110 protein-coding genes and 2 tRNA genes (1 of these 112 running past the window's edge) are annotated in these 115,343 nt (G+C 43.4%); 70 read left to right on the top strand and 42 right to left on the bottom strand.

What is annotated here, in order from left to right; all coding sequences use genetic code 11:
* The 4 genes in view from EXT48_RS15875 to EXT48_RS15860 are tightly spaced (at most 27 nt apart) and all read right to left on the bottom strand, a layout consistent with a single transcriptional unit that may run on beyond the window.
* Positions 1-1,300 carry the 5' portion of a LysM peptidoglycan-binding domain-containing protein gene (locus tag EXT48_RS15875; RefSeq protein ID WP_240703394.1) on the bottom strand. The gene continues 197 nt to the left of window position 1, outside the view, so the window shows 1,300 of its 1,497 coding nt (coding positions 1-1,300); the start codon lies at positions 1,298-1,300; its stop codon lies beyond the left edge, outside the window.
* Between the two features lie 27 nt (positions 1,301-1,327).
* On the bottom strand, positions 1,328-2,308 hold the full coding sequence (locus EXT48_RS15870; RefSeq protein WP_130165003.1) for a hypothetical protein: 981 nt from the start codon (positions 2,306-2,308) through the stop codon (positions 1,328-1,330).
* Complete coding sequence (locus tag EXT48_RS15865; protein ID WP_010607148.1) at positions 2,308-2,592, bottom strand: cell division protein ZapA; 285 nt, start codon at positions 2,590-2,592, stop codon at positions 2,308-2,310. Before EXT48_RS15865 ends, EXT48_RS15870 begins: the two co-directional genes overlap by 1 nt.
* The gene (locus EXT48_RS15860) at positions 2,592-2,819 is read right to left on the bottom strand and encodes a hypothetical protein (RefSeq protein WP_045964864.1); all 228 of its coding nucleotides are present in this window, start codon (positions 2,817-2,819) and stop codon (positions 2,592-2,594) included. The genes EXT48_RS15865 and EXT48_RS15860 overlap by 1 nt, the downstream gene beginning before the upstream one ends.
* 234 nt (positions 2,820-3,053) lie before the next feature.
* Between EXT48_RS15860 and EXT48_RS15855 the strand changes: the two genes are divergently transcribed.
* Together EXT48_RS15855 and EXT48_RS24040 are read left to right on the top strand one after the other, a co-directional pair.
* On the top strand, positions 3,054-3,896 hold the full coding sequence (locus EXT48_RS15855) for a 23S rRNA (adenine(2030)-N(6))-methyltransferase RlmJ (RefSeq protein WP_045964863.1): 843 nt from the start codon (positions 3,054-3,056) through the stop codon (positions 3,894-3,896).
* Positions 3,897-4,033: 137 nt separating this feature from the next.
* Positions 4,034-4,234: a hypothetical protein gene (locus EXT48_RS24040; RefSeq protein WP_130165002.1), complete on the top strand. Its 201-nt coding sequence runs from the start codon at positions 4,034-4,036 to the stop codon at positions 4,232-4,234.
* An 11-nt stretch (positions 4,235-4,245) separates the two neighbouring features.
* Here the strand turns inward: EXT48_RS24040 and EXT48_RS15840 are convergent, their stop codons facing one another.
* Positions 4,246-4,815: an alkylphosphonate utilization protein gene (locus tag EXT48_RS15840; protein WP_130165001.1), complete on the bottom strand. Its 570-nt coding sequence runs from the start codon at positions 4,813-4,815 to the stop codon at positions 4,246-4,248.
* A 107-nt stretch (positions 4,816-4,922) separates the two neighbouring features.
* Positions 4,923-5,660, bottom strand: coding sequence for an ABC transporter substrate-binding protein (locus EXT48_RS15835; RefSeq protein WP_130165000.1), 738 nt, complete (start codon positions 5,658-5,660; stop codon positions 4,923-4,925).
* Positions 5,661-5,869: 209 nt separating this feature from the next.
* Here EXT48_RS15835 and EXT48_RS15830 point away from each other — a divergent pair, with 209 nt between their 5' ends.
* Positions 5,870-7,147 (top strand): EAL and HDOD domain-containing protein, encoded by a 1,278-nt coding sequence (locus tag EXT48_RS15830; RefSeq protein WP_130164999.1) that lies wholly within the window; start codon positions 5,870-5,872, stop codon positions 7,145-7,147.
* A gap of 122 nt (positions 7,148-7,269) precedes the next feature.
* Here EXT48_RS15830 and EXT48_RS15825 read toward each other — a convergent pair whose 3' ends face one another.
* The 3 genes from EXT48_RS15825 to EXT48_RS15815 form a co-directional block, all read right to left on the bottom strand.
* The gene (locus EXT48_RS15825; RefSeq protein ID WP_130164998.1) at positions 7,270-8,754 is read right to left on the bottom strand and encodes an exopolyphosphatase; all 1,485 of its coding nucleotides are present in this window, start codon (positions 8,752-8,754) and stop codon (positions 7,270-7,272) included.
* Between the two features lie 17 nt (positions 8,755-8,771).
* Positions 8,772-10,868: a polyphosphate kinase 1 gene (ppk1, locus tag EXT48_RS15820; protein ID WP_130164997.1), complete on the bottom strand. Its 2,097-nt coding sequence runs from the start codon at positions 10,866-10,868 to the stop codon at positions 8,772-8,774.
* A gap of 119 nt (positions 10,869-10,987) precedes the next feature.
* Positions 10,988-11,494: a glycine cleavage system protein R gene (locus tag EXT48_RS15815; RefSeq protein WP_039492749.1), complete on the bottom strand. Its 507-nt coding sequence runs from the start codon at positions 11,492-11,494 to the stop codon at positions 10,988-10,990.
* Positions 11,495-11,799: 305 nt separating this feature from the next.
* On the opposite strand from EXT48_RS15815, the gene EXT48_RS15810 reads away from it, so the two are divergent.
* From EXT48_RS15810 to EXT48_RS15765, 10 genes are all read left to right on the top strand, one after another.
* Positions 11,800-14,034, top strand: a complete 2,235-nt coding sequence (locus tag EXT48_RS15810; RefSeq protein WP_130164996.1) for an ABC transporter permease subunit — start codon at positions 11,800-11,802, stop codon at positions 14,032-14,034.
* A gap of 15 nt (positions 14,035-14,049) precedes the next feature.
* On the top strand, positions 14,050-15,699 hold the full coding sequence (gene pstA / locus EXT48_RS15805) for a phosphate ABC transporter permease PstA (RefSeq protein ID WP_039492745.1): 1,650 nt from the start codon (positions 14,050-14,052) through the stop codon (positions 15,697-15,699).
* Positions 15,700-15,726: 27 nt separating this feature from the next.
* Complete coding sequence (gene pstB, locus EXT48_RS15800) at positions 15,727-16,554, top strand: phosphate ABC transporter ATP-binding protein PstB (RefSeq protein ID WP_010607157.1); 828 nt, start codon at positions 15,727-15,729, stop codon at positions 16,552-16,554.
* Between the two features lie 23 nt (positions 16,555-16,577).
* A complete protein-coding gene (gene phoU / locus EXT48_RS15795) occupies positions 16,578-17,279 on the top strand; it encodes a phosphate signaling complex protein PhoU (protein WP_010607158.1) in 702 nt (233 codons plus the stop codon).
* 142 nt (positions 17,280-17,421) lie between these two features.
* Entirely contained in the window at positions 17,422-18,099 is a 678-nt protein-coding gene (locus EXT48_RS15790; protein WP_010607159.1) for a TIGR00153 family protein, read from the top strand.
* Between the two features lie 36 nt (positions 18,100-18,135).
* Complete coding sequence (locus EXT48_RS15785; RefSeq protein ID WP_017218447.1) at positions 18,136-19,404, top strand: inorganic phosphate transporter; 1,269 nt, start codon at positions 18,136-18,138, stop codon at positions 19,402-19,404.
* A gap of 107 nt (positions 19,405-19,511) precedes the next feature.
* On the top strand, positions 19,512-20,423 hold the full coding sequence (locus EXT48_RS15780) for a hydrogen peroxide-inducible genes activator (RefSeq protein ID WP_039492743.1): 912 nt from the start codon (positions 19,512-19,514) through the stop codon (positions 20,421-20,423).
* 114 nt (positions 20,424-20,537) lie between these two features.
* Complete coding sequence (locus EXT48_RS15775; protein ID WP_039492741.1) at positions 20,538-21,077, top strand: RNA polymerase sigma factor; 540 nt, start codon at positions 20,538-20,540, stop codon at positions 21,075-21,077.
* Positions 21,070-21,642, top strand: coding sequence for a hypothetical protein (locus EXT48_RS15770; RefSeq protein ID WP_130164995.1), 573 nt, complete (start codon positions 21,070-21,072; stop codon positions 21,640-21,642). Before EXT48_RS15775 ends, EXT48_RS15770 begins: the two co-directional genes overlap by 8 nt.
* Complete coding sequence (locus EXT48_RS15765) at positions 21,639-22,529, top strand: hypothetical protein (RefSeq protein WP_130164994.1); 891 nt, start codon at positions 21,639-21,641, stop codon at positions 22,527-22,529. Before EXT48_RS15770 ends, EXT48_RS15765 begins: the two co-directional genes overlap by 4 nt.
* Positions 22,530-22,661: 132 nt before the next feature.
* On the opposite strand, the gene EXT48_RS15760 is transcribed toward EXT48_RS15765, so the two are convergent.
* The gene (locus tag EXT48_RS15760) at positions 22,662-22,859 is read right to left on the bottom strand and encodes a hypothetical protein (protein ID WP_010607165.1); all 198 of its coding nucleotides are present in this window, start codon (positions 22,857-22,859) and stop codon (positions 22,662-22,664) included.
* 158 nt (positions 22,860-23,017) lie between these two features.
* Positions 23,018-25,525: an EAL domain-containing protein gene (locus EXT48_RS15755; RefSeq protein WP_130164993.1), complete on the bottom strand. Its 2,508-nt coding sequence runs from the start codon at positions 25,523-25,525 to the stop codon at positions 23,018-23,020.
* Between the two features lie 320 nt (positions 25,526-25,845).
* Between EXT48_RS15755 and queA the strand changes: the two genes are divergently transcribed.
* The 8 genes from queA (at position 25,846) to EXT48_RS15715 (ending at position 35,085) form a co-directional block, all read left to right on the top strand.
* A complete protein-coding gene (gene queA / locus EXT48_RS15750) occupies positions 25,846-26,883 on the top strand; it encodes a tRNA preQ1(34) S-adenosylmethionine ribosyltransferase-isomerase QueA (RefSeq protein WP_010607167.1) in 1,038 nt (345 codons plus the stop codon).
* Between the two features lie 424 nt (positions 26,884-27,307).
* Positions 27,308-28,447, top strand: coding sequence for a tRNA guanosine(34) transglycosylase Tgt (gene tgt / locus EXT48_RS15745; RefSeq protein ID WP_010374167.1), 1,140 nt, complete (start codon positions 27,308-27,310; stop codon positions 28,445-28,447).
* 20 nt (positions 28,448-28,467) lie between these two features.
* Positions 28,468-28,806: a preprotein translocase subunit YajC gene (yajC, locus tag EXT48_RS15740; protein WP_010374166.1), complete on the top strand. Its 339-nt coding sequence runs from the start codon at positions 28,468-28,470 to the stop codon at positions 28,804-28,806.
* A gap of 24 nt (positions 28,807-28,830) precedes the next feature.
* Positions 28,831-30,690: a protein translocase subunit SecD gene (gene secD, locus EXT48_RS15735; RefSeq protein ID WP_130127021.1), complete on the top strand. Its 1,860-nt coding sequence runs from the start codon at positions 28,831-28,833 to the stop codon at positions 30,688-30,690.
* A 9-nt stretch (positions 30,691-30,699) separates the two neighbouring features.
* On the top strand, positions 30,700-31,644 hold the full coding sequence (gene secF / locus EXT48_RS15730) for a protein translocase subunit SecF (protein ID WP_095728065.1): 945 nt from the start codon (positions 30,700-30,702) through the stop codon (positions 31,642-31,644).
* A gap of 132 nt (positions 31,645-31,776) precedes the next feature.
* Positions 31,777-32,304, top strand: coding sequence for a hypothetical protein (locus EXT48_RS15725; RefSeq protein ID WP_130164992.1), 528 nt, complete (start codon positions 31,777-31,779; stop codon positions 32,302-32,304).
* Between the two features lie 112 nt (positions 32,305-32,416).
* On the top strand, positions 32,417-34,198 hold the full coding sequence (locus EXT48_RS15720) for a bifunctional diguanylate cyclase/phosphodiesterase (RefSeq protein ID WP_130164991.1): 1,782 nt from the start codon (positions 32,417-32,419) through the stop codon (positions 34,196-34,198).
* 86 nt (positions 34,199-34,284) lie between these two features.
* Positions 34,285-35,085, top strand: a complete 801-nt coding sequence (locus tag EXT48_RS15715; protein ID WP_130164990.1) for an ABC transporter substrate-binding protein — start codon at positions 34,285-34,287, stop codon at positions 35,083-35,085.
* On the opposite strand, the gene EXT48_RS15710 is transcribed toward EXT48_RS15715, so the two are convergent.
* From EXT48_RS15710 to EXT48_RS15695, 4 genes are all read right to left on the bottom strand, one after another.
* On the bottom strand, positions 35,082-35,702 hold the full coding sequence (locus EXT48_RS15710) for a hypothetical protein (protein ID WP_223193778.1): 621 nt from the start codon (positions 35,700-35,702) through the stop codon (positions 35,082-35,084). The genes EXT48_RS15715 and EXT48_RS15710 overlap by 4 nt on opposite strands.
* 367 nt (positions 35,703-36,069) lie before the next feature.
* On the bottom strand, positions 36,070-37,728 hold the full coding sequence (locus tag EXT48_RS15705; protein WP_239981490.1) for a methyl-accepting chemotaxis protein: 1,659 nt from the start codon (positions 37,726-37,728) through the stop codon (positions 36,070-36,072).
* Positions 37,729-37,827: 99 nt separating this feature from the next.
* On the bottom strand, positions 37,828-38,538 hold the full coding sequence (rsuA, locus tag EXT48_RS15700; RefSeq protein WP_165384118.1) for a 16S rRNA pseudouridine(516) synthase RsuA: 711 nt from the start codon (positions 38,536-38,538) through the stop codon (positions 37,828-37,830).
* Positions 38,539-38,561: 23 nt separating this feature from the next.
* Positions 38,562-38,891 (bottom strand): 5-carboxymethyl-2-hydroxymuconate Delta-isomerase, encoded by a 330-nt coding sequence (locus EXT48_RS15695; RefSeq protein WP_017218460.1) that lies wholly within the window; start codon positions 38,889-38,891, stop codon positions 38,562-38,564.
* Between the two features lie 81 nt (positions 38,892-38,972).
* Between EXT48_RS15695 and EXT48_RS15690 the strand changes: the two genes are divergently transcribed.
* The 5 genes from EXT48_RS15690 to EXT48_RS15670 all read left to right on the top strand — a co-directional run bounded on the left by EXT48_RS15690 (position 38,973) and on the right by EXT48_RS15670 (position 43,534).
* Positions 38,973-39,764, top strand: coding sequence for a hypothetical protein (locus EXT48_RS15690; RefSeq protein ID WP_130164988.1), 792 nt, complete (start codon positions 38,973-38,975; stop codon positions 39,762-39,764).
* On the top strand, positions 39,748-40,371 hold the full coding sequence (locus EXT48_RS15685) for a LysE family transporter (protein WP_130164987.1): 624 nt from the start codon (positions 39,748-39,750) through the stop codon (positions 40,369-40,371). Before EXT48_RS15690 ends, EXT48_RS15685 begins: the two co-directional genes overlap by 17 nt.
* Positions 40,371-40,901: a gamma-glutamylcyclotransferase family protein gene (locus EXT48_RS15680; RefSeq protein WP_039492719.1), complete on the top strand. Its 531-nt coding sequence runs from the start codon at positions 40,371-40,373 to the stop codon at positions 40,899-40,901. The genes EXT48_RS15685 and EXT48_RS15680 overlap by 1 nt, the downstream gene beginning before the upstream one ends.
* A gap of 45 nt (positions 40,902-40,946) precedes the next feature.
* On the top strand, positions 40,947-42,509 hold the full coding sequence (locus EXT48_RS15675) for a serine hydrolase (protein ID WP_130164986.1): 1,563 nt from the start codon (positions 40,947-40,949) through the stop codon (positions 42,507-42,509).
* Between the two features lie 104 nt (positions 42,510-42,613).
* Positions 42,614-43,534, top strand: a complete 921-nt coding sequence (locus tag EXT48_RS15670) for a histone deacetylase family protein (RefSeq protein ID WP_130164985.1) — start codon at positions 42,614-42,616, stop codon at positions 43,532-43,534.
* Here the strand turns inward: EXT48_RS15670 and EXT48_RS15665 are convergent.
* Positions 43,531-43,830, bottom strand: coding sequence for a DUF4144 family protein (locus EXT48_RS15665; protein ID WP_130164984.1), 300 nt, complete (start codon positions 43,828-43,830; stop codon positions 43,531-43,533). The genes EXT48_RS15670 and EXT48_RS15665 overlap by 4 nt on opposite strands.
* A 76-nt stretch (positions 43,831-43,906) precedes the next feature.
* Here EXT48_RS15665 and EXT48_RS15660 point away from each other — a divergent pair, with 76 nt between their 5' ends.
* Positions 43,907-46,423, top strand: a complete 2,517-nt coding sequence (locus tag EXT48_RS15660) for an EAL domain-containing protein (RefSeq protein ID WP_130164983.1) — start codon at positions 43,907-43,909, stop codon at positions 46,421-46,423.
* Here EXT48_RS15660 and EXT48_RS15655 read toward each other — a convergent pair.
* From EXT48_RS15655 to rsmD, 12 genes are all read right to left on the bottom strand, one after another.
* Complete coding sequence (locus tag EXT48_RS15655) at positions 46,396-47,217, bottom strand: DUF2797 domain-containing protein (RefSeq protein ID WP_130164982.1); 822 nt, start codon at positions 47,215-47,217, stop codon at positions 46,396-46,398. The genes EXT48_RS15660 and EXT48_RS15655 overlap by 28 nt on opposite strands.
* A 114-nt stretch (positions 47,218-47,331) precedes the next feature.
* Positions 47,332-48,615 (bottom strand): phosphoribosylamine--glycine ligase, encoded by a 1,284-nt coding sequence (purD, locus tag EXT48_RS15650; protein WP_045990370.1) that lies wholly within the window; start codon positions 48,613-48,615, stop codon positions 47,332-47,334.
* 15 nt (positions 48,616-48,630) lie between these two features.
* Positions 48,631-49,467: a class I SAM-dependent methyltransferase gene (locus EXT48_RS15645; RefSeq protein ID WP_039492706.1), complete on the bottom strand. Its 837-nt coding sequence runs from the start codon at positions 49,465-49,467 to the stop codon at positions 48,631-48,633.
* Between the two features lie 100 nt (positions 49,468-49,567).
* Positions 49,568-51,154, bottom strand: coding sequence for a bifunctional phosphoribosylaminoimidazolecarboxamide formyltransferase/IMP cyclohydrolase (gene purH, locus EXT48_RS15640; protein WP_130164981.1), 1,587 nt, complete (start codon positions 51,152-51,154; stop codon positions 49,568-49,570).
* 211 nt (positions 51,155-51,365) lie between these two features.
* Positions 51,366-51,656: a DNA-binding transcriptional regulator Fis gene (fis, locus tag EXT48_RS15635; protein WP_010374122.1), complete on the bottom strand. Its 291-nt coding sequence runs from the start codon at positions 51,654-51,656 to the stop codon at positions 51,366-51,368.
* A gap of 45 nt (positions 51,657-51,701) precedes the next feature.
* Positions 51,702-52,667 carry a tRNA dihydrouridine synthase DusB gene (dusB, locus tag EXT48_RS15630; RefSeq protein WP_010374120.1) on the bottom strand — a complete coding sequence of 322 codons (966 nt, stop codon included), beginning with the start codon at positions 52,665-52,667 and terminating at the stop codon, positions 51,702-51,704.
* Positions 52,668-52,970: 303 nt separating this feature from the next.
* Entirely contained in the window at positions 52,971-53,843 is an 873-nt protein-coding gene (gene prmA / locus EXT48_RS15625) for a 50S ribosomal protein L11 methyltransferase (RefSeq protein WP_010607189.1), read from the bottom strand.
* Positions 53,844-53,917: 74 nt separating this feature from the next.
* Complete coding sequence (gene rpoD / locus EXT48_RS15620; RefSeq protein ID WP_010374116.1) at positions 53,918-55,768, bottom strand: RNA polymerase sigma factor RpoD; 1,851 nt, start codon at positions 55,766-55,768, stop codon at positions 53,918-53,920.
* 121 nt (positions 55,769-55,889) lie between these two features.
* On the bottom strand, positions 55,890-57,629 hold the full coding sequence (dnaG, locus tag EXT48_RS15615) for a DNA primase (protein ID WP_017218469.1): 1,740 nt from the start codon (positions 57,627-57,629) through the stop codon (positions 55,890-55,892).
* A gap of 177 nt (positions 57,630-57,806) precedes the next feature.
* Entirely contained in the window at positions 57,807-58,253 is a 447-nt protein-coding gene (locus tag EXT48_RS15610; RefSeq protein ID WP_010374111.1) for a GatB/YqeY domain-containing protein, read from the bottom strand.
* Positions 58,254-58,273: 20 nt separating this feature from the next.
* Positions 58,274-58,489 carry a 30S ribosomal protein S21 gene (gene rpsU / locus EXT48_RS15605; RefSeq protein ID WP_010362466.1) on the bottom strand — a complete coding sequence of 72 codons (216 nt, stop codon included), beginning with the start codon at positions 58,487-58,489 and terminating at the stop codon, positions 58,274-58,276.
* A gap of 186 nt (positions 58,490-58,675) precedes the next feature.
* The gene (rsmD, locus tag EXT48_RS15600) at positions 58,676-59,260 is read right to left on the bottom strand and encodes a 16S rRNA (guanine(966)-N(2))-methyltransferase RsmD (RefSeq protein ID WP_130164980.1); all 585 of its coding nucleotides are present in this window, start codon (positions 59,258-59,260) and stop codon (positions 58,676-58,678) included.
* 262 nt (positions 59,261-59,522) lie between these two features.
* Here rsmD and ftsY point away from each other — a divergent pair, with 262 nt between their 5' ends.
* From ftsY to EXT48_RS15565, 7 genes are all read left to right on the top strand, one after another.
* Entirely contained in the window at positions 59,523-61,514 is a 1,992-nt protein-coding gene (gene ftsY / locus EXT48_RS15595; RefSeq protein ID WP_130164979.1) for a signal recognition particle-docking protein FtsY, read from the top strand.
* 113 nt (positions 61,515-61,627) lie between these two features.
* Positions 61,628-62,305 (top strand): cell division ATP-binding protein FtsE, encoded by a 678-nt coding sequence (ftsE, locus tag EXT48_RS15590; RefSeq protein ID WP_017218471.1) that lies wholly within the window; start codon positions 61,628-61,630, stop codon positions 62,303-62,305.
* Positions 62,302-63,288, top strand: a complete 987-nt coding sequence (ftsX, locus tag EXT48_RS15585; RefSeq protein WP_010374104.1) for a permease-like cell division protein FtsX — start codon at positions 62,302-62,304, stop codon at positions 63,286-63,288. Before ftsE ends, ftsX begins: the two co-directional genes overlap by 4 nt.
* 298 nt (positions 63,289-63,586) lie before the next feature.
* Complete coding sequence (gene rpoH / locus EXT48_RS15580) at positions 63,587-64,444, top strand: RNA polymerase sigma factor RpoH (protein ID WP_010374102.1); 858 nt, start codon at positions 63,587-63,589, stop codon at positions 64,442-64,444.
* Positions 64,445-64,638: 194 nt separating this feature from the next.
* Entirely contained in the window at positions 64,639-65,352 is a 714-nt protein-coding gene (locus EXT48_RS15575; RefSeq protein ID WP_205992106.1) for a 1-acylglycerol-3-phosphate O-acyltransferase, read from the top strand.
* Positions 65,352-65,687: a ribonuclease E inhibitor RraB gene (rraB, locus tag EXT48_RS15570; RefSeq protein ID WP_010374098.1), complete on the top strand. Its 336-nt coding sequence runs from the start codon at positions 65,352-65,354 to the stop codon at positions 65,685-65,687. The genes EXT48_RS15575 and rraB overlap by 1 nt, the downstream gene beginning before the upstream one ends.
* A gap of 224 nt (positions 65,688-65,911) precedes the next feature.
* Positions 65,912-67,186: an HD domain-containing phosphohydrolase gene (locus EXT48_RS15565; protein ID WP_130164977.1), complete on the top strand. Its 1,275-nt coding sequence runs from the start codon at positions 65,912-65,914 to the stop codon at positions 67,184-67,186.
* Here the strand turns inward: EXT48_RS15565 and EXT48_RS15560 are convergent.
* Entirely contained in the window at positions 67,183-67,500 is a 318-nt protein-coding gene (locus tag EXT48_RS15560) for a hypothetical protein (protein WP_010374094.1), read from the bottom strand. The two genes, EXT48_RS15565 and EXT48_RS15560, sit on opposite strands and share 4 nt — an antisense overlap.
* A 373-nt stretch (positions 67,501-67,873) precedes the next feature.
* On the opposite strand from EXT48_RS15560, the gene EXT48_RS15555 reads away from it, so the two are divergent.
* Positions 67,874-69,130, top strand: coding sequence for an outer membrane protein transport protein (locus EXT48_RS15555; protein WP_039493017.1), 1,257 nt, complete (start codon positions 67,874-67,876; stop codon positions 69,128-69,130).
* 46 nt (positions 69,131-69,176) lie between these two features.
* Here the strand turns inward: EXT48_RS15555 and mutS are convergent, their stop codons facing one another.
* Positions 69,177-71,768 carry a DNA mismatch repair protein MutS gene (mutS, locus tag EXT48_RS15550; protein ID WP_130164976.1) on the bottom strand — a complete coding sequence of 864 codons (2,592 nt, stop codon included), beginning with the start codon at positions 71,766-71,768 and terminating at the stop codon, positions 69,177-69,179.
* A 24-nt stretch (positions 71,769-71,792) separates the two neighbouring features.
* On the opposite strand from mutS, the gene EXT48_RS15545 reads away from it, so the two are divergent.
* From EXT48_RS15545 to EXT48_RS15530, 4 genes are all read left to right on the top strand, one after another.
* Positions 71,793-72,284: a CinA family protein gene (locus tag EXT48_RS15545; RefSeq protein ID WP_130164975.1), complete on the top strand. Its 492-nt coding sequence runs from the start codon at positions 71,793-71,795 to the stop codon at positions 72,282-72,284.
* Positions 72,285-72,350: 66 nt separating this feature from the next.
* The gene (recA, locus tag EXT48_RS15540; RefSeq protein WP_017218478.1) at positions 72,351-73,406 is read left to right on the top strand and encodes a recombinase RecA; all 1,056 of its coding nucleotides are present in this window, start codon (positions 72,351-72,353) and stop codon (positions 73,404-73,406) included.
* Between the two features lie 339 nt (positions 73,407-73,745).
* The gene (locus EXT48_RS15535) at positions 73,746-75,062 is read left to right on the top strand and encodes an adenylosuccinate synthase (RefSeq protein ID WP_010378944.1); all 1,317 of its coding nucleotides are present in this window, start codon (positions 73,746-73,748) and stop codon (positions 75,060-75,062) included.
* 242 nt (positions 75,063-75,304) lie between these two features.
* Positions 75,305-75,943 (top strand): tetratricopeptide repeat protein, encoded by a 639-nt coding sequence (locus tag EXT48_RS15530; protein WP_010378945.1) that lies wholly within the window; start codon positions 75,305-75,307, stop codon positions 75,941-75,943.
* Between the two features lie 145 nt (positions 75,944-76,088).
* Here EXT48_RS15530 and EXT48_RS15525 read toward each other — a convergent pair whose 3' ends face one another.
* Positions 76,089-77,960: a sodium:proton antiporter gene (locus EXT48_RS15525; RefSeq protein WP_130164974.1), complete on the bottom strand. Its 1,872-nt coding sequence runs from the start codon at positions 77,958-77,960 to the stop codon at positions 76,089-76,091.
* A 571-nt stretch (positions 77,961-78,531) separates the two neighbouring features.
* Here EXT48_RS15525 and proB point away from each other — a divergent pair.
* Both proB and EXT48_RS15515 read left to right on the top strand, forming a co-directional pair.
* Positions 78,532-79,632: a glutamate 5-kinase gene (proB, locus tag EXT48_RS15520; protein WP_017218481.1), complete on the top strand. Its 1,101-nt coding sequence runs from the start codon at positions 78,532-78,534 to the stop codon at positions 79,630-79,632.
* Between the two features lie 3 nt (positions 79,633-79,635).
* Positions 79,636-80,883 carry a glutamate-5-semialdehyde dehydrogenase gene (locus EXT48_RS15515; protein WP_130164973.1) on the top strand — a complete coding sequence of 416 codons (1,248 nt, stop codon included), beginning with the start codon at positions 79,636-79,638 and terminating at the stop codon, positions 80,881-80,883.
* A 200-nt stretch (positions 80,884-81,083) separates the two neighbouring features.
* On the opposite strand, the gene EXT48_RS15510 is transcribed toward EXT48_RS15515, so the two are convergent.
* Positions 81,084-81,159, bottom strand: a tRNA-Ala gene (locus EXT48_RS15510).
* Between the two features lie 129 nt (positions 81,160-81,288).
* Between EXT48_RS15510 and EXT48_RS15505 the strand changes: the two genes are divergently transcribed.
* Together EXT48_RS15505 and EXT48_RS15500 are read left to right on the top strand one after the other, a co-directional pair.
* Positions 81,289-81,684, top strand: coding sequence for a hypothetical protein (locus EXT48_RS15505; protein WP_130164972.1), 396 nt, complete (start codon positions 81,289-81,291; stop codon positions 81,682-81,684).
* Positions 81,681-82,193 (top strand): prolyl-tRNA synthetase associated domain-containing protein, encoded by a 513-nt coding sequence (locus EXT48_RS15500; protein ID WP_130127009.1) that lies wholly within the window; start codon positions 81,681-81,683, stop codon positions 82,191-82,193. The genes EXT48_RS15505 and EXT48_RS15500 overlap by 4 nt, the downstream gene beginning before the upstream one ends.
* On the opposite strand, the gene EXT48_RS15495 is transcribed toward EXT48_RS15500, so the two are convergent.
* Entirely contained in the window at positions 82,152-83,285 is a 1,134-nt protein-coding gene (locus tag EXT48_RS15495) for an MFS transporter (RefSeq protein WP_045988900.1), read from the bottom strand. The two genes, EXT48_RS15500 and EXT48_RS15495, sit on opposite strands and share 42 nt — an antisense overlap.
* Before the next feature lie 188 nt (positions 83,286-83,473).
* Here EXT48_RS15495 and EXT48_RS15490 point away from each other — a divergent pair, with 188 nt between their 5' ends.
* The 4 genes from EXT48_RS15490 to EXT48_RS15475 all read left to right on the top strand — a co-directional run bounded on the left by EXT48_RS15490 (position 83,474) and on the right by EXT48_RS15475 (position 86,479).
* Positions 83,474-84,010, top strand: coding sequence for a DUF2058 domain-containing protein (locus EXT48_RS15490; protein ID WP_010378951.1), 537 nt, complete (start codon positions 83,474-83,476; stop codon positions 84,008-84,010).
* 72 nt (positions 84,011-84,082) lie between these two features.
* Complete coding sequence (locus EXT48_RS15485; RefSeq protein ID WP_039493034.1) at positions 84,083-84,406, top strand: c-type cytochrome; 324 nt, start codon at positions 84,083-84,085, stop codon at positions 84,404-84,406.
* 121 nt (positions 84,407-84,527) lie between these two features.
* Entirely contained in the window at positions 84,528-85,295 is a 768-nt protein-coding gene (locus EXT48_RS15480) for a class II aldolase/adducin family protein (RefSeq protein ID WP_010607214.1), read from the top strand.
* Between the two features lie 8 nt (positions 85,296-85,303).
* A complete protein-coding gene (locus EXT48_RS15475; protein ID WP_045988902.1) occupies positions 85,304-86,479 on the top strand; it encodes a mandelate racemase/muconate lactonizing enzyme family protein in 1,176 nt (391 codons plus the stop codon).
* A gap of 128 nt (positions 86,480-86,607) precedes the next feature.
* Here EXT48_RS15475 and suhB read toward each other — a convergent pair whose 3' ends face one another.
* Positions 86,608-87,411 carry an inositol-1-monophosphatase gene (gene suhB, locus EXT48_RS15470; protein WP_017218489.1) on the bottom strand — a complete coding sequence of 268 codons (804 nt, stop codon included), beginning with the start codon at positions 87,409-87,411 and terminating at the stop codon, positions 86,608-86,610.
* 215 nt (positions 87,412-87,626) lie between these two features.
* On the opposite strand from suhB, the gene trmJ reads away from it, so the two are divergent.
* The 16 genes from trmJ to EXT48_RS15390 all read left to right on the top strand — a co-directional run bounded on the left by trmJ (position 87,627) and on the right by EXT48_RS15390 (position 101,396).
* Positions 87,627-88,355 carry a tRNA (cytosine(32)/uridine(32)-2'-O)-methyltransferase TrmJ gene (gene trmJ, locus EXT48_RS15465; protein WP_039493041.1) on the top strand — a complete coding sequence of 243 codons (729 nt, stop codon included), beginning with the start codon at positions 87,627-87,629 and terminating at the stop codon, positions 88,353-88,355.
* Positions 88,356-88,646: 291 nt separating this feature from the next.
* Positions 88,647-89,138 carry a Fe-S cluster assembly transcriptional regulator IscR gene (iscR, locus tag EXT48_RS15460; protein WP_010378960.1) on the top strand — a complete coding sequence of 164 codons (492 nt, stop codon included), beginning with the start codon at positions 88,647-88,649 and terminating at the stop codon, positions 89,136-89,138.
* Positions 89,139-89,161: 23 nt separating this feature from the next.
* Positions 89,162-90,376, top strand: coding sequence for an IscS subfamily cysteine desulfurase (locus EXT48_RS15455; protein WP_010378962.1), 1,215 nt, complete (start codon positions 89,162-89,164; stop codon positions 90,374-90,376).
* Between the two features lie 60 nt (positions 90,377-90,436).
* The gene (iscU, locus tag EXT48_RS15450; protein ID WP_010378965.1) at positions 90,437-90,820 is read left to right on the top strand and encodes a Fe-S cluster assembly scaffold IscU; all 384 of its coding nucleotides are present in this window, start codon (positions 90,437-90,439) and stop codon (positions 90,818-90,820) included.
* A 9-nt stretch (positions 90,821-90,829) separates the two neighbouring features.
* The gene (gene iscA / locus EXT48_RS15445) at positions 90,830-91,153 is read left to right on the top strand and encodes an iron-sulfur cluster assembly protein IscA (RefSeq protein ID WP_010378967.1); all 324 of its coding nucleotides are present in this window, start codon (positions 90,830-90,832) and stop codon (positions 91,151-91,153) included.
* A gap of 60 nt (positions 91,154-91,213) precedes the next feature.
* Entirely contained in the window at positions 91,214-91,738 is a 525-nt protein-coding gene (gene hscB / locus EXT48_RS15440) for a co-chaperone HscB (protein ID WP_010378969.1), read from the top strand.
* Positions 91,739-91,779: 41 nt separating this feature from the next.
* On the top strand, positions 91,780-93,642 hold the full coding sequence (gene hscA, locus EXT48_RS15435) for a Fe-S protein assembly chaperone HscA (protein WP_130164971.1): 1,863 nt from the start codon (positions 91,780-91,782) through the stop codon (positions 93,640-93,642).
* A 1-nt stretch (position 93,643) separates the two neighbouring features.
* Positions 93,644-93,982 carry an ISC system 2Fe-2S type ferredoxin gene (gene fdx, locus EXT48_RS15430; RefSeq protein WP_010607222.1) on the top strand — a complete coding sequence of 113 codons (339 nt, stop codon included), beginning with the start codon at positions 93,644-93,646 and terminating at the stop codon, positions 93,980-93,982.
* Positions 93,983-94,071: 89 nt separating this feature from the next.
* Positions 94,072-95,505, top strand: a complete 1,434-nt coding sequence (locus EXT48_RS15425) for an NAD-dependent succinate-semialdehyde dehydrogenase (protein WP_130164970.1) — start codon at positions 94,072-94,074, stop codon at positions 95,503-95,505.
* 99 nt (positions 95,506-95,604) lie between these two features.
* Positions 95,605-96,486 carry an NTP transferase domain-containing protein gene (locus EXT48_RS15420; protein WP_165384117.1) on the top strand — a complete coding sequence of 294 codons (882 nt, stop codon included), beginning with the start codon at positions 95,605-95,607 and terminating at the stop codon, positions 96,484-96,486.
* 46 nt (positions 96,487-96,532) lie between these two features.
* On the top strand, positions 96,533-97,606 hold the full coding sequence (locus EXT48_RS15415) for a phosphotransferase enzyme family protein (RefSeq protein ID WP_045988907.1): 1,074 nt from the start codon (positions 96,533-96,535) through the stop codon (positions 97,604-97,606).
* Positions 97,607-97,747: 141 nt separating this feature from the next.
* On the top strand, positions 97,748-99,124 hold the full coding sequence (locus EXT48_RS15410) for a Gfo/Idh/MocA family protein (RefSeq protein ID WP_130164969.1): 1,377 nt from the start codon (positions 97,748-97,750) through the stop codon (positions 99,122-99,124).
* 80 nt (positions 99,125-99,204) lie between these two features.
* Positions 99,205-99,705, top strand: coding sequence for a nuclear transport factor 2 family protein (locus tag EXT48_RS15405; protein WP_130164968.1), 501 nt, complete (start codon positions 99,205-99,207; stop codon positions 99,703-99,705).
* A 29-nt stretch (positions 99,706-99,734) separates the two neighbouring features.
* A complete protein-coding gene (locus tag EXT48_RS15400) occupies positions 99,735-100,001 on the top strand; it encodes a YkoF family thiamine/hydroxymethylpyrimidine-binding protein (protein WP_017218496.1) in 267 nt (88 codons plus the stop codon).
* The gene (gene pnuC, locus EXT48_RS15395; protein WP_039493061.1) at positions 100,001-100,621 is read left to right on the top strand and encodes a nicotinamide riboside transporter PnuC; all 621 of its coding nucleotides are present in this window, start codon (positions 100,001-100,003) and stop codon (positions 100,619-100,621) included. The genes EXT48_RS15400 and pnuC overlap by 1 nt, the downstream gene beginning before the upstream one ends.
* Positions 100,584-101,396 (top strand): phosphotransferase, encoded by an 813-nt coding sequence (locus EXT48_RS15390; RefSeq protein ID WP_239360642.1) that lies wholly within the window; start codon positions 100,584-100,586, stop codon positions 101,394-101,396. Before pnuC ends, EXT48_RS15390 begins: the two co-directional genes overlap by 38 nt.
* A 66-nt stretch (positions 101,397-101,462) precedes the next feature.
* Here EXT48_RS15390 and EXT48_RS15385 read toward each other — a convergent pair whose 3' ends face one another.
* Positions 101,463-101,645 carry a helix-turn-helix domain-containing protein gene (locus tag EXT48_RS15385; RefSeq protein ID WP_010607231.1) on the bottom strand — a complete coding sequence of 61 codons (183 nt, stop codon included), beginning with the start codon at positions 101,643-101,645 and terminating at the stop codon, positions 101,463-101,465.
* A 197-nt stretch (positions 101,646-101,842) separates the two neighbouring features.
* Between EXT48_RS15385 and EXT48_RS15380 the strand changes: the two genes are divergently transcribed.
* Positions 101,843-101,917, top strand: a tRNA-Arg gene (locus EXT48_RS15380).
* A gap of 14 nt (positions 101,918-101,931) precedes the next feature.
* Here the strand turns inward: EXT48_RS15380 and EXT48_RS15375 are convergent.
* Positions 101,932-102,897, bottom strand: coding sequence for a zinc transporter ZntB (locus EXT48_RS15375; RefSeq protein WP_010607232.1), 966 nt, complete (start codon positions 102,895-102,897; stop codon positions 101,932-101,934).
* A gap of 477 nt (positions 102,898-103,374) precedes the next feature.
* Between EXT48_RS15375 and EXT48_RS15370 the strand changes: the two genes are divergently transcribed.
* From EXT48_RS15370 to EXT48_RS15360, 3 genes are read left to right on the top strand one after another with little or no spacing between them, the layout of a single operon-like run.
* Positions 103,375-103,809 (top strand): ATP-dependent zinc protease, encoded by a 435-nt coding sequence (locus EXT48_RS15370; protein WP_010378990.1) that lies wholly within the window; start codon positions 103,375-103,377, stop codon positions 103,807-103,809.
* Positions 103,806-104,711 (top strand): 30S ribosomal protein S6--L-glutamate ligase, encoded by a 906-nt coding sequence (rimK, locus tag EXT48_RS15365; RefSeq protein WP_010378991.1) that lies wholly within the window; start codon positions 103,806-103,808, stop codon positions 104,709-104,711. Before EXT48_RS15370 ends, rimK begins: the two co-directional genes overlap by 4 nt.
* Positions 104,698-105,726: a succinylglutamate desuccinylase/aspartoacylase family protein gene (locus tag EXT48_RS15360; protein ID WP_010378992.1), complete on the top strand. Its 1,029-nt coding sequence runs from the start codon at positions 104,698-104,700 to the stop codon at positions 105,724-105,726. The genes rimK and EXT48_RS15360 overlap by 14 nt, the downstream gene beginning before the upstream one ends.
* Here the strand turns inward: EXT48_RS15360 and EXT48_RS15355 are convergent.
* From EXT48_RS15355 to recQ, 4 genes are all read right to left on the bottom strand, one after another.
* Positions 105,716-106,279, bottom strand: coding sequence for a mechanosensitive ion channel domain-containing protein (locus tag EXT48_RS15355; protein WP_017218501.1), 564 nt, complete (start codon positions 106,277-106,279; stop codon positions 105,716-105,718). The two genes, EXT48_RS15360 and EXT48_RS15355, sit on opposite strands and share 11 nt — an antisense overlap.
* A 58-nt stretch (positions 106,280-106,337) precedes the next feature.
* On the bottom strand, positions 106,338-108,005 hold the full coding sequence (locus EXT48_RS15350; protein ID WP_130165008.1) for a POTRA domain-containing protein: 1,668 nt from the start codon (positions 108,003-108,005) through the stop codon (positions 106,338-106,340).
* A gap of 151 nt (positions 108,006-108,156) precedes the next feature.
* Positions 108,157-108,444, bottom strand: coding sequence for a DUF3630 family protein (locus EXT48_RS15345; RefSeq protein ID WP_039493070.1), 288 nt, complete (start codon positions 108,442-108,444; stop codon positions 108,157-108,159).
* Entirely contained in the window at positions 108,444-110,258 is a 1,815-nt protein-coding gene (gene recQ / locus EXT48_RS15340) for a DNA helicase RecQ (RefSeq protein WP_045988914.1), read from the bottom strand. Before recQ ends, EXT48_RS15345 begins: the two co-directional genes overlap by 1 nt.
* Positions 110,259-110,451: 193 nt before the next feature.
* On the opposite strand from recQ, the gene rarD reads away from it, so the two are divergent.
* The gene (rarD, locus tag EXT48_RS15335; RefSeq protein WP_039493074.1) at positions 110,452-111,342 is read left to right on the top strand and encodes an EamA family transporter RarD; all 891 of its coding nucleotides are present in this window, start codon (positions 110,452-110,454) and stop codon (positions 111,340-111,342) included.
* Here rarD and EXT48_RS15330 read toward each other — a convergent pair.
* Entirely contained in the window at positions 111,331-112,566 is a 1,236-nt protein-coding gene (locus EXT48_RS15330; protein WP_205992104.1) for a response regulator, read from the bottom strand. The two genes, rarD and EXT48_RS15330, sit on opposite strands and share 12 nt — an antisense overlap.
* Positions 112,567-112,794: 228 nt before the next feature.
* Positions 112,795-113,166: a DUF413 domain-containing protein gene (maoP, locus tag EXT48_RS15325; RefSeq protein ID WP_010607241.1), complete on the bottom strand. Its 372-nt coding sequence runs from the start codon at positions 113,164-113,166 to the stop codon at positions 112,795-112,797.
* A gap of 87 nt (positions 113,167-113,253) precedes the next feature.
* On the opposite strand from maoP, the gene EXT48_RS15320 reads away from it, so the two are divergent.
* Complete coding sequence (locus EXT48_RS15320) at positions 113,254-114,099, top strand: LysR family transcriptional regulator (RefSeq protein WP_010607242.1); 846 nt, start codon at positions 113,254-113,256, stop codon at positions 114,097-114,099.
* Between the two features lie 148 nt (positions 114,100-114,247).
* Positions 114,248-115,177: a porin gene (locus EXT48_RS15315; RefSeq protein WP_130164966.1), complete on the top strand. Its 930-nt coding sequence runs from the start codon at positions 114,248-114,250 to the stop codon at positions 115,175-115,177.
* Positions 115,178-115,343: the final 166 nt, after the last annotated feature.

The following is a 115,343-nucleotide window of genomic DNA, read 5'->3' as shown; positions in this document are numbered from 1 at the left end:
TTACCGCGACCTTGTAGTGACGGCTGATGGTCCACAATGACTCGCCTTGTTTTATGGTGTGGTGATGTTCCACTTGCGGAATGGGCTTGGCTTTTATTTCTTGAATATAAGGGCTTACGTCATAGTCGACGAGTAAGTCTAACTGCTCATTACTCTCGGAAACGAGTAGCTTTTCGCCCACTCGGATCAAATCAGAGTGCTTATTGTTTAGCGCTTTTAGTGCACTAACACTCATCCCCGCATTTAACGCGATGCGGTAGAGTGTGTCGTTGGCTTTGACGGTGTAGCCTTGGCTGAAGTTTTCCCTGAAAAATGCACTTTTCAACAATGCTTGCTCGGATAATGGTAATAACACTTTGTGCGGACCGTTTGGAGAGCTTCTATGTTTTAAGATCCCTTGATTGAGTGCGTATAGTTGACGCTTTTTGATACCACTGAGTTTAGCCAGTTGATTGACGTCAAATTGCTGTCCAATATCAAGTATCGACGTAGTGGCCTTGTTGGGCAAACTTGGTATCTTAAAACCCTTGGGTGAGGTTTTTAGTAAGTGGCTGAGCGCTAAAAGTTTGGGCACGTAGTCTGCGGTTTCTTTTGGTAATGTTAAGTGCCAAAAGTGGGTCGACTTTCCTGCTTTTTTATTTTTTGCGATGGCCTTTTTGACACGCCCTTCACCACTATTGTAAGCCGCAAGTGCGTGTAGCCAGTCGCCATCAAAGCGTTCATGCAAATACAGTAAATAATCAAGCGCGGCGTCGGTCGATGCTAACACATCCTGTCGACCGTCATACCATTCGTCTTTCTTGATGCCGAAATGGTAGGCAGTGGCGTCCACTAGTTGCCAAACTCCAACAGCATTTTGTTGTGATTTGGCCTTTGGTCTAAAGTCACTTTCGACAAAAGGAAGTAATGCGATTTCAATAGGAAGACCTTTGCGCTCTACCTTTTTTACTACGTGATAAATGTAGGGGGCGGCGCGCTTATTTACCACATTGAGATAATTAGGCTGTGATAAATACCATTTTATGCGCTTATCAAGCCTTGGGTGAGATGCAGTATTAAAACTGAGCTTTTGGCGTATGTGTTGCCATAAATCATCGTCTCTGAGGGGAGCTTTAACGGTAGTGATTTTGGGGAGTTCTACCTCAACGATAGCGGGAGACGTGACTGGCTTTTCTACGGGCACTTGAGTGAGAGCCGACAAAATGGCTTGCCTGCTCACCTGTGGACTGCTGCTGCTTTTACATCCAGCGAGTACGGCTAATAGTATTAACCCACTCAGTTGTATTAATACTCTGTTCATCCTTTAACTATACCGAGAGGTTAAGTTTTATTCAAAATTTCTTTGCTGTTGAAAGTGCTGCCACTGCAATAACGCGCGTTGCTGCATGTGTTTATCTGGATATAAAATACTTATTTTTTCAACCACTTGCTGAGTATCTTGTAACGCTAATAAAGCCAAAAATTGTGCTGGAGTGGTCAGCATTTCAGAACGGTAGGGTTTTCCTGTTGCTGGTAATATCCAATTGAGTGCATAGCGATTAAAGTGGGTAATCGCTTGCTGCCACTGTGTAGTATGCGGTAAATGTGCAAGTGGGATCTGATCCACGCTATAACCTGCTATCAAGCCTTGATATTTTGGCAGATAAACACTGATGTCATGACCACTAAAGCCCGTGATTTGAGTAAGCTCAACCACTACACCTCCTAGCTCCACGGTTTTAGGCGCGTTATCAATGGCTTTACTCGATGGCGCTTGTGTGGCGAGCTTGGACCACGTTGCAATCCTACTTTTTGCCAGTGCAAGTTTGGTTTGCCACTTCGGCCGTTCACTTGGCTCTAGAGACGCGATACGATTTTCACTAAGCATGACGCTTTGGTTAAAAAGCTCAAGCTGTGAGTGAAAGGCCCTCGTCAATGCGTTGGCTGATGTTGCCGTTGGACTTAGCCATTGTAAATTTGGATAAGCATGCTTGAGTAGCACTATGCTGGTGTCTTGTTTGATATCGGCATGCAAAGAGATTACGTAACAAAGCGGAACGGTGAGGCGTTTTTCTAATTCGTGGATCAAGGCTTCTGTGGTGACAAGATCGCCATGTATGGATGCCAACAGTGCACACTGTTTGCCAATAACTAAAGCTTGATTGGGCTGTAAAGCGCTATCTTTTCCTTGGATAAAATAAACCGCGTCATTGACTTTATGGAACTGATTAGCATTGGCGGCGGTACTTTTAAAACTCGCCGCCAATAGAATGATAGCCCAAATTAGAGAGATGCTACGTAAGATAGGGTTGCTCCAGTATGTCGGCATTATTCGCCTGCTGGCAGCACTAACTTGTCGATGAGCGTGGAAACGAACTCTGCGTCTTGCTGTTGCTTTGCTTCCAATGCTTGTAAATCATGACAAAGGTGTAGGGCTGCGAGTAACAACGCATTGTGATCATTGCGAACGGTTGAGCGTTTACGCATTTCTTCTACACGTCGGTCTAAAAGCGCTACGGCGTTATGCAGCGCTTCTTCTTGATCTGGCGCACATGCAAATTGATGTGACTTGCCAAGTAACGTCACTGTTACTTGGTTATTCTGCTCAGACATTAGCTAGCCTGTTGAGTTTGCAACTTATCAAGTAGGCCAGACAAAGATGAACTAAACTCTTTTTGCTTTTCTTCGCTTTCTAGCATTTCAAGCTGTAGGGTTTCATTTTCATCGATGAGTTTTTGATTTTGTTCTTTCAGTGCCGAAACTTCCGTTTTTAACTGGTTATTTTGGCTCAAAAGTTGGTCAATCAACTGGTCGAGTTTTTGGAGATCTTGGTTATTCATTAATGCGCTCATGTGACTGTGATTTGTCATGCAAATGTAAAACAAAGCGGCTAAGGATGCTAGTGTTTACGCGACTTTCTGCTGATTTTTCTCAACTTTTAAGAGATAATGCCGATATTGGAATATTTTGTTCAGAAGTGATTCAGTCTAAAGTTAAAAATTGATGAATCATTGCTCAAATTTAGCTCAGGTTTATTTCACCTGTGTTGTTATTATTTTTATCAAGGCGGGGTTATGCTCAGTTACCGACATTCTTTTCATGCAGGAAACCCTGCCGATGTGATCAAACATTTAGTATTGGCAGAAGCTCTGTCATACATGGCTAAAAAAGATAAGCCATACGATTACGTGGATACGCACTCTGGCGCTGGTTTTTTTGAGCTGGCGAGTAGTGATGCGCAAAAAACTCAGGAGTATCTTCAAGGCATCGCTAAGCTGTGGAACTATTCAGGATCCGTGTCGGCAATTAGCGACTATGTGGCACTAATCAAGTCTTTTAACGAAGGCGATAAATTAAGCCATTATCCCGGTTCTCCTAAGGTAGCGGAGCACTTTTTACGTCGTCAGGATAACGGCTGGTTTTTTGAGCTACACCCAAAAGATCTTGAGCTGTTACAGCAAAATACGGCACATAAAAAGTCACTGCGCGTCACTGGGAGTGATGGTTTTAAAGGGCTGTTAGGATTGGTGCCTCCAGCTTCACGCAGAGCTTGCGTGCTGATGGATCCTCCATATGAAATCAAATCCGATTATGATGTTGCGGTTAAAAGCATCATAAAAGCGCACAAGAAGTTTGATTCCGGCGTGTATATGATCTGGTACCCCGTTGTTGACCGTGAACGCATTGATGCCATGGAGTCGAGCTTGATTGAATCTGGAGTGCGTAATATTCAAGTGTTTGAACTTGCCACCCGGGCAGATACCCAAGAACGAGGCATGACGGCTTCTGGTATGATGGTGATCAATCCGCCTTGGACCTTAAAGAAAACCATGGATGAAGTGTTGCCTGAGCTGGTTTCGTTATTGGCAGAAGATGATGGTGCGTTTTATCGCAGTATTCAATTAGTAGAAGAATAGTAAAAATAAACTGCTAAGCTATCTCGGGCCTGTTTACCTTTCAAGTTTGTTTTTGCAGCAGTTTGATTGGTATTTGTACAAGGCAGAGCCTGCGTAGCATAGTTATTCTATGTGAGTCAGGCGAGAACACAGTAGAAATGCTAATCAAGCGCTGTCCTTTGGGTTCACCTGAGTGCGCTTTGTTCATTGTTGCTCAACTTTTGCCTAGATTACTAGGTGGCAAGTCGAGCGTCGCGACCAAAACACACTCAGGAGAACAAAAATCAAACAGCAAAGATCAACAGGCCCTAGTCGATAAGGTATTGAAGATACTTAGCAGTTTATCTTGGGGCGTGTGAGCTTGCCCTAGTTACTTCTTAACAAACTTCGTTAAAATAACGATGTTTTGACCTTCTACACGGCCTTCAATATGCTCTGGGTTTGAAGGCGAAAGGCGAATGTTACGTACCGCAGTGCCGCGTTTTGCAACTAGGCTACTACCTTTAACATCCAAGTCTTTAATCAAGGTCACCGTGTCACCTGCGCTTAACTTCACCCCGTTACTGTCTAAGTGGACAAGGTCGTCATCCTCTGCAAGTGCTTGGTCAGCCCACGCTCGAGTCTCATCTTCTAGATACAGCATGTCTAATGCATCTTGAGCCCAACCATTATCTGATGCGAGGCGCTTAAGCATACGGTAGGCTACAACCTGAACGGCAGGAACTTGGCTCCACATACTATCGTTTAAACAGTGCCAATGGTTGGCTTCTAAATCCTGTTGACCTTCAACCTGTGGTTTACACTGGCTACAAAGATAAACACATTTGTCAGAATGCGCCTCGGCGACTGGTGGTACTTCGTATACTTCGAGGCCATCCGTTGAGGTACATAGCTCACATTGATTGTTACTGCGCTCAGCAAGCGCGGCAGCGATAGTCATAATGATTTCCCAAGCTGTAAAAGCGCCATTATACCAAATGCGTCAATTGATGCTCAATTTATAGGAAGAATTTATGCGTATAACTTGATCTATGTTCAGAGCAGAGGTTATCTGCCACCTTTTGCGTGTATAGGTAGTTGGGAAATATACTGCTGTTCTATTTTTTCGATTTCCCCAGAGTGTTTAAGTTGTGCGATAGCTTGATTTATCCGCTCAAGTAATCCTCGATGCTTAGCTAACAGGCGTAGCTGCAACATCCCTTCTGAATGTAGTTGGTTGAAGCTAAATGCAATACCAAGTTGTTCTGACCAGTATAATGCGGGTAAATCACCAATGATAATATGTTCAATTCGGCGCAAATTTAGGGCCTGTAGTAATTCTTTTTCGGATGCGAAATCAACCCGCTCGAATAGTTGGTCATCATGGTAGTAGTAGCCTCTCACTGTACCAACTTCGATACCCGATAGGGTTAATACAGGTGGTTGAGACTGACGAGTAACAACGTACTCTTTAATAGGAAGGATAGGGTCTGAATAGATAAATCTATCATCTTGCTTTTGCTGTTCGTTCAACCAATCTGGACTGATGATATCAAAATCAATTTGCTGCTTTTCTAGATAAAAGTTTGTGCGCTTTGCTGGGAGCAGCAAGTTTTCACCTTTGATCTTTGCTTTTACTAAAATGGCTTCCACCATTTCGGGCAGGATCCCAGGTGCATCTTCACTGTGAGTAAAATAAGGGTAAAAGCTTCCCGAACCACTTAAACTGTACTTTAAGTAGGGGACTTGTTCTGCCTTAGTCAAACCGGCAAAGGCAAATAACCAGACGATCAAAACTTGCTTCATGTACTCATCTTAGCTTAACTTTTCTTAGGCAGGCAAGCGACTGGCATTCTGTGAATTAAAAGCCTACTCTTTATAAGGACTTAGTTTAATAAATTGGTAACTTTTGGTTATAAGTGTTGTAAAATAGCGAAACTTTTTTATTGCTCGGGGCGTTACCATATTATACGCTCCATGATACGTGGTTTCCTTTTACCTAATAAAGGATACGAATGTTAATGAGTGGTCCGGTGACTGAAGTACGTAAATCAGCAGTGCAGTATATTGCACGACAGGCCATTTTGCGGCCAGATCAAGAAGTCTTTGCCTATGAGTTGCTTTATAGAGACTCTGATAACAATGCTTTCCCTGTAGGGGTGAGCGATGGGCAAGCGACTGGGCGAATGTTTTTTAACTCCTTAATGTTTATCGGCGTAGACCGTTTGGCCGCGGGACAGCTTGCTTTTATAAACCTGTCCGACGAATCCTTGTTACAGGAATTACCTAGCTTACTCGCGCCACAGAAAATTGTGGTGGAAATCGTTGAGCGTTCTAAAAATATTCCTTCACTGGTGAATACGGTGACCAAGTTAACAGAGAAAGGCTACCGATTTGCGTTAGATGACTACGATGGCGCGTCAAAGTGGGAGCCGTTGCTACCACTCATGGAGTTCGTCAAAATTGAGGTTGAGCAGCCTATTATAAAAACCAATATGACGGTAAAAAAGCTCAAGCGTCAGTATCCAGATATTAAGGTGATTGTTGAGCGAATTGAAACAAAAGAAGAGTTCGAGATCATCAAATCCTCTGGAGCCGACTTTTTTCAAGGCTTCTTTTTTGCCAAGCCTGAAATGCTCAACCATGGCAACGTAGAGCCGTCGAAAATGGTGGTGTTTCAGCTGCTACAAGCCACAGCCAAAAAGTCTTTATGCTTCAAAGAAATACAAACAAGAGTAAGTAAAGATCTGAGTTTAACCGCACGATTGCTAAAACTGGCGAACGCGAAAGCTGGTGAAGACAGGTTGGAAATTAAATCTATCTCTCAGGCCGTAGTGTATTTAGGTGAAGACGCAATTAGGCAGTTTGTTAAAGTACTTGCGTTGAGCGAATTGGGTTCTGATAAACCCAGTGAGCTGACGAGAATGGGGTTAACTCGTGCCAAGTTTGTGGAAACATTTTTGATGCCTGGAGGCGAAGAAATGGCAGAAACTGGCTATTTGCTTGGTCTCATGTCCATCCTAGACGTGATCCTTGATGTTGATCTTTCTGTTATTGCGGCGGAATTTTCTCTCGATGATTCGCTTTCTAGTGCGCTATTGAGTTACCAAGGGTTGCTTGGTGGGGCGCTACGTTTAGCATTTGAAATTGAGCGCAATGATTGGCGCGAAGCCGAGCTCATTTTACAAGCCATTCGACCCGCGACACCAACCAATTATCTTTATGATATGGCGCTTTCTAGTCGTGCCTACGCAGATGAAATCCTCTCTATTGTGGCAGGTGATGAACAGTAGTTCTCACCTGACAATATGAAAAAGTAAGTAATCGGTGTTGCGGATAATTAGTGCCTTTCTAGTAGCCTATTTCAGTGCTAACGGTGTTGAATTCACTGCCAATAGCCAACTATCGGTATTACTTATCCAAAGCTCAGGCTAAATTGAATACCTATTGTTTTTAAGTAGTTTTGTTCTTGCTCTAAATCGGCTTGAAACAGTGAATGTGATTCGAGCCACCCAGCTGCAATGTGAAGTATCAAAGCGTTATTAACGGCTGTAATACTTAATTCGGGAAGTTGGTCTTGTTGGCGCTTTTGGTTCACTAAAACGCTGAGACGAAACACAGCCAAAATACGGTTAAAGTGGATTAGCTCTTCTTCGATTAACTCTGTTAACTCTGGCATTTTTATCTTTTTTCGATAAAAGCGGACAAGTGCACTTAGCCTTAATTGCTGGGCTTGAGTAAAGCCTGGAAGTTGACTGTGCCTGACAATATAAGCACCGTGTTTATGCATGCCGGAAGAGTTAATGGCGAGCCCAACTTCGTGGAGTTTTGCTGCCCAACATAACATTTCGACATCATAAGAGGATAGTTGCCATTGCTCTTTGAGTTGAGTGGTAAAAAGTTTGATGGTTTCACAAATATTGTCGGCGTGTTGCTTATCAATATTATAGTGATCGCTGAACGTGTTAATTGTGCGGGTACGAATATCAAACTCATCGGTTTGATGCATTTCAAACAATAAGCCTTCTCGCAATGCATATTCACTAAGGCGCATGCGCTCAAGTCCTAGCTGTCTAAACAACGCTATCAATACAGCAAGGCCGCCAGCAATACTGGTTTTTCGCTCCTCTGGTAGTGCTTTTAAGGAGACGTTGTCTATGTGTCCAGCATCAATAAATAACTGCTTAATTTGCTCCAAAATAGGCAGGGTAATTTCATCGGCTTGAGTGAGCTCGTGAACCATGGCCGCAATCGCCTTAATAGTACCAGAAGTACCGATAACGCTATTCCAGCCGAGCCTTAAGTAGCTAGCGGTAATGCTCTCAATTTGTTGCTCTGCTTTTATTTCGGCTTTTTTGAATCGTTTTGCAGATAGCTTACCATCAGCAAAGTAGGCTTTTTGCATGGTTACGCAGCCCACATTGCGACTACTTAATAATTTGTGTGTAAGGTGCTGACCAATAACCAACTCTGTGCTGCCTCCACCGATGTCGATAACCAAACGGTTATGACTATCATGTTCATGGTTGGCGACCCCTTGGTAAATAAGACGAGCTTCTTCTTGGCCTGAAATCACATTGATTGGATATGGAAAAACTTGTTTTGCCTTCGCGAGAAAATAATTAAGGTTTTTGCAATTTCGCAGTGTATAGGTTGCCACTACTTGCACCGACTCTTTCGGAAAATCATGTAGTGTCGTCGCAAATTGCGCGAGGGTATCTAATGCTCGGGCTATTGCGTCGTCACTTAAATTGAAATCATCATCAAGGCCTGCGGCCAAGTAAACACGTTGCTTTTCTTTATGAAGGAGTTGAAGGCGACCATCTACTTCTCTTGCTACAACAAGGTGAAAACTATTTGAACCTAAGTCCACTGCGGCAATAGAAGGGTAGTCGCGCATATATTCTTCCTCAACGATTATTCTTTCGCTTCATTTAATTGGTGTAACTCCCATTTTTTTAAATGGTCATAAATAGCGATTTGGGAGCGAATTTTTTTACGGTTACCTCGGCGAACGTACAGATTCTTCTGTTCGGCGTCAATAACTCTGGCTTTGGTGCGATCTTTAAACTGTAATTCAATGATATCGATAATTAGCTTTTTCAAATGCTCGGCGTAAATAGGCGTGCCAACTTCAACACGGTGGTCGAGGTTACGGGTCATCCAGTCCGCTGAGGAAATATAGACTTTGGGGTTGCCGTTGTTGTCGAAAACCATCACTCGCGGGTGCTCTAAGAACCGATCAACGATACTAATTATTTTTATATTATCGCTAAACTGTGCAAGGCCAGGTACAAGCGCACACATACCACGAACGATGAGGCGGATCTTGACGCCTTTACGCGATGCTTCGTAAAGTTTATCGACGAGCTGTTTGTCAACTAAGTTATTGACCTTAATAGTTACTTTTCCTGTTCGACCTTGCTCAGCATGGGCTATCTCTTCATCGATCAACTCTACAATTCGACTACGTGCATTGATGGGGGAAATCATCAGGTGTTCGAATTTGAACGGCAGATAACTGCTCTCAATAAAACGAAACACGCTATCACATTCTTCCGTAATATCAGGGTGTTTAGTAAACAAACTGAAATCAGTATAAATCCGAGCCGTTTTTTCGTGGAAGTTACCCGTGCCTATGTGTGCATATTTGACGATTTTGCCTTTTTCTCTTCGGTGAACCACGCAAAGCTTACTATGGACCTTGAGCGCTGGTATGCCAATCATGACTTTAATACCGTATTCACTCATGAGTTTTGCCCACTCAATATTATTTTGCTCATCGAAGCGGGCCTTTAATTCAACCATCACGGTGACTTTTTTGCCGTTTTTTGCCGCATTGATCAATGAAGCGATCAATCGAGATTGCTTTGCCACACGATAGATGTTGACCTTGATTTGCGTCACTCTGGGGTCAAATGCCGCTTGGCGGATATATTCCAGCATGTGATTAAAGGTATGATAGGGGTAATACAGCAAGATATCTTGAACTGAAATCGCGCGAAAGACGCTGCTATATTTTGAAAAGGCTGCACTTTTAAGTGGTGGCAATGGCTTGTTTTCTAGATAGCCGCGGCCAACATTTGGAAAAGAAATAAAATCCCTGAAATTGCGATATCTACCGCCCGGGATCATGGCATCTTGGCCTGTCACGCCTAAGCGCTTTTTCATCAGCTTGATCATTTCTTCCGGCATAGATTCTTCATATACTAAGCGCACTGGCTCGGCATACAAGCGCTGCTTGAGGCCTTTGGACATGGTATCCAACACACCTTCTTCAAGCTCATCATCTAAGTTGTACTCAGCGTCACGAGTAAGTTTCATCGAATAAGCGTCAATGCGTTCAAATTTGAAGAAGCTCTTAAACACATCGGCTATAAAAAATCGAATAACGTCATCAAGCAACACAATCGTTTTATGCCGACGAGTTTTTTCTGGCGGCAGCTGGACAAAACGGTTCAAGCGGTCAGTCGGGACTTCTAAAAAGGCATGGTGCTGCTTCTCACCATTTAACTCTACAAATAGGTGGGTCATGGTGTCATTGATGTTGTCCGAATAGTCCTTACTTTCGTTAATCATCATTGGCAGTAGGTGAGGTAGTACTTGATCTTTAAAGTAGTTAGCCAACCAATTCTTGTGGAAGTCCGACAGCGCATCAGGTTGCTTAATATGGATATGATGCTCATTTAAATCGATGAGGATCTGGTCATAAATAACACTAAATTTTTTACCTAGTTCCAATACTTTCTTTTGAATGTCGGCGAGTAGCACTTCATCTTCATCGAAATTGGTATCAGGCAAATTATTTAATAAGATACGGCGCTTTACATCCGCAACACGAACTTGGAAAAACTCGTCTAAATTATTGGAAAATATACCAAGAAAGCGGATCCGCTCGATGATCGGGTTGGTTGGGTCTTTGGCTTCTTGTAAAACGCGTTCGTTAAAAGAGAGCCAGCTTAATTCTTTGGCAAAGTACGTGATAGTTTTATGCTCTGGAGATACGGCCTGCATGGTGCTTTCCATAGGTACAGCTTATTTTTACAGCTTAAGCAGGGTGTGTGACATAATTATGACAAACACAACGCGCCTGTCGTGTTTGTCATTCAACCATCATGAGTATAGTGTAGGTTTTAGCTTTCTTCTATGTCCACGATCAAATCACTGGTGATTGACTCGAGTGCATCAATCACGTTTTCTTTGACCGTGCCAGCAGGTAGAGTCACGGTTGCGAAAGCGCTGAAAATAGGCAGTCCCCAGTTTGGAGCACTACGTTGTTTTGAAGTTAGGTGCGTGATGTTTGCGCCTTTGTGGCGAATAACCGTAGCAAGTTCTTGCACAATTCCCGGTCTATCGTTGCCTGTAATGATTAAATTTAATGTGTCCGGCTCTTCTTGCGCTTGCAAGTTTTCGCCTGATTCAACTCTCACGTCTAAACCTGGCAATTTATGCAATGCATCTTGTATTTCTTGCAAATGTTCTTCAGCAACCTCAACCTGCACTATGCCTGCGAATTGTCCAGCAAGGTGGCTTAAATTACTGGTTAACCAATTGCCATGGTTAGAAAGAATAGTGGAAGAGATTTCCTCAACGAGACCCGGTCGGTCCTTACCTATAAGTGTTAATATTAACTGCTTCATATCATGTCTCTTTTTTTGTGGCGCCCGTAGGCGAAAAAACGAATTCGGCGCATGATTTAGACTAGTCTAAAAACTTACTTTGTCCAGTGCCCTTAAGCACTTAATGTAAAGAAATGCAACGAAATTTATGTGTTTACTCTAGGCTAACAATCAGAGCATTTTTTGAGCCGATTAGTTCCATTATTTTTATAATGAATTTGAGGGTAAATGCCAATTGAAGAAAGTTCAATTGTGTCTCAGGTGTAACACAACTGTCATCTTGATGAAATATAATGCCCCCAATTTTTAAACCAAAGGGTATATTGATGACTTCAAATCCGCAAAAGCCATCCTTTAAAACGGATAGAAGCCGTCTCTTTAAAGACAGGTTTGCACAATTTGGCATTACTGCTGGTGGAGTAATGGTATTAGTCGCACTTTTACTTATCTTCTTCTACTTACTATATGTCGTTCAACCGATCTTTGAATCAGCAAAGGTTGAAAAGCGTATAGATATTCAGCTTACACAAGACAAAACATATTTAGGTGTAGGGGTAGAAGAACAAACGGAAATTGCATACTTACTCGGCAGTCAAGGTTCGGTATATTATTACCAGATCAAAGGTGAAAGTGCCGGTAAATTACTAGATACATTGGATGTTGAACTTGACGGTAATGTCACGGCATTTGCAGAAAGTGCGCCTTTCTTGGGGCAATATGCATTTGGTCTGGATAACGGTCAGGTACAACTCGTGAAGCCGATGTTCACGGTAAGCTTTCCGGGAAATCAACGTGTTTTAACCCCTCGCTTAAGTTATCCACTTAATGCGAAGCAACTGATTGTTGATGAACAAGGGCAAGCAATTCGTAAATTCGCCTTTAGTCACTTCGAAGACAAAACCGCTGTTGTTGCACAGACTGCGGATAAACGTGTGATTTTTGCCTCTTTTGTTGCAGAAGAAAACATGTTTACTGGAGAGGTTGAATGGGCGGTTGAGCGTACCGAGCTAGATATTGATGGTCGTGTTGATGAGTTACTTATTTCTCCAGACACATCGCGCACATTTGTTCGCTCAGCAAATCAAGTTTACGTCTTTGATTCTCGCTATGCTTCTGAAGTTGAGTTATTCCAATTGCTTGCTGCAAACGAAGAAAATGCCAACTTGGTCGACATGAATCTGCTAGCTGGCGCCAACTCGTTAATGCTTGCTAACGACAACGGTGAGGTTTCACAGTGGTTTGAAGTCAATACCGATGATGGACGCCAGTTTGCTAAAATCCGCTCTTTTGAAACGCCAAAAAGCAAACAGGTCAAACTGTTTAGTGAATATTATCGTCGTACTTTCTTCACGACCAATGAAAATGGTCAATTAGGTTTATATTACACCACCAGTGAAGCGCACTTATGGCAAGGTAAAATCACAGATAAAGCTGTACAAAAGTTTGCGGTAGCACCACGTGCTAATGCGGCTTTGTTACTCGCCGATGATACGTTAACGGTAGTAGAGCTACACAATGAGCACCCTGAAGTAACTTGGTCTGCTTTGTGGCAAGAAGTATGGTACGAAGGATATCCAGAGCCTGCTTATACTTGGCAGTCAACCTCTGCGAGTGATGACTTTGAATCGAAATTCTCATTAGTGCCTATTTCCTTCGGTACCATTAAAGCGGCGCTTTATGCCATGTTGTTTGCTGTTCCTATTGCATTAGCGTCAGCAATCTACACTGCCTATTTTATGTCGAGTGAATTACGCCGCGTGGTGAAACCAACGGTCGAGATAATGGAAGCACTACCAACGGTTATCTTGGGCTTCTTGGCGGGTCTTTGGCTAGCTCCGTTAATTGAAACGCATCTACCCGCTGTGGTTGCTTTATTGGTGCTATTACCAATTGCGATGATAGCAACGGCATTTGGCTGGACTAAGCTACCTGCAAAAGTGAGACACGTTGTGCCTGAAGGCTGGCATTCAATCCTACTTATCCCTGTTGTGCTTGTCGTAGGCTGGATTTCATTTGCCATGAGCGCTGGAATTGAGTCTTGGCTGTTTGGCGGTAATGTGCGTCAGTATCTAACTAATGAGTTAGGTCTAACATTCGACCAGCGTAACTCACTAGTAGTGGGCATCGCGATGGGCTTTGCGGTTATTCCTACAATCTTCTCTATTGCAGAAGATGCGGTATTTAGTGTACCTAAGCATCTTTCAAATGGCTCATTAGCACTCGGTGCCACACAGTGGCAGACTTTGGTTCGTGTTGTATTACTAACAGCAAGTCCAGGTATCTTCTCTGCGGTAATGATGGGTCTTGGCCGCGCCGTAGGGGAAACGATGATTGTATTGATGGCAACCGGTAACACGCCAATCATGGACTGGAGTATCTTCCAAGGTATGCGTACGCTTGCTGCAAACATTGCGGTGGAAATGCCGGAGTCTGAAGTTGGCAGCTCTCACTATCGCATCCTGTTCCTAGCTGCCTTTGTATTGTTTATTTTTACTTTCGTATTTAACACCGTTGCTGAGTTTGTTCGTCAGCAGCTGCGTGAAAAGTACAGCTCAATGTAATTGGAGTGACATGACATGGTAAAACAGTGGTTTAAGTCAGGTTCTCCGTGGATCTGGATGACAGGTGGCGCGGTCAGTATTAGTTTGATTTCAGTAATTGGACTACTTGCGATGATCGCATGGAAAGGACTGAGCTTCTTTTGGCCGTCTCAAGTTGTTGAGATGCATCTCGACGGTTCAGTTGCCAAGCAAACCGTTATTGGTGAAATATACGATCGCGAGATGGTACCAAAATCTCGCCTTGAAGCGGCTGGATTCGACCTTTCAGGTTACAACAGCGAGCAAATCGAGCGTTTGCTCGTTAAAACGGGTAACCGTGAATATGTAGAACTTGATTTCCGTTGGGTATTATCAACAGATATCAAAAGCCAGTCTACACCAGCGGAATTAGCGGTATTTGAGCGTAGTAAAAATGGTAATTTCTATGGCTATGTTGCCCGCGTTTTAGAAGACGGTAAAGTAGTAACTGATCAGCCGATTGAAAGGCTACATGAGCTTGTTGAACGCGCCGTTGACCTTAATGACGAAGCGCTTGATCTACAAAATAGCGAAATCGGGCACATTAACTATGAGCTTGAACGTCTACGTTTAAAAGAAAAGTCGTATCAACTTGATAATGACCTAACAGAGGAAAAATTAGCAGAGTTAAATGCACGCCGTGCTGAGCTACGTGAAGATTACAAAGTCTTCGAGAAGCGTTTATTTGAGCTAAGGAAGCAGGCTAAGCGTGACCAAGTTGTGGTGCGTGATATGCGTGGTGAAGAAGTGACTTTGCCTCTGTACCAAGTGTTGGACGTTTGGTTTCCAAATGACATGGGCTTTTTTGCCAAAGTAGGTCACTACTTAGTGCAAATCAGCAAGTTTGTGAGTGATGACCCGCGTGAAGCAAACACCGAAGGTGGGGTATTCCCTGCAATCTTTGGTACGGTATTTATGGTTATGCTGATGGCGGTGATCGTGACACCATTCGGTGTTATTGCCGCGATTTATCTCCATGAATATGCAGCAAAGAACGCTGTGACTAAGATGATCCGTATCGCGGTGATCAACCTTGCAGGTGTTCCATCCATTGTATATGGGGTGTTTGGTTTAGGATTCTTCGTTTATATGCTTGGTGGGTCAATTGACGAACTTTTCTACCCTGAGGCTGCGCCAAGTCCTGTATTTGGTACACCAGGTGTGATTTGGTCTGCACTTACACTTGCTATCCTTACTTTGCCTGTGGTTATTGTATCCACGGAAGAAGGCCTGTCTCGGATCCCAAGCTCAGTGCGTCATGGTTCACTTGCGCTTGGTGCAACTCAAGCAGAAACCTTATGGCGGATCATTGTTCCAATGGCAAGCCCTGCAATTATGACGGGTCTTATTCTTGCTGTTGCGCGTGCCGCGGGTGAGGTAGCTCCTCTGATGCTGGTGGGTGTAGTAAAAATGGCACCAACCCTACCGCTAGACGGAAACTTCCCCTATATTCACTTGGATCGTAAGTTTATGCACTTAGGATTCCATATTTATGATGTTGGCTTCCAAAGCCCGAATGTTGAAGCTGCTAGACCTTTGGTTTATGCAACCGCGTTCCTACTGGTTACGGTGATTATTGCACTGAATATCACAGCGATTGGTATTCGTAACCACTTACGTGAAAAATTCAGATCGTTAGAGCATTAATAGTAAAGATTTTTAATAGGTAAAAACATGATTACAGTAGCGCCAGAAGTCAATCAAGCAAACGGCAATAATAAGCTTGATTTAGCAAACTTAAGTCCAGAGCTCACCGCACTAGAGATCAAAAACCTAGATCTTTACTATGGTGATAAACAAGCCCTTAGTAACGTCAATATGTTGATCCCAAAAGGGCAGGTAACCGCATTTATCGGTCCATCAGGTTGTGGTAAGTCAACGTTATTACGTTGTATTAACCGCATGAACGACCTGGTTGATAGCTGTCGTATTGAAGGAGAAATCAACCTTCAAGGACAGAACATTTATGACAAGAGCGTAGATGTTGCGGCACTGCGCCGTAACGTAGGCATGGTATTCCAAAGACCAAACCCTTTCCCTAAATCTATTTATGAGAATGTGGTTTATGGTCTGCGTCTGCAAGGTATCAAGGATAAGCGCAAGTTAGATGAAGTGGTTGAAAAGTCACTCCGTGGTGCCGCGCTTTGGGATGAAGTAAAAGACCGACTTCATGACAGTGCATTTGGTTTATCTGGTGGTCAGCAGCAGCGTTTGGTGATTGCTCGCTCTATCGCGATTGAACCAGAAGTGTTGTTACTTGATGAACCAACATCAGCACTCGATCCGATTTCAACATTGGTTATCGAAGAACTCATTAACGACCTGAAAAACAAGTATACTGTAGTTATCGTTACACATAACATGCAACAAGCTGCGCGTGTATCTGATCAAACTGCGTTTATGTATATGGGTGAGTTAATTGAGTATGCAGATACCAATACCTTATTCACCACGCCGTCTAAGAAGAAAACAGAAGACTATATTACAGGTCGTTACGGTTAAGGCGAGCTTGCGAGGAGAATATAATGGAACACAATATTAATAAGCACATTTCTGGCCGCTTTAATGAAGAGCTAGAAAACGTGAGAAATCACGTACTCAGTATGGGTGGACTGGTAGAGCAGCAACTAAACACTGCGCTTGATGCGGTTAACCACAATGATGCTGAAAAAGCGAAAAAGGTCAGTCAGAACGATTACAAAGTCAATGCGATGGAAGTGAATATTGACGAAGAATGTACACGTATCATCGCCAAAAGACAGCCTGCAGCCAGTGACTTACGTTTGGTGGTTGCTATCGCAAAAACGATTGCAGATCTTGAACGTATCGGAGACGAAGCAGAGCGTATTGCTAAAGTTGCCTTGGATTCGTTTACCAAAGATCAGCAAGATCTATTGGTGAATATTGACAATATGGGTCGCCAAGTGTCACAAATGCTACATGACGTGCTTGATGCGTTTGCCCGGATGGACGCGCAAAAGGCCTTTGAAGTGCACAAAGCTGATGCCAAAGTGGACCGTGAATACGAAGCAGTAACACGTCAAATTATGACCTATATGATGGAAGACCCACGCTCGATTCCAAAAATAATGGATTTAATTTGGTCTGTGCGCTCATTAGAACGTATCGGCGATCGTTGTCAAAATATTGCGGAATATGTGATTTATTTCGTAAATGGCAAAGATATTCGTCATACATCTCAAGAAGATATCGCAAAAACCTTGTGATGCTTATCAATTAGTTGCGCGCTTTCGGCGCGCAATTTCATAGTAAGTTCATCTAAACTTGCAATAAAACCGTTCACAACAGCGCTCAATGCTGTAAAATTACACTTTGCACATGCATACAAATATGATTTAAGGGTCAGTTATGCCTAGTAACGCGTTTTTAGGAGTATTTGCTAAATCTCCTATTAAGCCAATTGAAGAGCATATAAAAATAGTCCATCAAGCCAGTGCGGCTTTGATCCCATTTTTTAACCATGTCTTCAAAGGGGAGTGGACAGAAGCGGATGCAATTCGCATTGAAATCCGCAACCTAGAGCGTGAAGCAGATGAACTAAAGCGTGAAGTGCGCTTACATTTGCCTCGTGGTTTATTCATGCCAGTAGAACGGACTGACTTACTGGAACTTATCACCCACCAAGATAAGATAGCCAACAAAGCGAAAGATATCGCAGGTCGCGTTATCGGTCGTGAAATGGTCATCCCTGAATCCATTCAAAAAGACTTTCTTGCTTACGTCACTCGTTGTGTGGACGCAACTAAACAAGCATCAGAAGCGATTAATGAGTTTGATGAACTGCTTGAGACAGGCTTTAGAGGCCGTGAAGTCACTTTAGTTGAAAAAATGCTAGTTGAGCTTGATGCCATCGAGCAAGATACCGACGATATGCAAATTAAAATTCGTCGAGAGTTACGCGCTGTTGAAAGCGAGCTAAACCCAATTGATGCGATGTTCTTATACAAGATCATCGAATGGGTCGGTGGGCTTGCAGATATCGCAGAGCGCGTTGGTTCACGTCTTGAGCTGATGTTAGCTCGTTAATAAAAATCGATCTTTTAAAATAAAGTAAGGTTTCTTATGGATATCATTGCATCCTACGGCACAGTATTGGTTTTAATTGCCGCAGCAGTTGGTTTCTTTATGGCTTATGGTATTGGCGCAAACGATGTTGCGAATGCTATGGGTACTTCGGTAGGTTCAAAAGCACTTACCATCAAACAAGCAATTATCATTGCTATGATCTTCGAATTCGCTGGTGCTTATCTTGCTGGTGGTGAGGTAACATCAACGATCCGAAAAGGGATTATAGATTCTACTCCTTTCATTGATATTCCTGAACTAATGATACTGGGAATGATCTCTGCACTTTTTGCTGCAGGTAGCTGGTTATTGATGGCCTCAATGTTAGGTTGGCCGGTATCTACGACGCACTCAATCATTGGTGCAATCATTGGTTTTGCGCTAGTTGCTGTAGGCAGCGAAGCAATTCAATGGGGTAAAGTTGCAGGCATAGTTGGGAGCTGGATTGTTACCCCGGCCATCTCTGGTTTTATTGCTTATCTTATCTTTATGAGCGCCCAGAAGCTCATATTTGATACCAATAAGCCACTAGAAAATGCCAAACGCTTTGTGCCTATTTACATGGGTCTAGCGGGCTTTGTTATGTCTTTGGTTACGATCAAAAAAGGTCTTAAGCATATTGGTATCAAGCTCGGCACATTCGAAGGTTTTGCGCTTGCTATCGGTATCGCTATTATTATTGCTATTATCGGTAAGATTGCGATTTCTAAGCTGAAAATGGATCCCAATGCAGACAAGCAAATGCAGTTCAATAATGTTGAAAAAGTATTCGCTATCCTTATGGTACTAACAGCATGTTGTATGGCATTCGCACATGGTTCGAATGACGTTGCTAACGCAATTGGTCCATTAGCTGCTGTGGTAAACATTGTTGAAAACGACGGTGAAATTGCTAAGAAAGCGGCCCTAGCTTGGTGGATCTTACCACTAGGTGGTTTAGGTATTGTTGCGGGTCTTGCGATCCTTGGTAAGAAAGTAATCAAGACTATCGGTGAAGGCATCACGCATCTTACTCCTAGCCGTGGTTTCGCAGCTGAACTTGCTGCTGCTTCAACAGTAGTAATCGCATCAGGCACAGGCCTACCAATCTCTACAACTCAAACCTTAGTTGGTGCGGTATTGGGTGTGGGTATGGCACGTGGTATTGCGGCATTAAACATGGGTGTTATTCGTAACATCGTAGTTTCTTGGGTAATTACATTGCCAGTTGGTGCTGCCCTTGCTATTGTTATATTCTATATTTTGAGATTAGTGTTCGGCGTATAAAATAAACCGCACTTTTCAAAAAGACAGACTTTTAGCTTGAAAAGATCTCAACACCTTTGGTGTTGGGGTCTTTTTATTTGTGCTGTTGAAAATTAAGAGTAAAGCTTGTGACGAATTTACCTAGTATCAAACAACTACAATACCTGCTTGCGGTGCATCAGCACCAACATTTTGGTCGTGCAGCGGAAGCATGCTTTATTGGTCAATCGACGCTAAGTAGCGCGATACAAAATCTTGAAGAGACATTAGGATGTCAGCTAATTGAACGCGAAAATCGCAGCCTAATGTTTACCGATATTGGTGAGGAAGTGGTTGAACGAGCGCGGAAAATTATCGACGACACCATGAGCGTTAAAGAGCTGACTAAAAGCTATAAAAATCCATTATCTGGTAAGTTGACGTTAGGGATCATTCCCACCATTGCGAGTTTTATTGCCGCGCCACTTTATCAGGCGTGCAAAAAAGAATTTGCAGCGCTTAATTTGGTACTGGTTGAAGATACCAGTGATAACTTACTGGATAAGTTAGAGCATGGGCATATTGATATGGCCATGTTGGCGCTGCCATATAGAACCGATAAGTTTCATACACAGGTACTTGCAAAAGATCACTTTAGCTTGGTTCGCCATACGGAGTACAGCGTACCAGAGCCGATCGAGGACTTTAACCTGTTACCTGAGCAAAGTGTATTTTTACTCGAAAAAGAGCATTGTATGACGGGGCATGCTCTTAGTGCTTGTCACCTGAACCGTAGCGCGTGCATCAATCCATTCGAGGCGGCAAACCTACATACTTTATTAAGTATGGTGGAATACAAAAATGGCGTAACGTTTTTACCTCAAATGGCTATCAATGCTGGGATTTTGGAAGGTAAGCCTTTAGTGGCTATGCCACCACAAGATCATGCATATCGCGAGATTGGCTTGATCTGGCGTCGTACTACCGGGCGGATCAGAGATTTTAGACTGTTTAGCGACTTTGTTGGTGGCTACATCAGTGGCCAATGTCAGTCGCAATAATAAAGAAGAAGCACCTTAACGGTGCTTTTTTTTCAAAAAATTTTCCCGTCTGAACAACTTTTTTTGCGCCCGCTACGATTAATAGTTAGTGAGTAGATTGGATGAGTGAACTGCGTGTTTTTTAATAGCGAAAAACAATTAATAAAAAGAGCACTGCAAGGTAATCAAGGAGCATGGTCAAAGCTTTGCGCCCAGCATCATAGTCGTGTGTATAACCAATGTTTGAGGCTGGTTGGTAATCCGCAAGACGCGCTAGATATTGCTCAAGATGTATTTTTAAGTATGTATCGAAATCTGCATACCTTTAATGGTGATGCTAAGTTCTCGACTTGGGTATTTAAAATCACCCATGCAAGGATAGTGGATCACATGCGAAAACATAAGTTTGAATCGATTGAAGGTAAAGAACCTGAGACGCCGCAACACGGACCTGACAGCAAAATAGCGCAACAACAAAGTAATGAAGAGATATATATCGCGCTGAAACAACTACCATTTGAGCAGCGCATTGTCGTGGAGCTAAAGTTTTTCCAGCATTACACCTTTGATGAAATTGCGCTGCAGCTTGAGTTATCAAGTAATACGGTGAAGGCTAGGCTATACAGTGCGTTAGGTAAGATGAAAGGGCAACTAGAGGTGCAAAATCATGGCTAAATTAGCACACTTATTTGAGCAGTGGTTAGATGGCAAAGTGCTGTCTGAGGCAGAGTTGGCCGAACTTCAGGCAGATAGTGAATATCGAGCAATGATGAGTGCTGCCACTACTTGGCAACAGCATGCTGCTAGCTTCGAAGAGCAAGCGCCACCCTCACAGCTCACTTTGCAGCACCAAACTCGCGCTTGGCCAGTGGCTGCCGTTGCTGCTTGGCTGGTTGTTGGGCTCGGTGTATCAGGACTTTGGTTACAGAACTTAGGCTTACATCAGCAGTTGAGTGTTCAACAAACGCAACTGGCACAGCATCAAAGCGCTATGCAGGCCATGCTTGCAAAACTTGATGAGACTAAGCCAATAGATCAAGCTACGCTTGCCAAGTTAGCAACGCAAGTGGTTGAACAAAATCGTAAAGAGCGCAGTTTGGCAATGAATAATCTCGTTGATCTGATCCAAGCACAAAGAGCGCAAGATCAAGCCCTACTTAGGCTGCAATTGAATGAATTGGCAGAGCAAGTAGAGCAAACACCGACACAAAATTTAGCACAGTATCGAGGTAAACCATGAAGTTAATTCCACTTTGTTTTGGCGCTGTTGCAGCCATTGCTACAAGCTTTGCTCAGGCCCAAGTTGTTGATGAAGCATTAAAGCGTGAGGTTGCTATTTTTGAGCGGGTACTAATGAGTGCATTACAGCATGACACACAAGATCAAGTTCGTAGTGTTTCTGGCTATTATTTAAAAGATCAGGGAGTTGTGTTTGAACTGGCATTAAAACGTCGGCATCGTCTAGAGTGGATCTCTCATATCGACAATCTCGATGATGTGGCTGCAATAGGGGAGTTTGAACTGCCGGAATTTGATATGGACATCGCGGAGGTCGAGATTTCACAGCCGATAGCTGAAGCTTTTTCTCAAGCTTATTCGGATGCTGCTGAGAAAGTGAGAGCAGGAGCCGAGAAGGTCCGCGAAGCCGTAGAGCAAGAAAGAGAGAATAGAATTCAATTGAGGGAGCTTGAACGCCAAAAAGCGGAGCTGGAGTTTGCGAAAAGGCACGAAAGTGATGATCAAGTAAAAGAATTTACGGAGTCATTGAGAGAAGTTGAGAAGCGCATAGAAAAGCTTTCACTTAAGGATTCGGAATTAAAAGACCTGAAAGATAAGCTGAAAGCGAGCCTTGAGGCTTCGCGGGTCAAACGCGCGAAGGAGAAAGCGGAAAAGCAGCAGGCGCTTGAAAAAATGCTAGTAACCAGCTTAGCCCGAAGTTTATGCGACTATGGTGCGGGTTTAAGAAGTTTGCCTAAAAATGAGCATGTAAGCTTTATTTACAGTGAGCTTAGTAATCCAAACAATAAACAGGTATTTGTTTATCCAAAATCCTTGGTGCAGCAATGTGTTAAGGGTGAGAAAACGGCTAAGGAGCTAGCCGAGACAGTAACTAGCTATCGCTTTTAGTTAATCTAAGCTTGGGGTAAAGTGTTTCTTTGAGGTTAGGGGCGCAAAGTGATAACACAAAAAACAGCATGATTACATGCTGTTTTATTTATAAAGGAACTTACACTAGTAAAGGAACTACACTTGCTTGTATTAAGCCTGCTCTATATTTTTTGCAGTAGTTAAATTTGGTAAAAAGAGTAAGTAAACCCAAACCACTAGATTAAAGTAGGGTAGCAAACCGAGCCCTGTGAACAATTTTACCGGATATCCTTTAGTGTTGGCATAGCGGTAACATTGATACGCGATGAGCAAGTTTGCAAGTAGTAAAAACAGTGATAATGACAGCATAATTTACCCCTTGAAGTCCATAGCAAGATGTAACTCAATCCTTTGAATGTCTATAAAATTAAGGTGTTACCTTAAAATTTGGTGACATTTTAAACTGGTATCTTTAATTATAGTGGACTTTGCAAGAAGTAAAAGTAACCTTTAGTATAAAAATGTTACTACGCTGTTTTTAGAGATAAAATAGTTTTTGCACTGCTCGCTAGTTGTTCAATAGGGAGCGGTCTAGAGATAAAGTAACCCTGTCCATAGTCCACACCTATTTCCTTAAGTTGTTGAAATATTTCTTTGTTTTCGACATATTCGGCAACTGAACACTTATCTAATGAGTGACTAATATCGTTTACAGCTTTGACCAGCGCCAGGTCAATTGGGTCGTTGAGCATGTCTCGAACAAAGGAGCCATCTATCTTAACATGCTGCGCGGGTAGCTGTTTTAGGTAGCTAAAAGTGCTGAAGCCTGTCCCGAAATCATCAATAGCGAAATGGCAGCCAAGATCGTTCAGGTTTTTGATCATCGTCTGGGTTGCGTTAAGATTGTTAATACTGGCAGATTCAGTGATCTCAAAAATAACGCGATTAGCTGAAACTTGATGCTCTTTTAAGCAGGCTTGAATGTGTGGCTGCAGTCGTTCATCTAAAAATGAATGAGCGGATAAGTTAATTGCCACTTGGCTCAGGATCTCATGTTCAGCCAGTGCTTTAATGGCTGTTCTGATCACGCATTGATCCATCAAAAATGTATCATTAAGTAGCTCTAATGCAGGAATAAACTGATTTGGGTATATTGTCTCACCGTTGATCTTTAATCTAAGCAGTGCTTCGTAATAGGCTATTTGTTGTTTTTTGAAATCCCAGATCGGTTGATAGTGGAGTTCTATGCTGTCGTTCTGAAGCGCTTGCCTAACACTATGGCCCCATTCTAAACCGGTTTGCAGTGTCTGGTTTTGTTCATCTTCTTTGTTATAACAATGAACCAAGTTGCGACCGAGATTCTTGGCAATATAAAGGGCTATGTCAGCTTGTTTCAAACACTCACTGGGATCCGCATTTTCATTGGTAATTTGCGTTAATCCGATAGAACAACTGAGAGAGTATGCATTGTCTTCAAAGTGAAATTTATGTTCTTCGATAGCCATGCAAATGCTTTCAGCGCACATATGAGCGTCGAGTAAATTGGTGTGTTTAAGCAGTACAGCAAATTCGTCTCCCCCAATACGGAAAGTGAGATGCTCTTCACCTATTTTGTCGCCAAACAACTCAGATACTTCTTTGAGTACGATATCTCCTTGCTGATGGCCTTTACTGTCATTGATGATCTTAAAGTGATCTAAGTCGATGTAAATTAGCGCGTGTTCTATCTCTTCTGCAGACTTTACTTCATTGCACAGCTGATTTAATTGCTGGTCAAAATAATAGCGGTTGTGTAAGCCGGTAAGCGTATCATGCAGTGCTAAGTGTCTGAGTTGTAGTTCAGCTTGTTTGCGCTCGTGAATGTTATCGAGTGTTGCAGTTATTGCGACCGAACTTGAGGTATTCTTGATAAGTTGCAGGCGGCATTCGACCCATACTAGATGTCCAGCTTTATGGCAGAGCTGCAACTCGACTTGCGCATGTTGCCTTACCCCACTTTGAATTTCTCGAATGACTTTGTTGAAAGTTGCAAGTTCATCTTTGGCAATGTAGTTGCTGAGTTGGGTATTGAGGCTCGACTTAATACCAAAGCCCGAGAGGTATTCCCATGCTGGATTTATAAAGCGGATCGCACCTTCCAAATCCAATTCGACGACTACAGTTCTGAGGTGCAGTAAGATACGTTGGTGTGCAGAAAATAAATCTTTATAGCGACTTTCACTGCGACTGAGTTGCTCAACTTTATTAGCAAACTCAGCATAGCTCACCATAAAGTCTTCGCGCCGCGCCGCATGGTCGCATACCTTGCTTAAAAAGGGCATGTCGTATGGCGCTCGAACAAAGTCGGTAACACCTAACAATAATAGTTGTTCGGCATGGTCGGCATCGCGTTTGTCAATAATGGTTACAATGGCTTGGCTTGGACGATGTTTGAGAATACTTTCGACTAAGCTTTCTGCGGAACCTGACAAGTTAGACGTAGTGTCCATTAAAACAATGGCGTAGTGATCTTGTAGAAATAGTGATAAAGCGCTGGCCGCCGAGCTCACATGTGTGCAAACGAAATTGTGCGATAAGTGCTCACATATTTTTTGCGCACGTTGTTGGTTGGGCTCTAACAACAGCAAGTTGAGGCGGCTGCTTTTATCTAAATGCGTTGACAACACATTAGCCAGAATTTGCGGCAACATGTCTTGACGCTCAAATGGCAGCACGGCATCAATACTGTAGCTACGGGCGGTGGTTTCGGCTATTCGTTCACAATAAGTTGGCGGAATAAGTACAATGGGGGTGTTTTTGGGCGTTGCCAGCAGACCTGAGCGGATCATGCGAGAGAATCGCCAGCCGTCAATTTTGCCAACATCCAAGCCAGTGATCACTAGATCTACAGTTTGCGTCTTCAATAAGCTTAGGGCATCTTGAGAGTCGGACTTGGCAATGATAGTAAAGACATCTAATGCACTAAGAGTTTTAGTCAAGGTTTGACGCTCGTGAGCACTGGCGTTAACAATGAGCAACGTTAGTTGTCTAGACACAATAAAAAAACCTCACCAGATACTGCGACACAATCATTGGGCTTGTCTTAAAGTTAGCAAATCGTACTTAACCGCCGCTTGATAATAATCAAACAGTGACGCGAACTTTGCTCGGAAATTATAGCCGATAGCGATAAGTTATTGTTTAAACGTAAAGAATAAAGAACGTACTAAACAAAGGTGCACACCGTACAAAACTTTACATGGTGATTACCGTTTTAGACTCGCTAGGTTAAAGGTATTTACGCAAGGTTACAAGCACTTGATTTCGCCAAAACACCGCACTAGACTTGGCGCACTTTTAGAAATGAGGCCTTTCCATGCGCGTAGCAGACTTTAGTTTTGATCTTCCTGATGAGTTGATTGCCAGACACCCAATGAAGGAACGCTCTAGCAGTCGTCTTCTTACCTTAAATGGCAATAGTGGTGAAATAGAACACAAAGTATTTAGGGATATTTTGGCACTTATTAATCCAGAAGACTTAATCATCTTTAATAACACTAAAGTTATTCCTGCTCGTATGTTTGGTCAAAAAGCCAGTGGTGGAAAACTCGAAGTACTGGTTGAGCGCGTTGTAGATGAGCGTACTGTGCTTGCTCACGTAAGAGCGAGCAAGTCGCCAAAACCTGGTACTAAGATTGAGCTTGAAGGCCAAGCAACCGCAGAAATGGTTCAGCGCCATGGTGAATTATTTGAGTTGAGATTTGAGGGCGAAGAAAATGTATTGGCTATTTTAGATAAAATTGGCCATATGCCTTTGCCTCCTTATATCGACAGGCCGGATGATGAAGAAGATAAAGAGCGTTATCAGACGGTTTATGGTGAGAAACCAGGAGCAGTCGCCGCACCTACCGCTGGACTGCACTTTGATGATGAATTGATGGCCAAGCTAAAAGACAAAGGTGTTGAGATGGCCTTTGTTACTTTGCACGTGGGCGCAGGTACGTTCCAGCCAGTGCGAGTCGATTCGGTGGAAGAGCATGTTATGCACTCAGAATATATCGAGGTCTCAGCCGAAGTCGTGGAGGCAATCAAAGCGGCAAAAGCCAGAGGAGGACGCGTCATCGCGGTAGGTACTACGTCGGTGCGCTCACTTGAGTCTGCGGCTAAAGCAAACGGCGGTGAAATTGCTCCACTTTACGGCGATACCGATATTTTTATTTATCCGGGCTACCGTTTTAACGTGGTAGATGCAATGGTGACTAACTTTCACTTACCAGAATCAACGCTCATCATGTTAGTGAGTGCGTTTGCAGGGCAACAGCATATTATGAAGGCCTACCAAACCGCAATTGAGCAAAAATACCGCTTCTTTAGTTACGGTGATGCGATGTTCTTGCAAAAGCAAGATAAGTAACTCACGCCATACAACTATTTAAATGCCCAGTGTTGCTGGGCATTTTGCGTTTTATGGCTGTAAAGTTGCAAGCTCAATATGGGCTTTGTGTTTTTTATCCCAATATTATACCAATTAGTCTTAACGCTTGCTCAATTTGAAGGAGTAAATCTGACGCTAACTGCGTTAAAAATTTCTTATTTAGAGCAACTAAATATCAAAATTTTTGCCTTGCCTACAGGACGTAGGTACCTCGGCGTGAGCAGGACGCGGCAGCGGTGTTATCGACAAGATTTTCTCGCCTCAAAATAGAACACTTAATTAAGATAATTGGTATTAGAATTGCGCTAGTAATCTTGGTAGAATCGAAAGATCACTGCCCTAAGCATTGGCTTAGCACGTTTTTTAGTCAAAGTTGGACTGTTTTTCCGACAACGAGGTAACAATGAAATTTGAATTAGATAGCAAACAGGGTAAGGCTCGCCGAGGTCGCTTGATTTTTGACCGTGGTGTGGTAGAAACGCCTGCATTTATGCCTGTTGGTACTTACGGCACAGTAAAAGGCATGACCCCTGATGAGCTCAAAGAAACGGGCGCACATATCTGTTTAGGAAATACCTTTCACTTGATGCTAAGACCTGGCACAGAGATCATCAAACAGCACGGTGATCTGCATGATTTTATGAACTGGGATAAACCGATTCTGACCGATTCAGGCGGCTTCCAAGTATTTAGTCTTGGTGCAATGCGTAAAATTTCGGAAGAAGGTGTGTTGTTCAAGTCACCAGTTAATGGTGAGAAAATCATGTTGTCTCCAGAAAAAGCGATGGAAGTACAGCGCGACTTAGGGTCAGATATCGTGATGATTTTTGACGAATGTACGCCGTATCCAGCGACAGAAAAAGAAGCAAAAGACTCGATGGAGCTAAGCTTACGTTGGGCTAAGCGCTCTAAAGATGCACATGCTGACAATCCTTCTGCACTATTCGGTATTATTCAGGGTGGTATGTACCCAGAGCTTCGTGCCGAGTCGCAAAAGGGTTTAGAAGAAATCGGCTTTGACGGTTATGCACTTGGTGGTTTATCGGTTGGTGAGCCTAAAGAAGACATGATCAATATTCTTGACCAATGTGCCTATAAAATGCCAGAAAACAAACCACGCTATTTAATGGGTGTTGGTAAACCAGAAGATTTGGTTGAAGCTGTGCGTCGTGGTATCGACATGTTTGACTGTGTAATGCCAACGCGTAACGCTCGTAATGGTCACTTATTTGTAACCGGTGGCGTGGTGAAAATCCGTAATGCAGCACACAAAACAGATACCAGTCCACTAGATGCGGAGTGTGATTGCCACACTTGTAAGAATTACTCTCGAGCGTACTTACATCACCTAGATAAGTGTAATGAAATTCTAGGCGCTCGACTCAATACCATCCATAACTTACGTTATTATCAACGTTTGATGGAAGGAATGAGAAATGCCTTATCTGAAGGCACATTTGATGAATTTGTCGAAGACTTTTATGCGCGCCGTGGCATTGCGGTGCCAGAGTTGGCTGACGTTGGTTTGACAGAAAATAATTAATTTATAAACGAGGAAGTGAAATGAGCTTTTTTATCTCAAACGCGCATGCTAGCACTGCTGCGGCAGCACCTGCTGGTGGTGGCATGGAAATGCTAATCATGTTAGGTATTTTTGGTTTGGTATTTTATTTTTTAATTTACCGTCCACAAGCCAAGCGTGTTAAAGAACACAAAGACCTAATGGGTGCATTAGGCAAGGGTGATGAAGTACTAACTCAAGGTGGACTAGTGGGTAAAATCACAAAAGTTGCTGATGACAAAGACTTTGTTGTAATCGCACTAAACGATCAAACTGAAGTGACAGTGCAAAAGTCAGCGGTTTCAGCTGTGTTACCTAAAGGTACAATGAAATCTCTATAAGAATAACAATAAAGGGATAGTCCAGTGTTAAACAAGTATCCAATGTGGAAGTACTTACTTGTTCTCGCTGTGTTAGCTATCGGTATTCTTTATGCCACACCAAACTTGTATGGTCGCGATCCGGCCATACAAGTGTCTGGCACAAAAGGTGCTGATGCGACGCTCAGTGTATTAGATCAAGTTAACGAAACCCTACAAAAGAACAACCTTGCCGTAAAATCTTCTGTGTTAGAAGACGGTCAAATCCTTGTTCGCTTCAAAAATGTTGAAGATCAGCTTAAAGCACAAGATATTTTGCGAAATAGCTTAAGTGATGATTACATTTCAGCAATCAATATGTCTCCGGCACAACCTGAGTGGTTAAAAGACTTAGGTGCAAACCCAATGAAGCTCGGTCTAGATTTAAGTGGTGGTGTTCACTTCACAATGGAAGTGGATATGGTCACGGCGATGGACAATGCACTTGAGCAAATGGAGCAAGATTTCAAGAGCGATTTACGTGATGAGAAATTGCGTTATCGTGCTGTTCGTCGTGTTTCTAATACTGAACGTGTACAAGTAACGATGCGCTCGGAAGAAGATAAAGATGCGGCAATGAGCTTCTTGAGAAAACGTTACCCGGGTAACGACTTTATCAATGATAGCAGCGATAGCCTCGCTTTCTTCTCAAGCCTTAGCGACCTTAAATACAAAGAGCTGCGTGAATACGCTATCAAGCAAAACGAAACTATTATTCGTAATCGTATTAACCAACTGGGTGTTGCTGAACCAAATGTTCAACGTCAAGGTGGTGAGCGCATAATTGTTCAACTTCCAGGTGTTCAGGACACGGCTCGTGCGAAAGAGATCCTCGGTGCTACTGCAACGCTTGAGTTCCGTGAAGTAGACGAAAATGCCGACGTGCGTGCAGCAGCACAAGGTCGCATTCCTCCTGGCACTGAAGTGATCCCACATAAAGATGGCTATCCTGTTGTGCTTAAAAAGCGCGTTATTCTTGAAGGTACGCATATCACAGGTGCGCAATCTGGTATGGATGAATATCAGCGCCCTCAGGTGAATATCAAGCTTGATAGTAAAGGTGGGGCAAAAATGAATGCCTTTACTAAACGTGCTATCGGCAAACGTATGGCGACGGTTTTCATCGAGTACAAACCGTCTGGCAAAAAAGATGAAAACGGCAAAGCGTTACCACCAATCAAAGTGGAAGAAGTGATTAACGTTGCCACGATTCAAGCGCGTTTAAATAGCTCTTTCCGTATTACTGGTATTGATAGCCCAGCAGAAGCACATAACTTAAGCTTGCTACTACGTGCAGGAGCACTGGTTGCGCCAATTCAAATCGTTGAAGAGCGTACTGTAGGTCCAAGCCTTGGCCAGGAAAATATCGAAGCAGGTATGACTGCGGTTGTCCTTGGTTTTGCTTTTGTTCTTGCCTTTATGTTGCTGTACTACAAAGGCTTTGGTCTGGTAGCAAACTTAGCGCTTGCGGCTAACCTCATCATGATTGTGGGTGTGATGTCGATGATCCCAGGCGCGACGCTGACGTTGCCAGGTATTGCCGGTATCGTATTGACCGTCGGTATGGCCGTTGACGCTAACGTACTTATCTTTGAACGTATTCGTGAAGAAATTGCGGAAGGCCGCAGTCCACAGCAAGCCGTTCACCATGGTTACGATAGTGCATTTAGTACGATTTTTGATGCCAACATCACGACTTTAATTGCTGCGGTGATCCTATTCTCTGTTGGTACAGGTCCGATTGCAGGCTTCGCGGTAACCTTAGCTATCGGTATCATTACCTCGATGTTTACAGCGATCGTTGGTACGCGTGCAGTTATTAATGCCATCATCGGTGGCAGACGTATCACTAAGCTATCAATCTAGGAGACGGGCATGCAATTATTAAACTTAAAAGGCACTATCCGTTTTATGTCGGCAAGAAAGCTTTCCATGGCTTTCTCGGCATTGTTGATCTTGGCTTCAATCGGCTCGTTTATGGTGAAAGGACTAAACTTTGGTTTGGACTTTACCGGTGGTACGGCTGTTGAAGTTGGATTTTCACAGCCAGCAGACTTAGCGAAGGTACGTAGTGTATTAGCCGAAAATGGTTTTGCCGATGCCTCTGTGCAACTTTTTGGTTCAAGCCAAGAGGTATTAGTGCGACTCGCCCCTCGTGGGGACGACGTGAAAGCTGAGGTATTAGGTAACCAGCTTATTGCAGCACTTAAGCAAGCAGACGAAAGTGTGGTGATGCGCCGCATTGAATTCGTAGGTCCAAGTGTTGGTGAAGATCTCAAAGAGCAGGGTGGCTTGGCGATGCTAACCGCGCTTATCTGTATCTTGATTTATGTTGCTTTTCGTTTTGAATGGCGCTTTGCGGTAGGTGCTGTATTTGCACTTTTCCACGATGTTGTACTGACAATGGGTCTGTTTTCTATCTTAGGTCTGGAATTTGACTTAACGATTTTGGCGGCAATATTGGCGGTAATTGGTTACTCACTTAACGATACTATCGTTGTGTCTGACCGTATTCGTGAAAACTTCCGTAAAGTACGTATTGACGACACCTTAGAGATCATCAATATTTCACTGACACAAACGCTTAATCGTACATTAGTGACCTCAATCACGACTATCCTTGTATTGATTGCGCTATTTGTATGGGGTGGTCAAACCATTCATGGTTTTGCGACGGCCTTACTGTTCGGTGTATTTATCGGTACCTATTCTTCTGTTTATGTAGCGAGTTCAGTTGCAGTAGCAATGGGCGTAAGCAAAGAAGATTTGATCCCGGTAGAAGTTGAAAAAGAAGGTGCAGACCTAGACGCTATGCCTTAATCACAGAAATTGTTGTGATAATCGAAAGCGGCCTTTGTGCCGCTTTTTTGTTGTTTGTAAAACATCATTTTATTGTTTCTAAAAAATGACAGTACTGTATAATGATAATCGTTATCAATAAAGGAGATACTTATGTACAAATTTGCGATGGCGGTTGGTGCACTGACATTAATGACCGCATGTTCTAAGCAACCTGAGCTTGAGCAACAAACCGGATCTGTAACCACAGAAGCAACTTCATCTTTAGCACAATACAAAGTTCAAGCGGAGGCTTTACTTGCGGATATTCGTATCGAGAAAGATGCTGCAGCGCTTGAAACTCAATCCGCCGATCTTGTGACGCTTTCTAGAACTTTACTTAATGAGTTTGTGGCTAAGTATCCTCAGTGTCAGACTTATCTAGATGCCCTGGATAAAGCCGCTGATATCATTCCTACTTTACCACTTGAAGAGATTGAAACGGGTTATCACGCAGATGGCAAATTACCCAAGTTTGATGACCCAGTTTGCTACCATGCCAAAGATTTATTAGTGCATCCAGCAACTGTGCAAGCGATTGCGATGAAAGGGTTTGAAGGTGCTGAAGATTATAAGAGCGCAGAAATGGAAATTGTGGAAGTGATAGCGCACTTCGATCAAGTAGAAAGAGCACTGAAGTAAGCGGTTGAAAATCATTCAATTGCAAGTTGGGTACATTTCATCCGATTGACATATATCTGTCATACCCAGTTGCTACCGTGCGCGATTATACTTTTACAGTGAGCTTGATGCTGTGGATCCTTCGCGCACGTTAGTACTTAATACAATAATAAAAGAAAAAGCTGTATTTACCCTGTTCCAGCCCATTTACGATCTTGCGAAACGGCAAATCTTAGGGTTTGAAGCATTAAGTCGTGGCATGTCCGGCTCATTGTTGGAATCTCCAGGCAAGCTTTTTGCGATTGCGAGTAAGCAGGAGCGTTTGTCAGAACTGGAGATTATCTGTCGTGAAGCCGCTATTAAGCAGTTCGTTTCACTCAACCTTCCTGGTAAGTTATTTTTAAACGTTAGTCCAAAAGCGTTACTTGATCCGAGCCACCCAAAGGGCGAAACCAGACATCTTACAGAAGTGTATGGGCTCGATCCCAAGCGTGTCGTCATTGAAGTGACTGAGCAAGACAAAGTAGATGACGCGAATCTGCTACTAACTACAATTACCCATTATCGAGAACTTGGATTTCAAATTGCGATTGATGATTTGGGAGCTGGTTATTCTGGTCTCAGACAGTGGTCGGAGTTATGCCCTGACTACGTCAAAGTAGACAGATATTTTATCGACCATTGTGACCAAAGTGTGGTGAAACGCGAGTTTTTAAAGTCTATTATCGAGCTTGCTAAAGCCACTAGCACTCAAGTAATTGCCGAGGGAATTGAGCGGATGGAGGAGCTAAAGCTGATAGAGCAGCTCGGTATTGTAAACGCTCAAGGCTTTCTGCTCGCGAAGCCAACTCGAAAGCCACCGACAGAGCTGGCGTTGTTAAAATCCCTTCATTCGGAAGTTCGTTCCAGTGTCAATCAATTTGAGCAGTCGATGGCAATCGGTTGGCTTGCCAAAGAGGCCAATGCTATCCATGAATGTACGCAATGTATCGATGCTCATAGGCTGTTTGAACAAGATCGCAAGCTAACCAGCCTTGCAGTGGTTAATGATGCTAGAGAGCCTGTTGGGCTGCTACACCGAGATCAACTGACTGAGGTCTTTGCGGCACCATATGGCCATGCACTCTTCGATAAGAAATCAGTGATTAAGTTGATGGATAAACAGCCGTTAGTGGTGGATGAGCAGCAAGAGCTTGATACGGTGAGCAAGCAAATAACCGACCATGAATTTGATATTCGACGTCATATCATTATTACTAGAGATGGTCGTTATCTTGGCTTAGCGCCCTTGAGAGACATACTCAAGCACATTACAGAAGAAAAAATTCGTCATGCTCAACATGCCAATCCATTAACCATGTTGCCGGGCAATGTCGCGATAAATGAGGCAATAGAGCAAAGGTTACGTTCACATCATGACTTTTCTCTTGCATATATCGACCTTAATCATTTTAAACAGTTTAATGATTTATATGGATATGCCAGTGGCGATAGCGTGATTAAGCTACTTGCCGAGGTGACAGTTGATGTATGTGTACAGAGCTCAAGTTTTGTTGGGCATATCGGGGGTGACGACTTTATGGTGGTGTTCGATAATAATGATGCAGAAGTGTTGTGTCATGAGATCATCACTCAGTTTGAGCTTAAATCAAAAGCCTTTTTTACTCCCGAGCATGTTAGTGCTGGCGGTTACTGGGCAACAAATCGTGAAGGGCAAAAGCAATTTGTACCTTTACTCACTTTATCGATTGGTTTAGTGAGACCAGATTTACAACACTGTATCAATTCGCACCAAGTTGCAGCTTTAGCAACGGATGCTAAGAAAGAAGCAAAGCGCTATCGTAATAGCTATTTATTTGTATGTAACCGTCGCAAGCCGACAGTATCGACTGTACGATTGGAAAATGCAGGTTGACTATATTTTTAATTACGCAATAGTAATAGCAATCCGTAAGAATACTCTTGATTGTAGTATTGTTTCCCCTAAAAGAGGGTTGTGCGATGAAGTTAAAGTTGAGTGTAATTATCTCTGCTCTGGTGTTTCAAAGCGCTTGTATAGCGGCGCAAAGCCCCGAGTTAATCTATGTCGCGAAAGAAGCGCGAACCTTGTACGATCGCGATCTTTATCTTTACGAATTACTAGAAAAGGCGCTGGCGGCTGCTAAGTACTCAGCTCAAATTGAACACATCAAAATCCACCCTCATCAACAGCGCACGCTAATGGCACTAAGCCGAGGTAAGGTTGATTTACATTGGTCGATGACCAGTCCTGCTCGTGAGCAAATTGCTATTCCTATTAAGGTCCCCTTGTATGATGGACTTATTGGTAAACGTGTGCTGATTGTTCATAAAGATATTTATCCAGCCATAAAAGCAGTTCGGTCACTTAACGAATTAAAGCGTTTTACCGCAGTTCAGGGGCACGATTGGCCTGATACCAAAATTCTAAGCTATAACGGCCTTAAGGTCAGACCGATTTCTGATTATCAAACTATGTTTAATTTGATTGCGGATAAGAAAGCGGATTATTTTCCACGCTCGGTGATTGAGGCAAATTCAGAGTTAATCGCACAAAATAACGAGAACCTCATGATCGTACCTGACTTTCATCTATCATATTCAACCGCCTTTTACTTCTTTGTAAATAAAGACAAGCAAGCGCTGGCAAAGGCTTTGGAAGAAGGGCTTGCCAAACTTCAAGCGTCTGGAGAGTTACAAACTTTAAAACAAAAGTATGGTTTAGATAAACAGTTTACAAGCGCAACTATAAACTTGGTGAATCCGTATTTTACAGAAGGTTAACGCTTTTTGCGTAAGCTTGGCAGCGCATAGTCGTATTCCTCTTTATACGTTAAGGCAGTTAAAACAAGTAGGACGCCACAATTGGAAGCGTAAATAATGTAGCCACTAACGTCAAAACTGTAGAAGAAGATAGTACTGTTTACACCTTTAGCATGTCTTAAATAGTTTTCAACAAGTCCTGCAAAACTCATAAATACCCCTAAAATTGCCAACCAAGGTAAGATGGAATCTGCGAAGGTAAATCTCACTTTTGCCTTAGGAAAAAGCTTTTTAGTTAATTCAACTCGATGCGTTAAAGGGAAGACAACTGATAAATTTATTAAAAAATGTACGCCAAAAATAATGCTATTTTGGAGTAAGCGACTGCTTTCGGTTGAAGATAAGCTAATTAATCCGGATGAAAAAACAATGACTTCGAGAGAAAAAGGAATTGCAACCAGAATAGCTAAAGTGGAAATGTTAATGTCTTTCAGCCGAATCCCCACCACCAAAATTGCAGAGATCGTCATAATGTAAATTAAAAAGAAGTGATACCTAATATCATATAGTACAAAAAGACCTACTCCGATAACAGCGTAAGGAAGAAGTAGATCTCTTATTGAAAAGTTCTTTTTCATTTTGACAATCTAAAACTTAGTCTTTCTTTTGAGACTCTTGGCTTTTTTGTTGTGGAAATTCAGGTTCAAAAATACCGCCACCAGAAACTTTTTTGCATTCTTTCAAATTTAGCTTTTGCATTATCATAGTCCTTATTGAACACACTTGAATACCAAGTGATCAAATTGTATTGGATTTATCTTTTATTGTGATTCTCACAACTTCAGGAGAGCCGTGCCAGACTACTCAACCGACACTCCCGACAGGTACAAACTTAACACCAAATAAACACAAGGTGAATGAAAAATTAAAGAAAATTTTAAAATAATAGTTTAGATATATTTACACTATTCTAATGGTCTGAAAAGTAAAGATAAAATTAATTTTTCACACCTTAAATTTAGCCATCTCAAGCTCTAGATTTCCGGATAATGATTTAATCGTATCGGTTGCTTTATGTGCTTTTTCTGAGACGCTAGCCGTTTGCGAAGCGGTATCAGAAATAATAACGACGCGTTTGGCTGTATCTTCACCTGCATCCAACTGTTCTTTGGCTGCTTGAGCTATTTGATGACTCATTTGCGATATAGATTTTAAAGAATCGGCGACTTGCACAAGCGCTTGGGATGCTTTAGACGACATACTTACTGTCTTTTCACTTGTTGCAATACTCAAGCTTACCGAAGCCTTCGCATCTTGAGTCGCACTTTGCAGTTTAGTGATCATGGTACGGATCTCTTCTGTGCTGGTTTGAGTGCGCTGAGCAAGCTGTCTGACCTCGTCCGCTACGACAGCAAAGCCTCGTCCTTGCTCTCCAGCTCGTGCTGCCTCTATCGCAGCATTGAGAGCCAGTAAATTGGTTTGTTCGGCGATAGATTGGATTACGGTAAGTACATTGGCGATATTAGATACTTCTTCATCTAGCACTTGAATGTTATTACCAGCGCTGTCAATTTGTTGCTCTAATAATGCAATTTCAGTCGCTGCTTGAGCTGTCAGTTTGTCGGCTGCATTACCTTGCTTTTCAGCCTCTTGAACTGACTCTGCAGCTTGCTCTGCATGTTCGACAACGGTTTGTGCTGATGCTGTGAGCTCGGTAATTGCTGAAGCCACCATTTGAGTTTCTGCATTTAAACTACGAGTTAGATTCTCAAGTTCTACTGATCGTACCTCGCTGTCTGATGTTTGGTTTTGTAGCGCCTTGGTTGCTTCTTTTAGTCCCTCAACTACCCCTTTTAATCCGCCTTGCATATAGGCCATAGCAGCGAGAATGCTATAATCTTGACAGTCAGCAGTATTGATTGGCGTAGTCAGGTTTCCTCTTGAAACATGTTTTACGATTTCGAGCACATCATTGATTTCCGCCCCAAGTTTATTGTTGAGTGACAGTCCAAACCGCGCAAGTGCGGTGGTTAATGCAACGGCAACCACTAAAGAAAGTGCAACTAACCAGATTGCGGTGTCCCAATAGCGCTCGTTCACTTCTTTATAACTAATACCAGTGCCGACATACCAGCCAAATCCTGGGGTTTTTTGAACCACTGAGGTCAGGTCGACAACTTCTCCATCTCGTAATGAGGTCCAATTGTAGGTAATGATCCGATCAAATTTGTTACCGACTAAGCGCTTTACCATGCTGCCTATGCTTTTGCCGTCAGCGTCTTCAAAGTCATTAAAGCTGGTGTTATGTAGTTGGGGGTCATGAGGTGTCGCTACGAAGTCCATTTTATCATTAACAACATACACATACTCAGAGTCATGGTATTTATTTTCTCGTAAAACCTGAATTGCCATCTCTTTTGCTTGTTGCTCAGTCAGTTTTCCGTGCTCTGCAAAGCGCTCAAACTGTTTAACAATATTAACGGTGCTTTTCATTAATTGGTTGATACGCGCAATATTATCGCTTTCACTGGCATGGCGTAGAGCTTGAAGACCTACAAAGGCAACGGCAAGTAATGAAACAAATATTGCGGCGGCAAAGGTAATTATTTTTGCTTTTAATGTGAAACTAGAAAACACAGGATCGCCCCCTAAAAATACTCTCATTACATGATTTAGCATGTTTAAGGGGAGTTTGTAAGTAGGTTAATGCCCTATGCGGGTTATTTTGAGATGATATTTACTCATACTACCTAAGGGTGACGACTAATTTGCATTAATTATGCTTATTTCTTCATCAGTTAACGGGCGATATTCTCCCTCAGCAAGGGTTGGATCAAGTTCGATTCCTGCAATGTTTTCTCTATGAAGTTCAACTACTTGGTTGCCAATTGCGGCAAGCATGCGCTTGACTTGGTGATATTTTCCCTCGCAAATAGATAAGCGTAGTGCAAATTTATCAATAAGCTCCGCTTTTGCTGGCAAGGTTGCTTGTCTTTCACCGTGTAACTCAACGCCTTGCTCAAGCTGTGTTAGCGCTTCTTCAGTGAGTTCATCGCGACTTTCTAGTACATAAGTTTTAAACTTTTGTTTTTTCGGCGAGGTGATTTGATGAGACCAATCACCATCGTTAGTGAGCAGAACCAAACCTGTCGTATCGATGTCCAGTCTACCTGCAACATGAAAATCTTTTAAGTTAGGTTCTTCGATTAAATCGAATACTGTTGGGTGTAACTCATCACTATTTGCACACACATAACCTTGTGGTTTGTTTAGCATATAGTAGCGTAAACCCAAATACTCTAGGCGTTTGCCATCGAAAGTAATGTGGTCTGCTGGGGTGACTTGGATATCGCCTTTTTTGACGACATTGCCATTGACGGTAACTAGACCTTTTTTAATATTAATTTTGACCTTGCTGCGCGGCATCTCTGCAACGTGGCTCAAAAATTTCTCCAATCTACATGGAAATTTCATATCTAAATAACTCGAATAATAAATTAGTTTTTGCGGTAAATATCGGATAATAAATCATAGCAATGGACACTGAGAGCAAAATGCTCCCCGACCTTTGCGAGCAAAAGCTTTAGAGCACCTTCCGTGAGCATTTGTTTTTGCTCTAATGTTCTACCAGCCATCATATGGATCTGCAGGTGAATAAATCCTTGTTTGCCATCACCTAACTGAAAATGCTCAAAAGCAACTGCACGGGTTTTGACGGAAGTTGGATCAAACAAGCCACTTGCACAGGCAAATTGCTGCACCTGGGATACTAACGCCTCGGTTTCAATTGGCAAATTAGCTGAGTGTTCGAGAATAAAGTGTGGCATGTGAAACTCCATGTTTTTGCATTAGGCTCAGAGTTTATGCTATTTATCAGGGGTTATTCCAGAAAAGAGTGAATTATTAGCATGCTGTCCTTATTTAAAGTCTCACCTTTGCTTAGCGATGAAGAAACCCAATGGTTAATTGATACCTTTGTCTGGGCATTTGAGCATTTTGATGGCGAGTACTTTTTAAATGAAACGCAGATCGTTACTCCGACTCCCAGTTGTTTTCCTGAGCCGGTATCCAGCATTGAAGAGATGGCGGCGGTGGTTTTCTCTCGAGTAAAGTCCTATGCGGGATTACAACAGTGGCCAATCACTTTGGTTGCGCCTGAACGTATGCTCGCGTCGACCAGCATGACTAAGTTAAACATTGCAGGGCGTTGGCGCGGTGAGCAAGCGGTTATCGCTGAACCGGCTGCGCCTATTTTGATTTCTTATAATCCCAATCAAATAAATCAGCCTCAAGATCTGATCGCCAGTTATGCAGGTGTCATGGCAAAAGTTTTAATTTTACAGCGTGGCGTGTTACCTCCAGGTGGGGAAGCGCAATTAGACGCGGCTTGTGATGTGCTGGCGAGCTTTTTTGGCTTTGGGGTCATGGTGTCTAATACCGTATATCACTTTAGGGGAGGATGTGGTTCTTGCTACAACCAATATGCCAACCGAAAAGCTGCACTGACGGAGCAGCAGAGTGTTTTTGTGCACGCCCTAGTATGTCATTTTAAAGGGGTGAAAGATGGTCATAAGCATCTTAAGTCACACCTTGTGAGTCAGTATAAAAAGGCGAAAAAGCAAATTAATACCTTAATGGATAACTCAGAGCGAGGTGATTTACTGGCCTTACAGGAGCATGCACATGCTCGTTTATCTTGATGAGTTTATCTTAATTGCGCTGGCACATTTTTTTGCTGTTGCAAGTCCCGGTCCTGATTTTGCGATAGTGCTTAAACAAAGTGTACAGCAGGGTAGAGCAAACGCCCTTTGGACAAGTTTTGGGGTTGGCCTTGGTATTTTAGTACATGTCAGTTATTGCTTATTGGGGGTTGCGTTACTGCTATCTCAATCTGAAACCTTGTTCACAGCAGTAAAATACTTAGCCGCGCTTTACCTCGCTTACCTTGGTGTGCAAGCGTTGCGGTATGCAAAACCCAATTCAGAGCAAGAAAATATCACTGAACACGCTGTTACTGAGTCTAATTGGACTGCGTTAAAACGAGGTTTTTTAGTCAACGCCTTAAATCCTAAAGCAACGTTGTTTTTCTTATCGCTTTTTACCTTAGTGATTGAGCCAACCACACCAAGCAGTGTGCAGTTGTTTTACGGTGTTTATATGGCGTTGGCTACCTGGGCTTGGTTTTCATTTTTATCTTTAGTTTTATCAAAAACAACGGTAAGACAATTTTTTCGTCGTGCAGGACATTGGTTTGATCGCGGGATCGGTGTGATCATGTTACTGCTTGCAGTAAGATTGGTGATCTAATGTGTGACAAAAACATTATTAACTTTAGTTTTGGTTCAAATATGTCGACCGCACGTCTGCTTGCTCGCTTACCACAAGCGAAGCTACTTGGAGTGGGGAAATTGCATGGCTATCGGCTGACTTTTGATATGTTGAGCACCGATGGTTCAGCCAAATGCAGTATTACGCCGAGCACTAAAGCAAATAGCCATGTTTATGGCGTTTTGTATGCGTTGGATGAGCAAGAAAAGGCGCGTTTGGACGACATTGAAGGGGAGCGCTACAGCTGTCATTGTTTGCCTGTTGAAAGGCAAGATGGCGGTATGGTGGACGCCTGGTGCTATATTGCTAACACCTTTGTGGAACATCAATTACCTTTCGATTGGTACGTACATCATGTGTTGGCCGGGGCAAAGGAGCATCAGTTTCCGACCAGCTATTTACAGGCAATTTCGGCGCAATCACACGTTACAGATAATAATAGTGACAGACAACAACAAGAATTAGCCATCTATCAATGTGATATTACGAAGTTAAATCTCAAAGCTTGACTGGTAACATCATGATTGGTTGTGGCAAAAAACCAAGGAAAAATAATGAAAATAAAACAATGGCTATTAACCTCAGGCCTAGTTGCTGCAAGTTTTCTTAGTGCGCAGGCAAGCGCGGCAGTAAACCAACAGGATGTTGAAGCTGCGGTAAAAAGTGCAATGGCAAAGTTTAATATTCCAGGTTTGGCAATTGGTATCGTAGAAGATGGTCAGGTTGTGATGACCAAGGGCTTCGGAGTGACGCATTTAAATAAGCCAGCCAAGGTCAATGCGGATACCTTGTTTGGTATTGCATCTAACACCAAAGCATTTACGGCAGCAGCGCTGGCGATGTTGATAGACCAAGGCAAACTGAGTTGGGATGACAAAGTCACCAAACACATTCCAGAATTTAAGCTTTACGATAGTTATGTTACTCAAGAGATGACTATCCGCGATTTATTAAGTCATCGAAGCGGATTGGGTCTTGGGGCGGGTGACCTTATGATCTGGCCTGATACTGATAAAACCATGACTGAATTACTGGCAGGTATTTCACATCTCAAACCGGATTCAAGTTTCCGCAGTCATTACGCCTATAACAATTTGATGTTTGTTGTTGCAGGAGAAATCGTAAGCCGAGTTAGTGGTAAAGATTGGCGCGATTTTGTTGAGCAGGAAATGTTTACCAAGTTGGATATGGATGACTCAAAGGCTGGATTCTCTCGGATCCCGGCTAACAATAGTAATTGGGCGACTGGCCATATTCCGATGGATGGCAAACTTACACCGTTCTTTGTTAACTACCTAGAAGATTTCCGTGGTGCTGGCGCTATTGCGTCTAACGTGGATGACATGACCAAGTGGTTACAAACTCAGCTTGAAGGTGGTCGCTTACCTTCTGGCGAGCAGCTATTTAGCCAAGAGCAACAAGTGCAAATGTGGCATCCACACATTACGCGTATTCCCGCAGCAAAAGCCGCAGAAGTATACCACCAACAGTTTAGAGGGTACGGCCTTGGCTGGGCGGTAGAAGACTACTTTGGTTATAAAAAGGTAGGTCACGGCGGTGGGATTTTAGGTATGGTGTCGCAAGTTGCGATGATCCCAGAGAAAAATTTGGGTGTGGTAATCTTATCAAACCAACAAAAATACCCCGCACTTTCCGCGATTATCAATGAAGTGTTTGAAGATGCGCTTGGCCTAGAAGATAAAGACTGGGTGCAGATCATCGCCGATGATTACTTTAAGGCGCAACAAGAAAAATACGCTAAAGCTGGGATAATCGAAGTTGCAAAACCACAACCAGCTTTACCATTAAACCACTACACGGGAACACTAAATAGCGCTTGGTATGGCGATGTAGTGGTGGAAAAGCTCGGTAAGGAACTACGCATTGATTTTACGCACACGAAGCGCCTAAAAGGGAAACTTGAGCACCTAACCGGTAACACTTTTGTGGTACGTTGGGATGAGCCATTACTTGAAGCAGATGCTTACATCAGCTTTGTGATGGATAAATCTCAACGGGTTGAGTCTGCTGCGATGGAATTTGTTAATCCGGAAATAACCGATTTTAGTTTCGATTTCCATAACTTGGATTTAAAGGCGAAAGAAATCCAACATTAAGATATACCAAAGTATCAAAGCCACAATTATGTGGCTTTGATATAGTGAAAGGATAACTACTTAAATCAACCACGTCGCAAACTAACATAGGATGTATATTCGTTATGCGTACTGCAATTATTACTCATCCATATTGCCGCAAGCATAAAATGACCGAGGAACATCCTGAGTGTCCGGCGAGGTTAGATGCGATATCAGACCGGTTGCTAGCGTCTGGGCTTGATATCGCCATTGAACACAAAACGGCGCTGAAAGCCGATACCTCACACTATGCATTGGTTCATGATAAAGCCATGATCAAAGAAGTAATGGATAAAATCCCTAATGAAGGGTTAACCGAGTTAGACGGCGACACTTGGCTTTGTCCTGATTCTATGAAAGCGATTGAACGCGCTGTCGGCGCGGGAATTCTTGCGGTGGACGAAGTGGTTGCAGGTAAACTTGATGCTGCATTTTGTTCTGTTAGACCTCCTGGGCACCACGCCAATCAAAGTACTTCATCGGGATTTTGTGTCTTTAATAATGTTGCCATTGCTGCCGCTTATGCCAAGACAAAGGGTGTAGATCGAGTGGCTATATTGGACATCGATGTACATCATGGTAATGGCACGCAAGATATTTTCAAAGACGATCATAGCGTATTACTTTGCTCTTTGTTTCAACACCCTTTTTATCCAAATACCGCAATTGAGAATCATCAAACGCTAATCAATTCCCCGTTGAGTGCAGGCGCGGATGGCACAGATTTAAAAGCCTTGATGGAGCAGCAATGGTTGCCTAAGCTGCAATCATTTAAACCTCAGCTCATTTTTATCAGTGCAGGGTTTGATGGCCATTTAGAGGATGATATGGGTGGGCTCAAGTTTGTTGAACAAGATTACCAGTGGTTTACTGAGCAAGTGGTTGAGTTTGCAAACTCATCGGACTGTTTGGGGATTATTTCTTACTTAGAAGGGGGCTACGATCTTTCTTCTTTAGGCCGCAGCGCCGTGACACATATCAAAGCGCTGGTTGAAGCCGGTTAGCTTAGACTTAACAAATCAAAAGCTTGCTGAGTAGTGCTCAGTTGGATTTTGCTTACGCAACACTGGCCTTCGTCAACGAGGTATTGTTGCACTAATTCGGTTAAATATTTCAAATCAATACACTGCACGGGCGCACCGTGTACGTTGCTGCAGCAATCGTTTGGGTATACTAGAATTAACCGTTTGAGTGACGCAACATCGAGCAGATGCGTTGCATCTCTAAGTGCTTTTTCATCTTCGATAAACTCTATACTTTGGTCTAATACCAGCAATAAAGGATAGGTTTTTATCGCCATAATTTGTTCTTGGTCAAGTTATCAAAAGTGTCGCCCAGTATACTTCAAATTGGAATAATATTGCGAGAGTGTGCTTATGGTTGGTGATTCACGTCAGTTACAGATCAAAGAAGTATTTACCAATAGCTTGTTATGTTGCGATGAGCAAACCAGTCTATATGATGCGGTTGCGCAAATGCGAGCGAGCAGAGTGAGCTCGATCTTTATTACCCGTGCCGATGACATTATTGGTATCTGGACAGAGTCGGATTGCGTTAAGCTCAACTTTAACGATCCTGACTTTGCCCAGGTGCCGATCCGAGAAGTGATGACTACACCGGTGCAAAAAATTCAAATTGATAAAACCTTGAGTGAGGCGACGGTCAAGTTCCACCAACTAGGGATCCGTCACTTACTCGTGGTGGACTCGGATAATCTGCCTTGTGGTGTGGTCTCTTTATCCGATATTGTGCGCAGCCAAGGGCTCGACCATTATTTGCATTTTAGACCAATTGAGCAACACTTTGACTCGAACATTGTGATTTTAGACAGCGAAGACTGCGTCTCTGATGTTATCAATAATATGCGTGAGCTTAAGCTTACCGCTGTGCTGGTGTATAACCGTGAATTAAATGAGTATGGCATTATTACTCAGCGTGATATTGCGTATATTATTCTCAACCCAGATTGGCGTCAGCCTTGCTGGCAATTAGCCAGCTATCCGATGCTCTCCATGACGCCAAAAGACAGCCTATTCGATGCTTACCGGCTGATGACGGTAAACTCCATTCGTCATTTGGTAGTGACTTCCCCAGACTCGCAACAAGTGATAGGGCTATTGGCGCTCAAAAATGTCCTGACTGAAATTGAAACTGCGTATTGTAGCGAGCTGGAAAAAGTCCTAGTACAACGTGATATTGCACTGCAAAAATCGGAGAAGAATCTTTATCTAGCTAACCGCATCATTGATGCTTCTCTCGATGGCATTATGATCACCAAAAGTTCAGGTGAAATAATCCAGATCAACCCAGCGTTTAGTGCGCTTACCGGCTACAAAGATTACGAAGTACTAGGGAAAAACCCAAGCATATTGAGCTCTGGGCTACATGATGAATGCTATTATCAGAGCATGTGGCAAACGCTCAGAGAAACAGGTGTGTGGCAGGGCGAGATCTGCAATCGTAAAAAGAGCGGTGAGATATATGTTGAATGGCTTACGATTATTGAGATCAGAGAGCCGTACAGTGACGACATGCTTTACGCAGCCATTTTTAGCGACATTACGGAGCGTAAAAATGCTGAAGAAAAAATTGCTCGCTTAGCCTATTTTGATGAATTGACTGGGTTGCCTAATCGCCGCTTATTTTACGACAGACTCTCTATGGCATTGGCATCAGCGCACCGCTACAAGCAAAAACTCAGTGTGATGTTTATAGATTTAGACCGCTTTAAGGAAGTGAATGACTCTCTTGGCCACAGCGCCGGAGATGAGTTATTGGTACAGGTTAGCGAGCGGATAAAGTCTATTCTAAACGAAGGTGACACCTTAGCGCGACTTGGTGGCGATGAATTTGTTGTACTACTGAGCGAAGTGAATGGCATGTCGGAGGTCATTGAGTTTGCTGACCAAATGTTGATGGCACTATCGAGCCCCTTTCAACTTGGTGATATGCAGGTGGCTGCAACAGCTTCGATGGGGGCTGCTATTTATCCCGAAGATGGTCATGACACGGAAACATTGCTTAAACACGCCGATGTTGCTATGTATCGCTCCAAAGAAGTAGGGCGCAACTCCTTTCAGTTATTCGAAGCTTCGATGAATGCACGCTCATTTGAGCGTTTATCCATGCTAAGCCGTTTTCAGAATGCCTTAGAAAATGATGAGTTTGAACTGCATTTTCAACCCTTGCAGTGCTTAACCAGCAGTCGTATTTCCAGTGTTGAGTGTTTGCTGCGCTGGCGCGACCCAAACCTTGGGATGATCTCACCGGCTCAATTTATTCCACTTGCTGAGGAACTTGGGCTTATTATTCGCTTAGATCAGTGGGTAATAGATAAAGCCTGCCAGCACTTGGCTAAATGGCAACGCGCAGGTGTTGAGATTAGGCGCTTGGCGATTAATATCTCGGCGTCACATGTCACTCAAGGCGATCTTTATCAATGTGTTGCGCAGGCATTAAAGAAGCACAACGTCGACGGCAAGTATCTTGAGCTTGAGCTTACTGAAAATAGCTTTATCGGTAATTTGCTTGAGGCTAAGTACACCTTGAAAAAACTCAAGGAGCTGGGTGTAAAACTGGCGATTGATGACTTTGGTACCGGGTATTCTGCGCTCAGTTACTTGGCTAAACTGCCCATTGATATCCTAAAAATAGATGCTAGTTTTATTGCTAAAGTGCCCGATGAATATGGCAACAGCGAAATTGTTTCGGCAATTGTAGCGATGGCTAAGGCGCTCAACCTGCAAGTTGTAGCTGAGGGCGTAGAAAAGCCTGTACAGAAACGTTACCTGCGCAAACTTGGTTGTCATACAATCCAAGGTTACGTCTTCTGTAAGCCACTTACAGAAGACGATTGGCATGCATTTTATTCGTCAGAGAAGGTAATTTCGTAAGAAGTAAACTTACGAATATTGATCACGCCATTATCAAAAATAAGATATTGGCCTTTGATCCCTTCAAGCACGCCTGATACTACAGGGTCTTTATCAAAGTTAAACGAGCTGATTTTACTCGGGTGCTGCTCTACAGGGAAAGTGAGATCAACCACTTCTTCGTCCAGCACTTCAATGGCGGTTGCACCAAAGAGTTCAGCAAGTTCATCGAGCTTTGCTTGGATCTCGGGAATAAGCTTAGCGGCTTCTGCTTTGAGGTCTATTTCAGGATTGATGCCTTTGAGCATATTGCGCCAGTTAGTCTTATCGGCAATAAACTGAGCCAGTGCCACTTCCACTAATCCTGACTGGTGACGGGTCTGCACCTTAAAAATCGGCAGAGCTTGCGTTGCGCCTTGATCTACCCAACGCGTTGGGATCTGCGTATGACGAGTGATCCCAACTTTAAGACCTGAGGTATTGGCCAAGTACACATAGTGCGGGATCATACAGTTCTCTTCGCCCCATTGGGGTTCACGACAGGTGCCTTGATCATAGTGGCAGGTCTCTGGCTTCATAATGCACATGTCGCAGCTCGCGAGCTTTTTCATACACACGAAACAGTGGCCTTGCGAATAGCTCTTTTTGGTTTTTTTACCACAGCTACTGCAAAATATATTGCCGGTGAAGGTAAGGGTAACTGGTTTACCAAAGTAATCGTTGAGCGATACTAAGTTATCACCCACGGGTAATTGATATTGAATAGGTTCAACAAGCGCTGACTTTAACTTGCTGAGTGTACCTTGTACTTGCATCTTTGCCCCTAAAAATGCTCATAAAAGGGTAGGATACCATTACAAACCTAGAAACGCAGTGTGTAAAAATGAAAAAGGCCGGCGCCGGGCTGGCCTTGCAAAGCTTAATGTGAATTAGCTTTCGCGTGCGATTGCACGATATGCGATATCTGTGCGGTACTCTACACCATCCCAGTGAATGTCTTTCACTAGAGAGTAGGCGCGTTTTTGCGCTTCGGTTACCGTGTGGCCAAGGGCCGTTGCACATAATACTCGACCACCAGCGGTGACTACATGCTCGCCATCTTGTTTAGTACCAGCATGGAACACTTTTTCACCTTCAGGATAGTTCACCTGAAGACCTGAGATAGCGTCACCCTTAGGATAGTTGCCTGGGTAGCCACTAGCTGCAAGTACAACACCAACGGCAGCTCGTGGATCGAATTCAATCGATGTTTGATCAAGCTCTTCACGGTTTGCCGCTTCAATCAGCTCAACTAAATCAGACTGAAGGCGTAACATGATAGGTTGTGTTTCTGGGTCACCAAAGCGGCAGTTATACTCGATAACTTTTGGTGTGCCGTCCGCAGTGATCATCAAACCAGCGTATAGGAAACCTGTATAAGGGTGACCTTCTTTCGCCATACCTTCAACCGTTGGATTGATCACTTCGGCCATGATGCGGTCATGAATATCTGGCGTGACTACAGGAGCTGGAGAGTATGCACCCATACCACCTGTATTTGGGCCTTTATCACCATCGTATGCACGTTTGTGATCTTGGCTGGTGGCAAAAGGAAGTACATTTTTGCCGTCAACCATGACGATAAAAGAGGCTTCTTCACCTTCTAAAAATTCTTCAATAACCACGCGGCTGCCCGCTTCGCCAAAAGCATTCCCCGCAAGCATATCGCGGATAGCTTCTTCCGCTTCCGCTTCGGTCATTGCCACGATAACCCCTTTACCAGCAGCAAGACCATCAGCCTTAACGACGATAGGTGCTCCTTGTGCTTTCAAGTAGGCAAGCGCAGGCTCAATCTCTTCAAACGTTTGATAAGCCGCTGTTGGAATATCGTGACGTGCTAAAAAGTCTTTAGTAAACGACTTTGAACCTTCCAACTGCGCAGCCGCTTGAGTAGGTCCAAAAATAGCTAAGCCTTCTTCACGGAAACGGTCAACTACACCGATAACCAGTGGCGCTTCAGGGCCAACAATGGTTAATTGCACATTGTTTTCTTTAGCAAAGACGACCAAGGCATCGATATCTTCAACGCCGATAGCTACGTTTTCAAGTTTAGGCTCAAGCGCAGTACCTGCGTTACCAGGTGCTACAAAAACCGTTTTTACAGATGGGTTTTGTGCGGCTTTGAACGCAAGCGCATGCTCACGTCCACCGCTGCCAATGACTAGTACATTCATGGCGAAATTTTCCTATTAAAGCTTTTTGAATTTTAAGGTCATGCGGTCGCTTTCCCCAATCGCTTTATATTGCGCTGCTTTTTCATCACCTAGCGCTAAGCGAGGTGGCAGAGTCCAGACGCCTTTTGGATGATTGGCGCTGTCTAGCGGGTTGGCGTTAATGTCGCTGCTTGCAACTAATTCAAACCCAGCTTGCTTGGCGATATCAACAACATAACTTTGCTTCATATAACCTGACGACTTTTGATCCTCAAGTTGGCGGTGCTCAGGCAGACGGTGTTCAACCACACCTAAAATGCCACCAGGTTTCAGTGCCTTATTAAACGCGTTGAACGCGCTAAGTACACCTTCATCCCCTTTACCCATGTACCAGTTATGTACGTTACGGAAGGTAAGTACCACGTCAGCACTGCCTTGTGGCGCAATATTACTGTGCGTCACTGGTGCAAATTCCGTGATCTTTACTTCACTATAGTCTGGGTTGGTTGCTACTTTTTCTTTGTAGCCTTTTAATGAGCGTTGATAGTAGCCAACATCTGAATCAGCAGGGAAGTGCGCTGCATAATAGGTGCCTTGACCCTTAACCAGCGGCGCTAAAATCTCGCTATACCAACCACCACCAGGTGCAATTTCTACCACGGTCATTGATGGCTCAATGCCAAAAAAAGCAAGCGTTTCACTTGGGTGGCGATATTGGTCTCGGGCTCTATTTTTTTCGGCTCGATTGTCGCTAGCAACGGCTTTTGCAATCGCGCTTGGTACTGCTTGGCTGGAGTTGGACTCTGTCGCGTTACAGCCTACTAAAGTAGTAAATACTGCAGCAGCGATAAGAGATTTCATACCTAGATTCATCGTTAGCTTCCTTCATTCTGTTATGATTATGCTGTAGCCAGAATACTGGAAATTAGCTGAAACAAAAAGCGCGAAACTCATAAGTTTCGCGCTTTATTGATTAATGGCGGAAGTGGCGCATGCCGGTAAACACCATTGCCATTCCCGCTTCATCAGCGGCGGCAATCACCTCTTCATCACGCATTGAACCACCCGGTTGGATAACCGCAGTGATACCCGCAGCTGCAGCGGCGTCAATACCATCACGGAATGGGAAGAACGCATCAGAAGCCATCACAGAACCTGGAACTTCTAGGTTCTCGTCTGCGGCTTTGATCCCTGCGATTTTTGCAGAGTATACGCGGCTCATTTGGCCTGCGCCCACACCAATAGTCATACCATCACGGGCGTAAACAATCGCGTTGGACTTAACAAATTTAGCGACTTTCCAGCAGAACAGTAGATCTTTTAGTTCTTGCTCTGTAGGTTGACGTTTTGAAACCACCTTAAGGTCGTCCAAACCAACCATACCTTGGTCACGATCTTGTACTAAGATACCGCCATTAACACGTTTAATATCAATACCTGTGGTTTTGTTTGACCACTGACCACATTCTAGTAAACGTACATTTTGCTTCGCAGCAACGATTTGTGCGGCTTCTTCTGATACGCTAGGTGCGATGATAACTTCAACAAACTGACGCGCTACGATGGCTTCCGCCGTGTCGCCGTCTAGCTCTCGGTTAAAGGCGATGATACCACCGAAGGCAGAAGTTGGGTCGGTCTTAAATGCGCGGTCATAGGCGGCAAGAATGTTTTCATCTACCGCAACACCACAAGGGTTTGCGTGTTTTACGATAACACAAGCCGGCTTATCAAACTCTTTAACACACTCAAGTGCGGCATCGGTATCAGCGATATTGTTATAAGACAGCGCCTTACCTTGAAGTTGTTTAGCTGTCGCGACGGATGCTTCTTCAATGTTGTTTTCAACATAGAAAGCAGCGTCTTGATGCGAGTTTTCACCGTAGCGCATATCTTGCTTCTTAGTGAATTGCATATTGATAGTGCGAGGGAATTTGGTTTCCTCTGCTGCTTCTTCCGTATAATCCGGAACCATTTTACCGAAGTAGTTGGCAATCATGCCGTCATACTGAGCGGTATGCTCGTAGGCCGCAATAGCAAGGTCGAAACGTGTCTTGTATGTTGTAGAGCCAGAGTTCGCCTTCATTTCTTCAATGACACGGCTGTAGTCATTCGCATTTACAACAATGGTCACGTCTTTGTGGTTCTTAGCCGCAGCACGAACCATAGTTGGACCACCAATATCGATATTTTCGATTGCATCTTCTAGGCTACAGTCAGCTTTCGCAACAGTTTGTGCGAAGGGGTATAAGTTGACTACTACCATATCGATTGCTGAAATATTGTTTTCAGTCATGACGTCTTCGTCTTGACCGCGACGTCCTAAGATACCGCCGTGCACTTTTGGGTGAAGCGTTTTAACGCGACCATCCATGATTTCTGGGTGGCCAGTGTAATCAGATACTTCTGTTACTTTAATGCCGTTGTCTGCAAGTAGTTTGCAAGTACCGCCAGTTGATAAAATTTCTACGCCTTGAGCTGCAAGTGCTGTGGCGAATTCAACGATACCGGTTTTATCTGACACGCTTAGTAGGGCGCGACGAATTGGACGATGTATATCCATGATGGTTCAGGTTTCCTCAATGATTAGTTAAGGGCTAGCTTAGAAAGCCGGTATTTTAGCGCATTATTGTTAAGATGACGATGTTAAAAGGCGAGATAAACATGAGAAAAGTGCGATATGAAAAGGATAAATGTCCGCTAGCTGCTGAATTTTAAACAATAAAAAAGCACCTGAAGGTGCTTTTTTATCAACTAAATTTTACTAGCAGTGCTTAGTTCATGCCGTATTTTTTTAGCTTCTTGCGAAGTGTGCCACGGTTAATGCCTAAAAGGATCGCTGCACGAGTTTGGTTACCACGAGTATAAGTCATAACCTCTTCAAGTAGAGGTGCTTCAAGCTCAGAAAGAACTAACTCATAAACGTCTTGTACGTCTTGACCATTAAGCTGCTTTAGGTAGTGATGTACAGCTTTTTTAACTGCATCGCGCAAAGGTTGCGGTTTCTCTTGTGACTGAACATGAGCGTTAGTAATAAATGGAGAAGTCACATTTTGTTCGAACATCGTTATGTCTCTTTCTTAGTTAGCCTGAAGGATGAATAAATTCATTCACCCTAATGTTTCAAAATAGTCTTCTAATGCCTCGATTTGCGCTTCTGGCGTCTCCAAGGCATTGAATACTCGCCTAAATTGACCTTCTTGGTCATGGGCCTGCAAATACCAAGATACATGCTTGCGTGCGATGCGCGCTCCCATTGGCTCACCATAGAATTGATGAAGATTTACTAAGTGCTCCATCAATATTGCTCGAACCTCTGCTATTTCAGGTTCTGGCAAATGTTCACCGGTTTGCAAATAGTGGTCTATTTCTCGGAAAATCCAAGGACGACCTTGGGCGGCTCGACCAATCATAATGGCATCTGCGCCCGTGTATTCCAGCACCTGTTTCGCTTTTTCAGGAGACGTAATGTCACCGTTCGCTACCACAGGAATAGATACTGAACGTTTAATTTCTCTGATCGTGGCGTATTCAGCTTCGCCCTTATACATACATGCTCTTGTACGGCCATGCACGGCTAGCGAAGCAATGCCTCGACGTTCAGCTATGCGAGCAATCTCAACACCGTTACGATTGTCTGTGTCCCATCCTGTACGGATTTTTAACGACACAGGTACGTCAACGGCAGCAACCACAGCGGTTACGATTTCGTCAACCAACTCTGGATATTGCAACAATGCTGAGCCTGCAAGCTTCTTGTTCACTTTCTTAGCGGGGCAGCCCATATTGATATCTATGATCTGCGCACCGTTTGCGACATTAAATTGTGCTGCTTGCGCCATCAACTCAGGATCTGCTCCTGCGATTTGTACCGAGCGAATGCCCGATTCACCGCTGTGATCCATGCGATTTTGCGACTTATCGGTTTTCCACACTTTTGGATTTGAAGACAACATTTCTGATACCGCAAGCCCAGCACCTAGACGTCGACACAGTTGTCGAAACGGTCTGTCGGTGATCCCAGCCATTGGTGCTACGATAAGATTGTTTTCAAGTTGGTATGGACCAATACGCACTACAGTTTAATCCGCCTTACCTCAAGGGGCGCTAAGTTTACGGTTTTTTTCGCAAAAATCAAAGGTTATAAATTGAACATAATTGCTTTTTTTTTGAACTTTATGGGTTGACATTTGATAACAACCTGAGAGCCCAGATAATTTGCACGAAATTTATGCAAAAACAATTTTAAAGGTACAATTTGAGCCGAAAATTTAAACTGTGAAAAATGCGTAAAGCCTGTTAATTACAGGCTTTACCAGTTAAAACTTACTAACTTTCATTGACTCGCTGATACTTTTGTCAGCGTGACGTTAGCAGCCTTATTTTTTCACACCGCTGACGCGCGTCCATTCACCCTGTTGAGCAATGTTGTCTAGCTTTAAAAATGGCGCATAAACATCCGCAACAGATTGTGCTTGCTCTTCTAAAATACCAGACATGGCGATGGCACCTTTGTCGCCCAAGAAGCCGAGAATGATTTCGTGTAGCTCTCTCAGCGGCTGTGCAAGAATATTAGCAACAACGATATCAGCACTGAATTGTGGCTGATTTTCAGGTAAATACACTTCTAGCTTATCTGCAACGCCATTACGCTCGGCATTATCGCGGCTTGCGATAAGCGCTTGTGGATCGATATCAATACCAATCACACGCTCAGCGCCTAATTTGATTGCTGCGATGCCTAAAATCCCAGAGCCACAGCCAAAATCAACGACTGTTTTGCCGCTGAGATCTTGTTGTTCTAGCCATTGCAGGCAAAGTGCGGTTGTGGCATGGGTACCAGTACCAAATGCAAGACCAGGATCCAGTAGCACATTGACGGCATTGGGATCTGGCACATCACGCCAGCTTGGGCAAATCCATAATCTCTCGCCAAACTTAATTGGGTGGAAATTATCCATCCACTCGCGTTCCCAGTCTTTGTCTTCTAGCTGTTCAAGCTTGTAGTTTAACGGCTTGTCATATTGTGACTGGACAAAGTCAACGACTGCTTGCATATCATGGTTCGCTTCAAATAAACCGATCACCGTTGTCTCAGGCCATAAGATGACTTCGCCAGGTTTTGGTTCGTAAACGGGATTGTTTTTACTATCCATGAATGTGACAGACGGACAACCGACATCCATAAGCATATCGCTTAAAGCATCGGCATCGGCTTTATCTGAATAAATTCGGATTTGGATCCAAGCCATGTGTGTATACCTATTTAATCCAATTACTATAAAAAAGGCCGCTGAATAGCGGCCTTAATCTTATTTGCTACTTTTTAGCCCTTAACGTCTAAAAAGCTCTTTAATAGATCTGAGCGAGAAGGGTGGCGCAGCTTACGTAGCGCTTTAGCTTCAATCTGACGAATACGCTCACGTGTTACATCAAACTGTTTACCCACTTCTTCTAACGTGTGGTCTGTATTCATATCGATACCAAAACGCATACGTAGTACTTTAGCTTCACGAGCGGTAAGACCTGCAAGTACCTCGTTGGTCGCGCCACGAAGACTTTCCATCGTTGCTGAATCAATCGGCGACTCGATAGTAGTGTCTTCGATAAAGTCACCAAGATGTGAATCTTCATCATCACCAATTGGCGTCTCCATTGAGATCGGCTCTTTGGCGATTTTTAACACTTTGCGGATCTTGTCTTCAGGCATCATCATACGTTCTGCCAATTCTTCAGGACTTGGCTCACGGCCCATTTCCTGTAGCATTTGACGAGAGATACGATTTAGCTTGTTGATTGTTTCAATCATATGCACTGGAATACGGATAGTTCTTGCCTGATCCGCAATTGAGCGAGTAATCGCCTGACGGATCCACCAAGTTGCGTATGTTGAAAACTTATAACCACGACGGTATTCAAATTTATCAACCGCTTTCATCAGACCGATGTTACCTTCTTGGATCAGATCCAAGAACTGCAGACCACGGTTGGTATACTTTTTAGCGATTGAAATTACAAGACGTAAGTTCGCTTCAACCATTTCTTTCTTCGCACGGCGAGCTTTTGCTTCACCAATACTCATGCGACGGTTGATGTCTTTAATACGCTCAATGCTAAGACCAGTGCTATCTTCAAACGCTTTAAGCTTGTTAACACAACGCTCGATTTCAGGTTTTACTTCAGCAAGTTTTGCTGAGTGTTTTTCACCTGATGCAATTTCAGCATCGATCCATGCGGTATCGGTTTCATTGTTAGCAAAGTGCTTAACGAAAACCTTTTTTGGAACTTTAGCAATCTGAACTGCTTGCTTCATGATGATGCGTTCTTGAACACGCACTTTATCCATCATGTCGCGCATGTTATTTACCATGCGGTCGAATTGCTTAGGAACTAACTTGAAAGTACGGAAGTGATCGCCAATTTCCTGAATTGCAGCTTTCGCATCTGGGTGCGAGCGACCTTTACTTTCAAAAATTTCTCGCGCTTTATTGTACAGCGTACGAAGTTGTTCAAAATGCTCACGAGCTTCTTCAGGATCTGGACCTGAATCGCCTTCTTCTGAGTCATCATCGTCATCATCTTCATCATCATCTTCGTCATCTAAGTCTTCATCACTTAGCTCAGAACCGATGTGTGTTGCTGAAATTGGTGCTTCGTCTTCCTCGATAGCATTAGGATCAAAGAAACCAGAAACAATGTCGCTTAGGCGCATTTCTTCCGCTTCGTACTTGTCCCATTGCTCTAGCAGGTAAGTAATAGCTTCAGGGTATTCTGCAACAGAAATCTGTACTTGGTTGATCCCTTCTTCAATACGCTTAGCGATTTGGATTTCGCCTTCACGAGTTAGAAGTTCTACCGTACCCATTTCACGCATATACATACGAACAGGGTCAGTTGTGCGGCCAATTTCTTTTTCTACTGTTGCTAAAGCCGCAGCCGCTGCTTCCGCAGCATCCTCATCTGTTGTTGTTTCTTGCATCATCAACTCATCAGCATCAGGCGCATTTTCAGAGACCTGAATACCCATATCGTTGATCATGCTGATGATATCTTCTACCTGATCTGAGTCTATGATGTCTTGTGGAAGATGATCGTTAACTTCTGCAAAAGTTAAATAACCTTGCTCTTTACCTTTCTGAATCAGAAGTTTGAGTTGTGACTGAGGAGATTGATCCATAGAGAAATTTGCTTCCACTCTGAAAAGTTGATACAACAGGCGCCAGCTATTTAACAGCTAAATTTTGATGACGCAGTGAATAGAACATTATAGCACCGAAAATTACTATTGACTAGAACTTCTACTGTTTAAGCGCTTGGGTAAGGAGTGCGCATTCTAGCCGCTCATCATTTGTTAGGCCTTCGGTTTTCTCCTTTATTAATAGGGTCTCTAGGCGATAATTTAAACACTGATCTTCAATAAATTGAAAAGTATTTTTAAATTCGTCTTCTAGCCTATCTTCAGCAACGCCATGTTGCCACACCGCGAGCTTTTTCAAGGCGTCGAATTCAGCCTGATCGCGATAATGTTCAAGTAACTGTGCTGTGTTTATTTGTGGATTATCGTGACATAACATTTGTAAGCTCAGCAGCAGTTGAATACCCGGGATCGCCATTTCACCGAGTTCAGGCATATACTCAACCGTTTGCGCAAGCTGTGGATGTTGGAGCAGTAAGCCAATCGCTCGACGCATCGGCGTCACTTTAAATTGGCGCTCAATTTTATTCTGCTGTTTGTTACTTGCCAATTTAGCACTAAGTTGCTCACGAGTACGACCAATTAACCTGGCCAAGGTCGTTAATAAACTCTCTTGGTAGTAGTCACTGGGTATTTTGCTGATCAGTGGAATGGCATCGGTAAGCAGCTTGGATTTGCCTGCATCATTTGTAAGGTCGCATTGCTCACGTAATTTGGTAAACAATACTTGCGTATAATCGCTTGCTGTTTCTAGTCGTGCTTCAAAGGCATCTTTGCCTTCTTGCTGTACCAATGAGTCTGGATCTTCACCATCAGGTAAAAAGACAAACTGTAGAGACTTACCGTCTTTTAAGTTAGGTAAAGCGTGGTCAAGTGCGCGCCAAGCAGCATCGCGGCCAGCTCTGTCACCGTCGTAGCAGCAGATCACTCTGTCGGTATTACGAAACAAAGTTTGCATGTGTTCAGCGGTGGTTGCAGTGCCTAATGCGGCAACGGCGTAATCAATGCCTTTTTCTGCTAGGGCAACGACGTCCATATAGCCTTCCACAATCAACACTTTATCCAATTGCTTATGGGCTTGTTTAGCTTCATAAAAACCATAAAGTTCGAAACTTTTATGGAAAATGCGTGTTTCGGGCGAGTTTAGATATTTAGGGCCTTGATCTGCACCCATTATCCTTCCGCCAAATGCGATGACACGACCACGTTTATCACGAATAGGGAACATCAAGCGATCGCGGAAGAAGTCAAATTGGCGGCCAGCTGACTTTTCTGATGCTAACTTTAAATCAAGTAGCTGTTGTTTGTGCTCAGGCTTGCGGGCTATTTGATTACACAATGACTCCCACTCAGGTGGTGCATAACCAATCATAAACTTTTGTACAGTTTCGCCACTCAGGCCGCGGCCTTTTACGTAGTCAATTACTTGAGTGGCATTGCTATGGTGTTTTAACTGATGCTGGTAAAACTTAGCGGCTTGGAGCATTAAGTCATAGTCAGACTTTTTTTCTTCCATTGAACGCTGCGGCCCTTGTGGGGCGTTTTCGCGTGGTACTTCTAAGTTTAATAGGGCGGCTAGTTCCTCAATAGCATCAACAAACTCAAGCTTGTCGTATTCCATTAAAAAGGAAATAGCGTTGCCATTAGCACCACATCCGAAGCAATGATAAAACTGTTTATCACGTGACACGGTAAATGAAGGCGTTTTTTCATTGTGAAATGGACAGCAGGCTTGATAGTCTTTTCCTGCTTTTTTTAATCCCACACGACCGTCTATGAGCTCGACAATGTCCGCTCTTGCGAGCAAGTCATCAATAAACTGTCTAGGGATTTTGCCTTTCATTTATGTTCCGAAGTTGTACTAGTGAGTGAGCGCATTATATCAAGTAGCAACGAGAAAAAATCAACTTAATTCAATTAAGGTATCTTATTAGCGCTGCATTGATACGCATGACGCCTAAAACGAAGAAACCGAGCACTAGGCTCGGTTCACTTATCAATCATACATTTGTATGTGGGCTTAAGCGGTAAGTCTTTGCTTAATTAAACCAGAGACTTTACCCATATCAGCACGACCTTCAGCTTCTGCTTTAATCGCACCCATTACTTTGCCCATGTCTTGCATGCCTGACGCACCAGTTTGTGCAATCACGGCATCAATTAGCTCGACAATTTCATCTTCGCTAAGTGGCTTAGGAAGGAATGTCTCAAGTACGCTAATTTCGTTAGCTTCGATATCAGCTAAGTCTTCACGCCCTGCATCTTTATACTGGGTATAAGAATCGCGACGCTGCTTAACCAACTTAACTAAAACCGCAGTAATGCCTGCGTCGTCTAGTGTAGTTTGGTTGTCGATTTCTCGCTGTTTAATTTCAGCAAGTACCGCACGAATCGCGCCAAGACGAAGTTTCTCTTTGGCTTTCATCGCTTCTTTTTGCGCGTCTTTTAGCGTAACTAATAAGCTCATTGATACAAGACCAATACTGATTAGTATAATTTAACGCGACGTGCGTTTTCGCGAGAAAGCTTCTTCATGTGACGCTTAACCGCTGCAGCTTTTTTGCGCTTACGCTCAGCAGTTGGCTTCTCGTAGTGCTCGCGACGACGAACTTCAGAAAGGATACCTGCTTTTTCACATGAACGTTTGAAACGACGTAGTGCAACGTCAAACGGCTCGTTTTCTCTTACTTTAATTACTGGCATTAAAAATTCACCTACCTAATTAATGAGCTTAGCTCTATCTGGCTAAAAACTAGCCAATTGGTTCAAAAATGGTGCGGTATTGTAATCTGAAGCAAGACCGCATGTAAAGCCTAAATTATAGCTAAAAACACCAGCCCTGTCATGTCATACGCTAGCGGCTGTTTTTTCATTCTTTATGAGGGAATTTCAGCGCTGATAAAGGCGGCAGATCACTTGTCCTGCATGCTTTTCTTTAATCACTTGCCAATTTTCTGGTGTTTCAGGTTGTGCTTCTTGTTCAAATTCAACATAGATGAGTGCGTCTTCGCTGAGCCAAGATTGTGTCTCAAGTAAATTACAACAAGGAGTCACAAGCCCTTTGCGAAAGGGGGGGTCAATAAAAACCAAGTTATATTGCTGTTGCTTAAGGTTATTTGCCAGCATGGTTAACGCGTCGGTATTAATGATTTCAACGTTATCCAGTTTGAGTAAAGTTGCATTATTGCTAAGCTGCATCGCTGCGGTTTTATCCAGTTCGATAAAGGTCCCACTTGCAGCGAAGCGCGAAATAGCCTCAAATCCTAGACTGCCAGCACCAGCAAAGCAATCGAGTACTTTTGCGTCTCTTACGTCCTGCATGAGCCAATTAAAAACAGTTTCTTTCATTCTATCTGTTGTTGGTCTTAATCCCACAACATCATGAACAGGTAACTTGCGACCTTTATGCTTACCACTGATCAGGCGGATGAAACCAGATTGTTTGGTATTTGACTTAGGCTTAGATTTTCTCATAGCGACGTAATTTGCTTCTTTATCAAAGGTTCTTGGTGTCAGGATTTTTCATCCTTACGGAACATGGTACACTTGCACGCAATTTTGTCTAAGCACTAAGGTTGCCATCCTCGGCTTGCCTTTCGAGCCCAAAATTAAGTGTGATATCAATCCAAGTAAAAGCAATAAGCTGATGCGGATTGGCGTTTTCGAGTATGGTAGCAAGATCATCAACATTTTGCTTTGGGTTTATGCAATTTATCTAACACGGTCATAAGTGAATATGGGAAAGAAAAACAAATTTTTATCTTGGTTGGGCTTTGGTAAATCCGATAAAGAGCAACAAGAAGCTGAACGCCAAGAACAATTAGCAAAAGAACAAGCTGAGCGTGAGGAAGCAGAACGCCAAGCAAAATTAGCTCAAGAGCAAGCAGAGCGCGAAGAGGCTGAGCGTCAGGCGCAACAAGCAAAAGAACGAGCTGAGCGTGAGGAAGCAGAACGTCAGGCGCAACTAGCTAAAGAGCAAGCAGAGCGTGAAGAGGCTGAGCGTCAGGCGCAACAAGCAAAAGAACGAGCTGAGCGTGAGGAAGCAGAACGTCAGGCACAACTTGCGAAAGAACAAGCTGAGCGTGAGGAAGCAGAACGTCAGGCACAATTGGCTAAAGAACAAGCTGAGCGTGAGGAAGCTGAACGTCAGGCGCAATTAGCGAAAGAACAAGTTGAGCGTGAAGAAGCAGCACGCCAAGAACAGTTAGCGAAGGAACAAGCTGAGCGTGAAGAGGCCGAACGTCAAGCGCAACTTGCAAAAGAACAAGCCGAGCGTGAGGAAGCAGAACGTCAAGCGCAACTTGCAAAAGAACAAGCCGAGCGTGAAGAAGCAGAACGTCAGGCGCAATTAGCGAAAGAACAGGCTGAGCGTGAAGAAGCAGAACGCCAAGAACAGTTAGCCAAAGAGCAAGCTGAGCGTGAAGAAGCAGAACGTCAGGCACAACTTGCGAAAGAACAGGCTGAGCGTGAAGAAGCAGAACGTCAGGCGCAATTAGCGAAAGAACAGGCTGAGCGTGAAGAAGCAGAGCGTCAGGCACAATTAGCGAAAGAACAAGCTGAGCGTGAAGAAGCAGAACGTCAGGCACAACTAGCTAAAGAGCAAGCTGAGCGTGAAGAAGCTGAACGTCAGGTACAATTAGCGAAAGAACAAGCTGAGCGTGAAGAGGCTGAGCGTCAGGCACAACTTGCGAAAGAACAGGCTGAGCGTGAGGAAGCGGAACGTCAGGCACAATTGGCTAAAGAACAAGCTGAGCGTGAAGAAGCAGAGCGTCAGGCACAATTAGCTCAAGAACAAGAAAAGCCGAAAAAAGAAGGTTTCTTCTCCCGTCTTAAAAAAGGCTTGTTGAAAACCAAGGCCAATATCGGCTCAGGCTTTGCTTCGGTATTCAAAGGCAAGAAAATCGATGATGAGTTGTTCGAAGATCTAGAAACGCAATTGCTAACGGCTGATATTGGTGTTGAAACCACGATGAAGCTGATAGATAACCTGACTGATGCTGCTGATAGAAAGCAGTTAAAAGACGGTGAAGCTTTATATGATCTAATGAAAAAAGAAATGTCAGAGATCTTAAATACGGCAGAGCAACCGCTTGAGATCCCTGCCGATAAGAAACCTTTTGTTATCTTAATGGTTGGCGTAAATGGCGTTGGTAAAACGACAACAATCGGTAAGCTTGCCAAACAGTTTCAAAGCGAAGGTAAATCCGTCATGTTGGCGGCTGGCGATACTTTCCGCGCGGCTGCGGTAGAGCAGTTGCAGGTATGGGGTGAAAGAAACAGTATCCCCGTTGTTGCCCAGCACACAGGTGCTGATTCTGCGTCGGTGGTATTTGATGCCTTCCAAGCCGCTAAAGCGAGAAATATCGATGTATTAATAGCGGATACAGCGGGTCGATTACAAAATAAAGATAACCTAATGCAAGAGCTTGAGAAGATAGCTCGAGTAATGAAAAAGTTAGACCCTGATGCGCCACATGAAGTGATGTTGACGATTGATGCCGGAACTGGTCAGAATGCGATTAGTCAGGTAAAACTGTTTAATCAAGCGGTTGGCTTAACTGGTATCACGTTAACTAAGCTTGATGGTACAGCCAAAGGTGGGGTTATCTTTGCTGTGGCGGATCAGTTTAAGGTACCAATTCGATATATAGGTGTAGGTGAAGGCATTGATGACTTACGCACCTTTAAGAGTGATGACTTTATCGAGGCATTGTTCAGTCAAGAATAAATAGAGACATCAGTTGCAATAAAGCGGGCAAATTTGCCCGCTTTATTCGATTGCCGAATTGCTACAATGCCACGGACTGAGTGTCATGGTTAAAATAAGTATAAGAGGCCAACATGATTAAATTTGAGCAAGTGAGCAAAACTTATCCTGGTGGGCACAAAGCGCTAGAAAAAGTGAGCTTTGAACTTGCAAATGGAGAACTCGCATTTTTAACCGGCCACAGTGGCGCTGGTAAAAGTACATTATTAAAGTTGGTTAGCGTGATGGAAAGGCCATCAGCAGGCCGTGTCTACATTAATGGTGTCGATCTCAATACGGTATCTAACCGGCAGGTTCCTTTCGTTCGCCGAGATATTGGGATTATTTTTCAAAACCACCGCCTACTCGAACGTTACAGCGTATTTGATAACGTCGCACTACCTTTAGTTATTGAAGGTACTCACCATAAACAGATCACCAAAAGAGTACATGCCGCTTTGGACAAGGTGGGTTTGCTTGATAAAGCAAAGTGCCATCCGAGTGTGTTATCTGGAGGTGAACAGCAACGTGTTGGCATAGCAAGAGCGATTGTTAACTCGCCGCCTTTGCTGCTTGCAGACGAACCTACGGGGAACTTAGACCCAGAACTATCGATGGAAATTCTGAACCTATTTGAAGAATTTAATCGCCGTGGTACATCCGTTCTTATCGCTACTCATGATTTGGGGTTAATAGCACGTATGAAATACCGTAGCTTCACGCTTAACCAAGGACGCATGCTACAAGATCCGCTGGCGGAGGACACGCTATGAGTTTGCTGTTTAAAGGACGAGGAAATCAGGCTGAACAGAGTAAAAAGTCGGTATTTCATCATTTTTACTTTTTTTGTTTGATGATTATTCGTCAAGGTGTACAGAGCCTTGGGGAAATGTGGCGTACGCCAATGGCCTCTTTAATGACTATTCTAGTTTTGGGGCTCAGCCTGACATTGCCCGCGACGCTTTATGTGGTAGTGAAAAATGTACAGCAGGTAAGTAGCGGGTTTAAAGAGGCATCTGAAATATCATTGTTCGTTAAAGATGAAATGACTGAGGCACAGACACAAACCTTGGTAAAGCGGCTTGCACTCTATCCAGAAATAGAAAAAGTAGTACTGATAAGTAAAAGCCAAGCTTTGGATGAATTTAAGTCTATGTCTGGCTTTGGTCAGGCGCTTAACTATTTAGAAGAAAACCCGCTGCCTAATGTTGTGCTAGTAACGCCTGTTAGTCGTTTTAGAAAACCACAAGCCGCAACAGAGCTTCTCACTAAACTCGAAAAAGAACGAGAGGTCGAGTTTGGTAAGCTGGATATTGAATGGCTAGAGCGCCTAAATGCACTACTGGGATTACTAAAAGAAAGTGTGATCACCGTGGGGTTTCTATTGCTTAGCGCCGTTATCTTGATTATTGGAAATACCATACGCTTATCCATCATGGACAAGAAAGAAGAAATTCAAGTGCTAAAACTGGTGGGAGCGACCAATACCTTTATTCAGGCTCCGTTTCTTTGGACTGGTGTATGGTATGGCATAGTCGGTGGTTTGGTTGCCTTTATCTGTGTTGCTCTTATGTTGTGGTGGCTGGAGTCAGCTGTATCTACAGTTGTTGGGGTATATCAAAGCAACTTTGTGCTTCAGGGAATGGCAGGGAATGAACTTTTAGTGCTACTTGGCACTGCGATTACTTTAGGGTTTGTAGGCTCTTTTCTTTCTGTACACCGTTATATCAAAGAGATTGAACCTGAAAAGGTATGATTTAACGCTACAAACACCAATCGACTGCTAAAGTGTAGCAGTCGATTGCCAATTACTATCAGATTTTAGCACTCAAACAATCAGAACTATTTAAATTTAGCACTGTCATAAAAAAATAATATCGTAAAAAGAAGCCTAGTTAATTCAATATTTTTAATATTATTCAATAGGTTATATTTTATTTTCGAAGTTCTTCTAAAAAGGTTGATTTTAAAAATCAGATAAAGTAGATTGCATTTAGCACTCTAGATGTTAGAGTGCTAAATATACACGAAACGGTTTATCACTGAGGTGAAACATGACTAAAGATTTATACGCATTAGCACTAACTGGGCAGCAGAGCGCAAGTGTTGAAGGTTACCTTCAATCTGTAAGCACAATACCTATGCTTGGCGCTGAGGAAGAGAAAAAACTTGCGACACGTCTTCAGGAAGAAGGGGATCTTAACGCGGCTAAGCAGCTCATTATGTCTCATTTGAGATTTGTTGCTCACATCGCAAAAAGTTATTCAGGCTATGGCCTACCTCAGGCTGACTTGATCCAAGAAGGTAATATTGGATTGATGAAGGCAGTAAAGCGTTTTGACCCAAGCGTGGGTGTGCGCCTTGTTTCTTTTGCGGTACATTGGATTAAAGCAGAAATCCATGAATATGTATTAAAGAACTGGCGTATTGTTAAAGTTGCGACGACAAAAGCGCAGCGTAAATTATTCTTCAATCTGCGCAAAAATAAAAAGCGTTTAGGTTGGTTTAACCAAGACGAAGTGACAACGGTTGCAAATGAGCTTGGTGTAAGTGAGAAAGAAGTTCGCGAGATGGAATCGCGTATGGCAGGCCAAGATATGGGCTTTGACCTATCTGCTGATGATGACGAAAGCCAAGCGGGTAACTTCTCTCCAGTACAGTATTTAACAGACACAAGTAGTGACCTTGCTGAAGAAGTTGAGCAAGAGCAGTGGCAAGAGCAGTCACATAATCGCCTATTTGCAGCACTGAAAACGCTTGATGAGCGTTCTCAAGATATCGTAAGTGCACGTTGGCTTGCTGACGAAAAGGCAACGCTACAAGATTTAGCTGAGAAATATAGCGTGTCGGCAGAGCGTGTACGCCAGCTAGAAAAGTCAGCAATGAAAAAGCTGCAAAACGCAATGAGCTAAATTTAGCAAAAATGATAAATCGTGTGTCAAATGCCGCTACTCAGCGGCATTTTTATTTTCTATAAACAGATCAGCATCTTAACTCTCATACCTAGAGACTCCTCTGGCAATCTCAAAACTATCATCATTTTGAGCTTACAAGTGTTCGCTTATTTTACTATAATGCGCGAGATTTTAATTCTGGAGTGGTTAAATTGATTGCCATTATACGAATTCTCTTATTAGCAGTGTTTATCATTGTTAGTGGTATTTGCGGATTGTTATTGTGCATTGTGCGTCCTTTTCATGCCAACAATGTGCACACGATAGCCAAATGGTATGGCTATATGTCAAAGTTGATAGGCGTTGAGTTGGTGATCACGCAGCATGAAAATGCCAAGCATGTTGTTCCAGCGATGTATGTTGCAAATCATCAAAATAATTATGATCTCTTTACGCTGCCGGCCGTGGTGCCAAAAAACACCGTCAGCATGGGGAAAAAAAGCTTAAAGTGGATCCCGTTCTTTGGGCAAATGTATTGGCTATCTGGCAACATTTTGATTGATAGAGCTAATCGCTCTAAAGCTTTAGGTACACTAACCAAATCAGCAAAAAAAATCACCGAGTCAAAACTATCGGTTTGGATGTTCCCTGAAGGAACCAGAAGCTATGGTCGCGGTTTGTTGCCATTTAAAACTGGGGCATTTCATACTGCAATGAGCGCCAATGTGCCTATTGTCCCAGTATGTATGAGCTCAACGCATGAGCAGATAAAGCTCAATCGTTGGAATAATGGTAAGGTCTATATCGACATGCTAGAACCAGAATATTTAGACCCAGAAGTGCCTGCAAGGGATCACGCTGCTCAGATCCATGCTAAAATGGCTCAAAGAATAGCTGAACTAGATGCAAAAGCGAGATTAAAATAATGGAAAACTGGCGTGAGATAAGTGAAGATATCGTTTCTTCATTGCTAGAAGACGGTTCAAACCCTGAAACGCTTTATGAAGTAGAACATCACTTTGTAAGTGAGGATTTTGACAAGCTGGAAGCAGCAGCATTAGCGGCATTTAAATTGGGCTATGATGTTGAAGAACCAGCAGAGCTTGAGCTCGAAGACGGCGGTAAAATTTGGGGCTTTGATGTTGTAGTAGAAGCCGAACTGGATACCGACGTTATCATGGAAGACGTAGACAAGTTAGAAAAGGTTGCACTAGACGCTGGCGTTGAATACGACGGCTGGGGAACTTATTTCCAAGAATAGCAACTGTATAAAACCCAGCATGTATACGGTGTTGGGTTTCCCCTCCAGCAACATCTCACAAACACCTAAAAATAGTTCACTTAATTAAGCAATTGGTATAACAAGCGTTTCTGATCGGTTGTAATTTCACCATACCTTTGTGTGAATTTAATCTGAATAGATGGTGTTTCACCTCATTCAATGGTATTAATATTCATTGGCTAACTACGTAGTGTAAGCGATTCATGCAGATTGTCCTCCCCATTGAAGATCTTAGACCAGGAATGTTTGTGGATAATGTTCACAAGCATAAGTCTGACGCGGGCATTAAGATCAAATCTCGGGGAATGGTCAGAGATGAAGCCATCATTCAAAAGCTGATTGATAAAGGGGTACTGGAGCTCACCATCGACTTTACGCAGAGCGATATTCCTGTACCACAGAAATACCAGCAGCCAGCAGAACCGGTCACTGAAGCACCACAAGCCCCTGAAGAGCCAGCCGCCAAAAATGGCATGGATGGCAGTCTTTCCACCGCTCGCAGCAAGCCAAAATCCAAAGCCAAAACGGTGAGTAAAGAACAAACTTTGCAGCAAGAATTTGCGGTTGCGATGCAAAAGTTTGAAAAGAATAACCGTCAGATCCAAAGCCTCTATGGAGATGTAACATCGGGTTTGAAGGTCGATATGAGCCTCATCAATGAGGTAAGTAAAGACATCGTCGATTCGGTACTGCGCAATTCAAATGCGATGGCGATTTTAACTCGGATCAAAGACAAAGATGCCTACAATTGGCGTCATATGACCAACTGCGCCATTCTGATCACCGTATTTGCCAAACACCTTGGCTTGCAACATCACATTATTGAACAGTTAGCCATGGGGGCGATGTTGCATGACATTGGTCACGCTAAGTTACCGCAAGGGCTGATCAATAAGCCGGGCAATTTTACCGATCTTGAGTATCGTGCGGTCAAAAAACATGTGGCACAGTCTTTAGGGTTGAGCAAAGGAGAGTCTGGGATCACGCCAATCATGCTGGACATGATCATCAACCATCATGAACGCTTAGATGGTACAGGCTATCCCAGAGGGATTAAAGACGACGCACTCAGCACCGCGGCAAGAATGATGGCGATTGTGGATGTATACGACGCCATAACCTCAGATCAGCACCACAAAGAGGCTGATGAGCCTATTAATGCATTACGCTTTTTGCTGTCGAGTAAAAAGCAATTTGATCCTATTCTAGTGCAGCGTTTTATTAAGTGTATGGGGGTTCACCCCGTAGGGACTATTGTTAAACTGACCAACGAGCGATTAGGATTGGTACTCGAAGGCAATAAACATGCGCCCACGGCGCCTCTTGTACGAGTGTTTTACAATACCAAACATCTCCACCATGTTACGGCAAAAGATTTGGATTTAAGCGAGTCAGACATCAAAGTGATCGCAAGTGTCAGGCCGCTTGATTATCAAATTAACCTCTCACGATTGCTAAGAGATCAATTATTGATTTAAGGCTTGGATTGCGCGACTGGGAAGAAAGCGTTTTTACAGCGTCTTTTGAGATTTTGCCATCTAGCAGAGAGCATTGCGCCAGTCATACAGCTTGCCATCATTAATATCCACAGTAATGTTCCCTTTTCCGAATGTAACGCCGCACAGCTTAGCAGCAGTGATAGCAGCGCTGCGACAATTGCACCTAGCCAGTATTGACTGACCGGATTATCACACTCTCCTGCGTGGCGACAGGCACAGTAGTTTGCTTTGCACAGGCAATATACGCTGAGACCGCAAAATACCAATGCGCAAACGATTAATGCTATCGACATGTTGTTCTCCTTGGCACGATTAGCACACAGAATGACTCATACTCAGATTGAAGAGTGTATATAAGGGATGAAGGTACGTCAATGATATTGGTAATTATTATCATTTGATAATTTATCTCATCCGATGAGTTTATAAAGTGCGTAATTTGTTCGTTATATGTTCACTTAATCAACGAAAAGTCGCAAAAAAGGAGATTTCTACTCCACTTTTAGGTAGGGTGTCATGAATTTATTATTCTGCCAATTTGGTGGGTGTGTGGCATAGCTGGATATTGGCTAGGTGAGCAAGGTCAAAGTGAGGCTACGCAGTGTTACTCGAATTGGTTTTTTTAACCATTACTCAGGAAATGGTTAGTTCACAGGGGATTAGAGTATGAACAAAGTATTATTAGGTCTTATCGCATCAGGTGCGATTTTATCGTCATCACAAGCACTAGCTGCCGCCTTCCAACTTGCGGAACAAAACGTATCTGGCCTTGGTCGTGCTTATGCGGGTGAAGCATCTGCAGCCGACGATGCGTCAGTGGTTGCACGTAACCCAGCATTGATGGGTAAGCTATCAGGCACGCAATTATCAGTAGCAGCTATGTATGTTCAACCGGACGTAAGCCTGACGGGAACAGGTACTAGCAATGGTATCCCTGCATCTGCGTTAAATGACAACAGCATCGCACCAAGTGCTATTATTCCTGCTATATATGCAACACACAAATATAATGACCAATGGTCGATTGGTGCAGGTATCTATTCACAGTTTGGTCTATCTACAGAATTCGATAAGGATTATGTTGCTGGCCAAATCGCGGGTGAAACTGAAATTAAGACCGTTAACTTAGGTATTTCTGCTGCTTACCAAATTGATGAGCAATGGAGCGTAGCGTTTGGTATTAATGAAGTTTATGCCGATGCTAAAATCGTCCGTAACCTTGGTGCGACAACGACAGGTTTGCCAGCAAGTACTCAAGCGGTACATTTAGAAGGTGACGATTATGGTTTTGGTTGGAACCTAGGCGTTGCTTATCAAATTGATGAAAACAACCTAATCGGCTTCCATTACCGTAGTGAAACAGATATCACATTTGATGGCCACTTTAGCAACGACTTACCAGCAGCGATTGGCGGCTTGAATGGCGCGTCACTACCAGGTTCAGTAGATGTAACGTTACCTGCGATCGCTGAGATCTCAGGTTCTCATAAACTAAACCAAGAAACCTCACTACACTACAGCGTACTTTGGACTGGCTGGAATAGTTTTGATGAACTGGAAGCTGTAGTTGGTAACGCAGGTTCAGTATTCACTAAAGAAGAGAATTTCTCTAATTCATTACGTTTTGCAGTTGGTGCTGACTATCAGCTTAGTAATGCGGTGAAACTACGTGCAGGTATGGCGTATGATGAATCACCAGCGGATGAAAACCATCTGTCTATCTCAATTCCTGATACAGACCGTACTTGGTACTCATTTGGTGCTGAGTATACACTTGCTAACCAAGCAACTGTAGATTTCGGGATCAGTGTTTTAAGAGGTAAAACACAAACTTTCACTGAAGCTGACAGATTCAGTGAGTGGGGCTATCGCTCTAAAGGCCATGCGATGATCTTTGGTCTTCAGTATAATCACAAGTTCTAATTGTAAGAGAACATTAAAAAAGCGGCTTTTAGCCGCTTTTTACTTTCTATAGCATAGATTTAAGTTGATATAGCAAAGCATGAGCTTGCTTTGGTGTCATATCATCGGGATCCATATCAGCAAGTAGCGCTTCAACCTCAGAAGGCTCATTGGCAAGCATTAAGCTCTGCTGTACAGGCGCGGCAACATGCACAGGCTTATCGCCAACGACGCTCTGATGTTGCTCTAACAAAGCGAGTTTCTGTTTTGCCAACTTAATCACCGCTTTTGGCACGCCGGCAAGACTTGCTACCTGTAAACCAAAACTCTTACTTGCAGCCCCTTCCATCACTGTGTGTTTGAAGGCAATGGTATCGTTATGTTCAACGGCATCCAAATGCACATTAACAAGGCCGGCTTGCTGCTCAGCCAATTCGGTTAACTCAAAATAATGAGTTGCAAACAGTGTTTTTGCTGCAATTTTGCTGGCGAGATAATCCGCTGTCGCATAAGCGAGTGATAAACCGTCATAGGTGCTTGTCCCGCGACCAATTTCGTCCATCAGCACTAACGACTGGGCGGTTGCATTGTTTAAAATGGTTGCAGTTTCGGTCATTTCAACCATAAAGGTTGAGCGCCCAGAGGCAAGATCATCACTGGCACCAATGCGAGTAAAAATACGATCGACAATACCGATGGTGGCCGCGCTTGCCGGTACATAGCTGCCAATATGCGCCATCAACACAATTAACGCGGTTTGACGCATATAGGTCGATTTACCACCCATATTTGGTCCAGTAATAATGAGCATTTTACGTTCATCGTTGAGTTTTACTGGATTGGCAATGAACGGCTCTTTACTTACTTGTTCTACGACTGGGTGGCGACCATCCACTAAATCAATTTCAGTGCCCTCGGTAAGCGTGGGCTTGCAATAGTCTAGTGTCTGAGCACGTTCAGCTAAGGTGTTTAATACGTCCAAATCGGCAAGTGCTGCTGCCATGACTTGCAATTGTTCAATATAAGGAGCGATGAGTTCAAATAGCTCTTCATATAGACGCTTTTCAAGTGCTAGTGCTTTCGATTGGCTTCCAAGCACTTTGTCTTCATGCTCTTTTAGCTCAGGAATAATATAGCGTTCGTTATTTTTCAGTGTTTGTCTGCGAATGTATTCTGCAGGCACTAAATGCGAATTGGCGCGGCTGATCTCAATATAAAATCCGTGAACGCGGTTATAGCCAATTTTTAATGTCGAGATCCCTGTGCGTTCGCGCTCTCTTTCTTCAAGTTTTTCTAAAACATCCGTGGCACCTGCGCTTAATGCGCGTAGCTCGTCAAGCTCTGCATTGTAACCCTGTGCTATCACTCCACCATCACGAATGAGAACAGGGGGATTGTCGATAACCGCTCGTTCTAACAAATCTTGTAACTTAGGTAATGCCGGTGAGTGGCTAATGATAGACTGAAGTCTCGCATCCGTCGCATCTTGTAAAATATCATGCAATGGCGGTAACGCTTGTAATGCACTTCTTAAACGCGTTAGATCACGCGGACGAGCGGTAAACAACGCTAACCGTGCTACAACTCGTTCAATATCGCCAATGTGTTTTAGTGCATCGTAAACTTCCATGCATAGTTGTTGTTCGATAAGGCTCGCAATCGCATTGAGTCGAGCATTGAGCTCTTTGCGTTCGCGCACGGGCGTATGAATACGGCGTTTTAGTAAGCGCGAACCCATAGCCGTTGAAGACTTATCTAAAATCTGTGCTAAGGTGTTTTCAACACCGCCAGAGAGGTTCAGTGTTAGCTCTAAGTTTTTGCGCGTCGCGGCATCTAAGATCACCGCGTGCTCATTCTTTTCGAGCGTGATCGCACGAATATGAGGTAATGCCGTGCGCTGCGTGTCTTTCACGTATTGCATGACACAACCCGCAGCGATTAAACCCATATTGGCATTGTCGACACCAAAACCGACTAAATCGCGGGTTTCAAACTGCTGACAAAGTAAATGCTTTGCTGTGTCTAAATCGAACTCCCAATCCGGGCGGCGACGACTGCCTTTAATACTTTCTAGCACTAAAAGGTTCTGAAATGATTCTGGATATAACAATTCTGCGGGCTGCAAGCGCTGTAGCGTAGAGTTAAGTGCTTCGTCAGTCTGTAGCTCTACGATATTAAATCGGCCCGAGTTAATATCAAGATAGGCAACGCCATAACCTAAGTTTTTTGGATGTTGGTAGACCGCCGCAAGTAAATTATCTTGGCGTTCTTGCAATAGTGCTTCGTCGGTGACGGTACCTGGAGTAACAATACGCACAACTTTACGTTCTACAGGACCTTTACTGGTCGCAGGGTCGCCAACTTGCTCACAAATAGCAACAGATTCACCCAGTTGTACCAAGCGAGCTAGGTAGTTTTCAACTGCATGATAGGGAACACCTGCCATTGGAATCGGATTGCCACCGGCTTTGCCCCGATAGGTTTGAGAAATATCAAGAAGCTGCGCAGCTCTGATGGCATCGTCAAAGAAAAGTTCATAAAAGTCGCCCATGCGATAGAACAGCAAGATTTCTTGATGCTGAGCTTTAATTCGCAGGTATTGCTGCATCATTGGGGTTTGTTGGTTTATAGTGTGTTCTGAATATAGATCTGACGACATTGTTGATACCTAAAAGGTTTTCCTATGGAGCACTACAAAGAGATAGCCGAATATGCGGCACAATTGGGCGCTATTCTAACGAATAACGGCGTAACAATCACTACCGCAGAGTCATGTACGGGTGGTGGGGTGAGTTATGCGTTAACAGATACGCCGGGGAGCTCTGCATATATAGAACGTTGTTTTGTGACATACAGTAATCAAGCTAAGCATGAATTATTGGGAGTATTACAACAAACGCTAACGCAATTTGGTGCAGTGAGCGAGCAAACGGTTTTGGAAATGGTCAAAGGCGCTCAGCAGGCAGCTCATGCTGAAGTTGCCATTGCTGTGTCTGGTATCGCAGGACCAACTGGGGGCAGTGCTGATAAGCCAGTAGGTACTGTATGGTTTGCTATTGCAAATAGTGACAAAGTTCAGGCATTTCACCAAGTATTTACTGGAAATAGGGCTGAAATAAGAGTTCAAGCTATTGAATTTGCATTAAAAAATACTATAGCGATGGTAAAATCATAAAATTCTACTTGATACTGTAATTTCATACAGTATACTAGGTGTCATTACGCTGAATTGGAGAAGCAAATGAACGATAACAAGCAAAAGGCATTAGACGCAGCACTATCACAAATTGAGCGTCAGTTTGGTAAAGGCTCAATCATGAAACTGGGTGAGAACAAGGCGCTAGATATTGAAGCCATCTCAACTGGTTCACTAGGTCTGGATATTGCACTTGGTATCGGCGGCTTACCAACTGGTCGTATTGTTGAAATCTATGGTCCAGAATCATCAGGTAAAACAACGCTAACATTACAAGCGATTGCAGAAGCGCAGAAGCTTGGTAAAACATGTGCGTTCGTTGATGCTGAACACGCACTCGACCCAATCTATGCTGAAAAGCTAGGCGTTAATGTTGATGAGCTATTAGTATCACAGCCTGACACCGGTGAACAAGCGCTTGAAATTTGTGACATGTTAGTTCGTTCTGGTGCGGTTGATTTGGTTGTTATTGACTCGGTAGCAGCACTTACCCCTAAAGCTGAAATCGAAGGCGATATGGGTGATTCACATGTTGGCTTGCAGGCTCGACTCATGTCACAAGCATTGCGTAAGCTTACAGCTAATATCAAACGCTCGAACACATTATGTATTTTCATCAACCAAATTCGTATGAAGATTGGTGTGATGTTTGGCAACCCTGAAACCACAACTGGTGGTAACGCACTTAAATTCTATGCATCCGTACGTCTTGATATTCGTCGTATTGGTTCAGTGAAAGAAGGTGATGAGGTTGTTGGTAACGAAACTCGTGTTAAGGTTGTGAAAAACAAAGTAGCACCACCATTTAAGCAAGCTGAGTTCATCATCATGTACGGTGAAGGTACGTCGAAACAAGGTGAGTTGATAGACTTAGGTGTGAAACACAAACTGGTTGATAAAGCGGGTGCTTGGTTTAGCTACAACGGCAATAAGATTGGCCAGGGTAAAGCAAACTCAATTAAGTTCTTAAAAGAAAATGTTGAGATTGCCAACGAAATTGAAGGCAAGTTGAGAGAAATGCTCCTAGCGCAAGCGGTTATTATGCCTGAAGAGGGAGAAGATAAAGGCCTTGCTGAAGTTGAAGACGATTTAGAGCTATAGGCTAGTCACTCAAGCTTAACTGCTCGCCAGCAAGCTTGAGCTATATTTTAAAAAGCCCAAAGGTTAACCTTTGGGCTTTTTACGTTTTATAAAAGTTTACTTTTGATAACAAAGAGATAGTTATCGATTAATCCGAACAATACCGCTATTTTGATATAAAAATAAAATACGTTGTTTGATTTTCAGCTATTAATCCACCTTTTCAACAAGTTATGTAACTTGCCTTGATGCTTTACATCATCAATCTTATTGAAAGCAGAAAAATTAGGCAAATTGGGGTGATTTCGACTATGGTTTTCTGGTAAAATCTGCGCCTAATTTTTTCTAAGTGAATTTGCAATGGGTAAAAACGTCGTTGTATTAGGCACCCAATGGGGTGACGAAGGTAAAGGTAAAGTAGTTGACCTACTTACAGATAAGGCTTCTTTAGTTGTTCGCTACCAAGGCGGACACAATGCTGGCCATACACTAGTAATTAACGGTGAGAAAACGGTACTACACTTGATCCCATCAGGTGTACTACGCGAAGACGTTAAATGTGTAATTGGTAATGGTGTAGTACTTGCACCAGATGCACTAATGAAAGAAATCCACATGCTTGAAGCGCGTGGCGTTCCTGTACGTGAGCGTCTATTGATCAGCGAAGCATGTCCTTTGATCTTGCCTTACCACGTTGCACTAGACCAAGCGCGTGAACTAGCGCGTGGTGAAAAAGCCATTGGTACAACTGGCCGTGGTATCGGTCCTGCGTACGAAGATAAGGTTGCACGTCGTGGTTTACGTGTTGGCGATCTTTTCAACCCAGAGCAATTTGCTGCGAAGCTTAAAGAAGTACTAGAGTTCCACAACTTCGCCTTGGTTAACTACTACAAAGTAGACCCAGTAGACTTCCAGAAGACATACGATGATGCAATGGAAGTAGCAAAAGTACTTAAGTCAATGATTGTTGACGTTACTGAACTACTTGATCAAGCGCGTAATGCTGGCGACCATATTCTATTTGAAGGTGCGCAAGGTACATTACTTGATATCGACCACGGTACTTACCCGTACGTAACCTCATCAAACACTACAGCCGGTGGTGTTGCGACTGGTGCAGGTTTTGGTCCGCTACACTTAGATTACGTTTTAGGTATTGTTAAAGCTTACACAACTCGTGTTGGTTCAGGTCCTTTCCCTACAGAGCTTTACGATGGTCAAGATAAGCAAGACCCAGTTGGCAGACACTTAGGTGAGAAAGGTAACGAGTTTGGTGCAACGACTGGTCGTTTACGTCGTACCGGTTGGTTTGATGCAGTGGCAATGCGCCGTGCAGTTCAAATCAACAGCATCAGTGGTTTCTGCTTAACTAAACTAGACGTACTTGATGGTCTAGAAAAAGTGAAAATCTGTACTGGTTACCAATTAGAAGACGGCACTGTGACTAATGTGACTCCTCTTGCTGCTGAAGGCTATGAGAAAGTGACTCCAGTCTACGAAGAAATGCCAGGTTGGAGCGAAAACACCTTTGGTGCAACTTCTGTTGAGCAGCTTCCAGAAGCCGCTATCAATTATATCAAGCGCCTAGAAGAAATCACTGGCGTGCCAATTGATATCATCTCAACAGGCCCAGACCGCGTTGAAACAATGATTGTTCGCAACCCTTTTGCTGAATAATCCTGCTGTCGATTGATAAAGAAAAAAGCTGCTACGGCAGCTTTTTTTGTGTCTATTACCCTACAAGTTTTTGTCTTCCTGCCGATAAGTAAGTGAATTTTTGCTCATATGATAAAATTAGACTTCGCTTTGGCGTAAATAATGCTTAATCAAATTTGAGTGTCGATGTTGCTGCAGAGCAAGTAATTTGCCTTTGCAGCCTGCTATAGTTAAACAATCAGCTTTACTTTGATGGGTCTTCGATGAATTACTTACTTCGTTATTTTGCAGCTTCAGCATTGAGTGTTTCCTTAAGTCTCAGTATACAGAGCAAAGTATCTGCCGAAGAGGCTATCGAAGCTGTGCCTTTGTATACGCAGCAAGAGCTACTAGCGCTCATTGAAAAAAATCAACACCTTGCTCGGGTTAAAGCGGATGAGTGCCAGCTGGTTAAAGATATTGAAGCGCGTGCTGAGATCATGGCGCTGCCTTCGTATCAGTTTCTTTATGGTGACATGTTAGCTTATGCCGTGTGTGTAGACAGAGATGTTGAGCTCGGCCTTTATTATATGAAAAGGGCAGCAGAGCAGGGCCTTGCCGCGGCGCTTGAACAATTAGGTCGTTACTATGATGTTGGCCAGTTGGTGCAAGAAGATAAAGCGATGGCGGTAACCTATCTGAGGGAAGCCGCTGCGCTTGGCAACTTAAACGCTCAATTAAGACTCGTAGATGTGTTTAATCAAGGCCACGGTAGCCCTAGAGATTATGAAGACGCCTATCGATGGTTGTTTCATTCCGCAGTCGCAGATAAAAAGCTACATAAGCGGATTCAGGTAGCGCTAGGGCAATTGGCAAATAAAATGCCTGATAGCGTGGTCAAGCGCGCGAGATTGCCTATATAACCTGAGCTTAGGTTAACTCCGTTGGGTCAATAGATATTACTTTCAGCAGGTTGTGAGTGGAAAGTAAAAGCGGCGTGATTTACGCCGCTCAGCTTGCTTCTAAATAAGGCTCGTACGCTTGTTTATTGCTAATCCTAATCTCAGGTTAAGTGATTTGCTGGCTGCTAAGCTTTGCACCAATTTGGCCTTCTTTATTGGCGTTTGGATCTTTAAGCACCGTTAACTTAGGCGGTTGTAACGCTAATACGCGATCGCCTTCTTCTGGTAGCTTTTTCATGTCAGAGGTAAATGGGCGGATCAACAAAGGCTCTTCATTTTTGTTCTGCTCTGTGAGTACAAACAGTGGGATTGCTTCACTGTTAACCTCTTTATACTGTTCCCATTTAAACTCTTCTGAGATCCGTGTTACGCTCACTTTGCCGCCCTTAGCCATCATGCTACTTAGCTTGGCGTAATTACCTTCGTCGCCAAACAAGATTTGGCGAGAAAGGAAAGTGGCGCTATCTTTGTTCGCCTTGGCGTGGTTAGTGGATGATTTGAGCGAATAAACACATTGATCGCCAAGTAAATGAGAAAAGTACTGTACACCCAAAGCGTTGTGGTGACGGTTAGGTGAAAGCGCTAGTACTGACTTTAAGCTGGTCAACGGGAGGTAACGCTCGGCATGTTCCGACTGTGGGTTACCATAGTAACAAGGCAGTCCGTCCATTCTTGCCATTTTGCAGTTTTCCCATGCGGGATCGGAGAGATAAACATCAATATTTTGGTCTTTTAAGCCTTTAGCCACCGCTCTAGCTACATGGTTTGCACCAATGATAAGTAAGGTATTGGGCTTTGGTTGACGTACTCCTAAAAGACGTGCGAAAGGTGTTGCAGTTAGGCTTTGTAGTACCACGGTGACAATGATGACGGTGAAAATAAGCGGCACCATTTTATCCGCATCCGCTATCTGTGATTTGGTCATACTCAACGCAAAAACTGAGCCTACAGCTGCAGCAACAATACCTCGAGGAGCTATCCAGCTTAACAGAATACGAGACTTTATCGGTAAGTCAGTATTGAACGTCGATAAGAATATCGACAGTGGTCGAGCAATAAATAATACTACTGCGAGAAAGATAAAGACGTCGGTGTCTAACAGCATTAAATCTTCTAACTTGAGTCGTGCCGCGAGTAATATAAATAAGCTCGAAATCAGGATCATTGAGAGATCTTCTTTAAACTCTAACACTGAGTCTATTTCCAAGTCATCTTGGTTAGCGAGCCAAATACCAAAGATAGTCACGGCCAGTAAACCAGACTCATGGCTCAGATGATTCGATAGCGTAAAGCTAAACAACACCAGCGCTAAAATGGCGAATTTGTGAAGCTCAAAGGGAAGCCACTCTTTTCTTATTAGGTATGTGGTTAGGTAACCTGATGCGACACCAATACTTATCCCAACACCAAGCGTTGATACGAGCGCCCACAAGGTGTGACTAAAGATACCTTCGCCACCAACTAAAGAGACTGCTTCAAATACGAGTACCGCAAAGAGTGCACCAATAGGGTCTATGACTATACCTTCCCAACGTAAAATACGGTCTATGTCTTTGTCTGGGCGCATGGCGTTCAGCATCGGGGCAATAACCGTTGGACCGGTCACGACAAGTACTGCGCCCAAAACGGCGGCAACTTGCCAGTTAAGCTCCAGCACGAAAATTGCGGTCGTTGCTATCACCGCAAAGGTTGCTAACATCCCGATAGAACAAAGGTTTCGTACGACCTTACCAATTCCTTTGAGTTCTTTAAAATGCAGTGTTAGTGAACCTTCAAAAAGGATAACGGCAACGGAAAGTGAGACGACGGGAAAAAGTAAATCCCCGAGTAAAGCATCTGGATCCAGCGTGCCACTAAATGGCCCCAAAGCAAGACCAATAAGAAGTAAAAACAAAATTGCAGGAACCTTAAAGGCCCAAGCAAGCCATTGTGCTATTACAGAACATACTGCAATACCTGCAATGTAGATTGCTGACATAGATTCTCCCCGGTTGGATTATCCCAACATTTTTATCAGTATAGCTAGCATCCTGTTATAACACAGCGCGAATGAGGGTAAAGTGAATAAATTACTGAAAATAAGGTATTATAAAATTGATTTATGGTGGTCATAAATAATTAACATGGGATAGGGTTGCAATCTTACCCGAGCTTACGTTAAGGTAATAAGCGTTCAAGGCGTGGAGTAAATCGCGCCGTCATTCACAATCTACTCATTACGCAATTATTCATTGCGGTACAGCCTTTCCGGCCGCACCAAACCATGGTGGCCCTGTTGGAAACGGCTCGACGTCAAGGGTTAAGTACTTGATGTCACAATCAATCTTCTATTAGTGAAATGTCAGCCAGTTAACGATTGTTGCTGTGTCTGGGTTTAGCATGTGTGGCGACATGATGGGACTAAGGTCTTCGCCGTCGCACGTCTGTTTGTTTTATCTATTTGCCGACTTTTTGGTCGATGCATTGCGCTTTCTGTTGTCTTCTAATAGGAGATATTTGGAGTACCAACTCGTGAGTGGGTGGTTAATTTAATGCAGGAATTTATGTCGATGAAACAGTCAAAACGTATCGTAATCAAGATCGGGAGTGCGTTGATCGCGCCAGAGCAAGATGGGTGTCGATCCCGCTATTTACTCAGCATCGCGCAATTCATCGTGCGTTGTCGAGCCCGAGGTATCGAAGTGATCCTCGTCTCTTCAGGTTCAGTCGCAGCAGGGTCGCACTTATTTCCAAACTCAGAGCAGCCTAGCATTGCGGTGAAAAAAGCGATGGCGGCAGCTGGCCAAACCGAGATGATGGCTACGTGGGACCGCTTCTTCGACTTCCCGTCGGCGCAGATATTGCTGACTCACGGCGACCTGCGTGATAGAGAGCGATACACCAGTATTCGTGAAACAATATTCACTTTACTCGATCATGGAATACTGCCTATTATCAATGAAAATGACACCGTGACCACAGACGATTTGAAGGTGGGTGATAACGATAATTTATCTGCCATGGTAGCGGGGGCTGCAGATGCTGATGGGCTGATTATTTGCTCCGACGTCAGTGGGTTATATAACAAAAACCCTAATTTACATGCTGATGCAGAGCTGATTTCAGAAGTGACAGAGATCACTGAAGAAATCTACGATATGGCTGGCTGTCCAACGAGTAAGGTTGGCACCGGTGGTATGAAGACTAAAATTGAAGCTGCTGAAAAGGCGACGTCTCACGGTATAGATACCTATATTGTTAACGGCTTCGAAGAAACAACCTTTGAATTATTGTTGGCGGGAAAAAATCCAGGCACGGTATTTACAGCCTATGATAAACCGATGCAAGAAGCAGTGCATTGGATGACTCACACAGCATCAGAGCAAGGTGAGCTAGTCGTAGATAGCGATTATGGCTCAGGCGAAAATCAAGTGGTGGGTCAGTTAAGTGGCGATGAAATCACTGAAGTAAAAGGTGAGTTTTCTGTTGGAGATACCGTACTCGTGAGAAGCAAAGATGGTAAGCGCTTAGCCAAAGCAACCACCAATTACAGTAGCTGCTTATTAAACTTTTTAACTGAACATGAAGAGAATCCGATCAGCGAAAGAATTCAAGATAGTATCGGACCCGTTATTTCAGAACAAGATATTGCATTATTGGAGAAGTCATAAGACATGAGTTTAATCACAGATATTTCATCACAGGCTGCAAAAGCAGCGAAACAGTTAGCACTATTATCTACAGAGCAAAAAAATGCGGTGTTAGCAGATATGGCAAAAGGGATCCGTGAAAATAGCGATGCCATTATTAAAGCCAATGAAGCAGATTTAGCTGCTGCTCGTGATAACCAGCTTAGCGACGCCATGATAGATAGATTAACGCTTAACCAAGCGCGGATTGAGAGCATGGCTGAGGGCATTGAGACCATCATTCAACTGGACGATCCTGTGGGTGCACGTAGAGACATGGGCGTAAGACCAAATGGCATTAAAATCAGCAAAATGAGAGTGCCACTTGGTGTTGTTTGCATGATTTATGAGGCGCGCCCCAATGTCACCGCTGACGCCGGTGCGCTGTGTTTTAAGTCAGGTAATGGTGTTATTTTGCGTGGTGGTAAAGAAGCGTTAGCAAGTTCTTTGGAGATCGCAAAAGCGATGCATAAGGCGCTCGAAAAACATAATCTACCTGCCGCGTTGGTTTCTGTTATTCCGGATCCAGACCGCGCGTTGTTAATGGAGTTGATGCAGCAAAAAGAATATATCGACCTTATCATCCCACGTGGCGGTGAGGGTCTAATCAATTTCGTTACTGAGAATAGTACGGTGCCAGTGATCCAGCATTTTAAAGGCGTGTGTCACTTGTATATAGATAAAGCGGCCGATCTCGATAAAGCAATGGCGCTTCTGTTAAACGGTAAAACGCAGCGTACTGGTGTATGTAACGCGCTTGAAGGGTTAATTGTTCATCAAGATATCGCTCCGACTTTTTTACCGAAAGCTGCAGCAGCATTAGCAGAAAGAGGCGTGAAAATTAATGCGTGTAAGCAAACCGTAGCTTATTTTGATAATGCAGTTGAATTGAGTGATGACGAGTTTGGCGAAGAATACTTGAGCCTTGAAATAGCGGTTCGTCAGGTTGCTGATTTTAATGCAGCGCTTGCACATATTGATCGCTTTGGTAGTCACCATACCGAAGTTATCTGTACGGAAGACAAAGCAGCTGCTGATTTGTTCCAACGCGGTGTAGATGCTTCCGTCGTGATGGTTAATGCCTCTTCACGCTTTAGTGATGGTTCAGCGTTAGGTTTAGGTGCCGAGATTGGTATTGCTACCACCAAATTGCACGCTTACGGACCAATGGGCTTAGAGTCGCTAACAACCGAAAAATTTTTAGTAAATGGTGAAGGCCAAATCAGAGAATAATGAACAGATGCTGCTTGAGTAGATCGAAGAATCATACTCAGTGGTATACACAGAATGACATAAGTAACTGCAAAGCTCGGGTCGAAAGACTTGGGCTTTTTTCTTTTCGATTTAAGGTGTTAATTTTGTAAGAAGTAAGAAGTAAGAAGTAAGAAGTAAGAAGTAAGAAGTAAGAAGTAAGAAGTAAGAAGAGCGGAAAGTGGTGGAGCTAAGCAGGATCGAACTGCTGACCTCCTGCGTGCAAGGCAGGCGCTCTCCCAGCTGAGCTATAGCCCCACATTCCGTCAGTGGACGAAGCGAAATTTAATCATTTTTTATATTCCCGTCAACCCCAGACAAAAAATTTCGCTATTTTTTTATAGTCTTTGTTACACTGAACTGAAAATAAAACGAATTAAGCGAATTATGGTTCTGCGTCATATCTTTTCTATTCTCGTTATTGGGCTGCTAGCGAGCTGTGCATCACAGACTGATGAGCCTGAACTTATTATCGAAAAGCAATCTCTTCATAAGCGTCTTTCGCCAACTGGTGATAAAGAATTTGCTTTCATTGTAACGGTACAAGCAACACCTCGAATGGAGCTGGATGCAAGTAAGCCAATATCAAGAAGAGAGCTAAAACGTTTTGCCGAGTTTGAGCGTATTGAAGATTCCCCCGCTCTAAAACTCAAGCTAGAAGAGCAAGCCGTCGCCTTATTAAAACCGGCTTTGATTGAGGCGGACTACTGTAATTCAGGTCATAAAATTACCGATGTATACTGGCGACAGCGTAGCGTTCAGTTACGAGGTAAGTGTTTGTGATCAGAAACAATCCAAGTGCACTTGCAGAGCGGCTCGCTCAGTTAGATATCAACTATCTCAATTATGAGCACCCACCGTTACATACTTGTCTAGATGCTGACAACTTGAAGTTAGCGAGAAAAGGGACGCGACTGAAAAATCTCTTCCTCCGAGATAACTATGGAAAGCGACACTTTCTTTTTATTATTCCTGCAGATAAGCAAGTCGACCTAAAAGCGCTGTCTAAATCTCAAGGGGTGTCACGTTTAGGTTTTGCATCGACGGACAGGCTAGCAAAGTATTTAGGAGTGGAACAAGGCTGTGTATCAGCACTCACATTGCATAACGACAGTGAGCAACAAGTCGAATTATGGCTTGATAGTGAACTGCAATCTGCGCATTTATGGCAGTGTCACCCTCTAGTGAATACTAAAACTTGGGTGTTAACGCTCGAAGATTTGAAACGCTTTTGGCAAGTCACTGGGCACTCACCTCACTGGGTTGACTGTGTTTCTCAAACTCAGAGCTAAGCCGACTGTACAGACGGTAAAAAGTGACGCACAAAACCAAGTGATACCAGCTTGCTCATAAATCAAGCCCGGAAGGTAAGATCCCAGCACGCCTCCGGAATAATAAAATGAAACATAAGCGCCATTGGTGACGGTTGCAGGTGCCTGACTAATACTGTTGGCTAAAGGCGCAGCGGTTGAATGGATCACAAACATACAGGCGCAGAATAGCGTAAATAAGACCACAAAAAAGAACACAGACGCCACGGGTAATAGCGCAATGGTTGTAGCATAGATAAAGAACATCACAGCTAAAAATCGCCAGGTAGAATGAAATTTACTTTGTAGCCAAGGTGTAACGATAGACCCTAAAGCACCAACTAAATAGCCTGTATAGACCCAGCCCACTTTACTGGGATCAGTTAAATTAAAGTCGTACTTGAGTATAAAAGGTAAAAAGTTGAGTAGCCCCGCGAAGCAGAAAAACATACAAAATACAGAGCTGTATAATCTCACTAGGCGCGATTGCTTGAGTGGTGCCAAGTAATCCCTGATCCTTGTCGCGTGAATTATTGGTGGTTTGTTTTTGCTGGCTCGAATGCTAAATGCCAGCACAATCAATAACAATGCGTTTAGGTAATAGAAACTTTGCCACTCAAACCAGACAGTAAAGTTGGCTGCAAGCGTACGGCCAAAATAACCTCCGGCTATGGTACTTCCGATGTACAAGCTCATGTTTCTTTTCAACTGTGAGCCACTAAATTGTTGGCCGATATAACCCGTCATGGCAGTGAGTGCAGCAGGGAGTAACAGTCCTTGAACTAGTCGTGTAAGCAACAAGCCCGAGAATGAAGTCATTGAAGCGAAAGCCAAACTACTTAGCGCCAATAGTAGCATTGTCCATTTTAAGATCCGCAAAGGGTTAGACTTTGCGAGTAATAGCCCATAACAGATTGGTGCGATGGCCAGCGGCAGCATGGTGGCTGACATCAGCATACCTGCATCTGACGCAGAGACATTGAACTGCTCTGCAAATTCAGCCAGCAGCGGCTGCGGTGCATAGAGCACAAAAAAAATGGTAACAGAGCAAAGCAATAGATGAATGACGGGCATTAAGCAATAAGGCTTTTTATTTCGATGAGTTAGCTTAAATTAAAGCAAACTAGATGACAATTTTTTGCGCTAAATCACGATGCGTAACAATAATTTTGGTAGTTTTACATTAGATTGACCGATTCCTCTCTGGTCAATCGAAATTGCTGAGTTAAAATAGTGAAAAGTCTATTTTACGGAGTTGCATGATGGGTTCACTGCAAGATCAGTTGCTAAAAGCAGGTCTAACAACTGAGCACAAGGCGAAAGTTGCAAAAACACAAAAGCGTAAACAGCAGAAGAAAAAGAAAAAAGGCGCAACGAGCGACCAAACAGACCTTCAAAAACATATTGAGCAAACGAAGCTTGAGCAGCAAAAGCGTGCCGAAGAGTTAAATAAAGCGAAGCAAGAAACGCTAAAAGATAAAGAGCAAATTGCTCGCGTGAAGCAGATCTTAGAACATCATAACCAAGATGAGATCCGCGGCAATGTGACCTTTAACTTCACATACCAAAATAAGGTGAAGGAGTTAGAAGTTAATTCCGAAACACAAAAAGCGCTATCAAAGGGGCGTTTAGCGATTTGTGTGTTAGAAGAGCAGTTCTACGTACTACAAGATGAACCTGCTAGAAAGATCGCAGAGGTAGACGAGAAATATATCGTTTTCCATGTTGAGGACAATCAGCAAGGTGATGAGGATGACCCTTACGCTGACTTTGAAGTCCCAGATGATTTGATGTGGTAGTGATTAGGCTTTAGGTCAAACTTTAGTCTACACTGACTTACAACGTTAACCGTCAATAAAAAGAGTAATGATATGAGCAAGATGAAAAAACTACTAGTAGGGACTACGGTGGCAATTTGCGCACTAGGTTCAGCAAGTTCAATGGCTGCGGATGGTAAAGCATTATATACAGCAAAGATGTGTCAAACCTGTCATGGTGCAGATGGTAAAGCACCAATCATGCCTCTGTATCCTAAGCTAAATGGTCAAAGCAAAGAGTATTTAGCGGCGCAAATGAAAGATATCAAATCAGGTAAACGTAATAACGGTATGACAGCAGCAATGAAGGCGATGGTTGCTAATGTCACTGACGCTGAAATCGATGCGATTGCAGAGTATCTATCTAAAGTTGAATAACATCAAAGTTAGATATCAAAGATGATAAAAAACCACCGTTCGCGGTGGTTTTTAGTTGAAGATATAATTAAGCTAATTTAGACTTCTATACATCCAGATGTGGAGTCAGTAAGGGATCCCCATGTTCGAATTACCTCAGTTAAATTTAAAAGACAAAGTAAGCGCAGAAGAATGGCAGCTGCGTGTTGACCTTGCCGCTTGCTATCGACTGGTTGAGCACTTTCGTTGGGGAGATCTAATTTATACGCATATGTCGGCGCGTTTGCCGGGTACGGATCATTATTTAGTAAACGCCTTTGGCCTGACCTTTGATGAAGTCACCGCTTCTAATTTGGTGAAGGTCGATCTTGAAGGGAATATTCTTGATGATACGCCATTTAAGATTAATCCCGCGGGTTTCACCATTCACAGTGCAATCCATGAGGTGCGAGAAGATGCGCATTGCGTTATCCACCTTCATACTAAAGAGACGATCGCAGTCGCGAGTGTAGAATGTGGTTTATTGCCTTTGAGTCAGCATAGTATGTTCTCCTTACCATCACTATCGTATCATGGCTATGAAGGCTTAGCAGTGAATATGGATGAGAAAAAGCGCTTGCAAGATGACTTAGGTACAACCAATCATATGCTGCTGGTGAACCACGGTGGTTTAACTGTTGGACCAACGGTAGGTGATGCCTTTATGCGTTTTTATGACTTACAGCGTGCATGCGAGATTCAAGTTGCGATTCAAGCAACGGGACAACAAGCGGTACCTGTACCACAACCCATTATTGATAACATATATAACCAAGCGAATGTCGTGCATAGCGGTAGCACCGGTGGTCAATTAGCATGGCCCGCAATGCTTCGTAAAGCTTACCGCCTAGACCCAAGCTTTGCTCAATAGGAGTCAACATGAAAGTTAATCGCGTCGAAGTTTTCGATATTCATTGTCCAGATAGACCTGCTTGGACACCCGTTTTTGTTCGTATTCATACCGATGAAGGCATTTCAGGGGTTGGTGAAGCTGGGCTTGCATACGACCTCGGCCACAGCGCTGCGGCCAGTATGATCAAAGAAATGGCTGAAGCCTTTTTAATTGGTCACGACCCTTTTCAAACCGAGCTGCTTTGGTCGCGTATGCTGAGAGAAAGTTTTTGGGGTTTAGGTGGCGGGCCTGTGGTATATGCGGCGATGTCAGCAATAGATACCGCGCTTTGGGATATTAAAGGTAAAGCCTTAAACCTACCTGTTTATCAATTGCTTGGTGGTAAAGTGAACCCTGAGCTTCGCACCTATGCCTCGCAATTACAGTTTGATTGGGATAGCGAGTTTAAAGCACTAGTTCAACCACACGAATATGCTGAAGCGGCTCACAAAGCCATTGCAGAAGGGTACGATGCGGTTAAAGTTGATCCAATTCAGTACGACAAAGATGGCAACACGTATTACGATAGAACTAAGCTAATCTCGCGCGCGGAAATGAAATTATACCGTGCAAGAATGAAAGCAATACGTGAAGCGGTAGGTGATGAAGTGGATATTATTTTTGAGTGCCACAGCTTACCGGGCGCGACATCAGCCATTCAAATTGCAGACATCGCTGAAGAATTTGATTGTATGTATTATGAAGAGCCAGTGAATTATCTTAACCACTCTTTACATGCAAAGGTAGCCAACAAGACCTCTGTGCCAATCGCTGGCGGTGAACGTTTGTATAATCGCTGGGGTGTTCGCCCTTATTTTGAAGATCAAAGTATTGATGTACTGCAGCCAGATATTGGCCTATGTGGTGGCTTTACGGAAACTAAGAAGGTATGTGATTACGCCGATATCTTTGATATCCGTATTCAGGCGCACGTCTGTGGCGGCCCGGTAGCAACCGCAGCTTCATTACACTTGGAAACCGCGATCCCAAACTTCCTGATCCATGAGCACCATACTTACGCAATCAAAAAGTGGAACAGAGAGCTATGCTTGCAAGACCCGCAGCCTAAGAACGGTATCTTTAAAGTGTCAGAAGAGCCGGGGCTTGGTATTGAGCTAAACGATGAAATCGTGATGCGCTCAGCCCGTGTTGAAATTAAGTAGGCATCCGACGCTCAGCGTAAATACCTGAGTTTGGAATAACAGTTAGCTCTTACTATTGTTATTCTTAGACTCAATCAGATACAAAAAACCCAAGCAGTGCTTGGGTTTTTTCATCTAAGCCAGAGTTATTATTTTAACAATGACTCAGTTAATACTGGGCGAATTTCTTTTACAATCGCTTGGCAAAGCTTAGGTGCGCCACAGATGATGTTGCCGCTACGGTTAAAGTTAGCACCGCCTGCAAAATCAGTGACCATACCGCCTGCTTCTTTTACTAACAGCTCACCGGCTGCTGTATCCCAAGGCTTAAGGCCAATTTCAAAGAAGCCATCCATACGACCTGCCGCAACATATGCCATGTCTAAAGCTGCAGAGCCCGCACGGCGGATATCAGCTGTATGAATGAATAATGCTTTGAATGCTTCTAGGTAGGCATCCATGTGGTGCTTTTGCTTGAAAGGGAAACCAGTTGCAAGCACAGTGCCTTGTAATTCAATAGACTTAGATACACGAATACGTTTGTTGTTTAGCTGTGCGCCTTGGCCACGAGAAGCGGTAAATAATTCGTCGCGGATTGGATCGTATACAACAGCTTGCTCTACGCGACCTTTAACTCTTAGCGCGATAGAAACAGCATAATGAGGGATACCTTTAACGAAGTTAGTTGTACCGTCTAGAGGATCGATAACCCAAAGGTAGTCTGCATCTTTGCCTTCGTGATGACCAAATTCTTCACCAACAATAGAGTGATCAGGGTAAGATTTTAAAATTGTGTCACGAACGATTGATTCCGCATCTTTATCGATGTTTGTTACTAAATCATTTGTGCCTTTTTGAGCAGCTTCAACGCGCGATAAATCTTCACTTGCACGTAGGATAATCTTACCTGCGTTACGCGCAGCGCGTACCGCAATGTTCAACATTGGATGCATAGCATTACCTTTAGGTTGTAAAAGAACAGGATCATTTTGAGCCGGCGTATTCTAGCGGTTTTTTCTCTAAAGTAAATAACCAATTGTGAATTTTTCTGGTTGTTTTTTGTACTCCGTTGCTGCGTAAAGATTTTTAATTTCTGGTTGTGGAGCTTGGAAAAACGCAAATCAGATATGCTACACTGCGCCATTATTTTTGTTTGAGACTCGTGTAAATGGCTTTAGAAGATATTCGAATTGTATTAGTGAACACCTCACACTCTGGCAATATTGGCTCTGTTGCGAGAGCGATGAAGACGATGGGGTTATCTAAGCTTTATTTAGTTGACCCTGCATGTGAAGTGGACAGCCATGCAAGTGCATTGGCGGCTGGCGCAACCGACGTGTTGGGTGCAGCGACTAAAGTCGATACACTTCAAGAGGCGATTGCTGATTGCGCTTTAACTATTGGCACGAGTGCGCGCTCACGCACTTTGTCGTGGCCAATGGTAGACCCGCGTGAGTGTGCACAAAAATTGGTTGCTGAGTCGGTGAATGGTCCTGTCGCCCTTGTATTCGGTCGTGAGAATAGCGGCCTAACAAATGAAGAGTTGCAATTGTGCAACTATCATGTGTGTATTCCAGCTAATCCTGAGTATAGCTCGCTTAATCTTGCGATGGCAGTGCAAACTTTGGCCTACGAAACGCGTATGACATATCTAGACACGCAAGAAAAGCAGCCAGAAGAAGTAGATGAAACGATTTACCCATCATCAAAGCAGATGGAGTTATTCTACGAGCATCTTGAAAATACCCTGAATGACACCGGCTTTATCATCAAACAGCATCCGGGCATGGTAATGACTAAGCTAAAGCGTTTGTTCAACCGTGCTAGACCGGAAGATCAAGAACTTAATATTCTACGTGGGATCCTAAGTTCGATAGATAAATCTACTAACAAGTAAACCAAACACGATAACAGTATTGGCCAACTCAGCGCGCCAATACTGTTATATTTCTATTGTCTAAATATCAACCATTTCTTCTGTGAAATCTTGCATAAATCTTCATCACTAATACTTGACTAAAATACTCAGGTAATTACAATATCCATAATACCTGATTAAATTACTCAGGTATTTCGGGTAGGCATACGAGGGTTGCAGATTTAAAGCCGTTATTATGCTTGGTTAATACTTGACTATCTTAGTCAAGTAATTAAAATTTGCGGCTTGGTAAATTAGCGGGGGTTATGCATGAAACTGACATCAAAAGGCAGATACGCCGTGACAGCAATGTTAGATGTTGCGTTACACGCAAGTATTGGCCCTGTTCCACTAGCCGATATCTCTGAACGACAAGAGATTTCGCTATCTTACCTTGAACAATTATTTGCCCGTCTACGTAAACATGGCTTAGTTAGCTCTGTACGTGGTCCTGGCGGCGGCTACTTATTAGGCCGTGATGCACACACAATTTCCGTTGGTGATGTGATTAATGCAGTTGACGAGTCCGTTGACGCAACACGTTGTCACGGCGAAGGCGGCGGTTGCCAAAGCGGTATGCGCTGTCTGACTCATTCATTGTGGTCTGATTTAAGTGTGCGAATTGAAGAATTTTTAAACAGTATTTCCCTAGCCGAGTTAGTCGCCGACGCGGATGTTCAATCCGTAGCAACGCGGCAAGATAAGCACGTTAAACGTGTTATCGAGCAATTAGACAATATTCAAGTGAGTTGTCAACTCTAGGTTGACGTCAAGCGGAGAGATAAATGAAATTACCGATATATCTAGATTATGCAGCAACCGCTCCGGTTGATCAGCGTGTTGCAGACGAGATGATGCAGTGCCTGACAATGGATGGTAACTTTGGTAATCCAGCTTCTCGTTCACACCGTTTCGGTTGGCAAGCAGAAGAACTGGTTGATCAGGCGCGTAATGATATCGCTGATTTAATCAACGCTGATCCGCGTGAAATCGTTTTCACATCTGGTGCAACTGAGTCAAACAACCTTGCAATCAAAGGTGCTGCGCAGTTCTATAAAAAGAAAGGTAAGCACATCATCACCGTTCGTACAGAGCACAAAGCAGTACTAGACACCTGCCGTGAGCTTGAACGTCAAGGCTTTGAAGTGACGTATATGGATGTTGAAGACAACGGCTTACTTGACTTGAAAAAGCTTGAAGCAACCATGCGTGAAGACACTGTTTTAGTGAGCGTAATGCACGTTAATAACGAGCTAGGTGTTATTCAAGATATCGCGACTATCGGCGAGATGTGTCGTGAGCGCAAGATCATGTTCCATGTTGATGCGGCGCAAAGTGCTGGCAAGGTATTAATAGACCTACAAACATTGAAAGTAGACTTTATGTCATTTTCTGGCCACAAAGTTTATGGCCCTAAAGGTATCGGTGCGCTGTACGTGCGCCGTAAGCCACGTGCGCGTTTAGAAGCACAAATGCACGGTGGTGGTCATGAGCGCGGTATGCGTTCTGGTACACTTGCTACTCACCAAATCGTGGGTATGGGCACAGCATTTAGAATTGCTAAGCAAGACTTTGAAAAAGACCATGCACACATCAGTGCACTTCGTCAGCGTCTATTGGACGGCCTAATGGATATGGACGAAGTTTATTTTAATGGTGCTATCGACCAATCAGTACCTGGCATTGTAAACATCAGCTTCAACTTTGTTGAAGGTGAAAGTCTACTAATGGCAGTTAAAGACATTGCGGTTTCTTCAGGTTCTGCATGTACATCGGCGAGCTTAGAGCCATCTTATGTACTGCGTGCTCTAGGTCGTAATGACGAATTAGCACACAGCTCTATCCGTTTCAGTATTGGTCGTTTTACGACAGAAGAAGAGATCGATTACACCGTCAATCTTCTTAAGAATTCTATTGGTCGCTTACGTGAGATGTCACCGCTTTGGGAAATGCACCAAGATGGCATCGACTTAGATAGCGTTGAATGGGCACACCATTAAGCAAGTTTTAGCCGCTGGCTGGATACTATCCAGCCGCAAGCAGGTAGTGAGGAAATAGTTATGGCTTACAGTGATAAAGTTATCGACCACGTTGAGAATCCACGTAACGTAGGTTCTTTAGACAAGAACGATCCAAGCGTAGCAACGGGCATGGTGGGGGCACCTGCATGTGGCGACGTAATGAAGCTACAAATTAAAGTGTCAAAAGAAGGCATCATCGAAGATGCGAAATTCAAGACATATGGTTGTGGTAGCGCGATTGCATCATCATCCCTTGTGACTGAGTGGGTGAAAGGTAAATCGTTAGAAGAAGCTGCGACTATCAAAAACACTGATATCAGTGCAGAGCTTGAGTTGCCACCAGTGAAAATCCACTGCTCAATTTTGGCAGAAGATGCGATTCAAGCTGCGATTGCAGATTATAAGAGTAAACAAGCGAAGTAAGAGACTATTATGGCAGTGACGTTAACAGATGCAGCCGCTAATCGCGTATTAGCCTTTTTGAGTAACCGTGGAAAAGGCATAGGGCTGCGCGTTGGTATTAAAACCACGGGCTGTTCAGGTCTTGCTTATGTTCTCGAATTTGTCGACGATTTAGATGAAGGCGATGAAGTATTTGAAGACAAAGATGTCAAAATCATCGTTGATGCAAAAAGTTTAGTTTATATCGACGGCACAGAGCTTGATTACACAAAAGAAGGTCTGAATGAAGGGTTTAAATTCAATAACCCAAATCAGAAAGACGAATGTGGCTGTGGCGAAAGCTTCACCGTATAGTTTGCAACAGTGAATAGTTTAAAGCCCTGCCTTGGTGGGGCTTTGCTGTATTAGGTGCGTATGCGTTATTTTGAATTATTTGATTTACCTGTTGATTATCACGTTGATTTAAACAAACTAAATCAAGGCTATTTAGAGCTACAGCGTGCAGTTCACCCAGATAGGTTTGCTGGTAAAAGTGAGCGTGAGAAGTTGCTCGCGGTACAGAAAACCGCAGAGATCAATGACGCGCTAGCGGTGCTCAAACACCCAGTTAAACGCGCCGAGTATATGTTAAGCGAAAAGGGTGTAGACATACGAGCAGAGCAACAAACGTTGCAAGATCCGATGTTTTTAATGCAACAGATGGAGCTGCGTGAAGCATTAGAAGAATTACCTGATGCGGCGGATCCTGACGGCGCGATTGCAGAGTTCGAAACACAGATCAAAGCGTTAGATACAGAGTTTAGCGCCTCCCTTGCCGAGCAGCTTCAAAGCGATGACATGAGCACATTAGAAGCCGCAGCAGACAATATTCGTAAGCTAAAGTTTGTCTACAAGTTACGCGACGAATTAGCACGTATCGAAGATGAATTATTCGATTGATGATGTATAGCATCAACAAACGTTAAAGTGAAAAGAGCATTATGGCATTATTGCAAATTGCTGAGCCGGGGCAGAGCGCGGCACCTCATGAGCATAAATTAGCGATTGGTATTGACTTAGGTACCACGAACTCTCTTGTGGCAACAGTACAAAGTGGCGAAACGAAGACCCTTAGCGATTTAATGGGTAAACCTATGCTGCCGTCGGTAGTAAGGTACACCGACTCAGAGGTTATCGTTGGTGAACAAGCCCAAGCTGCTTCTGCTGAAGACCCGACTAATACGCTTATTTCTGTAAAACGTTTTTTAGGTAAAACGCAATCTGAAATAGAACAAAGCTATGGTCAGTTGCCTTATAACTTTGTCGATAATAACGGTTCGCTTGCTATTGAAACCGTAGCTGGCGCTGTAAGCCCAGTGCAAGCCTCCGCTGAAATTTTAAAAACATTACACCAACGTGCTATTGATAGCTTTGCTGGTGAAGATGTAATGGGCGCAGTGATCACTGTACCTGCGTATTTTGATGATGCACAAAGGCAAAGTACAAAAGACGCAGCTGAGCTTGCTGGTCTAAAAGTATTAAGACTTCTCAATGAGCCGACTGCAGCTGCAGTAGCTTACGGCCTAGACTCTGGTCAAGAAGGTGTGATTGCGGTTTATGACCTTGGTGGTGGTACGTTTGATATTTCTATCTTACGCTTAAACCAAGGAGTGTTTGAGGTATTATCAACCGGTGGTGATTCAAGCCTCGGTGGTGATGACTTTGATTCATTGTTGGTCGATTTCTTTAAACAGCAAACGCAGCTATTTGATTTAAACCCAAAAGAGCTACGCTTGTTTATCAATAAGGCAAGAGCCTGTAAAGAAGCGCTTTCAAGCTATGAAACGGTAAACGTAGAGCTACCAGTTCGCGAGCAAAAATTTGTAGTTTCGATCACGCGTCAAGCATTTGCTGAAATGGCAATGCCATTGGTTAAAAAGACTTTACGCTCTTGTCGCCGCGCGTTAAAAGACGCGGGTGTCACAGCAGAAGAAGTCTTGCAGGTTGTGATGGTGGGTGGGTCGACTCGTATGCCGGTGGTGCGTGAAGAAGTCGGTAATTTCTTTGTTAAAGAGCCACTAACATCAATCGATCCAGACCGTGTGGTGGCATTGGGTGCTGCTATCCAAGCTGATATTTTAGTGGGTAACAAGCCTGACTCTGACATGTTACTACTTGATGTATTGCCATTGTCTTTAGGCCTAGAAACTATGGGTGGGTTGGTTGAAAAGATCATTCCACGTAATACCACTATTCCTGTTGCACGTGCACAAGAGTTTACCACTTTTAAAGATGGTCAAACCGCTATGTCATTGCATGTATTGCAAGGTGAGCGTGAGCTCGTTGATGATTGTCGTAGCTTGGCTAAATTTAGTCTAAAGGGCATTCCAGCAATGGCGGCAGGCGCTGCGCATATTCGAGTCACTTTTAGAGTTGACGCTGATGGTCTATTGAGTGTTTCGGCTGAAGAAAAGTCGACAGGTGTGCAGGCTGAGATCCAGGTAAAACCGTCGTTTGGTTTGAGCGATGACCAAGTAGCACAAATGCTAAAAGATTCGATGAGCAATGCCAAAGAAGACATGAGCGCTCGTATGCTTAAAGAGCAGCAGGTTGAAGCACTGCGTGTGTTGGAAGCGTTAGAGGCATCGCTTGCAACGGATGGTCATCTGTTGGCAGAAGATGAGCTCAATACACTGCGCGGTGCAATGACTGAACTTGCACAAATTCGCGAAAGTGCAGACAATCCAGAGCAGATTAAAAAGGTGATCGAAGAAGTCGATCAGGCGAGTAGTGATTTTGCTTCACGCCGTATGGATGAATCAATTAAAAAGGCACTGCAAGGGCAGTCGGTAGACGAGGTGTAATATGCCACAAATTATCTTTTTACCCCATGAAGAGTTATGTCCGGAAGGTGCTGCAATCGAAGCGAAAACGGGTGAAACTGTACTCGATGTGGCGTTGAAAAACGGAATTAGTATTCCACATGCCTGTGAAAAGTCATGTGCATGTACTACGTGCCATATCGTTGTTCGTGAAGGTTTTGACTCGCTGGAAGAAAGCGATGAGTTAGAAGATGACATGCTAGATAAAGCATGGGGTCTCGAAGCTGAGTCTCGTTTAGGTTGCCAAGCGATAATTAGTGATGAAGACTTAGTGGTTGAAATTCCAAAGTACAATCTCAATATCGTTAATGAAGACCATTAAGTGCTGCTAACAACCTAGGTTGTTACTGACAAATTTAATAAAAGCCGTAGTCTTATACTACGGCTTTTTGCTTTTCTAGGAGGAACGCTATGTCACTCATCAGTAATCCCGAATTTTCACTTATCAATGGCCAAGCACATCATAGTAAAACGCATGTCGATGTGGTTAATCCTGCAACTGGAGAGCACCTTGCTCAGGTTTCTGAGGCGGATAATCAGGCAGCTGATAAAGCGCTGCAAGCAGCGGCTGAAACCTTCGAAAAACTCGCTAGCACGACAGCACATGCCCGTAGTCAAGTACTTAGAAAATGGTACGAATTGGTAATAGAGCATCGTCAGGTGTTGGCTGAAATCGTCACTAAGGAACAAGGCAAACCGCTTAAGGAGGCACTTGCCGAGGCGGATTATGCTGCAGGATTTATTGAATGGTATAGCGAAGAAGCCAAGCGTGCCTATGGTCAGGTTATTCCCAGTCATTCTCAATCACATGAGCTAACGACTATTAGGCAAGGGGTTGGTGTTGTACTTGGGATCACACCGTGGAATTTTCCACTGGCGATGATCACCAGAAAAGTAGCACCAGCTTATGCAGCAGGCTGCAGCTTTATTTTAAAGCCTTCTGAGAAAACCCCTCTTGCGGCCATCGCCCTTGCAAAGCTGGCTATTCAGGCTGGAATGGAAGTTGGCGCTTTTCAGGTGTTAGTGACTAACGATTCTAAAGGGTTAGTAGCACACCTTACTGAGTCACCACAGGTGCGAAAACTCACTTTTACGGGGTCAACACAAGTGGGGAGTGCGTTGTTGAAGCAATGTGCCGACACAGTGAAAAGAACGTCAATGGAGCTTGGTGGTAATGCACCATTTATTGTTTTCGACAGCGCTGATGTTGAGCAAGCGGTAAGTGGTTTGATGGCAGCGAAGTTTAGAAATGCAGGACAAACTTGTGTGGCCGCAAATCGTGTGTTTGTTGCGAAAGGTATCGCGGCAGAGCTACTCAATACGCTCACTCAGCAGGTTAGCACACTCACCTTGGGAAATGGTCTAGAGCAAGGTGTTGATATTGGTCCACTCATTTCACTTGAAGCCAAACAAAAAGCACAGCAGTTGTTGGAAGATGCGTTAGCTAAAGGTGCGAGCATCGCTTATCAAGGTGATAAACAAAGCGGCCAATTTATGGCACCAGTAGTTATCACGGGTGTAAATAGCACCATGCGGATCTTCCATGAAGAAATTTTTGCACCGATTGTCAGCATTATTGATTTTGAGAGTGAAGATGAAGTGGTAAGGATGGCAAACTCTGTGCCGGAAGGGCTTGCTGCTTATTTTTATTCGAATGATGGCAATCAAATAAGGCGAGTAAGTCATGCGCTTGAGTATGGCATGGTTGGGATTAATGAAGGGATCATATCCAATCCTGTAGCGCCTTTTGGTGGTGTGAAGTTTTCAGGTCTTGGCCGAGAAGGAGCACAGGAAGGACTGCTTGAATACCAAGAAATAAAGTACTTATGTCAAAAGTTTAGCTAGTTCACACTAATTGCGAGGACGCCTTTCCTCGCAATTGCTTTTATTCTGCGCAAAAGCTCAGTACACTTACCCGCTTATTTGAGTTTTGATATTTTTTCAATGATAGGAATCGAACAACCCCCTAAGCTGATCATTTTGGCAGGTGGATTAGGAAGCCGCTTTGGTGGTAATAAGCAGGTTGCTAAGCTGCCAAGTATCGATAAAAGCATTATGGAATTGAGCATAATTGACGCGCATCATGCTGGTGTGCAAGATGTTATTTTGATCATCAATGACAAAGTGCGAAGCCTAATCGAAAATGTGATATTGCCACGATTGCCGAAGGCGCTGAACATTACTTTAGTGCAGCAGCGGCTTAGCGATATTCCGAATGAATTTATCGACTGTTTGGCAGGGCGAGAAAAACCATGGGGCACAGGACATGCGCTGCTGTGTGCAAAACCATACGTTGATAAGCCTGCGATAGTTATTACGGCGGATGATTATTACGGGCCAGATGCATTTGAGCAGCTTGTTGAACATTTTCAGCATCATAGCAATATGGCGATGGTCGCATACCCAATTATAAATACCTTATCAGATCAAGGTGGAGTAAACCGTGGTGTTTGTCAGGTACAAGCGCAACAACTACACTCGGTTGAAGAAGCATTGGATATTCGCTTTGAAAACGGCGAGTTGTCAGGTGATATTGCAGGTAAGCGGTGTAAAATAGCAAGCTCTGCGCTGGCTTCGATGACCTGCTGGGGTGTGACACCGTCACTTTTTGATTCATTAGAAGCCGGATTTAATGCGTTTTTAAGGAATTATGACAACGGTGTCAAAAAAGAGTATTATCTGCCAGATTGTATCCAACACAGTATCAATAAGGGCCTACAAACCGTGTCGGTCTACCAAGCTAAATCACATTGGTACGGTATAACTTATAAGAGCGAACTAGACATTGTCGCGAGAAAGATTTATGAAGCACGTCAGGGAAGATAATCATCTCCACACAACTACATCCGACTTAACTCCTTTTGAGGTGAATATGGAGTATCAAGCCGTTGCGCAACAACTTGCTGATGAATACGGTCTCATTAGTGAAGAAGCTAAAATGAAGCCGATCGGTAGTGGTCATATCAACACGACTATGCTGTTGCAGGACAACCACAAAACCATGGTAGTACAAAAGCTAAATACCACGGTATTTCCAAACCCTTTGCATCTTGTTGAAAATGCGCGAGCGATTGAACAGCACTTAACAGCAAAAGCCTTAAATGGAGAATATAGCCTCGCTATCATAAAGCACTTAGCGACGAGTTCAGGCCAATATTTAGTCGATATTAATGACGAAGTTTGGCGTGCGCTTGCATTTATTGGCCGCAGTTATAGCGAAGACGTAGTGGCAAACGAACAACAAGCATTAACGGCTGCAAACGCCTTTGGGCAGTTTGCACATGCGCTAAATGATTTTGATGCGGCGCAGTTACATCATGTCATTCCAAACTTTCATAACTTGGCGATGCGTATTGATGCATTTAACCAAGTGCTAGCGAAAGACGAGCATGGTCGCGCGGAAAAGTGCAGTGATGTTATCGCTGCTTTTCAGCAGCAATTTGCACTTGCAGAAGAATTGCAGCAGGCACAAAAACAAGTACCACTTAGAGCTTGCCACAACGATACCAAAATCAACAACATGCTGTTTTCAACACAGAGTGATGCAGCGCGAGCCGTTATCGACTTAGATACGTGTATGCCGGGTAACTGGTTGTTTGATTTTGGCGATATGGTACGTACCTTTTGTTCACCAGAAGCTGAAGACTCAACGAACTTGAGTAATGTGCAAGTGAGAGAAAATATCTTTGCTGCGCTGGCGCAAGGGTATATTGAACCGTTACAAGACAGTGTGACTGAAGCAGAAAAAGACAGTTTTATTCTTGGCGCCAAAGTGATGCCATTCATGATAGGTCTGCGATTTTTAACAGATCACTTAGATGGAGATAATTATTTTGCAACCCACAGAGCCAATCATAATCTTGACCGTGCGAAGAACCAGTTTGCGTTGTATTCCAGTGTGCTAGAAAAAGAGGATTGTCTGAATAATATTATCAGGGCAATTTAACGGTTTAATATATTTTAAGAAAAAGCGCTTCAAGCGCTTTTTTTGCGGCTTTATCGCAATGTTTTGAACCTAAGATTGGGATAGGTTAGCTTGATAGCGAGCAGTATTAGTGCTGTTAAGAAGTATCGTTTAGGAGTAAGAATGAAAAATATAAACCGCCGCGACTTTTTAAAAGCCGCAGGAGCGGCAGCGGCTGCGAGTGTAGTAGCTGGGTGCGCAAGCTCGAATCAAAATAATAGCATTGTACCTAAGCAACAAGGCCGCTCTGTCATTGGGCTCGTAGCACCAAAAATGGACGTGGTTCGGGTAGGTTTTATTGGGGTTGGCCAACGTGGCTATGGTCATGTAAAGCGCATGAGTCACATCGATGGCGCACGTATTGTCGCGATTTGTGATACCCATGATGAAGTGCTTGAAAAATCGGCTGACTATCTTGTACGCGAGCGAGGTTTGCCGAAACCTGCGCTGTATCGTGGTGGTGAGTTAGCTTATCAAGAAATGCTAAATCGGGACGATATTGACATCGTTATCATTTCAACGCCTTGGAAATGGCACGCGCCGATGGCAATTGATACCATGAATAGTGGTAAGCACGCGTTTGTTGAAGTGCCTTTAGCGTTGACCGTGGAAGAAATGTGGCAGATAGTCGACACCGCAGAGCGCACGCAAAAGAACTGTATGATGATGGAAAATGTCAATTACGGTCGCGATGAGTTGATGGTACTGAATATGGTTCGCCAAGGTGTATTCGGTGAGTTATTGCATGGTGAAGCTGCATATATTCATGAGCTACGTTGGCAGATGAAGGAAATTGAGCACAAAACCGGCTCATGGCGCACACACTGGCATACTAAGCGAGATGGTAACCTATATCCAACTCATGGTTTAGGTCCAGTATCTCAGTACATGAATATTAACCGAGGTGATCGTTTTGATTACTTAACTTCTATGAGTTCTCCCGCCCTAGGTCGTGCAGCCTATGCAAAACGCGAATTTCCGACAGATCATGAACGCAATCAACTACATTATATTGCGGGTGATATGAATACCACGATGATTAAGACCATCAAAGGACGCAGTATCATGGTACAACATGATACGACCACGCCTAGGCCTTATTCTCGTCACAATCTTATTCAAGGAACTAATGGGGTCTTTGCTGGTTTCCCTAATCGGATCGCGTTAGAGCAAGGTGGTACTAAGAGCTTCCATGAATGGGATTACGAAATGGATCCTTGGTATAAACAATACGACCACCCGCTTTGGACTAAAATGGGTGAAGAAGCGCAGCGCAATGGCGGTCATGGTGGTATGGACTTTTTAATGTTCTGGCGCATGATCTATTGCCTGCGTAATGGTGAGGCGCTAGATCAAGACGTATACGATGGTGCAGCTTGGTCGGTAATTTCTCCATTGTCGGCTCAATCAGTGGCTAATCGTAGTGGATCACTGAGTATTCCAGACTTTACCCGTGGAGCGTGGAAAACCGCTAAACCATTGGGTATAGTGACAGTGTAAAGATACACACTTTATCATCGTCGAATTAAGCGCTACAGGCGCTTTTTTTATACTCGATTAATACGGCTTTTGGAGTGGCTATGATGCGCTATCGGTTCTTGTTATTCTTTATATTAATACTGAGTGGTTGTAGTAACTCGGTTAATATCAGTAAGAAAAATACATTCATCAGCCATGCCGATGCTTACTTTAATAGCTATGCTCAGCGGCAGAACTTTACCCAGTTTATCGAGTTCTATGCCGAAGATGCCGTGCTTGAAGATATGGTTTTTGGTCATAAGGCACGAGGTAAAGATCAGATTACGGCTTTTTTTAATTGGTCTGCTGGGAATTTTGCTGTGCTGGATGAACAACCCGTCTTAGTGGTTGAGGATAAAATAGTCGATAGCACGACTCGAACCGTGGTTGCTAGAGGCGTTTTTAATCGCTTTAATTATGCGTCACGCGAGTTAGGGCCTTGGCGATTTCTGATAGTGCTAAAGTTTGACGAAAAAGGTAAAATTATCTATCAGCAAGATTGGATTAACTATACCCCAAAATCGGAATTTACCGGTGGGGAAAATCTAAACCAGCAATATTAATAATCGGCTGCCATTTGTAAGGAGCGCCCATGCAAGTTTCTGTTGAAATAAGCAAGTACCCACTGCACCAAGACTATATCCCTTTTATTAAAGGTTTTATTGATAGGCTGAATGAGCATGAAGGGATCAAGGTGATCACAAACACGATGTCAACTCAGGTCTTTGGTGAATTTGATTTAGTGACTTCAGTATTGAATCAAGAAATGAAACACTCATTTGAAGCTTACGGAAAATGTATTTTTGTTTGTAAGTTTATCTCAGGCGATTTATCTCCAGCTGATAGTGCCTGCGATTAATGGACTGGTTTACTGAAACCTTTGCAGGGTTCACAGCGATGTCGAGTTGGGAGTATATCGCTGTGGTGCTGGCTGTAGCTTATTTACTGCTGGCAATTCGAGAGAATATTTGGTGTTGGCCAGTGGCCTTTATTAACACCTTCATCTATACCGTGCTGTACTGGAACGGAGCACTAGTGATGGAATCACTGCTGCACTTTTACTATATGGTCATGGCCGTTGTTGGCTGGTGGATGTGGCGTCAGGGTGACAAAAACAAGCCCAGTGATATTGTTTCTTGGTCGTTATCAAAACATCTTTCAATCATTGTTATCACTTCAGTGGTTTCCGTTGTACTCGGGTATTTCACCAAGCATTATATGGCGGCAGATCTCGCTTATTTAGATAGCTTTACTACGTGCTTTGCGGTGGTGACGACCTATTTAGTGGCTAAGAAAATTCTTGAAAACTGGTTATATTGGGTCGTGATTGATGCAGCCTCTATCTACCTTTATTACCTTAAAGGTTTCTATCCTACGCTGGTACTATTTATTTTCTACACCTTGATGGCGTGTTGGGGCTACAAGCGTTGGTACGAAGAATATGAAGCTAAGCAAGGAAAGACGCTTGCAGCACTCTGAGCTTGAAAAATTAAAAGTAAAGGTGGATACCGTATTCAAGGTTTCAGCGGAGCGATTAGAAAAGCTAACTAAAGGTGTGAGTAACAATAATTACCTGATGGTGAGTAAGGGCGAAAGCTACCTATTAAAATGCTATAGCCATGGTATTCCTACTGAGGCATTAAAGGCACAGAATGAGTTAGCACAGCAAGGCATTACTTCTAACGTACTGCAGTACGACCTACGCACTCGTATGGCATTGTTCACCTTTATGCCAGAAGTGTGTGCTGAGCCAAAGTTAAACACTGCGTTGTTAGCGCAAGTTATTCAGGTGCATAGCTTAGAGCTTGAAGTATACGAGGTGCTGGACTTAGTCGGTTATGTTCAGGCTATTGATGAGAAACTGCGTCACTTAGTTGATATCGAATGGCTTATCGAAAGCTTAGCTTCTTTACCCGTGGATCAGGCGTTTTGCCATAATGACTTAGTCATGAGCAATATTATTCAAAGCCCAGAGGGGGTTCGGTTAATCGACTTTGAGTATGCTTGTCATAGTGACATATTTTTTGATTTAGCAGCGCTGGTGTGTAGTTTTAGCTGTGGTGTTGAAGCAGCACTTACGGTGGTTGAGTCTTATTTTTCTCTAAAGCGGCAAGGCATGCCTTCATACGCTCAAGCTAAACTGACGGTATTTTGCCAGATTTATTTGATTGTTAGCATTCAATGGTACGAGCAGCGCGGCGTAATGATAGAAGCCGAAAAGCTTAGGCAGTTACTGAAGCAGTGGATACTGTAGCTACAAGCTGAGCCAGTAGTATGTGATATTCCTTGATCACATTACTGGCCATCACTATTGGGTAGTTTAAATACCACCCAGTCGCTGTGCTAGCTCTTTGTATTTTTCAACATCGGCTTTGTCAAAGATAGGTTCGCCATTGGCATCAGTGTCTTTGGCGACTAGCAAGTTTTCTCGTGCGAGGCGTCTTACGCGCTCAACCTTTACGTCAAGAAACTCTGCAACTTGCTCTGTTGTCATCGGTGTCATATTTGGGATCCTCAATGATGTATCGCGATATTTCTGAACTGGCAGCAATATCAGTCTATTTTATTATTTTCAAAGCATAGCTGAATAACTGGTTTTTTGCCTAAAGTACAGCTTTTTTTAAAAAATAGGTTACTAATTAGTCATATAGCAAACATTGTCTGGCAATTGCCTGCACTTCGCATTATTATGTTGCCGACGCTCTCGTGGTGAAATGGATATCACGTAGCCCTCCGGAGGCTGAGTTCTAGGTTCGATCCCTAGCGAGAGCGCCAATGCTTACTCCTAGTTACAACCAGCCTTTGCGTTTAAAGTACACGCCAATACCGCCAGTTAGTACCACCAACATAATAACAAAAAAGGCAAATGCGCCACCCCATTCAGTGCCAGGAATACCGCCAATATTCACCCCTAACAAGCCTGTTAAAAATCCAAGTGGTAAGAATAACGCTGCAACGACGGACATCACGTACATTCTTTGGTTTAACTGTTCATTTTGATGGTTGGTGATCGCATTTTGGATCACTTGTGCACGTTCAATCGCAGCCTCTAATTCTTCGATATATCGACTTAAGGCATTGCTCGCCTCTTCAATCATGTGTCGATGATCTTCATCTAGCCAAGCAATCTTTGCCAATAGCAGTTCGCTAATAGCAAGCTTTTGTGGCTTAAGATAGCGTTTTAAACCAATGGTTTGCCTTCTTAATGTTGAAAGTTGCTGATAGTTTGGCAGCTGCTCACTGCTTTCCATCGCGTCTTCAAATTCATCAAGCTGTTCTTCTATTTGCCAGATGATATCTTGCATTCGCACAGAAAGTCGCATCACCAATGTAGACAGTAACTCACCGATACTTTTTGCGCCTTGACCCTTTTTAAGCGATGCCAGCATATCTTGGGCAGACATAATATGGCGCTTACGACAGGTGATAAGTAGTTTATCGTTTGCAAAACAGCGAATAGAAACCATGTCTTCAGGGCTTTGCTTGGGGTTAAGGTTCACGCCACGCAAGAACACTAGCAAACCTTCATCGCCATTAGCCGTTCTCGGACGGGTTTCATCTGCCGTTAGCGCTTCTCTTTCCCAGTCATCCAAAAACGTTTGTTGCTTCAGCCATTCGGTCGTTTCGTCGAAGCTGTAGTCAAAATGGAGCCAAAGTGGCTCCTTGTGAATTACGGATTTTACTTCACTCAGATCGCAAAGTAGCCTACCGCCACCTTGACCGTCGAGCACAAACGCATGGAGTAATCCAGTCATAGCTAATTCCTATTAAAAAGTTCGTCCCAAGACTGACATAGATAATTTAATTTTCAAATTCATTTAAAAATCTTGGCGATGAAATAAATTGTTTGAATACTCTATTTTAACCTGAGGTTTGGATAAGGAATGTTCAAACTCATTGTTTCTAAAGAACAACTTAGTTTTTCCTTGTCTAGCCAGAGAGTTTTAGGGAAAACAAGGCGAATTTACGCACCAATAGCTGGCTATTGGAAGTGAATTCAACGCAGTTAGCGCTAAAACTGGCTGCTAGAAAGGCATTAATTATCCGCAGCTCAGGTTATTTTACTTTAGCTCAGTATAGGGCTTTACCTTGAAAAATGTGTAAGTGGTGTTACTGTAAGTTAAGGTGCTTGGCTTAACAGAGCGCTTTTATCTTTAGGATAAATTTATTTTGTTTTTCAAGTGACTTGAATCAGCGTATAAGTCCGAACTCATTTTGTACGAGAGCATAATATGATCACAGTTGGTTGGAGAGAGTGGCTTTCCTTACCCGATTTAGGTATCGAAAAAATCAAAGCGAAAGTAGATACTGGAGCAAGAACATCATGTCTGCATGCCTTTAAGGTTGAGCCTTTCAAAACAGAACAAGATGAACTTTGGGTAAGGTTTTGGATCCACCCCAAACAAGACAATACCGACTATGAAGTCTGTAGTGAAGCAAAAGTAGTAGATGAGCGCGTTGTTACCGATTCGGGCGGTCATAAAGAACTACGTTATGTAATAGAAACAAATTTAACTATCGGTAATCAGGCTTGGCCAATTGAAATCACGCTAAGCAATAGAGAAACCATGAAATTTAGAATGTTACTGGGCCGCACGGCGATGCGAGGCCGCATCCTTGTTGATCCAGAACAGTCATACTTAAGTAATAAAACGGATAAATCATGAAAATTGGCATTCTTTCAAGGAATCAATCTTTATATTCAACACGTCGTTTAATTGAGGCGGCAGAGCAGCGTGGGCATGAAGTTGAGGTTATTGACGCGCTACGTTGTTATATGAATATCAATAGTAGTGAGCCTGAAATTCACTTTAAGGGTCAGCAGTTGAGCGGCTTTGATGCGATTGTTCCGCGAATTGGTGCCTCTGTGACGTTTTATGGTTGTGCGGTACTCAGACAGTTTGAAATGATGGGGGTTTACCCATTGAATGAGTCTGTTGCAATCACTCGCTCAAGAGATAAGTTACGTTCATTACAGTTACTGTCAAGAAAAGGCGTAGGCATGCCAATCACAGGCTTTGCCAGTAAGCCTGATGACGTTAAAGACTTACTGGAAATGGTTGGCGGCACACCAGTTGTGATCAAACTACTAGAAGGCACACAAGGTATTGGTGTGGTGTTAGCTGAGACACGTAAAGCGGCGGAAAGCGTTATCGAAGCATTTATGGGCTTAAAAGCCAACATCATGGTGCAAGAGTATATTAAAGAAGCTGGTGGTGCTGATATTCGCTGTTTCGTTATCGGCGACCGTGTCATTGCCGCGATGAAGCGTCAAGCGCAAGAGGGCGAATTCCGCTCAAATCTGCATCGTGGTGGTTCAGCGACATTGGTAAAAATCACTCCGGAAGAGCGCCGCACTGCAATTGCTGCAGCAAAAGCCATGGGCCTAAATGTTGCCGGTGTAGATTTATTGCGTTCAGAGCGTGGTCCTTTGGTGATGGAAGTGAACTCATCTCCGGGCCTTGAGGGCATTGAAAAGGCAACAGGTAAAGACATAGCTAGCTTGATCATCTCCTTTATCGAGAAGAATGCAGCGGCGAAAAGGACTGCTACACGTGGCAAAGGTTAAAATCAACCAACCCTTTACGTTATTAGATACACGAGTGGGTGTTGCTGAAAGGCAGACTGTCCAGTTGGAAGTGGCCAAGCTCTACACCCACACACCAATGACTATTCCGATTGAAGTCGTTAATGGCGCAGAGGCCGGACCGGTACTTTTGGTCTGTGCCGCAATTCATGGTGATGAATTAAATGGCGTTGAGGTCGTGCGCCAGCTATTAAGTAAAGTCGATGCGGCAACGCTACGTGGTACCTTGATAGCGGTGCCTATCGTAAATATCTTTGGCTTTATTCATAAGTCTCGCTATTTACCTGATAGACGAGACCTAAACCGCTGTTTTCCAGGTTCTGAGCAAGGCTCGTTAGGGGCTCGAATGGCATCTATGTTTTTCGATTTGGTGGTAAAGAAATGCACCCATATTATCGATTTACATACCGGCGCGATTCATCGCTCTAATTTACCGCAGATCCGTGGTGACTTGTCCTGCGAAATGACCAAAGAAATGGCCATGGCGTTTGGTACGCCGGTTGCGATAGATGCGCGACTGCGTAATGGTTCGCTACGAAGTGAAGCGGCGGGATTGGACATTCCTGTTATCACCTATGAGGCGGGAGAAGCGTTGCGGTTTGACTCATTGGCCATTGCTGCTGGATTGCAGGGGGTTGAAAATGTCATGCGTAAACTCAGAATGCTGCGTGGACGTCGTAGGAAGCAACGTCATGACGCAGTTATCGCGGCAGCGACAAGTTGGGTGCGTGCAGACGTTGATGGTATTGTTCGAGCTCAAGTTAACTTGGGGGAACGTGTATCAAAAGGTCAAATTTTGGCTTATATAGACAGTCCATTAGGTCAAAGCGAAGAAGCGATTATCGCGCCCCGTAGTGGGATAGTAATTGGCCAACAAATGCTACCTTTGGTGAATGAAGGAGATGCAGTTTTTCACTTAGCTTACTTTGCACATGCAAATAGCATTGTTGAACAACAGCTAGAAACCTTTATTGACGATATAGGCCCTATTTCTTAGGGCCTAATGTTCTTCTTGGTGTTGGAACCTGTTTAGGTTTAGCCGGTTCCTGACTAAGCACCATAACGGGTCGAGTGACAAACAAATTGTTAGGATATACGACCTTATGGCCGTCAACGTGGCGCAGTACTACACTCATCAATCCCATCTCTACAATACATCCTTCAACAAAGTTTGCACCGTCGACAATTCTTACCCAATTCCCAACGCGATAATCGTTTTGAATAAACATAAGTAAAAACGAAGTCAGATTGGAAAGTAATGACCAAGCGGCAAACATGGCAACACCAAGCATCGCAAATAACGATGAACCAAGCACCAGTAAACCACGAAGTTCTATGCCCCAGAATACGAGCATAAAACAGACGAATACAAAGGCAACGAGTACACGAACGAGTAAGTCGGCACGTTGTTTACGATGAGAGTCTATTTTTCCGCGTGTTACTTTTTCTAAGAGTTTGCAACATGCTTTCATTAATAGTGGGAAGGATAATAGCGCCACCAAAGTTACAATTAGCTTGTATTGACTGAGTGCGAAATCTAACAAATGCAAAATCGTATCCTAAGAAATTTTTTCTGTTTTATATCATGTTTATTGTTGTGCGACACCGTTAAAAGCGATTTTTTACCGTTAATAGCCACTGTACGCTATCGACGTTATCCGGGCCATTGATTGGCGCAGCTAAATCAATATGAACCATGATATCTGAATTGGCTCGGCTAGGTGCTAAACGCAAGCCAATACCGACATTTTTTAGGACTGATTCATCTGCTTCAATCGGCAGGTGAGAGTGGTACGCGCGACCCACGTCAAAAAAAGCTGCACCACCAATTTTGAATAAACGCAGTAAGTCATATTCCCAGTAATAGCGCTTTTCGATATTGAGTAGCATGCTTCGACTACCTTGCTGATATTTTATTGGGTATCCGCGAAGTCCGGTTTCACCCCCTAACGTAATTTGATTATCAAAGGTCAGGTTATTTCCATAGGTATAGCTCGCATTGATAAACCAAGACTCATACAAGCTGGTATTTAAATAGTATTGAAAGGTCGTTTTCGCTATTAGGTTTTCGGTTTTATCTGTGTCTTTGTTCCAGTTGCCACTAACATCAAAATAAAAACGCCATAAGCTGTGATCTGAGGTGTAGTGCGCTGTATTGGCAGAAAATGAATAGACAAGACGCTCAGTATCGTCACTCCAAGATTCGGCTGAATAGCCAAATAGAGCATTAACATTCCAACCTAAATTAAGATCCTCTGTACGATAAATCGAGTCGAAATTGCGTACCTTTACATAGGAATCTTCAAACCACTGTGCTTGAACATAAGGGTAGGTGAGCGTTCTATCTTGTGCAATGGGTAAAGTGGTATCAGCTATCTCACGGAAGGTATGCTGCTCATGTCTAACGCCTGCGATGAGACGGCGAGTCCAACTACCCGATAGCGCTTTTGAGTGTCCGAAGTAGACTTGCGTGACATCCGTGGATTGACTGAACTCTGAGATTGTTTCACCTTCAGAATATATGGGCTCTTCACGTTTGTCGGAATAACTCGTAAAACCATAACTATATGGAGTATCGGTTGCAAAAAATGGATAGCTCACATCAATATAGTGGCGTTCACCATCGTCATTATCTGAATATTCTACGCGACCACGATATCTTGAGTTTAAAATATTAGGGTCATCATAGACAAATTGATAACCAGAGCGGTCGACCTCTTGTATGTGGGTAAAAGAAAGGCGCTTTCCCCAGCCAAATAAATTACTTTCTCTAAACCCAATTCGAGAAGTATTCTCCCCACCACTACGACTAAAACTTAAATCGGGCAATAGTGTCCAAAGATCCCGCGTTACAACCGTAACTAAAATATCACCATCACAGTTTTCCACGGCATAGATACGTGCATCATATAGGTATGACTGATTGCGAAGGAGTCGTTCGGATTCACTGAGTTTTCTTGGGTTGTAAGCATCCCCTTCCTGAAAAAGGAGCACGCTTTTTAATACTTCGGGCTTGGTTTGAATATGATAACGGTTGGCAAATCGGAATAGGGCATTGTCTTCTTCAGGTTTATCGGTATCGAAAACATTAAGTTGTTTTAGAGTGATAGCGACGACCTTTTTACCTTCTGCAGGCTCAGGATAGGCTTGTTTGCTGTCTAGCTGGCGTGAAAGATTTTGGTCGCTTTGTGCTTCAACTCGGTTATTACCACAGCTATTAGCAAAATCAACTGCAGGCACTTTTTCAGCTTGCGCAGCTGCATTTAGGCTACACATTAGCACAATACTATTACACGAAATCCTCTTTACATTCATCACAGAGCCTTTAAGTCTAATATTCCTTTAGTATGGATTATATTGTTGCAGCTTGCTTTAGTTCTGCAACAAAAGTAATAATATTTATAGACTTAAAGAGCTTTATGTGGACTTAACGAGAAAGTTGTTGGCGTAGGAAAGGTAGGAGCTCTAAGGCATCAACGCCATCAGGAGCTATCCAAACACTCTCACTGTAATGTTCAAAATTTAAATTAAAATTACAGCTTTTATATGAAAAACGCCACTGATGTCTATCCGCTCCAGCAGAGAATTCAATTAATTGAATCTCATCTTGATGTAAGAATATTTGCCCCCAAAGTTCAAATTCATCGTCTTGAGGTGTAATTTCACAGCTGACGATAATCACCTCGTGTGAATTATCCAAAGTGAGTGTAGTCATTATTCTCTTTCCAAATAATTGCGAATGAGCTGCATGAAAGGGGCTCCGTACTTGCTGAGCTTAGTAAAACCGACACCAGACACTTGCAAAAACTCACTATCAGTTGTTGGCGTTCTTTGTGCCATTTCTGCCAATGTTCGGTCGTTAAATACAACATACGGCGGTACATCATCTTCATCTGCGAGCTGCTTTCTGAGTGCACGAAGCTTAGCAAATAGTTTCTTATCGTAATTAAACTGAGCCAGTTTATCTTGATAGACATGCTTAGCTACAAGTCTTGGTTCTGCGAGTTGCAGCACATATTCGCCGCGAAGTACGGCGCGGGCGGCTTCTGTTAATCTAAGCGTTGCGCCTTGAGTAATATCTTGACTCAATAAACCATGATGGATCAATTGACGTAAGATACTCAGCCAAAATTCATTGCTGTGCTCTTTCCCGATCCCATAGGTTGAGAGGGTATGGTGGTTTTGTTCTCTGATCCTTGCGGTATTTGCCCCACGCAAAATATCCACAATGTAACCAATGCCAAAGCGTTGCTCTGCGCGGTATACGCACGATAACGCTTGTTGGGCAACTAATGTGCCATCAAATTGTTTCGGTGGATTAAGGCAAATATCACAGTTACCGCATGCTTCACGTTGATATTCGCTGAAGTAATTGAGTAAAATTTGACGACGACAGGTTTGCGCTTCAGCAAAACTCGACATCGCCTGAAAGCGCTGTTCTTCGACCTTACGACGTTGCTCGTCTGGAATATCTTCAAAAAAGCGTCTAACGCGGGGAATATCTGCAGGATCAAAGTACATAACGGCTTCAGCAGCTAAGCTATCTCGCCCTGCACGGCCGGTTTCTTGATAATACGCTTCTACACTTTTAGGAATATCATAGTGAACCACAAATCGCACGTTGGGTTTATTGATCCCCATCCCAAAAGCAACGGTTGCAACTACGATTTGAATGTCATCTCGGGCGAAGCGGTTTTGTACAAATTGGCGCTGATCATTATCTAGACCTGCGTGATAACCAGCTGCATTGAACCCGGCATCAATCAGCTTTTCGGCAATATCATCAACACGTTTACGGCTACCACAATAGATTATGCCACTTTGCCCCTTTTGCTCTTTTAAATAGCGGATCAATTGCGACAGGGGTTTGAACTTTTCTTCGATGGTGTAACGAATATTGGGTCTGTCAAAGCTACCGGTATAGATAAATGGTGCTTGCATACCTAATTGCTGGACAATATCCTTTCGTGTCGCTAAATCAGCCGTTGCGGTTAATGCCATCATCGGAACAGACGGAAAATGTTGACGTAATTCTTTTAAACGAAAATAGTGCGGTCTAAAGTCATGTCCCCAGTGGGATACACAGTGAGCTTCATCAATGGCAAACAAACTGATGTTACAATTGGATATGCGTTCAATAAAGTCTCGTTGTAAGGCCTTTTCTGGTGCAACGTACAGCAGCTTTAAACGACCTTGGAAAAGCGCGTCATAGATATCTCTTTGCTGCTCCCAAGCGACGCTGTTGTTGATATATTCAGCGGCTATGCCTTGTGCTTTTAACTGCGCGACCTGATCTTGCATTAATGAGATAAGTGGCGATATAACAATTGTCACGCCTGCAAATAATGCTGCTGGGACTTGGTAACAGAGTGATTTACCGCCGCCGGTAGGCAGTAGTACAAGCGTATCCTGACCAGCTAAGCTAGACTGAATAATATCAAGCTGACCATCTCTAAACGTACTGTAGCCAAAGACATCTTTCAGTACTGAATGAGGGTCGTTAATTGGGGTGCTTACGAGGGTATCCATCGGCGTCATTTTAGAGCTTTTTTTGAACCTTGTCTTTGCTTTTTATCTAATCTTAAGAGACTTGAATAAGTTTTGAGCACTTGTCGGATTTAAACTTTGTGATTGTGAATTCATCGAACTTTCATCGCCGTGATTAGTAAAAATGAGTATAATGATTGACCTCTTAGTTGATCCCTCCAAAGGTTAAACGCCCGTGATTGAAGAACAAAAGAAAGGCCATTTACTCGCTGTACTCGCCTTTTTTATGTGGGGACTTGCACCCATCTATTTTAAGCAACTCGTCCATGTCGACGCGATTGAGATACTCATTCATCGCGTTGTATGGTCTGTATTTTTTATTGCACTAATTGTGCTGGCAAAGCAGCAATGGCCCAAAATTAAGGCCATACTGGCTAATCCAAAGTTGCTGGCGATGTTGACACTCACTGCGTTGCTGTTGGGTTTTAACTGGGGTTTATTTATTTGGTCAGTGAATAACGGCTTTATGTTAGACGCGAGTTTGGGTTATTACATCAACCCATTACTTAACGTGCTATTGGGAATGCTGTTCTTATCGGAAAGGTTGAGAACGGCGCAAAAGTTTGCTGTGCTATTAGCGATAGTGGGTGTGGTATTACAGTTAATTAGTTTTGGTTCATTCCCTGTCATTGCGTTTTCACTGGCGGGATCATTTGCGATATATGGATTGTTACGTAAGACTTTAGCGGTTGAATCGCTTCCGGGATTGCTGGTGGAAGCCCTTATTCTCACCCCAATTGCACTGGCTTATTGGTGGTGGGTTGAGCCGAGTGCCACAAGCAACCTTTGGAATAATGATTGGTATACCAACACGCTATTGATAAGTGCGGGTGTGGTGACAACTTTGCCTTTGTTATGCTTTACCGCAGCAGCAAAACGGATACCCTACACGACACTTGGCTTTTTTCAATATATCGGGCCGAGCTTAATGTTCATATTGGCGGTACTCTTTTATGGGGAAGCCTTTGATGCTGAACGAGCAATAACGTTTGCCTTTATTTGGGGCGCGCTGGTGATGTTTAGCTTTGATTCTTATCGAGATAAAAGAAAGCGCTTAGTGAACTAAGCGGTTTCTTCCCGAAGCTTTCGCCTGATATAAACGCTCATCGGCTTGTTTTATCAGGCTTTCTATGTCCGTAGTCACCTGAGCGGCAAGTCCCATTGAAACAGTAAACGAGATCCGCTGTTCAGTCAGTGCATTACTACTTTGCTCTAAATATTCCCTGAAGCATTCCAGTCTTTCTTTGCAATGATCAGCCACCGTATCTTTAAAGTATATCGCAAACTCTTCGCCGCCTAATCGAGCGACTAAATCATTGGGAAAGTATTGAGCAAACGCTTGGCCAATTGACTCAAGCACCGCATCGCCGCCTTCATGGCCATATTTGTCATTTACTTGCTTAAAATGATCTATATCTATCATAGCGATCAGCCCGTAGAGCTCCTTTTTATGTCTTGCTTTTAGGCTTTTCTTTACGGTATCGAAAAAGTAGCGCCGATTTGGCAAACTGGTTAAATAGTCTGTATTTGCTTGTCGGCGTATCGTTTGAATATGTTCTAGCATATCGACGTTTTGGCTAAGACGGCAGTAAAACTCCTCAGCGTTAAAGGGCTTTCTGAGGTAGTCATTAGCTCCATTTTTCAAAAATCGTGTAGATAAATTTTCGGTTTCAACTCCAGATATACCAATTATCGCTTTATCATCATCAGTGTAGAGTCGCCTAATTTCGATACATAACTCTTCGCCTCGCATATTTGGCATTTCATTGTCGGTGATGATCACTGAAATATCCGGATTGTCTTTTAATACCGCGAGTGCCTCTATGCCATCACAGGCTTCTAGTACCTGATATTTATGGCGAGTGAGGAGTGCTGAAACATAGTGTCTCGACGAAATAGAGTCGTCAACAACCAGTACTCTGACATTTTCGTTTCTTGGCAGGCGTTCTAATTGGCGACGTAAATAATGATAGGCTTGTTTATTTTCCTTGGTGATATAGTCGATGATGGGGTATTGTTCAACGATTGAGCGAGTCTGACTTTCAAGGTTACCAGTCATCACTATGGTAGGAATATCAGCTTTAACCGTGCAGGGAATAGCTTCTCCAAGCGGCGCATCAGGTAACACAAAATCTACCACGGCACAAAAATAGTCGTGCTGTGATAACAATGCTTTGGCTTCAGCCAAAGACTCTGCAATATCTACATGATATCCCACAGTGGTTGCAATATGCTTTTGCACCTTCGCAATGGTGGGGGTGTCTTCAATGATTAAGATTTTCCGTAACACAACCTTCGCCAATCATTTCCTGTTTTACTAATTCTTAACCTAACTGCGCTTAATTGCAATGCTTGTGCTAATAAACAGATAACGACTAAGAACAAAATACGAGAAGATAGGGGGTGATGAGGTAATCGAGATTGAAATGGGATTGATAATAGAAGTGCTTAGACACCAACGACAGAAATAAGGTTACTCTGTTGGCGTCTAAGCTTGATAGGATTTAGACGATTTTGCTTATAGCTCGTCGTCAATATCTACCGGGATCACCACGCTACCATCGTTTTGAACTTTAGAGCGTCCAAATAGCGTGTGAAACTTTGTCTTACACGTAGTATGCTTCAAATATTTGGTCCAGGCTTTTTCTACAGCGTTAGTTGGAGGAATTAACCCTTCCATTACCTGAACAAACTGGGATTGGAAACTGTTTTGAGGTTCTTCTGCTTTGCTGTATAAGCTTCTTAATGTGGCACCACAGCGTTCAAGAATTTCGGCTTCTTGTAGCGTGAAGTGACCACTGCGTCCGAATCCTCTAGGGAAGTTGGCGTCATCATAAAAGGCTCTGGGGCTTGCAAATGCATTTTTCAAAGTCGCTAAATTATGATCCATAACTGAGTCCTCTAAGATTATCTGGCTGGAGTATGGACCAAGTTTTATAATTTTTTAAACGAGTAATTTTTATCGTCAGGAAGAAAAATGGACATAGATCTATTAAAAACTTTTGTCGAAGTTGTCAAAACCCGTCACTTCGGTCGAGCGGCAGAAAATTTATACATCACTCAGTCAGCTGTAAGTTTTAGGATCCGCCAGCTTGAGCAAAGTTTAGGGGTGAATCTTTTTATTCGCCAGCGTAACAATATTCAGTTAACTGCGCCAGGTGAAAGGTTGTTACCACACGCCAAAATGATCTTAACTGGGATGCAGCGCGCCAAAGTCGATGTTGCACTTGCAAACAATATGCACAAGCAATTGTCACTGAGTGGCACGGCTAATATTTGGGACGCATTTTTACAATTCGGGATTAACCATATTGTATCCGCTATGCCCGGAGTATCGCTTGTTGCTGAAGTGAAAGCACAGCAAGAAAGCACGCGACTATTATTAGAGCGAACACTGGATCTCGCTGTTCTGTTCGATCCGCCAAAAGTGGATGAGCTGGTTGTTAAGCCGATCAGCGATCTTGCTATTATTCCTGTAAGCACTTTTGATAACGCAACAAAGGAAGACTTTTTTGACAACCAGTATGTTTATGTTGATTGGGGAACTGCTTTTTCTCTATGGCATGCAAAACAGTTCACTGGCGCAACCCCTCCTTATTTTAGAACCAGCACCGGCAGAATAGCACTCGATCTTATTCTTCAGTGTGGTGGCTCTGCATTTGTGCCAGAAGCGTTAGCGTTAGAGTCCATTGAGGCTGGAAGGTTGACTCAAGTTGACGAAGTAGAAAGTAACTCAAGAGAGATATTTGTGGCATACCACAAAGACAACGACCAATTAGAGCAAATAGAAACCATCGTAAATTTACTGGGGGCGGTGAAGTAATTCTTATAATGAACCTTTTGTGACGCATTTCTGAAGCTTGGGTGTCATTTTATTTTCAGAAATATTTTATGTGTAATATTTTTGTCATTTACCAGTGTCAAACTGCGCGTGTTTTGAAAATACGTGTTGCGATATTGAGGAAATACACATGAAACTAACTAAGACTGCTTTAGCGCTATCATTACTAAGTGCATTCACTTTTCAAGCAAACGCTGAAGTAGATGTTTATGGTAAAGCGAATGTATCGGTACAATCTTCTGACGATGGTGCTGGTTCAGTTACTGAAATTAAAAGTAACGCCTCTCGCTTTGGTTTCAAAGGTTCTGAGAAATTAGACTCTGGTTTAGAAGTTATTTATAAGCTTGAGTTCCAAGTAGATGTCTCTGACGCTGATTCAAAAGGTGATAAAGACAATATTACTGCACGTAATCAGTACGTGGGTTTAAAAGGTAACTTCGGTGAAGTCGTTATCGGCCGTAATGACACCGCATTAAAACAGTCTCAAGGTAAGTTAGACCAGTTCAACGACCTTGAGGGTGACATTAAGGTACTCTTTAAAGGCGAAAATCGCTTAGGTGATTCAATTTCCTACAAGTCACCAAGCTTTAATGGCTTTAGAGTATTAGGAAGCTTTATTGCTGAAGACAGTGAAGAAGGTGAAAACGGTTTCTCTACTGCGCTAACATACGGCGATGCTGGATTGAAAGAGTCAGCTGTCTATGCAGCGATTGCGGCAGATAGCGAAGTAAACGGCTATGACACGGTTCGTTTCACTGTTCAAGGTAAAGTAGCTGACTTCAAACTTGGTGCAATGTACCAGACACAAGAAAAGGTGGATGGAAGTGCAGAGGCCGATGGGTACTTGCTAAATGCAGCGTACAAATTGGGCAATGCGACCTTGAAAGCACAGTATCAAGCTATTGATTTCGATGCCGGTGACAAAGTAGATGGTATTTCTGTCGGTGTTGATTACAAGCTTGCTAAAAACGCGAAGGTTTATGGTTTCTACTCAACATTTGATGCAGACAACCAAGTAGAAAAGGATTATCTAGGCCTAGGTATCGAGTATAAGTTTTAATTTATAGATTTTATCCAAGCTTATATATAGTAAAACACCCGCCTAACGCGGGTGTTTTTGTTTGTTTTATATTCGGGTTGTTTTCTTTTTGCTCGAACAAACGTTTTTTCGCAATTTTCTTTAAAAAAAGGGTTGCACTAAAATCGGATCGCCCTATAATGCGACC

The organism is Pseudoalteromonas sp. CO348 (assembly GCF_004208845.1).
GTDB lineage: Bacteria > Pseudomonadota > Gammaproteobacteria > Enterobacterales > Alteromonadaceae > Pseudoalteromonas > Pseudoalteromonas maricaloris.
This window is presented reverse-complemented; position numbering and strand designations above follow the sequence as displayed.

What these genes read in the sequence shown, in the direction of transcription:
- EXT48_RS15870 (WP_130165003.1), bottom strand. Translation starts at nt 2,308, where the DNA reads ATGCCGACATACTGGAGCAACCCTATCTTACGTAGCATCTCTCTAATT.
- EXT48_RS15865 (WP_010607148.1), bottom strand. Translation starts at nt 2,592, where the DNA reads ATGTCTGAGCAGAATAACCAAGTAACAGTGACGTTACTTGGCAAGTCA.
- EXT48_RS15860 (WP_045964864.1), bottom strand. Translation starts at nt 2,819, where the DNA reads ATGAATAACCAAGATCTCCAAAAACTCGACCAGTTGATTGACCAACTT.
- EXT48_RS15855 (WP_045964863.1), top strand. Translation starts at nt 3,054, where the DNA reads ATGCTCAGTTACCGACATTCTTTTCATGCAGGAAACCCTGCCGATGTG.
- EXT48_RS24040 (WP_130165002.1), top strand. Translation starts at nt 4,034, where the DNA reads ATGCTAATCAAGCGCTGTCCTTTGGGTTCACCTGAGTGCGCTTTGTTC.
- EXT48_RS15840 (WP_130165001.1), bottom strand. Translation starts at nt 4,815, where the DNA reads ATGACTATCGCTGCCGCGCTTGCTGAGCGCAGTAACAATCAATGTGAG.
- EXT48_RS15835 (WP_130165000.1), bottom strand. Translation starts at nt 5,660, where the DNA reads ATGAAGCAAGTTTTGATCGTCTGGTTATTTGCCTTTGCCGGTTTGACT.
- EXT48_RS15830 (WP_130164999.1), top strand. Translation starts at nt 5,870, where the DNA reads ATGTTAATGAGTGGTCCGGTGACTGAAGTACGTAAATCAGCAGTGCAG.
- EXT48_RS15825 (WP_130164998.1), bottom strand. Translation starts at nt 8,754, where the DNA reads ATGCGCGACTACCCTTCTATTGCCGCAGTGGACTTAGGTTCAAATAGT.
- ppk1 (WP_130164997.1), bottom strand. Translation starts at nt 10,868, where the DNA reads ATGCAGGCCGTATCTCCAGAGCATAAAACTATCACGTACTTTGCCAAA.
- EXT48_RS15815 (WP_039492749.1), bottom strand. Translation starts at nt 11,494, where the DNA reads ATGAAGCAGTTAATATTAACACTTATAGGTAAGGACCGACCGGGTCTC.
- EXT48_RS15810 (WP_130164996.1), top strand. Translation starts at nt 11,800, where the DNA reads ATGACTTCAAATCCGCAAAAGCCATCCTTTAAAACGGATAGAAGCCGT.
- pstA (WP_039492745.1), top strand. Translation starts at nt 14,050, where the DNA reads ATGGTAAAACAGTGGTTTAAGTCAGGTTCTCCGTGGATCTGGATGACA.
- pstB (WP_010607157.1), top strand. Translation starts at nt 15,727, where the DNA reads ATGATTACAGTAGCGCCAGAAGTCAATCAAGCAAACGGCAATAATAAG.
- phoU (WP_010607158.1), top strand. Translation starts at nt 16,578, where the DNA reads ATGGAACACAATATTAATAAGCACATTTCTGGCCGCTTTAATGAAGAG.
- EXT48_RS15790 (WP_010607159.1), top strand. Translation starts at nt 17,422, where the DNA reads ATGCCTAGTAACGCGTTTTTAGGAGTATTTGCTAAATCTCCTATTAAG.
- EXT48_RS15785 (WP_017218447.1), top strand. Translation starts at nt 18,136, where the DNA reads ATGGATATCATTGCATCCTACGGCACAGTATTGGTTTTAATTGCCGCA.
- EXT48_RS15770 (WP_130164995.1), top strand. Translation starts at nt 21,070, where the DNA reads ATGGCTAAATTAGCACACTTATTTGAGCAGTGGTTAGATGGCAAAGTG.
- EXT48_RS15765 (WP_130164994.1), top strand. Translation starts at nt 21,639, where the DNA reads ATGAAGTTAATTCCACTTTGTTTTGGCGCTGTTGCAGCCATTGCTACA.
- EXT48_RS15760 (WP_010607165.1), bottom strand. Translation starts at nt 22,859, where the DNA reads ATGCTGTCATTATCACTGTTTTTACTACTTGCAAACTTGCTCATCGCG.
- queA (WP_010607167.1), top strand. Translation starts at nt 25,846, where the DNA reads ATGCGCGTAGCAGACTTTAGTTTTGATCTTCCTGATGAGTTGATTGCC.
- tgt (WP_010374167.1), top strand. Translation starts at nt 27,308, where the DNA reads ATGAAATTTGAATTAGATAGCAAACAGGGTAAGGCTCGCCGAGGTCGC.
- yajC (WP_010374166.1), top strand. Translation starts at nt 28,468, where the DNA reads ATGAGCTTTTTTATCTCAAACGCGCATGCTAGCACTGCTGCGGCAGCA.
- secF (WP_095728065.1), top strand. Translation starts at nt 30,700, where the DNA reads ATGCAATTATTAAACTTAAAAGGCACTATCCGTTTTATGTCGGCAAGA.
- EXT48_RS15725 (WP_130164992.1), top strand. Translation starts at nt 31,777, where the DNA reads ATGTACAAATTTGCGATGGCGGTTGGTGCACTGACATTAATGACCGCA.
- EXT48_RS15715 (WP_130164990.1), top strand. Translation starts at nt 34,285, where the DNA reads ATGAAGTTAAAGTTGAGTGTAATTATCTCTGCTCTGGTGTTTCAAAGC.
- EXT48_RS15710 (WP_223193778.1), bottom strand. Translation starts at nt 35,702, where the DNA reads ATGAAAAAGAACTTTTCAATAAGAGATCTACTTCTTCCTTACGCTGTT.
- EXT48_RS15705 (WP_239981490.1), bottom strand. Translation starts at nt 37,728, where the DNA reads ATGAGAGTATTTTTAGGGGGCGATCCTGTGTTTTCTAGTTTCACATTA.
- rsuA (WP_165384118.1), bottom strand. Translation starts at nt 38,538, where the DNA reads ATGAAATTTCCATGTAGATTGGAGAAATTTTTGAGCCACGTTGCAGAG.
- EXT48_RS15695 (WP_017218460.1), bottom strand. Translation starts at nt 38,891, where the DNA reads ATGCCACACTTTATTCTCGAACACTCAGCTAATTTGCCAATTGAAACC.
- EXT48_RS15690 (WP_130164988.1), top strand. Translation starts at nt 38,973, where the DNA reads ATGCTGTCCTTATTTAAAGTCTCACCTTTGCTTAGCGATGAAGAAACC.
- EXT48_RS15685 (WP_130164987.1), top strand. Translation starts at nt 39,748, where the DNA reads ATGCTCGTTTATCTTGATGAGTTTATCTTAATTGCGCTGGCACATTTT.
- EXT48_RS15680 (WP_039492719.1), top strand. Translation starts at nt 40,371, where the DNA reads ATGTGTGACAAAAACATTATTAACTTTAGTTTTGGTTCAAATATGTCG.
- EXT48_RS15675 (WP_130164986.1), top strand. Translation starts at nt 40,947, where the DNA reads ATGAAAATAAAACAATGGCTATTAACCTCAGGCCTAGTTGCTGCAAGT.
- EXT48_RS15670 (WP_130164985.1), top strand. Translation starts at nt 42,614, where the DNA reads ATGCGTACTGCAATTATTACTCATCCATATTGCCGCAAGCATAAAATG.
- EXT48_RS15665 (WP_130164984.1), bottom strand. Translation starts at nt 43,830, where the DNA reads ATGGCGATAAAAACCTATCCTTTATTGCTGGTATTAGACCAAAGTATA.
- EXT48_RS15660 (WP_130164983.1), top strand. Translation starts at nt 43,907, where the DNA reads ATGGTTGGTGATTCACGTCAGTTACAGATCAAAGAAGTATTTACCAAT.
- EXT48_RS15655 (WP_130164982.1), bottom strand. Translation starts at nt 47,217, where the DNA reads ATGCAAGTACAAGGTACACTCAGCAAGTTAAAGTCAGCGCTTGTTGAA.
- purD (WP_045990370.1), bottom strand. Translation starts at nt 48,615, where the DNA reads ATGAATGTACTAGTCATTGGCAGCGGTGGACGTGAGCATGCGCTTGCG.
- EXT48_RS15645 (WP_039492706.1), bottom strand. Translation starts at nt 49,467, where the DNA reads ATGAATCTAGGTATGAAATCTCTTATCGCTGCTGCAGTATTTACTACT.
- purH (WP_130164981.1), bottom strand. Translation starts at nt 51,154, where the DNA reads ATGGATATACATCGTCCAATTCGTCGCGCCCTACTAAGCGTGTCAGAT.
- fis (WP_010374122.1), bottom strand. Translation starts at nt 51,656, where the DNA reads ATGTTCGAACAAAATGTGACTTCTCCATTTATTACTAACGCTCATGTT.
- prmA (WP_010607189.1), bottom strand. Translation starts at nt 53,843, where the DNA reads ATGGCTTGGATCCAAATCCGAATTTATTCAGATAAAGCCGATGCCGAT.
- rpoD (WP_010374116.1), bottom strand. Translation starts at nt 55,768, where the DNA reads ATGGATCAATCTCCTCAGTCACAACTCAAACTTCTGATTCAGAAAGGT.
- dnaG (WP_017218469.1), bottom strand. Translation starts at nt 57,629, where the DNA reads ATGAAAGGCAAAATCCCTAGACAGTTTATTGATGACTTGCTCGCAAGA.
- EXT48_RS15610 (WP_010374111.1), bottom strand. Translation starts at nt 58,253, where the DNA reads ATGAGCTTATTAGTTACGCTAAAAGACGCGCAAAAAGAAGCGATGAAA.
- rpsU (WP_010362466.1), bottom strand. Translation starts at nt 58,489, where the DNA reads ATGCCAGTAATTAAAGTAAGAGAAAACGAGCCGTTTGACGTTGCACTA.
- rsmD (WP_130164980.1), bottom strand. Translation starts at nt 59,260, where the DNA reads ATGAGAAAATCTAAGCCTAAGTCAAATACCAAACAATCTGGTTTCATC.
- ftsY (WP_130164979.1), top strand. Translation starts at nt 59,523, where the DNA reads ATGGGAAAGAAAAACAAATTTTTATCTTGGTTGGGCTTTGGTAAATCC.
- ftsE (WP_017218471.1), top strand. Translation starts at nt 61,628, where the DNA reads ATGATTAAATTTGAGCAAGTGAGCAAAACTTATCCTGGTGGGCACAAA.
- ftsX (WP_010374104.1), top strand. Translation starts at nt 62,302, where the DNA reads ATGAGTTTGCTGTTTAAAGGACGAGGAAATCAGGCTGAACAGAGTAAA.
- rpoH (WP_010374102.1), top strand. Translation starts at nt 63,587, where the DNA reads ATGACTAAAGATTTATACGCATTAGCACTAACTGGGCAGCAGAGCGCA.
- rraB (WP_010374098.1), top strand. Translation starts at nt 65,352, where the DNA reads ATGGAAAACTGGCGTGAGATAAGTGAAGATATCGTTTCTTCATTGCTA.
- EXT48_RS15565 (WP_130164977.1), top strand. Translation starts at nt 65,912, where the DNA reads ATGCAGATTGTCCTCCCCATTGAAGATCTTAGACCAGGAATGTTTGTG.
- EXT48_RS15560 (WP_010374094.1), bottom strand. Translation starts at nt 67,500, where the DNA reads ATGTCGATAGCATTAATCGTTTGCGCATTGGTATTTTGCGGTCTCAGC.
- EXT48_RS15555 (WP_039493017.1), top strand. Translation starts at nt 67,874, where the DNA reads ATGAACAAAGTATTATTAGGTCTTATCGCATCAGGTGCGATTTTATCG.
- mutS (WP_130164976.1), bottom strand. Translation starts at nt 71,768, where the DNA reads ATGTCGTCAGATCTATATTCAGAACACACTATAAACCAACAAACCCCA.
- EXT48_RS15545 (WP_130164975.1), top strand. Translation starts at nt 71,793, where the DNA reads ATGGAGCACTACAAAGAGATAGCCGAATATGCGGCACAATTGGGCGCT.
- recA (WP_017218478.1), top strand. Translation starts at nt 72,351, where the DNA reads ATGAACGATAACAAGCAAAAGGCATTAGACGCAGCACTATCACAAATT.
- EXT48_RS15535 (WP_010378944.1), top strand. Translation starts at nt 73,746, where the DNA reads ATGGGTAAAAACGTCGTTGTATTAGGCACCCAATGGGGTGACGAAGGT.
- EXT48_RS15530 (WP_010378945.1), top strand. Translation starts at nt 75,305, where the DNA reads ATGAATTACTTACTTCGTTATTTTGCAGCTTCAGCATTGAGTGTTTCC.
- EXT48_RS15525 (WP_130164974.1), bottom strand. Translation starts at nt 77,960, where the DNA reads ATGTCAGCAATCTACATTGCAGGTATTGCAGTATGTTCTGTAATAGCA.
- proB (WP_017218481.1), top strand. Translation starts at nt 78,532, where the DNA reads ATGAAACAGTCAAAACGTATCGTAATCAAGATCGGGAGTGCGTTGATC.
- EXT48_RS15515 (WP_130164973.1), top strand. Translation starts at nt 79,636, where the DNA reads ATGAGTTTAATCACAGATATTTCATCACAGGCTGCAAAAGCAGCGAAA.
- EXT48_RS15505 (WP_130164972.1), top strand. Translation starts at nt 81,289, where the DNA reads ATGGTTCTGCGTCATATCTTTTCTATTCTCGTTATTGGGCTGCTAGCG.
- EXT48_RS15495 (WP_045988900.1), bottom strand. Translation starts at nt 83,285, where the DNA reads ATGCCCGTCATTCATCTATTGCTTTGCTCTGTTACCATTTTTTTTGTG.
- EXT48_RS15490 (WP_010378951.1), top strand. Translation starts at nt 83,474, where the DNA reads ATGGGTTCACTGCAAGATCAGTTGCTAAAAGCAGGTCTAACAACTGAG.
- EXT48_RS15485 (WP_039493034.1), top strand. Translation starts at nt 84,083, where the DNA reads ATGAGCAAGATGAAAAAACTACTAGTAGGGACTACGGTGGCAATTTGC.
- EXT48_RS15480 (WP_010607214.1), top strand. Translation starts at nt 84,528, where the DNA reads ATGTTCGAATTACCTCAGTTAAATTTAAAAGACAAAGTAAGCGCAGAA.
- EXT48_RS15475 (WP_045988902.1), top strand. Translation starts at nt 85,304, where the DNA reads ATGAAAGTTAATCGCGTCGAAGTTTTCGATATTCATTGTCCAGATAGA.
- suhB (WP_017218489.1), bottom strand. Translation starts at nt 87,411, where the DNA reads ATGCATCCAATGTTGAACATTGCGGTACGCGCTGCGCGTAACGCAGGT.
- trmJ (WP_039493041.1), top strand. Translation starts at nt 87,627, where the DNA reads ATGGCTTTAGAAGATATTCGAATTGTATTAGTGAACACCTCACACTCT.
- iscR (WP_010378960.1), top strand. Translation starts at nt 88,647, where the DNA reads ATGAAACTGACATCAAAAGGCAGATACGCCGTGACAGCAATGTTAGAT.
- EXT48_RS15455 (WP_010378962.1), top strand. Translation starts at nt 89,162, where the DNA reads ATGAAATTACCGATATATCTAGATTATGCAGCAACCGCTCCGGTTGAT.
- iscU (WP_010378965.1), top strand. Translation starts at nt 90,437, where the DNA reads ATGGCTTACAGTGATAAAGTTATCGACCACGTTGAGAATCCACGTAAC.
- iscA (WP_010378967.1), top strand. Translation starts at nt 90,830, where the DNA reads ATGGCAGTGACGTTAACAGATGCAGCCGCTAATCGCGTATTAGCCTTT.
- hscB (WP_010378969.1), top strand. Translation starts at nt 91,214, where the DNA reads ATGCGTTATTTTGAATTATTTGATTTACCTGTTGATTATCACGTTGAT.
- hscA (WP_130164971.1), top strand. Translation starts at nt 91,780, where the DNA reads ATGGCATTATTGCAAATTGCTGAGCCGGGGCAGAGCGCGGCACCTCAT.
- fdx (WP_010607222.1), top strand. Translation starts at nt 93,644, where the DNA reads ATGCCACAAATTATCTTTTTACCCCATGAAGAGTTATGTCCGGAAGGT.
- EXT48_RS15425 (WP_130164970.1), top strand. Translation starts at nt 94,072, where the DNA reads ATGTCACTCATCAGTAATCCCGAATTTTCACTTATCAATGGCCAAGCA.
- EXT48_RS15420 (WP_165384117.1), top strand. Translation starts at nt 95,605, where the DNA reads ATGATAGGAATCGAACAACCCCCTAAGCTGATCATTTTGGCAGGTGGA.
- EXT48_RS15415 (WP_045988907.1), top strand. Translation starts at nt 96,533, where the DNA reads ATGGAGTATCAAGCCGTTGCGCAACAACTTGCTGATGAATACGGTCTC.
- EXT48_RS15410 (WP_130164969.1), top strand. Translation starts at nt 97,748, where the DNA reads ATGAAAAATATAAACCGCCGCGACTTTTTAAAAGCCGCAGGAGCGGCA.
- EXT48_RS15405 (WP_130164968.1), top strand. Translation starts at nt 99,205, where the DNA reads ATGATGCGCTATCGGTTCTTGTTATTCTTTATATTAATACTGAGTGGT.
- EXT48_RS15400 (WP_017218496.1), top strand. Translation starts at nt 99,735, where the DNA reads ATGCAAGTTTCTGTTGAAATAAGCAAGTACCCACTGCACCAAGACTAT.
- pnuC (WP_039493061.1), top strand. Translation starts at nt 100,001, where the DNA reads ATGGACTGGTTTACTGAAACCTTTGCAGGGTTCACAGCGATGTCGAGT.
- EXT48_RS15390 (WP_239360642.1), top strand. Translation starts at nt 100,584, where the DNA reads ATGAAGCTAAGCAAGGAAAGACGCTTGCAGCACTCTGAGCTTGAAAAA.
- EXT48_RS15385 (WP_010607231.1), bottom strand. Translation starts at nt 101,645, where the DNA reads ATGACACCGATGACAACAGAGCAAGTTGCAGAGTTTCTTGACGTAAAG.
- EXT48_RS15375 (WP_010607232.1), bottom strand. Translation starts at nt 102,897, where the DNA reads ATGACTGGATTACTCCATGCGTTTGTGCTCGACGGTCAAGGTGGCGGT.
- EXT48_RS15370 (WP_010378990.1), top strand. Translation starts at nt 103,375, where the DNA reads ATGATCACAGTTGGTTGGAGAGAGTGGCTTTCCTTACCCGATTTAGGT.
- rimK (WP_010378991.1), top strand. Translation starts at nt 103,806, where the DNA reads ATGAAAATTGGCATTCTTTCAAGGAATCAATCTTTATATTCAACACGT.
- EXT48_RS15350 (WP_130165008.1), bottom strand. Translation starts at nt 108,005, where the DNA reads ATGTGTAGCCTAAATGCAGCTGCGCAAGCTGAAAAAGTGCCTGCAGTT.
- EXT48_RS15345 (WP_039493070.1), bottom strand. Translation starts at nt 108,444, where the DNA reads ATGACTACACTCACTTTGGATAATTCACACGAGGTGATTATCGTCAGC.
- recQ (WP_045988914.1), bottom strand. Translation starts at nt 110,258, where the DNA reads ATGGATACCCTCGTAAGCACCCCAATTAACGACCCTCATTCAGTACTG.
- maoP (WP_010607241.1), bottom strand. Translation starts at nt 113,166, where the DNA reads ATGGATCATAATTTAGCGACTTTGAAAAATGCATTTGCAAGCCCCAGA.
- EXT48_RS15320 (WP_010607242.1), top strand. Translation starts at nt 113,254, where the DNA reads ATGGACATAGATCTATTAAAAACTTTTGTCGAAGTTGTCAAAACCCGT.
- EXT48_RS15315 (WP_130164966.1), top strand. Translation starts at nt 114,248, where the DNA reads ATGAAACTAACTAAGACTGCTTTAGCGCTATCATTACTAAGTGCATTC.